This is a genomic window from Pedobacter lusitanus (assembly GCF_040026395.1).
Taxonomy (GTDB): Bacteria; Bacteroidota; Bacteroidia; order Sphingobacteriales; family Sphingobacteriaceae; genus Pedobacter; species Pedobacter lusitanus.
In genome coordinates this window covers 1,845,485-1,960,827 of record NZ_CP157278.1, presented here as the reverse complement: position 1 = coordinate 1,960,827, position 115,343 = coordinate 1,845,485, and the positions used below count along the sequence as shown (strand labels likewise).

93 protein-coding genes (2 of these 93 running past the window's edge) are annotated in these 115,343 nt (G+C 40.4%); 65 read left to right on the top strand and 28 right to left on the bottom strand.

Annotation, left to right across the window (positions count from 1 at the left end):
• On the bottom strand, positions 1–239 hold the beginning of the coding sequence (locus PL_RS08325) for a LacI family DNA-binding transcriptional regulator (RefSeq protein WP_041880974.1). It extends 778 nt beyond the left edge of the window; the window shows 239 of its 1,017 coding nt (coding positions 1–239); its start codon is at positions 237–239; its stop codon lies beyond the left edge, outside the window.
• Positions 240–395: 156 nt separating this feature from the next.
• Between PL_RS08325 and PL_RS08320 the strand changes: the two genes are divergently transcribed.
• The 6 genes from PL_RS08320 to PL_RS08295 all read left to right on the top strand — a co-directional run bounded on the left by PL_RS08320 (position 396) and on the right by PL_RS08295 (position 6,027).
• Positions 396–1,211: a lacto-N-biose phosphorylase central domain-containing protein gene (locus PL_RS08320; RefSeq protein ID WP_052496214.1), complete on the top strand. Its 816-nt coding sequence runs from the start codon at positions 396–398 to the stop codon at positions 1,209–1,211.
• A 64-nt stretch (positions 1,212–1,275) separates the two neighbouring features.
• Positions 1,276–2,115: a 5-dehydro-4-deoxy-D-glucuronate isomerase gene (kduI, locus tag PL_RS08315; protein ID WP_200890720.1), complete on the top strand. Its 840-nt coding sequence runs from the start codon at positions 1,276–1,278 to the stop codon at positions 2,113–2,115.
• The gene (locus PL_RS08310) at positions 2,115–2,927 is read left to right on the top strand and encodes an SDR family oxidoreductase (RefSeq protein ID WP_041880977.1); all 813 of its coding nucleotides are present in this window, start codon (positions 2,115–2,117) and stop codon (positions 2,925–2,927) included. Before kduI ends, PL_RS08310 begins: the two co-directional genes overlap by 1 nt.
• A 22-nt stretch (positions 2,928–2,949) precedes the next feature.
• Positions 2,950–3,969 carry a sugar kinase gene (locus tag PL_RS08305; protein WP_041880980.1) on the top strand — a complete coding sequence of 340 codons (1,020 nt, stop codon included), beginning with the start codon at positions 2,950–2,952 and terminating at the stop codon, positions 3,967–3,969.
• Positions 3,959–4,618 (top strand): bifunctional 4-hydroxy-2-oxoglutarate aldolase/2-dehydro-3-deoxy-phosphogluconate aldolase, encoded by a 660-nt coding sequence (locus tag PL_RS08300; protein WP_041880981.1) that lies wholly within the window; start codon positions 3,959–3,961, stop codon positions 4,616–4,618. The genes PL_RS08305 and PL_RS08300 overlap by 11 nt, the downstream gene beginning before the upstream one ends.
• A 35-nt stretch (positions 4,619–4,653) precedes the next feature.
• The gene (locus PL_RS08295; protein ID WP_041880982.1) at positions 4,654–6,027 is read left to right on the top strand and encodes an MFS transporter; all 1,374 of its coding nucleotides are present in this window, start codon (positions 4,654–4,656) and stop codon (positions 6,025–6,027) included.
• Positions 6,028–6,056: 29 nt separating this feature from the next.
• Here PL_RS08295 and PL_RS08290 read toward each other — a convergent pair whose 3' ends face one another.
• Complete coding sequence (locus PL_RS08290) at positions 6,057–10,145, bottom strand: hybrid sensor histidine kinase/response regulator transcription factor (protein ID WP_041880985.1); 4,089 nt, start codon at positions 10,143–10,145, stop codon at positions 6,057–6,059.
• Positions 10,146–10,412: 267 nt separating this feature from the next.
• Here PL_RS08290 and PL_RS08285 point away from each other — a divergent pair, with 267 nt between their 5' ends.
• From PL_RS08285 to PL_RS08260, 6 genes are all read left to right on the top strand, one after another.
• Positions 10,413–13,658 carry a SusC/RagA family TonB-linked outer membrane protein gene (locus tag PL_RS08285; RefSeq protein ID WP_052496216.1) on the top strand — a complete coding sequence of 1,082 codons (3,246 nt, stop codon included), beginning with the start codon at positions 10,413–10,415 and terminating at the stop codon, positions 13,656–13,658.
• Between the two features lie 11 nt (positions 13,659–13,669).
• Positions 13,670–15,430: a RagB/SusD family nutrient uptake outer membrane protein gene (locus tag PL_RS08280; RefSeq protein WP_348621424.1), complete on the top strand. Its 1,761-nt coding sequence runs from the start codon at positions 13,670–13,672 to the stop codon at positions 15,428–15,430.
• A 7-nt stretch (positions 15,431–15,437) separates the two neighbouring features.
• On the top strand, positions 15,438–16,217 hold the full coding sequence (locus PL_RS08275) for a glycoside hydrolase family 16 protein (protein WP_041880990.1): 780 nt from the start codon (positions 15,438–15,440) through the stop codon (positions 16,215–16,217).
• Positions 16,186–18,375 carry a polysaccharide lyase family 8 super-sandwich domain-containing protein gene (locus PL_RS08270; RefSeq protein WP_082035887.1) on the top strand — a complete coding sequence of 730 codons (2,190 nt, stop codon included), beginning with the start codon at positions 16,186–16,188 and terminating at the stop codon, positions 18,373–18,375. The genes PL_RS08275 and PL_RS08270 overlap by 32 nt, the downstream gene beginning before the upstream one ends.
• A 72-nt stretch (positions 18,376–18,447) precedes the next feature.
• Positions 18,448–19,650 (top strand): glycoside hydrolase family 88 protein, encoded by a 1,203-nt coding sequence (locus tag PL_RS08265; protein ID WP_041880995.1) that lies wholly within the window; start codon positions 18,448–18,450, stop codon positions 19,648–19,650.
• Positions 19,651–19,729: 79 nt separating this feature from the next.
• Positions 19,730–20,980, top strand: a complete 1,251-nt coding sequence (locus PL_RS08260) for a DUF2264 domain-containing protein (RefSeq protein WP_348621421.1) — start codon at positions 19,730–19,732, stop codon at positions 20,978–20,980.
• A gap of 2 nt (positions 20,981–20,982) precedes the next feature.
• Here PL_RS08260 and PL_RS08255 read toward each other — a convergent pair whose 3' ends face one another.
• From PL_RS08255 to PL_RS08235, 5 genes are all read right to left on the bottom strand, one after another.
• Positions 20,983–22,176: an alginate lyase family protein gene (locus tag PL_RS08255; protein WP_041880999.1), complete on the bottom strand. Its 1,194-nt coding sequence runs from the start codon at positions 22,174–22,176 to the stop codon at positions 20,983–20,985.
• A 79-nt stretch (positions 22,177–22,255) separates the two neighbouring features.
• The gene (locus PL_RS08250) at positions 22,256–23,095 is read right to left on the bottom strand and encodes a siderophore-interacting protein (RefSeq protein ID WP_041881001.1); all 840 of its coding nucleotides are present in this window, start codon (positions 23,093–23,095) and stop codon (positions 22,256–22,258) included.
• Positions 23,092–23,514 carry a DoxX family protein gene (locus tag PL_RS08245; RefSeq protein WP_041881002.1) on the bottom strand — a complete coding sequence of 141 codons (423 nt, stop codon included), beginning with the start codon at positions 23,512–23,514 and terminating at the stop codon, positions 23,092–23,094. Before PL_RS08245 ends, PL_RS08250 begins: the two co-directional genes overlap by 4 nt.
• 201 nt (positions 23,515–23,715) lie before the next feature.
• Complete coding sequence (locus PL_RS08240) at positions 23,716–24,954, bottom strand: hypothetical protein (protein WP_348621418.1); 1,239 nt, start codon at positions 24,952–24,954, stop codon at positions 23,716–23,718.
• Between the two features lie 34 nt (positions 24,955–24,988).
• Positions 24,989–27,835: a TonB-dependent receptor domain-containing protein gene (locus PL_RS08235; protein ID WP_041881004.1), complete on the bottom strand. Its 2,847-nt coding sequence runs from the start codon at positions 27,833–27,835 to the stop codon at positions 24,989–24,991.
• 277 nt (positions 27,836–28,112) lie between these two features.
• Here PL_RS08235 and PL_RS08230 point away from each other — a divergent pair, with 277 nt between their 5' ends.
• Positions 28,113–29,084 (top strand): sulfite exporter TauE/SafE family protein, encoded by a 972-nt coding sequence (locus tag PL_RS08230; RefSeq protein WP_348621416.1) that lies wholly within the window; start codon positions 28,113–28,115, stop codon positions 29,082–29,084.
• 98 nt (positions 29,085–29,182) lie between these two features.
• On the top strand, positions 29,183–29,713 hold the full coding sequence (locus tag PL_RS08225) for a GNAT family N-acetyltransferase (RefSeq protein WP_041881005.1): 531 nt from the start codon (positions 29,183–29,185) through the stop codon (positions 29,711–29,713).
• Positions 29,714–29,730: 17 nt separating this feature from the next.
• Here PL_RS08225 and PL_RS08220 read toward each other — a convergent pair whose 3' ends face one another.
• A complete protein-coding gene (locus tag PL_RS08220) occupies positions 29,731–31,149 on the bottom strand; it encodes a PLP-dependent aminotransferase family protein (protein ID WP_041881007.1) in 1,419 nt (472 codons plus the stop codon).
• An 86-nt stretch (positions 31,150–31,235) separates the two neighbouring features.
• Between PL_RS08220 and PL_RS08215 the strand changes: the two genes are divergently transcribed.
• From PL_RS08215 to PL_RS08185, 7 genes are all read left to right on the top strand, one after another.
• On the top strand, positions 31,236–31,814 hold the full coding sequence (locus PL_RS08215) for a GNAT family N-acetyltransferase (RefSeq protein WP_052496218.1): 579 nt from the start codon (positions 31,236–31,238) through the stop codon (positions 31,812–31,814).
• A gap of 82 nt (positions 31,815–31,896) precedes the next feature.
• Entirely contained in the window at positions 31,897–32,403 is a 507-nt protein-coding gene (locus tag PL_RS08210; protein ID WP_041881009.1) for an FKBP-type peptidyl-prolyl cis-trans isomerase, read from the top strand.
• A gap of 565 nt (positions 32,404–32,968) precedes the next feature.
• Positions 32,969–33,334: a hypothetical protein gene (locus tag PL_RS08205; protein WP_041881010.1), complete on the top strand. Its 366-nt coding sequence runs from the start codon at positions 32,969–32,971 to the stop codon at positions 33,332–33,334.
• On the top strand, positions 33,297–34,274 hold the full coding sequence (locus PL_RS08200) for a glycosyltransferase family 4 protein (RefSeq protein ID WP_200890722.1): 978 nt from the start codon (positions 33,297–33,299) through the stop codon (positions 34,272–34,274). The genes PL_RS08205 and PL_RS08200 overlap by 38 nt, the downstream gene beginning before the upstream one ends.
• 28 nt (positions 34,275–34,302) lie before the next feature.
• Positions 34,303–36,231, top strand: a complete 1,929-nt coding sequence (locus PL_RS08195) for a glycosyltransferase (protein WP_082035888.1) — start codon at positions 34,303–34,305, stop codon at positions 36,229–36,231.
• On the top strand, positions 36,221–36,811 hold the full coding sequence (locus tag PL_RS08190) for a D-glycero-alpha-D-manno-heptose-1,7-bisphosphate 7-phosphatase (RefSeq protein ID WP_041881015.1): 591 nt from the start codon (positions 36,221–36,223) through the stop codon (positions 36,809–36,811). Before PL_RS08195 ends, PL_RS08190 begins: the two co-directional genes overlap by 11 nt.
• A complete protein-coding gene (locus PL_RS08185; RefSeq protein WP_200890723.1) occupies positions 36,786–37,928 on the top strand; it encodes a glycosyltransferase family 9 protein in 1,143 nt (380 codons plus the stop codon). Before PL_RS08190 ends, PL_RS08185 begins: the two co-directional genes overlap by 26 nt.
• Here the strand turns inward: PL_RS08185 and PL_RS08180 are convergent.
• From PL_RS08180 to PL_RS08170, 3 genes are read right to left on the bottom strand one after another with little or no spacing between them, the layout of a single operon-like run.
• Positions 37,826–38,863 carry a glycosyltransferase family 9 protein gene (locus tag PL_RS08180; protein ID WP_348621412.1) on the bottom strand — a complete coding sequence of 346 codons (1,038 nt, stop codon included), beginning with the start codon at positions 38,861–38,863 and terminating at the stop codon, positions 37,826–37,828. The genes PL_RS08185 and PL_RS08180 overlap by 103 nt on opposite strands.
• 6 nt (positions 38,864–38,869) lie before the next feature.
• The gene (locus tag PL_RS08175; protein WP_041881021.1) at positions 38,870–39,841 is read right to left on the bottom strand and encodes a glycosyltransferase family 2 protein; all 972 of its coding nucleotides are present in this window, start codon (positions 39,839–39,841) and stop codon (positions 38,870–38,872) included.
• Positions 39,783–41,558 carry a carbamoyltransferase family protein gene (locus tag PL_RS08170; RefSeq protein ID WP_041881023.1) on the bottom strand — a complete coding sequence of 592 codons (1,776 nt, stop codon included), beginning with the start codon at positions 41,556–41,558 and terminating at the stop codon, positions 39,783–39,785. Before PL_RS08170 ends, PL_RS08175 begins: the two co-directional genes overlap by 59 nt.
• A 463-nt stretch (positions 41,559–42,021) precedes the next feature.
• Here PL_RS08170 and PL_RS08165 point away from each other — a divergent pair, with 463 nt between their 5' ends.
• The 3 genes from PL_RS08165 to PL_RS08155 all read left to right on the top strand — a co-directional run bounded on the left by PL_RS08165 (position 42,022) and on the right by PL_RS08155 (position 44,365).
• Positions 42,022–42,675, top strand: a complete 654-nt coding sequence (locus PL_RS08165; protein ID WP_041881111.1) for a response regulator transcription factor — start codon at positions 42,022–42,024, stop codon at positions 42,673–42,675.
• 41 nt (positions 42,676–42,716) lie between these two features.
• Positions 42,717–43,160 (top strand): response regulator, encoded by a 444-nt coding sequence (locus tag PL_RS08160; RefSeq protein WP_041881024.1) that lies wholly within the window; start codon positions 42,717–42,719, stop codon positions 43,158–43,160.
• 263 nt (positions 43,161–43,423) lie between these two features.
• On the top strand, positions 43,424–44,365 hold the full coding sequence (locus PL_RS08155; protein WP_041881025.1) for an ion channel: 942 nt from the start codon (positions 43,424–43,426) through the stop codon (positions 44,363–44,365).
• Positions 44,366–44,393: 28 nt separating this feature from the next.
• On the opposite strand, the gene PL_RS08150 is transcribed toward PL_RS08155, so the two are convergent.
• A complete protein-coding gene (locus PL_RS08150; RefSeq protein ID WP_041881026.1) occupies positions 44,394–45,362 on the bottom strand; it encodes an NADP-dependent oxidoreductase in 969 nt (322 codons plus the stop codon).
• A 171-nt stretch (positions 45,363–45,533) separates the two neighbouring features.
• Here PL_RS08150 and PL_RS08145 point away from each other — a divergent pair, with 171 nt between their 5' ends.
• The 4 genes from PL_RS08145 (at position 45,534) to PL_RS08130 (ending at position 48,079) form a co-directional block, all read left to right on the top strand.
• Positions 45,534–45,872, top strand: a complete 339-nt coding sequence (locus tag PL_RS08145; RefSeq protein WP_041881113.1) for a winged helix-turn-helix transcriptional regulator — start codon at positions 45,534–45,536, stop codon at positions 45,870–45,872.
• Positions 45,873–45,991: 119 nt separating this feature from the next.
• Positions 45,992–46,474: a hypothetical protein gene (locus PL_RS08140; protein ID WP_041881027.1), complete on the top strand. Its 483-nt coding sequence runs from the start codon at positions 45,992–45,994 to the stop codon at positions 46,472–46,474.
• 162 nt (positions 46,475–46,636) lie between these two features.
• The gene (locus PL_RS08135) at positions 46,637–47,392 is read left to right on the top strand and encodes a M57 family metalloprotease (RefSeq protein ID WP_041881028.1); all 756 of its coding nucleotides are present in this window, start codon (positions 46,637–46,639) and stop codon (positions 47,390–47,392) included.
• 90 nt (positions 47,393–47,482) lie between these two features.
• Entirely contained in the window at positions 47,483–48,079 is a 597-nt protein-coding gene (locus tag PL_RS08130; protein ID WP_041881030.1) for a hypothetical protein, read from the top strand.
• 3 nt (positions 48,080–48,082) lie between these two features.
• Here PL_RS08130 and PL_RS08125 read toward each other — a convergent pair whose 3' ends face one another.
• The 4 genes from PL_RS08125 to PL_RS08110 form a co-directional block, all read right to left on the bottom strand.
• The gene (locus PL_RS08125) at positions 48,083–48,853 is read right to left on the bottom strand and encodes a helix-turn-helix domain-containing protein (RefSeq protein WP_052496219.1); all 771 of its coding nucleotides are present in this window, start codon (positions 48,851–48,853) and stop codon (positions 48,083–48,085) included.
• Positions 48,854–49,043: 190 nt separating this feature from the next.
• Positions 49,044–49,709: a DAPG hydrolase family protein gene (locus PL_RS08120; RefSeq protein WP_041881033.1), complete on the bottom strand. Its 666-nt coding sequence runs from the start codon at positions 49,707–49,709 to the stop codon at positions 49,044–49,046.
• 11 nt (positions 49,710–49,720) lie between these two features.
• On the bottom strand, positions 49,721–50,887 hold the full coding sequence (locus tag PL_RS08115; protein ID WP_041881115.1) for an MFS transporter: 1,167 nt from the start codon (positions 50,885–50,887) through the stop codon (positions 49,721–49,723).
• Between the two features lie 109 nt (positions 50,888–50,996).
• Positions 50,997–52,385 carry an MFS transporter gene (locus tag PL_RS08110; protein WP_041881035.1) on the bottom strand — a complete coding sequence of 463 codons (1,389 nt, stop codon included), beginning with the start codon at positions 52,383–52,385 and terminating at the stop codon, positions 50,997–50,999.
• A 124-nt stretch (positions 52,386–52,509) separates the two neighbouring features.
• Here PL_RS08110 and PL_RS08105 point away from each other — a divergent pair, with 124 nt between their 5' ends.
• Positions 52,510–53,001 (top strand): Lrp/AsnC family transcriptional regulator, encoded by a 492-nt coding sequence (locus PL_RS08105; RefSeq protein ID WP_087149073.1) that lies wholly within the window; start codon positions 52,510–52,512, stop codon positions 52,999–53,001.
• A 35-nt stretch (positions 53,002–53,036) separates the two neighbouring features.
• Here PL_RS08105 and PL_RS08100 read toward each other — a convergent pair whose 3' ends face one another.
• The gene (locus PL_RS08100; RefSeq protein ID WP_041881037.1) at positions 53,037–53,930 is read right to left on the bottom strand and encodes a hypothetical protein; all 894 of its coding nucleotides are present in this window, start codon (positions 53,928–53,930) and stop codon (positions 53,037–53,039) included.
• A 205-nt stretch (positions 53,931–54,135) separates the two neighbouring features.
• Between PL_RS08100 and PL_RS08095 the strand changes: the two genes are divergently transcribed.
• Genes PL_RS08095 through PL_RS08070 form a run of 6 tightly spaced genes read left to right on the top strand, consistent with a single transcriptional unit; the run spans position 54,136 to position 64,721 of the window.
• Positions 54,136–54,666, top strand: a complete 531-nt coding sequence (locus tag PL_RS08095; RefSeq protein ID WP_041881038.1) for a phage tail protein — start codon at positions 54,136–54,138, stop codon at positions 54,664–54,666.
• A 22-nt stretch (positions 54,667–54,688) separates the two neighbouring features.
• Positions 54,689–55,249: a phage tail protein gene (locus tag PL_RS08090; protein ID WP_041881041.1), complete on the top strand. Its 561-nt coding sequence runs from the start codon at positions 54,689–54,691 to the stop codon at positions 55,247–55,249.
• An 11-nt stretch (positions 55,250–55,260) separates the two neighbouring features.
• Complete coding sequence (locus tag PL_RS08085) at positions 55,261–55,821, top strand: phage tail protein (RefSeq protein ID WP_041881043.1); 561 nt, start codon at positions 55,261–55,263, stop codon at positions 55,819–55,821.
• 6 nt (positions 55,822–55,827) lie between these two features.
• Positions 55,828–56,976, top strand: a complete 1,149-nt coding sequence (locus PL_RS08080) for an ABC transporter substrate-binding protein (RefSeq protein ID WP_041881044.1) — start codon at positions 55,828–55,830, stop codon at positions 56,974–56,976.
• Between the two features lie 48 nt (positions 56,977–57,024).
• The gene (locus PL_RS08075; RefSeq protein WP_348621404.1) at positions 57,025–63,816 is read left to right on the top strand and encodes a YDG domain-containing protein; all 6,792 of its coding nucleotides are present in this window, start codon (positions 57,025–57,027) and stop codon (positions 63,814–63,816) included.
• A gap of 11 nt (positions 63,817–63,827) precedes the next feature.
• The gene (locus PL_RS08070) at positions 63,828–64,721 is read left to right on the top strand and encodes a PorP/SprF family type IX secretion system membrane protein (RefSeq protein WP_052496220.1); all 894 of its coding nucleotides are present in this window, start codon (positions 63,828–63,830) and stop codon (positions 64,719–64,721) included.
• On the opposite strand, the gene PL_RS08065 is transcribed toward PL_RS08070, so the two are convergent.
• Complete coding sequence (locus PL_RS08065; protein ID WP_041881051.1) at positions 64,701–64,985, bottom strand: DoxX family protein; 285 nt, start codon at positions 64,983–64,985, stop codon at positions 64,701–64,703. The genes PL_RS08070 and PL_RS08065 overlap by 21 nt on opposite strands.
• 179 nt (positions 64,986–65,164) lie before the next feature.
• Here PL_RS08065 and PL_RS08060 point away from each other — a divergent pair, with 179 nt between their 5' ends.
• From PL_RS08060 to PL_RS08045, 4 genes are all read left to right on the top strand, one after another.
• The gene (locus PL_RS08060; protein ID WP_160292093.1) at positions 65,165–65,512 is read left to right on the top strand and encodes a hypothetical protein; all 348 of its coding nucleotides are present in this window, start codon (positions 65,165–65,167) and stop codon (positions 65,510–65,512) included.
• A gap of 127 nt (positions 65,513–65,639) precedes the next feature.
• On the top strand, positions 65,640–66,788 hold the full coding sequence (locus PL_RS08055; RefSeq protein ID WP_041881056.1) for an efflux RND transporter periplasmic adaptor subunit: 1,149 nt from the start codon (positions 65,640–65,642) through the stop codon (positions 66,786–66,788).
• Positions 66,789–66,821: 33 nt separating this feature from the next.
• Positions 66,822–69,941 carry an efflux RND transporter permease subunit gene (locus PL_RS08050; RefSeq protein ID WP_041881058.1) on the top strand — a complete coding sequence of 1,040 codons (3,120 nt, stop codon included), beginning with the start codon at positions 66,822–66,824 and terminating at the stop codon, positions 69,939–69,941.
• A gap of 27 nt (positions 69,942–69,968) precedes the next feature.
• The gene (locus PL_RS08045) at positions 69,969–71,351 is read left to right on the top strand and encodes an efflux transporter outer membrane subunit (protein WP_041881060.1); all 1,383 of its coding nucleotides are present in this window, start codon (positions 69,969–69,971) and stop codon (positions 71,349–71,351) included.
• Between the two features lie 3 nt (positions 71,352–71,354).
• On the opposite strand, the gene PL_RS08040 is transcribed toward PL_RS08045, so the two are convergent.
• Positions 71,355–72,233: a lysophospholipid acyltransferase family protein gene (locus PL_RS08040; protein WP_041881063.1), complete on the bottom strand. Its 879-nt coding sequence runs from the start codon at positions 72,231–72,233 to the stop codon at positions 71,355–71,357.
• Between the two features lie 432 nt (positions 72,234–72,665).
• The gene (locus PL_RS08035) at positions 72,666–73,340 is read right to left on the bottom strand and encodes a L,D-transpeptidase family protein (RefSeq protein WP_052496224.1); all 675 of its coding nucleotides are present in this window, start codon (positions 73,338–73,340) and stop codon (positions 72,666–72,668) included.
• 55 nt (positions 73,341–73,395) lie between these two features.
• Between PL_RS08035 and PL_RS08030 the strand changes: the two genes are divergently transcribed.
• From PL_RS08030 to PL_RS08005, 6 genes are all read left to right on the top strand, one after another.
• The gene (locus PL_RS08030; RefSeq protein ID WP_041881064.1) at positions 73,396–74,211 is read left to right on the top strand and encodes an alpha/beta hydrolase; all 816 of its coding nucleotides are present in this window, start codon (positions 73,396–73,398) and stop codon (positions 74,209–74,211) included.
• A gap of 11 nt (positions 74,212–74,222) precedes the next feature.
• On the top strand, positions 74,223–74,711 hold the full coding sequence (locus PL_RS08025; protein ID WP_200890724.1) for a RidA family protein: 489 nt from the start codon (positions 74,223–74,225) through the stop codon (positions 74,709–74,711).
• Positions 74,712–74,763: 52 nt separating this feature from the next.
• Positions 74,764–75,339, top strand: a complete 576-nt coding sequence (locus PL_RS08020; protein WP_041881066.1) for a Crp/Fnr family transcriptional regulator — start codon at positions 74,764–74,766, stop codon at positions 75,337–75,339.
• A 113-nt stretch (positions 75,340–75,452) separates the two neighbouring features.
• Positions 75,453–76,340, top strand: coding sequence for a pirin family protein (locus tag PL_RS08015; protein WP_041881067.1), 888 nt, complete (start codon positions 75,453–75,455; stop codon positions 76,338–76,340).
• Between the two features lie 39 nt (positions 76,341–76,379).
• Entirely contained in the window at positions 76,380–76,661 is a 282-nt protein-coding gene (locus PL_RS08010; protein WP_041881069.1) for a GNAT family N-acetyltransferase, read from the top strand.
• Positions 76,662–76,669: 8 nt separating this feature from the next.
• Entirely contained in the window at positions 76,670–77,134 is a 465-nt protein-coding gene (locus tag PL_RS08005; protein WP_041881070.1) for a DinB family protein, read from the top strand.
• A 74-nt stretch (positions 77,135–77,208) separates the two neighbouring features.
• Here the strand turns inward: PL_RS08005 and yiaA are convergent, their stop codons facing one another.
• Positions 77,209–77,628, bottom strand: a complete 420-nt coding sequence (yiaA, locus tag PL_RS08000; RefSeq protein WP_041881074.1) for an inner membrane protein YiaA — start codon at positions 77,626–77,628, stop codon at positions 77,209–77,211.
• Between the two features lie 255 nt (positions 77,629–77,883).
• On the opposite strand from yiaA, the gene PL_RS07995 reads away from it, so the two are divergent.
• From PL_RS07995 to PL_RS07985, 3 genes are all read left to right on the top strand, one after another.
• The gene (locus PL_RS07995; RefSeq protein WP_052496225.1) at positions 77,884–78,888 is read left to right on the top strand and encodes an alpha/beta hydrolase; all 1,005 of its coding nucleotides are present in this window, start codon (positions 77,884–77,886) and stop codon (positions 78,886–78,888) included.
• 127 nt (positions 78,889–79,015) lie between these two features.
• Complete coding sequence (locus tag PL_RS07990; RefSeq protein ID WP_041882636.1) at positions 79,016–79,267, top strand: hypothetical protein; 252 nt, start codon at positions 79,016–79,018, stop codon at positions 79,265–79,267.
• Between the two features lie 111 nt (positions 79,268–79,378).
• The gene (locus PL_RS07985) at positions 79,379–80,110 is read left to right on the top strand and encodes a M949_RS01915 family surface polysaccharide biosynthesis protein (RefSeq protein WP_348621397.1); all 732 of its coding nucleotides are present in this window, start codon (positions 79,379–79,381) and stop codon (positions 80,108–80,110) included.
• 56 nt (positions 80,111–80,166) lie between these two features.
• Here the strand turns inward: PL_RS07985 and PL_RS07980 are convergent, their stop codons facing one another.
• Positions 80,167–80,373: a hypothetical protein gene (locus PL_RS07980; protein ID WP_041882634.1), complete on the bottom strand. Its 207-nt coding sequence runs from the start codon at positions 80,371–80,373 to the stop codon at positions 80,167–80,169.
• Between the two features lie 137 nt (positions 80,374–80,510).
• Between PL_RS07980 and PL_RS07975 the strand changes: the two genes are divergently transcribed.
• Positions 80,511–83,459 (top strand): VIT domain-containing protein, encoded by a 2,949-nt coding sequence (locus tag PL_RS07975; protein WP_052496326.1) that lies wholly within the window; start codon positions 80,511–80,513, stop codon positions 83,457–83,459.
• Between the two features lie 58 nt (positions 83,460–83,517).
• On the top strand, positions 83,518–84,078 hold the full coding sequence (locus tag PL_RS07970) for a hypothetical protein (protein ID WP_348621394.1): 561 nt from the start codon (positions 83,518–83,520) through the stop codon (positions 84,076–84,078).
• On the opposite strand, the gene PL_RS07965 is transcribed toward PL_RS07970, so the two are convergent.
• Positions 84,075–84,521, bottom strand: coding sequence for a DUF2059 domain-containing protein (locus PL_RS07965; protein WP_041882632.1), 447 nt, complete (start codon positions 84,519–84,521; stop codon positions 84,075–84,077). The two genes, PL_RS07970 and PL_RS07965, sit on opposite strands and share 4 nt — an antisense overlap.
• 135 nt (positions 84,522–84,656) lie before the next feature.
• Here PL_RS07965 and PL_RS07960 point away from each other — a divergent pair, with 135 nt between their 5' ends.
• From PL_RS07960 to PL_RS07940, 5 genes are all read left to right on the top strand, one after another.
• Positions 84,657–85,736, top strand: coding sequence for a winged helix DNA-binding domain-containing protein (locus tag PL_RS07960; protein ID WP_041882631.1), 1,080 nt, complete (start codon positions 84,657–84,659; stop codon positions 85,734–85,736).
• 228 nt (positions 85,737–85,964) lie between these two features.
• Complete coding sequence (locus tag PL_RS07955) at positions 85,965–87,236, top strand: Gfo/Idh/MocA family oxidoreductase (RefSeq protein WP_041882630.1); 1,272 nt, start codon at positions 85,965–85,967, stop codon at positions 87,234–87,236.
• A 51-nt stretch (positions 87,237–87,287) separates the two neighbouring features.
• Entirely contained in the window at positions 87,288–90,704 is a 3,417-nt protein-coding gene (locus PL_RS07950) for a DUF1080 domain-containing protein (protein ID WP_348621392.1), read from the top strand.
• A gap of 52 nt (positions 90,705–90,756) precedes the next feature.
• Complete coding sequence (locus PL_RS07945) at positions 90,757–92,214, top strand: Gfo/Idh/MocA family protein (RefSeq protein ID WP_041882627.1); 1,458 nt, start codon at positions 90,757–90,759, stop codon at positions 92,212–92,214.
• Between the two features lie 10 nt (positions 92,215–92,224).
• A complete protein-coding gene (locus PL_RS07940; RefSeq protein ID WP_041882626.1) occupies positions 92,225–93,316 on the top strand; it encodes a Gfo/Idh/MocA family protein in 1,092 nt (363 codons plus the stop codon).
• 114 nt (positions 93,317–93,430) lie between these two features.
• Here PL_RS07940 and PL_RS07935 read toward each other — a convergent pair whose 3' ends face one another.
• The gene (locus PL_RS07935) at positions 93,431–94,015 is read right to left on the bottom strand and encodes a GyrI-like domain-containing protein (protein ID WP_041882625.1); all 585 of its coding nucleotides are present in this window, start codon (positions 94,013–94,015) and stop codon (positions 93,431–93,433) included.
• Between the two features lie 162 nt (positions 94,016–94,177).
• Here PL_RS07935 and PL_RS07930 point away from each other — a divergent pair, with 162 nt between their 5' ends.
• Positions 94,178–94,957: an isocitrate lyase/PEP mutase family protein gene (locus PL_RS07930; protein WP_041882651.1), complete on the top strand. Its 780-nt coding sequence runs from the start codon at positions 94,178–94,180 to the stop codon at positions 94,955–94,957.
• Positions 94,958–95,072: 115 nt separating this feature from the next.
• On the opposite strand, the gene PL_RS07925 is transcribed toward PL_RS07930, so the two are convergent.
• Complete coding sequence (locus PL_RS07925) at positions 95,073–97,070, bottom strand: S9 family peptidase (protein WP_041882623.1); 1,998 nt, start codon at positions 97,068–97,070, stop codon at positions 95,073–95,075.
• A gap of 214 nt (positions 97,071–97,284) precedes the next feature.
• Between PL_RS07925 and PL_RS07920 the strand changes: the two genes are divergently transcribed.
• The 4 genes from PL_RS07920 (at position 97,285) to PL_RS07905 (ending at position 103,400) form a co-directional block, all read left to right on the top strand.
• Entirely contained in the window at positions 97,285–98,736 is a 1,452-nt protein-coding gene (locus PL_RS07920; protein ID WP_082035940.1) for a sensor histidine kinase, read from the top strand.
• Between the two features lie 4 nt (positions 98,737–98,740).
• Positions 98,741–99,433, top strand: coding sequence for a response regulator transcription factor (locus PL_RS07915; protein ID WP_041882622.1), 693 nt, complete (start codon positions 98,741–98,743; stop codon positions 99,431–99,433).
• A gap of 42 nt (positions 99,434–99,475) precedes the next feature.
• Positions 99,476–101,869 (top strand): glycoside hydrolase, encoded by a 2,394-nt coding sequence (locus PL_RS07910; protein ID WP_348621388.1) that lies wholly within the window; start codon positions 99,476–99,478, stop codon positions 101,867–101,869.
• A gap of 223 nt (positions 101,870–102,092) precedes the next feature.
• On the top strand, positions 102,093–103,400 hold the full coding sequence (locus PL_RS07905) for an alpha-L-fucosidase (protein WP_200890744.1): 1,308 nt from the start codon (positions 102,093–102,095) through the stop codon (positions 103,398–103,400).
• Positions 103,401–103,405: 5 nt separating this feature from the next.
• On the opposite strand, the gene PL_RS07900 is transcribed toward PL_RS07905, so the two are convergent.
• On the bottom strand, positions 103,406–104,269 hold the full coding sequence (locus PL_RS07900) for an AraC family transcriptional regulator (RefSeq protein WP_041882621.1): 864 nt from the start codon (positions 104,267–104,269) through the stop codon (positions 103,406–103,408).
• A 150-nt stretch (positions 104,270–104,419) separates the two neighbouring features.
• Between PL_RS07900 and PL_RS07895 the strand changes: the two genes are divergently transcribed.
• Genes PL_RS07895 through PL_RS07875 form a run of 5 tightly spaced genes read left to right on the top strand, consistent with a single transcriptional unit; the run spans position 104,420 to position 112,355 of the window.
• Positions 104,420–105,103: an RraA family protein gene (locus PL_RS07895; protein WP_041882620.1), complete on the top strand. Its 684-nt coding sequence runs from the start codon at positions 104,420–104,422 to the stop codon at positions 105,101–105,103.
• Positions 105,104–105,161: 58 nt separating this feature from the next.
• Complete coding sequence (locus tag PL_RS07890; RefSeq protein WP_052496323.1) at positions 105,162–108,083, top strand: glycoside hydrolase family 2 TIM barrel-domain containing protein; 2,922 nt, start codon at positions 105,162–105,164, stop codon at positions 108,081–108,083.
• A 6-nt stretch (positions 108,084–108,089) separates the two neighbouring features.
• Positions 108,090–110,375, top strand: coding sequence for a glycosyl hydrolase family 95 catalytic domain-containing protein (locus tag PL_RS07885; RefSeq protein ID WP_052496322.1), 2,286 nt, complete (start codon positions 108,090–108,092; stop codon positions 110,373–110,375).
• A 6-nt stretch (positions 110,376–110,381) separates the two neighbouring features.
• Positions 110,382–111,548: a mandelate racemase/muconate lactonizing enzyme family protein gene (locus tag PL_RS07880; protein ID WP_041882619.1), complete on the top strand. Its 1,167-nt coding sequence runs from the start codon at positions 110,382–110,384 to the stop codon at positions 111,546–111,548.
• A 21-nt stretch (positions 111,549–111,569) separates the two neighbouring features.
• The gene (locus PL_RS07875; RefSeq protein WP_041882618.1) at positions 111,570–112,355 is read left to right on the top strand and encodes an SDR family NAD(P)-dependent oxidoreductase; all 786 of its coding nucleotides are present in this window, start codon (positions 111,570–111,572) and stop codon (positions 112,353–112,355) included.
• Between the two features lie 78 nt (positions 112,356–112,433).
• Here PL_RS07875 and PL_RS07870 read toward each other — a convergent pair whose 3' ends face one another.
• A complete protein-coding gene (locus PL_RS07870; protein ID WP_041882616.1) occupies positions 112,434–113,834 on the bottom strand; it encodes a sugar porter family MFS transporter in 1,401 nt (466 codons plus the stop codon).
• A gap of 17 nt (positions 113,835–113,851) precedes the next feature.
• A protein-coding gene (locus tag PL_RS07865) for a glycoside hydrolase family 38 C-terminal domain-containing protein (protein ID WP_052496321.1) crosses the window boundary here: on the bottom strand, positions 113,852–115,343 show its 3' portion. Its footprint extends 1,484 nt past the window's final position; 1,492 of the gene's 2,976 nt are visible here — the last part of the coding sequence; the start codon falls outside the window, past its right edge; its stop codon occupies positions 113,852–113,854.

The window sequence follows — 115,343 nt, the reverse complement described above, 5'->3', positions numbered from 1 at the left end:
ACCTGGGCAAAATATTGATTGGCTACTTCACTGAGTGAAACTCCGATCGATTTGCTTCTGCGTTCTTTTAAACTTAAGGCAATAGGGTTTGGACGGTAATTGATCTGCTGCGCATATTCAAGGACAAGCTTTTTGGTTTCCGGACTGATTTCGTGAGTGTCACGTAAAGCTCTTGAAACAGTAGAGGTGGAAAGGCCCAGGGCCTTGGCTATATCTTTTAAGGTAAAGGGCTCAAACATAACGTCCGTTGCGGATATTTAAATCATACAAGTCTACATATAATTTCTGGTGTGCCGGGAACGATTGCACAATATTTTATGGCCTTTTATTTCATTCTGCGCGTAAAACTATGTAGACTTGTTTGAGTTGCAAATGAAAATATAAACCAGATATTTATGAACAAGTTCCACCTGATGGTTTCGGGCATGCTAGTCTTTGCTGCTTTAAACAGCAATGCGCAAAATAAAAAGACCGATTCCCTTACAGTAATGCTGGATTCCTATTTTAATAATGAAACAAAAAAGGATCAGGCAGGCAAGCTGGTCTCCTGGCATTATAAATGGGAAGAGCAGACTAACGGCGGTTTTTCTCTGTGGGGAAAAGAATTCAATAAAGCCGGATTTAAAACTTCAACACTTTATGCTGCTCCGACTGCGCAAAACCTGAAAGGTTCATCAGTTTATATTATTGTTGATCCGGATACGGAAAAAGAAAGCAGTGATCCTAAATTTATGGAGGCAGATTACGTTAAAACGATTTCCGGCTGGGTTAAAAAAGGAGGTGTACTGGTTTTAATGGGAAATGATGTCGGCAATGCTGAGCTGGAACACTTCAACAGTCTGGCCAAAGTCTTTGGTGTTCAGTTTAATCAGGATAGTAAAGGAAAGGTGACGGGCGATCAGTTTGAGATGGGAAAGATCATGGTGCCGGCAGGAGATCCTGTATTTAAGACTGCAAAACAACTGTTTATCAAAGAATTCAGTAGTTTAGCCATTACGGCTCCGGCAAAGTCTGTCCTGAAGGACAGAGAGGGAAATAACGTTATAGCGCTGTCAGCATATGGTAAAGGATCGGTAATCATTATTGGTGATCCATGGTTATATAACGAGTATGTGGATGGAAAAAGACTTGCTGCTCCATATGATAATTTAAAAGCAGGAACTGACCTGATTCACTGGATCTCCAGCCTGATTCCTGCGGGGAAAAAATAGAATTACAATTATTAAAAGATTAAAATGAAGCACATTATGTGCAGCATAACATTAACCGAAACGAATGAAAGATATGAATGTATTACATCCGGTACATCCGGATGATTTTAAATCATACGATACTGAAAAAATCAGGTCGAGATTTTTACTGACTGATTTAAAAGAACAGAACAAGGCTAACTTTGCCTATACCCATTATGACAGGATGATTGTGGGATTGGTATATCCGGTTACTGAAAGCGTAGTGCTGGATAATTATTCAAATCTGCGGGCAGATTATTTTCTGGAAAGACGGGAAGTCGGGATTATCAATGTTGGCGGTCCTGGTTTGATTGAAGCTGACGGAAAGACATTTGAAGTCAATAAGCTGGATGCTTTATACCTGGGAAAAGGGGTGAAAGACGTGAAATTCAAAAGCAAAGATGCAGACAGTCCTGCAGTTTTTTACTGTTTATCTACTCCTGCACACCAGGTTTACCCGGTTACTTTATTAGCTCATGCTGATGCGGTTTCTACAGAAATGGGTAGTCTGGATACTGCAAACGAACGCAGGATTATCAAATATATTCACAGAGACGGAATTCAAAGCAGTCAGCTGGTTATGGGCCTAACTATTCTGGCTAATGGAAGTGTATGGAATACCATGCCTGCACATACCCATGACAGAAGGATGGAAGCTTATTTCTATTTTGATGTCGCAGAAGATCAGCGCGTGTTTCATCTGATGGGCCAGCCACAGGAAACCCGTCACGTTTTAATGGGTAATCACGATGCTATTGTTTCTCCGCCATGGAGTATTCATTCGGGCAGTGGTACTAAAAATTACAGTTTTATCTGGGGCATGGGAGGTGAAAACCTTGATTATGCAGATATGGACCCTGTTGCAATTCAGGATATACGCTAATGGAAAATTTCTCTTTAAAAGATAAGGTCATTATAGTGACCGGAGGTACCGGGATTTTAGGTGGGGCCTTTGTAGATGCAGTAGTTGAAGCGGGTGCTTCGGTAGGTATCTTAGGCAGGAATGCCAGGATTGCTCATGAGCGTGCAGATGCAATTAACGCCGCTGGCGGAAAAGCACTGGCGCTGGTAGCCGATGTGATGGACGAAAGCCAGTTAATCTCCTGCAGAACTGAAGTTCTGGACAAATTTGGTAAGATTGATGGTCTGGTGAATGCCGCGGGAGGCAATCAGCCTGAGGGTGTTTTACAGCCAGAAGAAGATATCTTCAAAATGAACATGCAGGGAATGAAACAAGTCATGGATCTGAATTTATGGGGAACGGTTATTCCTACCCAGATTTTTGGAGAATCAATTGCAGCTACCGGAAAAGGAAGTATCGTAAATATCTCTTCAATGAATTCCAAAAGAGTAATTACCAAAGTTCTGGGGTATAATCTGGGAAAGGCCGGAGTTGACTATTATAATCAGTGGTTTGCCGTAGAACTGGCTAATCGTTATGGTGGAGCAATCCGCATGAATGCGATAGCACCGGGATTTTTCCTTACTGAACAAAACCGGACCTTATTAACCAATACAGATGGCAGTTATACTGACCGCGGAGGACTGGCTATCAAACAGACACCATTTAAGCGTTTCGGGCATCCGGATGAATTAAAGGGTGCACTGATCTGGCTGCTGAGTGATGCTTCACAATTTGTAACAGGTGCTATGATTTGTGTGGATGGTGGTTTTTCTGTATTTGGAGGTGTTTAGTTAAGATAATCAGATTTTAAAAATGGGAAAGGTACTGAACTTTGGAGAGCTGTTACTGCGGATTTGTCCGGATATAGAAGGAGACTGGCTGAAAAATAACAACCTTCCGTTTTATGTTGGTGGTGCAGAATTAAATGTAGCTACGGCACTGGCCTTATGGGGAATCCCTTCGGCTTATCTGACAGCTCTGCCAGACAATTCTTTAACTGAACAGCTCACTGCTTATATCCAGGGGCTTAATATAGATACTTCGGCAATTCAATATACCGGTGAAAGGGTAGGCTTATACTATTTACATCAGGGTAAGGATCTTAAAAATTCAGGGGTCATTTATGACCGGGCGGGTTCATCCTTTGCCACATTGAAAACCGGAACAATTAACTGGGATGAAGTACTGAAAGATGTGTCCTGGTTCCATTTCAGCGCGATATGTCCTGCTGTCAGTTTAGCTGCTGCAGAGGTTTGTGAAGAAGCCTTACGGGAAGCTTCTGCCCGCAATATCCGGATATCGGTTGATCTGAATTACAGAGCCAAACTCTGGAAGTATGGTAAAGAGCCTATTGAGGTTCTGCCGCGTTTAGTGCAGTATTGTGATGTAGTGATGGGGAATTTATGGGCTGCGGAGAAAATGCTGGGCATTCCCGTTCCGCAGGAGCTGGCTATTGCTGATCAAAAAGAACTTTATCTGCAGCAGGCAGCTGTAAGTGCTAAACAGCTGATCAATGATTTTCCTAAATGTAAGGTGGTAGCCAATACATTTCGTTTTGATGCAGGGGCAGGGGTCAGGTATTATTCCGCCCTGTTTACGGCAAATCAGTTACTGGTATCCAAACAGTATTCGGCAGAAACTATTTTAAATAAGGTAGGCAGTGGAGACTGTTATATGGCAGGTCTGATCTATGGTTTTTACCAGGATAAACCGGCAGCAGAAATACTGGAATTTGCCACTGCTGCTGCCTTCTCTAAACTCTTTGTGGAAGGCGATGCGACTACAGTAAAAGCAAATGATATTAAAGAAAAAGTAAGAAATTATGAAGACTAAAGAGAGTTCTTTAAAAGCGATAACGGATCAGGGGCTGCTGCCTTTGTTTTTCTATGAAGATGCAGAAGTGAGTCTGGAAATTATCCGCGTATTATATCAATCCGGGATCAGGGTTCTGGAATATACCAACAGGGGACCCGCAGCACTGACAAATTTCCGTTTCCTGATTGATGCAGTGCAACTAGAAATGAAAGATCTGCATCTGGGTATCGGAACAATTAAAAATACAGCTGAAGCCAGGGACTTTATCCAGGCGGGAGCGCATTTTATTGTATGTCCCGTGGTAGATGCCGAAGTAGGAAAGATCGCTCATGAGGCAGGCTTATTATGGATACCTGGCTGTTTCACGCCAACAGAAATTAATACAGCCCATCAGTTAAAGGCAGGTATTATTAAACTATTCCCGGCAAATGTACTGGGCCCGGTTTATCTGTCTTCTGTGAAAGAGGTATTTCCGGGGCAGCTTTTTATCCCGACAGGCGGGGTGGAGATTGAAGAAGAGAATATGACTAAATGGTTTAAATCCGGTGTTTGCGCAGTAGGGATGGGAAGTAAACTGATAAGCAAAGAGATCCTGGAAACAAGAAATTATAATGAATTAGCTATCCGTACACAAACGACTATAGAAATGGTGAAAGCCACCAGATAAAACGCTGTCAACCAAACCAACCAAAACCAAATATAATGAAAGAGACCAGAATGAGCAATTACCGTTGGACGGTCTGTGCCCTGTTGTTTTTTGCTACAACAGTGAATTATCTTGATCGTCAGGTGCTTAGTCTGCTGCATTCAAGATTGGAAGCAGAATTCAACTGGACTAACAGTGATTATGCCAACATTACTTCGGCCTTTCAGCTGGTTTATGCGGTCTCCATGCTTTTTGCAGGTAGAATAGTAGACCGGTTGGGAACTAAATGGGGTTATGCTGTTGCTTTAATTGTCTGGTCATTAGGGGCTATTCTGCATGCCAAAGCTATTCCTGTAGGGCATGGTCTGGCAGCTATGTTAGGATTGATGGGAATTACCGGGGTTTCGGTTTCAGTATTGGGTTTTATCTTTTCCAGAGCAGTTTTAGGTTTTGGTGAATCCGGGAATTTTCCGGCGGCAATTAAGGCTACAGCCGAATATTTTCCAAAAAAGGAACGTTCACTGGCAACCGGTATCTTTAATTCCGGGGCAAATGTAGGTGCGGTATTAGCTCCGCTGACTGTTCCCTGGATTGCGCATACCTGGGGTTGGGAAGCTGCGTTCCTGATTATTGGGGCGGTAGGTTTTATATGGCTGATCTTCTGGTTCCTGTTTTATGAAAAACCGGAAAAGCAGAAGCGGATGTCTGCAGCAGAACTGGACTATATTTTATGTGATCCTGATCAGCAGGCTGTTGTTCACTCTTCAACAACCGAAGCAGCCGAAAAGGTATCCTGGGTCAGCCTGTTAAAATACAGACAGACCTGGGCTTTCAGTCTGGGCAAATTTATGACAGACGGAGTATGGTGGTTCTTTTTGTTCTGGCTGCCTTCTTATTTAAAAGTTCAGTATGGTATGGACGATACTGCAATTATGATTCCTCTGGCCGTATTATACAGTATGACCATGATTGGAAGTGTCGGTGGAGGATGGTTCCCGATGTACTTTATCAAAAAGGGTTATGCGCCTTATGATGGAAGGATGAAAGCCATGCTGATTATTGCCCTTTTTCCATTAGTGGTACTGGCAGCTCAGCCATTGGGACATATCAGCGTATGGATTCCGGTCATTTTAATCGGCATAGGTGCTTCAGCGCATCAGGCATGGTCTGCCAATATATTTACAACGGTATCGGACATGTTCCCTAAAAAGTCTATAGGCTCGGTGATTGGGATTGGTGGTATGGCTGGTGGTCTGGGCGGGGTATTTATGTCTAAACTGGGCGGTTCACTTTTTGACCATTATAAAGCACTGGGACATACCCAGACCGGCTATACGATTATGTTTACCATCTGTGCAGTGTCTTATATTGTAGCCTGGACAGTGATGAAGACCCTGGTGCCTAAATACAGACCTATTACCGATTTGTAAGTTTCAGTGATCCATTAACCGGTAATGGGTCACTCTTCCGGAAGACCATGCTGAATATACTCTGTAGGGCTGATTCCGAATTGCTTTTTAAACTCCAGGCTAAAGTATTTCCGGTCATTAAAACCCACACTGTAAGCAATCTCTGAGATCGTTAATCCTCCGGCTTTAAGCAGTCTTGCAGCTTGTTTTAACCGGAAAGATTTAATGAAATCGTTGACCGACTGATCTGTCAGTGACCTGATTTTTTTATACAGTACGGGCTGGCTCATCCCTATCTCAGCTGCCAGATCCGGCACACCGAAATCAGTATCGCTGATATGTTTCTCAATAATTTTGATCAGATTATGTAAAAAAGTCTGTTCGGTGGTATTGATGATCAGGCTTTTGGGCTCAAGTGTAATCGTCTGACCATATTTCAGCCGCAGTTTTTCCCTTGCATTCAGCAGGTTTTCTATATTTAACTGGAGCAGCTTAATATGGAATGGTTTGATAATATAGGCATCTGCACCTGTTTCCAGGCCACTGATCTGGTGGATATAAGCAGATCGTGCCGTAAGTAAGATAACCGGGATATGGCTGGTTCTTTCATCTGTTTTGATTCTCCTGCAAAACTCCAGTCCATCCATGTTTGGCATCATTACATCGCTTATAATCAGGTCTGGTATTAAATCAGGAGCTGTCTCCCATCCGCATAGTCCGTCTTCACATTCGTGGATATGGTAACTGGCAGAAAGTGCATCTTTGACAAATCTTCTGATTTCGGCATTGTCTTCAACCAAAAGCAGCGTGTGTTTATTAACCGGGTGCAGTGTATTTGAATCAGTAGCTGTTGCTGTGAAAAGAGAGGGGATATAGGGCGTAAACAAAGAGGTATCCGGATTTGTGTTTGGATACAAATCTTCTGGGTTGTTATAATTTACAGCATCATCATAATAGATATAATCTGTAATCAGTTCTGCTGGTTTAAAGTGGTCTTTACCAGTTTGCAGCTCTACTGTAAAACAGGTATGTCCGTCAGTTCCATTAGGATCTGGTGTACTTTCGAAGTATATTTTTCCGTGATGGAGTGCGGTGATACTTCTGGAAAAAGAAAGGCCCAGACCTGTACCAATATTTCCACCCTGGTTTACCTGATAAAAACTATTAAACAGATTAGCCTGATTTTCATAGGGAATGCCTTTTCCACTATTAACTACCTCAATTTTAACACTACCGTTTCCGGTTTTTAGCTCCATACTGACCTGCCCGTTTTCTGGTGTAAATTTAAACGCGTTGGAGAGCAGGTTAAACAAGACTTTTTCTAACTGTACCTTATCAAAATACAATGGTATGTCTTCTTCCCGGGTATGAAAATTATAATTAATCTGCTTCAGTGTAGCCATGTTTTGAAAGACAAGAAAGATCTCCCTGCAGAATTTAGCCAGATTACCCGGGCTGACCTGTAAAACCATTTTACCACTTTCGGCCTTTCTGAAATCCAGTAATTCGGTAGTCAGACGCATTAGACGGTCTGCATTGTTTTTAATTAAAGAGAGTTCTTTATGTAAAACGGGCTGTTCTCTGTTTTCTTCAATAATCTTTTCTAAAGGTGACACGATCAGGGTTAAGGGTGTTCTTATTTCATGAGATATATTGGTGAAAAACTCTAGTTTATGGGCATTGCTTTCTTTTTCATTTTTAAGTACTGCCCTGATCAGTAAATAACGCAGCAGCAGGATGATTATCCCTGTGGCCAGACAGCCGTAAAATAAATAAGCCCACCAGGTTAAATAAAATGGGGGAAGGATATTGATTTTTAGTTTTCTGATGTTCAGGCCGGGTATACCATCGTTATTCATTCCCTTAACCTGAAAGACGTAGTTTCCTGGTGGCAGATTAGTGTAACTTGCCGTAGGGGTATTTACCGTGTTCCAGTTCTTTTCAAAACCTGTCAGTTTATAGCTATATCTGTTTTTCTCTGGTTTAATATAATTGAGCAGTGCAAAATCAAGTGTAATGGTATTTTCATCATGATGAAAAGTCAGTTCATCCCGGCCATTTATGCTGACAAACTGATTATCTAATTTAAGACCTGTAAGTACAATTTCTGATGGTTTGGTATTGGTTTGTATCTTGTTGGTAAAGAAGCCTGTAAACCCGTTGTAACCACCAAAAAACAATTCTCCGCCCGAACTCTTCAGATAGGCATTTTTGTTAAACTCATTTCCCGGTAAGCCATCCCTGGAATTGTAGTTTTTAAAGGTTTTTAAGACAGGGTTAAACATAGAAACACCATTACTGGTACTGACCCATAAATTTCCGGCATCATCTTCCATAATACCGAATACATTATTATTAGGTAAACCGTTTTCTTCTGTATAGTTAATAAAACGGTTGTTTTTCTGATCATAATAACTTAGCCCCCCATAATAAGTACCGATCCAGATTTCACCATTTTTACGTTGTGCAATACAGTTGATATTGCTGGATTTCAGACTTTTTTGTAAACCCATTTTGAAACTGACAAGCAGGTTTCGCTTTTGATTTAATACAAACAGACCATCTGATGTTCCAATCCATGTATGATGCGTCTGATCCTGCAGAAATACGTAATCTGACTTGTTTTTCAGTTTCGCTGTCACCACAGGGAGATTCAGCGGGCTGAATTGTGTCTTTTGCGGATTGGAGAGCAGTATGCCATTTTTCTGTGTGCCTACCCATAACCGCTGCTGCTGATCTTCAGTAATCGCTATGATCTCATCGGCCACCGGATCTTTTGGATGATATAAAAACCGCTTAAATGACTGTGTTTTTGGATTGAACAGATTCAGACCACCACCATGAGTCCCTATCCAGATATTTCCGTTTTTATCTTCGTATATGGATTTTACCAGATTTGAGCCCAGAGCAGAAGGGGAGTTGCTGCTCTGGTAAGCGGTATACTGGCCGGTTTTCCGGTTATAATAATTGACACCACCGCCTTCAGTTCCTATCCAGAGGTTTTTTTGTCTGTCTTCAACTATAGAGCTGACTACATTATTACTTATACTGGATTCATACTTGTTTTTCTGGTAACTGATAAAATGAGTAATATAGGGATAAGCGATATTCACTCCGCCAAAATAAGTACCAATCCAGATGGACTCATTTTTATCTTTGAACAAACTGTAAACAGAGTTCTGACTCAGGCTTTTTTTATTTTCGGGCGCATTCTGATAAGAAACCGCAGTTAAAGTTCCGGGATTCATAATGCTCACCCCTTCAAGGCTCCCAATCCAGAGATTCCCGGACTGATCCAGGATCATGTTGCGGATTACATTGCTGATTATACTTTTAGGATCGCTGGTATGTTTGAAAGCAGTAAAATTGTTTGCCGGGCGGTTATATCGGTTAATCCCGCCATTCTGTGTGCCGATCCAGAGATTCTTTTCTTTGTCTTCGATCATACTGGTGATAAAGTTATCACTGACAGCTCCGGAAAGCATATTGTTTTTGAAGTGTTCCAGCTGCTCTCGTCCCTGATGAAGGGTAATTCTGGTTAAGCCGTTGGATGTGCCAACCCAGATAGCACCCAGATGGTCCTGATAAACACTTCTGATATTACCAGATGGCAGCTGATTTTTACCTGCAAAAACGGAATGGGTATAAGCTTTTCTGTTTTTGGCTGGCAATAATTTCAGGCCTGATATTGTGCCTATCCATAAATTTCCTGATTTATCTTCATAAATACAGTTGACTTTCTGATCAGGGCTGGCCTTATGTTTAGACTGATCACCGATAAATTCAAATGATTCTTTTTTACTGTTGTATTTATGTAAACCAAAATCGGTCCCTATCCACAGTGAACCTGCATGATCCCGGAAAAGTGTATTGATATAATCGTTTTTTAAAGAGGTACTGTCAGCGGGATTTGTCAGATAGACTTTAAACCGGTAACCATCATAACGGTTCAGGCCATGACGGGTTCCCAGCCAGATAAATCCATCCTGGTCCTGGGTAACAGCAAGTACTGCATTCTGCGACAGACCTTTTTCAATATTTAAATGATCAAAAAAGATAGGTTGCTGTGCTTTGATTTTACTGCTGATAAGACAAAAAAACAAACATGATAAGATGAAGTGTTTTGATTTGAAGAGCATGGTTTTGTTTTTTCTTAACAATAGGTGATAAACAGCCTGTTTACGCAATTATAAACTAAATTATTAGAAAAACACCCCTATTAATTTATAAAATTACCCCCTCCGCATTCCCCCTTACCTATATGTTTGCTATATGATGTTATCACTGTTCAGGATGAGAAGCAGCATAAAGAACCTAACCAAATAAAATCAATTATGAAGAAATTATACCTTAATGTAATTAGGTGTAGCTTAATGTTTACTGTGCTTTTCTGTAGTACACTAACTTTGATATCACCTTTATCTTTATTTGCGCAAAGCAAAGTAATTTCAGGGACTGTTACTGATGAGCAGAAACTACCTGTCCCGGGTGTTTCTATTCAGGTGAAAGGAACTTCGAAGTCAACACAAACTGATTCAAATGGCCAGTATAAAATTCAGGCAGACGGAAAGTCTGAACTGGTATTTACAGCAATAGGTTTTACAACACAAACCATAGCTGCTGGTGGTAATGCCATCTTAAATGTAAACCTCCGCAGTACCAGTACCGGTTTGAATGAAGTGGTAGTGGTAGGATACGGTACACAGAAGAAAGTGAATGTGATTGGTTCGATTGCAACCATTAATGCTAAGTCACTGGAGAATCGTCCGATTACCAATTTATCTTCCGGTCTGGCCGGCTTAAGTGCTGGTATTGCAGTAAACCAAAGTTCTGGTAAACCTGGCAGTGACGGAGCTACTATCCGGATCAGGGGAGCGGGAACTTTAAACAACAATAATCCTTTAGTGATTATTGATGGTATTGCCGGTACTATGGATGCGGTTAATCCTAATGATGTGGAAAGTATGTCCTTATTAAAGGATGCCGCTGCGGCATCAATTTATGGATCACTGGCTGCAAACGGAGTAATTCTGATTACCACCAAAAAAGGGGCTAAGGGAAAAATCAGCGTCAATTACAACAGTATGTTCTCCATTGCAAAACCAGCTAATATGCCTGGATTTGTCACAGATTATATCACGCATATGAATCTGGTGAATGAAGGTTACCGTAATCTTGGGCAGACTCCGGTTTATACCGAGACCACTAAGGCTTTATGGGCTTCTGCCAATGCTGACCCTGATGGATTAACTGCACAGGGAATTCCAAACCGTGTTGCTTATCCGAATACGGACTGGGCAAAAGCAATTTTTGAACACAACCTGGTTCAGCAGCACAATCTTTCCCTGAACGGCGGATCAGAAAACACTCAGTTTTTGCTTTCAGCAGGATATTTAAATAATCCGGGTACGATGGCTAATACAGGTACAGACCGTTTTCAGCTAAGAGTTAACCTGCAGACCAAAGTAAATAAGGTCCTGACTTTAGGGACACAGACCTTTGCTTCTTTGCAAAACTATGGAATGGCAAGTACAGTGAATGCGTTTAACTTTCTTCGTCAGACTACACCAGGCGTTTATCCGGTTTATAACGGACTATATGGTTTTCCTGCAGCAGCTGAAGAATCGGCTACTGCCAATAATATTTCTACCTATCTGTACAGCACTGGCGGAAAAGATCAGGAATCCAGATTTAATACCACAGTATTCGCAAATTTTGCGCTCTTAAAGGGCTTGAGTTTTGAGACCCGTTTTAATTATCAGACCCGTTTTGAAGAAAAAAACTCTTACAGCAACACTTTTGAAAAATGGAATTTTGCCAGCAATACATTGAAAGTTGCTGCAACAACTCCTGATCAGCTGAGTACTACCTATCTTTTCAATAAAAATTACAGCACCACGATTGATAACGTTTTGAGGTATAATACAACTATTGCCGAAAAACATGATCTGGGTGTTTTATTAGGGTATAATCAGAATTACTATAATTATTATAACTGGGATGCTACCAAACAAGGTCTGATTGATGAATCCATAACCACACTGGGTTCTGCAACCACTATGACCTCCATCAATGGGGATGCCTATGATTATGCGATCCGTTCCTTTTTTGGTCGTTTAAACTATGCTTACAGGAGCAAGTACCTGCTGGAAGGTGTTTTCCGCTATGATGGTTCTTCAAAGTTTGCTCCGGGTAACCGCTGGGGATTTTTCCCGGCTTTCTCTGCAGGATGGCGTATTTCGCAGGAGCCGTTTATGAAAAATATAAATGAGTACGTAGGTAATCTGAAATTACGCGCATCATGGGGAAAAACAGGTAATAACGTCATGAATGCCGATGCGTCACTCGGAAACTACGATTATAAGGCTGTATATGGTTCTACACCATACTCTTTTAATGGATTACCGGTTACCGGTCTGATTCAGTCAAAGTTTGCCAACAGAGATCTGCAATGGGAAACAACTACTGTAACCAATCTTGGTTTAGACGGAACACTTTTCAAAGGAGCTGTTAATTTTGAAGTTGACCTGTACAATAAATTTACAGAAGGGATTCTATATGTGCCAACTATTCCATTAACTGTAGGTACAGCAACGGCCGCAACTAAAAATATCGCGGAGATCTCCAATAAAGGTATAGAGGTGACTTTGGGCTATAATGGAAAATCAGGTGATTTCAAATATGGTGCGACAGGAAACTTTGCTTATAATTTTAACAGAGTCCGCAAATATAAAGGGGCTTTACAGCAAGGCTATACAACCGATGCCAATGGCAATCAGGTATATACTTCAAATCTGGGCAGTGTCTCCAATGGTACAATAACCCGTATCCTGGAAGGACAACCGGCTAATCAGTATTACCTGTATAATGTGTATAAAGGAAATGGTTCTTATAATAATGCAGACGGGACGCTGAATATTAACGGTGGACCCAGGGATGGGATGATCAGGACACCTCAGGATCTGGCCTGGTTACAAAGTATGGTTGCTGCCGGTTACACTTTTCAGCCAACAGGCGGGGCAGCAGGTAAAACAAGTATTACTTATGGAGACCTGATTTATGCAGATAATAACGGAGACGGTATTTATGGTAATACTTATGACCAGACTTTTGCCAATGTTTCTGCGACACCAAAATACAACTTTGGTCTGCAGCTTAATTTTGGTTATAAAGGTTTTGATATTTTCATGTTATGGGCAGGTAGTGCAGGGATGAAATATTACTGGAATGCCATCGGTTATAACAGTTCAATTGTATCCCTGGGTAATGCAGTGAGTACATTAATTGCAAACGATCACTATTATTATAATCCGGCTAATCCTGCTGATCCGGCTAATAACATCAATGCCCGTTATCCAAGACTTAAAAACACTACTGACGTTCAGAACTCTGGTGTAGCCAGTGATTTTTATTTGTATAACGCCTCTTATGTAAAACTGAAAAATGTGCAGTTAGGTTATACGCTTCCTGAAAGTCTGTCTAAAAAGGCTGGGATGAGCAGGGTAAGATTGTATGTTTCGGGCGAGAACCTGTTTACTATTACCAAGTTTCCGGGACTTGATCCTGAGCTGGGCGTTTCTGGCGGGCAGTATGCCGGTGTAAGTTATCCAACTATGCGTCAGTATACATTAGGTTTAAATGTTACTTTTTAAGGGAGAAAGAAATGAAAAAGATTTTATCAATTATACTAACCCTGGTTGTACTGTCAGGATGTAAAAAAAACTTACTGGAAACTGCACCTTCTTCGGCAGTGGATGCAGAAAAAATGTGGACTACCGATAACCTGACCGATCTGGGAATCAGTGGGGTTTATAATGCACTGCGTCTGGGAATCAATACTTCCGGTGCATCCGGACTTGAACTGTATCAGCTGGACCGTTTTGGTTTGACCGGGCAGACGAGTGGTTCAGAAGTCATGATGGCCGGGACAATTACCACAGGTAATTCAGCTTTCAGCGATACCTGGAAAAATATGTATGAAGGGATTCAGCGGGCTAATGATGCCATCAAAAACATCCCGGTTAAATCTCCATCCGCCGATGCGAAAAAGAGTCGCTATGTAGCAGAAGCAAAGTTTTTAAGAGCTTATTTCTACATGAGGTTAAACCAGCTGTATAAAGGTGTGCCTATTTACCTGGAACCTTTCTTAGCTGATGATGCTACCCGTGGCCGTTCTACAGAAGAGGAAGTCTGGACACAGGTTATTGCAGATCTGACGGCTTGTATTGCAGAACCTAATCTGCCGGACAGATACGCTGCCGGTAATGCTGCCTATGGTCATGCCACTAAAGGAGCTGCTTATGCAATGCGTGGTAAAGCTTATTTATATCAGCAGAAATGGGCTCTGGCAGCTGCCGACTTCAGTAAAGTTAAAGATGCGGGTTATGGATTATTTAACAATTATCAGGCGCTGTTTAAAACTGCTAATGAACAAAGTAATGAAATGATCTTTTCTATTCAGAATATCGGAGTAGCAAACTCAGGTTCTACAACACAGTTTTTCTGTGGTACAAGATCATCTTTTGGTTCATGCTGGAATACTTATCATGTATCTCCAAATCTGGTTGACCTGTATGAAAATGCTGATGGTTCCAAATTTAACTGGGAGCGTGTGCTTCCTGGATATTCTGCTTTATCTGTTGCAGAAAGAGAAGTTTATTTTTTAAGAAATAACCTGACTGCTGCTGAAATTGCTGCGGCAGCAACAAGAGGGGCTAAAATGAGTCTTTATCTCCCTGCGGGTAATGAAGCACGTATTTTACAGGCTTATACTAATCGTGATCCGCGTCTGGCGGCCAATGTAATTACACCGTACTCTACTTATGTTGGCGTATACAGCGGTTTAAATGCAACAGTGACTTCGAGATGGCCATACCGTTCAGAGGCTGCGTTAAACGGAGATCTTAGAACTGATACGCAAAGTTATTTCTATTATTTATACAGAAAGTTTGTTTATGAAGGAACTGCTGAGACGCTGAACAGATCTTATGGTCCTACAGACTTTCCGGTTATCCGGTATGCAGACGTATTGCTGATGTGGGCAGAAGCTTTGAATGAGCAGGGATCTACTGGTGATGCGATTGCAAAAGTTAATGAAGTAAGAAGCAGGGCTGGTGCTGCTGTACTGCAGATGGGCAATGGTTCATTGCCAACTTATGTAAGTGATCAGACTGATTTAAGAGAGCGTATCCGTAATGAACGCCGTGTGGAGTTTCCAAACGAAGGGATTAATTATTTTGATGAGCTGCGCTGGAAAAGCTGGAAAGACAAAGTTTTCTATGCCGGTAATGGGGTTAAACAAATCTGGGGAAATACAGTATATCCATACTCGTTTAAAGGTGATTATATTTATACCTGGCCAATTCCTCAGGTTGAAATTGAAAGAAACCCTAATCTGAAACAGAATACAGGCTGGATAAACTAAGCATAACATGAAAAACTATCAGTTATTGATTTTGGCACTTTTAAGTCTGAATGTGGTGAAAGCCCAGGAAGTCAGAAAACGTAAACTCATTTTTTCGGATGAATTTAACTATACGGGACTTCCTGATAGTTCTAAATGGACTTATGAACAAGGGCTGGTACGGAATAAAGAACCCCAGTATTATACCTCAAAGAGATTGGAGAATGCAAGAGTGGAAAACGGAAATTTAATCCTTGAAGCCAGAAAAGAGGACTATAACGGGGCCAGCTATACCTCGGCGAGTTTAATTACACTGGGTAAAAAACATTTCAGATATGGCAGGATAGAGGTGAAGGCTAAAGTTCCCAAAGGTTTAGGGAGCTGGCCTGCCATCTGGATGCTCGGAGAAAACCGTCAGCAGGTAAAATGGCCAAACTGTGGTGAAATTGATATTCTTGAATATGTTGGCAAAGATTCAACCCAGATTTATGGTACAGTACATTATGCTGATTCTGCAGCAAAATATCACTACGTGGGAGAAAAACCTAAGGTAGGTGCACCTAACGAAGATTACCATATTTATGCGATAGAATGGAATAAAAAAGGAATCACTTTTTATATTGATGAACTGAAATATTTTGTTTTTGAGTATAAAAAAGCAGCTTATAATCCCGGAGATACTTTTAAAAAACCTTTTTATCTGCTGTTAAATCTTGCATTGGGCAGACAGGGGAATTTGGGCGGGCCGCTGGATGATAACATATTACCTTTAAAATATGAAGTGGATTATGTCAGGGTATACCAATAGAAAATTGTTTTATCTGCTGCTGATTTTGTTAAGCAATACCGTTGTTGTTGCTCAGACAGTACCGTATCAGACGATAATGAACCGCATTAATACAGATTTGCGGGGTGACGGGAATAGCAGGTCAGCAGATGAACAGGTTTTGAAAAGTATCACTGCTTTAAAACCGGACGGCAGCTGGGCGGACATAAATTATACAAATCCGGATTATAATCCTTTGCAGAGAATTAAAACGATAGCCATTGCTTTCAGTGGGGCTGATCATCAGTTATATGGTGATCCGGTTGCTTATGAAGCAATTGTTAAATCGCTTAAGCATTGGATAGATGTTAACCCAAAAAACAGGAACTGGTGGTATAATGATATCTTTTATCCAAAGACCATAGGTGAAATACTCATTCTGATGCGTTACGGAAAAAAACCTTTGCCTGCAGCGCTGGAAAGTTCGCTGATCGCCCTTATGGTCAGAAAATTAAAGACCGGGGATTATGCCAATACATCGGATGAAGCCCTGCATTATTTATACCGGGCTTGTCTGACCTCAAGTAAATCTACGCTTGATTCTGCCTCAAAATATTTATTCGAGCCGGTTTCTATCATCGATGGAAGAGAAGGTGTCCAGATTGACAACAGTTATTTTCAACATGGGAAACAGCAGGCAATAGGCAGTTACGGAGCTGTCTTTGCAGGTAATTCGGTAAATGCCGCTTTCTACTTAAGAGGGACAGCTTACGCTATGCCGCAGGATCAGCTGAGTATATTGATTACCTATATCAAAGACACTTTTTTTAAGACTATCAGAGGCAGTTTTTTTGATTTTAATGTTCGTGGTCGTGGAATCAGCAGAAAGGACTCCTTAAAAGGCAATTTTACCGGGTTGATAACCAAGATTAAAGTGCTCAGTCCGGAGAATGAAGTTTACTGGCAGGTGGCAGCTGAGCGGATGGCGCAGCAGGTATCTCCTTCAACCGGAGTTATTCCCGGTAACAGACAGTACTGGAAAAGTGGTTATACACTGCATACCCGGCCAGGATATACATTTAGTGTACAAACAGCTTCTTCAAGAACTTTGAGAACGGAAAGAGGCAATAATGAAAACATACTGGGTAAGTTTCTGGCCGATGGCGCTACCAATATCCAGGTTAACGGTGATGAATATGCCAATGTGATGCCGGTTTGGGAATGGGATAAAATTCCGGGAGTGACCAGCAGGAATTACTCCGGTGATGAGGGCGCAACAATCAGACAGGACTGGGGAGTTCAAGGTACTACGGCCTTTGCCGGCGGAGTAAGTAACGGTCTTTATGGCCTGGCAGTTTATGCACAGAATTATGATGACGTACAGGCAAAAAAAGCCTGGTTCTTTTTTGATAAGGAAATTGTGTGTTTAGGTGCTGGTATTAAAAGTACAGCAGCTGAAGAAGTGACTACCACATTAGATCAGAGCTGGCTAAAAGGAAACGTGGCGCTGGGATATGCGGATGTAAAGCAACCTGAGACTGAAATCCATAAAACTCAGTCTGTTCAGGCAAAAACAAATTCAATGCAGAAAACTACCTTGCTGGGAGCTGAAACCGGCCAGAAAAGTTCAGCCCTTAAATGGGTATGGCATAATCATATTGGTTATTTTTTACCTGAAAACGGTGATTTAAGTGTGAGTAATCAAACACAAAAAGGCAGCTGGTACCGGATCAATCAGTTTCAGCCTAAAGATGAAGTGAGTGGTGGGATATTTCAGCTTTCTTTTCTTCACGGAAGTAAACCAGCAGCCGGACACTATGCATATATTGTTGTTCCGGGGCTGGAAGATGTTAACATGATGAATACCTATAAATTATCTATGATAAAAATATGGAGTAACACAGAAGATTTACAAGTGGTAGAACACCGGGGTTTAGATATTTTGCAACTGGTTTTTTATAAAGAAGGTGCACTAAATACTGCTGGTCTGTCTGTTAAAGCGGATAAAGCGTGTACGATTTTAATTCAGGGTTTACATACCGAAAATCCGATAATCGACATTGCAGATCCGGGGCAGGTAAGTGCAGCTGTACACCTGGAACTTCAATTACCAGGACTGAAAGGGTTAAAGAAACTGGACTGTATTCTACCAGATGGTGCACAACGTGGAGCAACAGTCACAAGCCGGTTAAGTTTATAAGTTTAAAAAAAGGTTAACCCGGTTTCTCAACAGGGTAGAATCAGGATATAAATGAATTAGAAAAATAGAAAAATGAAAAGAATCAATTTAATTGCAGGACTACTTTTACTGGCGGGATCTGCCTCTTTTGCGCAGAAAACAGAGACACAATTACAAAACATGGGGCAATTAATTGATGAACAATTTAATTTTGCAGCTGCACAATACAAGGTCCTGGATAAAAATATCCCTGCGGGTTTAACGCCACAGAGTTATGACGCAAAAAAAAATAAACTGATTGCCTATGATATTAAATGGTGGTGCAGTGGGTTTTACAGTGGTTCGTTATGGTATATCTATGAACAGACCAGAGATGCAGAGGTGAAAAAAACTGCTGAAAAAGCATTAAAAGTAATTGAGCCTAATCAGGATTACAGCGGAAATCATGATCTGGGATTTATGATGTTCTGCAGTTTTGGAAATGGTTACCGTCTGACTAAAGATCCTGCTTATAAGGCTGTCATTGAGCGGTCTGCAGCTTCTCTGGCCAAGCGTTACCGTCCGTCGATTGAATCTATTCAGTCATGGGATAAAAGCAAGTACTGGAAGTGTCCGGTTATCATTGACAATATGATGAACCTGGAAATGTTAAACTGGGTAAGTGATAACGGAGGAGATGCTCATTACAAAGAGATCGCAGTTAAACATGCCAATACCACTTTAAAGAACCATTTCAGACCTGATTTCAGCTCTTATCATGTAGTAGATTATGATCTGGCAACCGGAAAAGTTAATCGCAAGGCAACCTGGCAGGGGGCGGCAAGCAGCTCAGCCTGGGCACGCGGACAAGCCTGGGCCTTATATGGTTATACCATGATGTACAGAGATACTAAGAATCAGAAGTATCTGAAACAGGCAAAGGGGATAGCTCATTTTATTTTAAACCATCCGAATTTACCTGCTGATAAAATTCCGTTCTGGGATTTTGATGCGCCAAAAATTCCTTATGCGGAACGCGATGCTTCTGCGGGTGCTATTACTGCATCTGCTTTGCTGGAACTGGCTCAGTATACGGCAGCAGCAAAAGAGAAAGCTGAGTTTATATCTTCGGCAGAAACTATGATCAGATCTCTCGCCAGTCCTGCGTATCGTGCGAAATCCGGTGAAAACGGAGGCTTCCTATTATTACACAGTACCGGAGCTCTTCCATTGAACAGCGAAATTGACGTACCTTTAGTTTATGCTGATTACTATTTCCTGGAAGCTTTAGGCAGATATAAAAAATGGTATTTGTAATTCATAAAGCTGATTTTATGTAGCAGAATAACTGATTTTAACCACAATTAAAGATTTAAATTTTAACCCTGATTACCTTATGATTTCTTTACCTAACAAATTTACTTTATTCCTATCCTTTCTGGTTGTGTTTACTTCTCAGGCCATTGCACAGCAGGAAAAAAAAGGAAAACCTGCTACGGGCGCACAGGACAGACAGGTTTGGGTCAAAGCATTATATAAAATTTCTTATCCGGTAGTCTATAATCTGGCTAATGAAACACTGAAAAAGAATATGCCTCTGGAAACAGGACCTAAATATGGTTTAAATCTTAAAAGCGTTACTTATCTGGAGGCTGTAGGACGTACCATGGCGGGAATAGCGCCGTGGCTTGCACTTCCGGATGACCGGACCGACGAAGGTAAAATGCGTAAAGAAATGCGGAGAATGCTTTTGAAAGGACTGAAGAACGCAGTTGATCCTAAAAGTCCGGATTATTTGAATTTCAGAACTGAGGGACAGCCGATTGTGGATGCTGCTTATGTTGCCCAGGCTTTTATCCGTGCGCCGGAAGCCTTGTGGGAACCTTTGGATAAAGAAACTAAAGCTCGTTTTATTGAAGAGTTTAAGTCGCTGAGAAACAGAAGTGGAGCTTATAATAACTGGCTTTTGTTTTCCGGTCTGACCGAAGGATTTTTACTGAGTATTGGTGAACAGTATGATCCTGCAAGAGTTCAGTTTGCAGTGAATAAGATGAAGGAATGGTATGTAGGGGACAGCTGGTACAGTGATGGCGCAAAATTCAGTATGGATTATTATAATTCTTATGTAATTCATACTATGCTGGTAGATCTCTTAAAAATTCTATCGGACAATAAAAAAGCTCCGGTTGCTGATTATGATCAGGCCTTAAAAAGAATGGTCAGATATAGCGAATATCTGGAAAGGAGTATTTCTCCGGAGGGGACATATCCTGCTTACGGAAGATCAATAACTTACCGTACAGCGGCTTTCCAGGCCCTTGCCCAGACTGCATTAATGGAAAAACTGCCTGATTATGTAAAACCTGCTCAGGTACGTTGTGCCTTAACCAGGGTGATACAGAATATGTATCTGGGAGAGCAGAATTTTGATAAAAAAGGTTGGTTGGTATTAGGATTTAATGGTCATCAGCCAGCTATAGCAGATACCTATACGTCTACCGGTAGTTTATATATGGCCACTTTGGGATTTCTGACCCTGGGGCTACCAGCTGATCATGAATTCTGGAAAGCACCAGCTGCTCCGTGGACATCCTTAAAGGCATGGACAGGGCAGGAGGTAGTTAAAGATTATAAAGTAGAGTATTAAAACTAATTGTAGAGCAGGTCTGTTAACCGGGTTTCCTGATCTTTCTGTATAGACGCAGCCTGTTTTAAATAGGCTGCGTTTTTGTATTCAGTACCAGCAATGATTAGTAATCTGTATAATTCACTGCTATTGTAGGGAATAATCTGTTTAAAGGTTTTTTCTTTTTCTGCCAGCCCATAAGGAATAAGCCAGTCCAGTGCTTTGCGGATACTTTTCCCATCGGCGGTTTGATAATTCCAGATATCAACCCCCGCATGTTCTCCTAGTAAAGCGAGGTTGAACCAACCCTCATTCAGGTTCATTGTACTGTAACTGTAAGCTTTCGTTCTGGCCAGTTCCAGTGGTTGCTGACCTTCGGGAGTAATTTGCACAGCTATCCTTTTCAGGCTTTCAGTGAGTGTTGTTTCAGCCAGTGCTTTCTGATCTGTAAACAAAGCAAATGAGGTAATCTGAGCATCGTAGATCGTACCATGATTATTTTTGGAGTGATGTTCATCCTTGCCATTTTTACTGTTTAACATCCAGCTCAGATATTGTTTATACCAGTTCTTAATCTCTTCGGTTTTATCCTTACTGAGTGCTTTTGATCCTGATAAAAGACCAATCCAGTCGGCCAGTTCAGCCAGTGAACGGCTTTCAATAATTCCTATACCACGCCCATCATTCAGGCCAGGTATAGCCTGTGCATAATTAAGATTGGGATTCATTTTTGTTTCAGCTGCCAGGAACCATATATTAAGCAGTTCGGAAGCTTTTGCAGCATAGGATTCACGACCTGTAAAATAATAAGCAAGGGAAAGGTATTTACACTTGCTTGTCATATCGTGTAAATAAGCAGCGTCAGTTATTTTCCTGATATCAGGATTTCGTTCACCATCTTTCCTGATATAGGGAATTCCGTCAGCTTTGGAAGGATCAGGCCAGAAATAAGGTGCCTGACTCATATAATCATGTTTTGAGCCGCTGGGAGGAGTTGAAGATTTATCCATTACTGATTTTGGCTTCGTATTAAGTAAAGCATCAGCCTTGCTGAGTATCAGCTCAACCTGATTTTTTGCTGCCGCATCCTTTTTTTGATAGGCATCCTTTTTCGCTTTGATATGATGAGCATTAATCAAAAAGACTACCGGCTCCTGTGCAAAAGATAACTGGCTGTATAAGGTAACAAGGACAATCAGGAATAGCTTATTTTTCATGGTCAGAGGGTTCTGTAAAACCAAATGTAACCATTTAATCTATGAAAAATATTCCGCCCGCTAAGGGCGGAATATCAGGCTATTTCGCCTCGAAATGTTCTTCACGGCGGGCAGTTACTGAACCATCTTCACTGGCGCCGAATTTCCAGTAAGAGTAGGCATAGAGTTCACTTTGATCCCATTGCTGTTCTTTGCGCAGAAACTGACGCACATCTTTGACAGTTGAAAATTCTGCTGCAGCATAGCCAAAACGTGTAGTATTAGCTTTTTCGGGTATTTTTACTGTGCGTACTGCATCAGCAAGTAAGCTGTTTTCTCCCGGATGCGCATTACAAATCCAGTTAATCTGTATATCAGCCTCCGTTTTTAAATCCTGGATGTCTTCTTTTTCCGGAATTTCAATATAGGCAACACCGGTTGCTGCAGACGGTAAAGTTTCCAGAATCGCTGCAATCACCGGGATTCCGGTTGCATCTGCGATAAGCAGATACCAATCTGCTTTTGGATAAATAACAGACTCTTTTGCTTTCATAGCAACTCCCAGCCGGTTTCCCGGTTGAGCATGGATAGCCCATGCCGAGGCAGGCCCGCTTTCTCCATGCGCAACAAAGTCTATGGTCATTTCATTTTTTTTATGATCATAAGCCCGGTGAGTATAGGTCCGGATTATAGGTTTTAAATGTTCCGGCGGATGTGTCCATTCTCCTGTGCTGTAATCGAAGTCAGGAAAATGAATTTCATTTAGTCCTGCGGGAGGAATAAAGATTTTATTATTTACACCAGGTGTGGTTTCTGCAAAGAGCGGCACATCATCACCGGTAAAAGTAATGCGGATATAGTGTGGTGTAAGATACACCTTGTTTTTTACCTCCAGAACTCCGCGGACTATAGCAGGTCTTTCATTTTTTATTTCACTCATCTTTTTTTGTATTTTGAATTGATCAATGCGTCAAAGCTGTATTTCCCCGGTCCAAGCAATAAAATAGCTAAATAGCCAATCAGAAAGGCAGGGACAAGTTCATGTTCTCCAAAGATTTCCCAGTTATGTATATTCAGAATAACGATTATCGTAATTAGCAGCGGAATGACCGCCAGTCTGGTAAAAAGACCCAGTATGAGCAGCACAGCGCAGAAAAATTCTGCAAATACCGTAAGCCCTAAAGAGAAAGAACTGCTCAGGCCCATGAAACTCATAAATTTGTCTTTTTTCTCTGCAAAATGTATCAGTTTGGCATAACCATGACCTGGAATCATCAGAGCGCCAAAGCCGAGCCGAAGTAAAAGAGTAGCCAGGTTAAAAGATGCAGGGCCGTATTTTATAGTAAATAATCTTTTCATTAATAAGAATAAAGCGGTTTGAAATTTTCCATCACTCAGGTGATCAGATTCTGTGGTAAATATAGTTATTTATAATCTTTCTAAATAATTAAAGCCAGCTATGACAGTACAATTACATTTCCATCTTCTAAACGCTATGGCATAAAAAAAGCTTTTCAGGTATTAACCGGAAAAGCTTTTTTAAAAATGTAAAGAAGAAAATTACCTGGTTTCAATTTCAGGAACTCCAATCCAGTGATACTTTCTTTTGGTAAATCCGGGGGTCAGATCACCATCTATATTGAATCTTCTCAGATCAATTAAACGGGTTCCTCTCCAGGATAAATAGATTCTGCGGATAGCAGTAATATCAGTTAAGGTCAGGGGTATTTGTGTTTGAATATTAGACTGACCTGTGGCGTCAGATTTCAGGATAACTGTGTTGACATACGCTGCTGCATTTCCTGCGATTAAGCCGCGGACAGCCAGTTCAGCTCTGATCAGCTGCATTTCATCAAAATCAGTCACTAATAAAGGATCTCTTTCTTTGAAATAAGTTAATGACCAATGTCCTTTTGGTGCTTTTACTACAGGATTACGGACTTTATCAGCTGTTGTTTTTAATACGGCCACTAAGGTCGGATCAACGGCTGCATCTCTGCTATTGATACTCATCGCAGAAAAGAAAGCGTTACTTACTGTACCCACTGTATTTAAAAATGCGAAGTTTTCCAGGGTTGTAAAAGACTGGTTAATATGTGCAGCAGCTAAAGCATAGTTTTGAGTATGGATACCCAGTTTAGTCAGTAAAGCATGTAATAATCTTTTTTCCTGTTCACTGGCCATAGGCAGTGCCTCTTCCCAGTAGCGCTGAGCTTTAGCATAAGCCTGCTCATGAGTAACCAGCACATGATCAGCATAAACAGTATGATTTGCCTCATTAACAGTGAAATAATCTGCCAGCAGCATCCAGGCATAACCTGCATGTAAACGGGCATTGAGCAATGCGCCCTGTTTAACTTTTATTTTATCGGCCTCTGCCGGATTTTGCTGTTCTGCAAGACGAATCGCATCTTCTGCACGTGCCCGGTAGTTCTGAACATTTGACCAGCTGCTAAAAAGCGATGGGTTATCAGGACTCAGTTTATCTTCATCCAGTTCTTTGTAAAAAGGAGAGTTAGGTACAGCTGTAGAAGTGATTTCATCTGCAATAGCGCCCGAGGCTACCAGTAAATCTGAAGCGGCAGTTGCACCAGCACGCCATACACCGGCAATAACAGGTCCGGTAACATAGTTTCCCTTATCAATACGGCCTAACATTTCCAGACTGGTTAATTGTGATTCATCAACAGTGCTGTCTGGTGATTTAGGGTCATTTACCCATTTATTACAGGATGAAAAGGTTAATGCGATTAAAAGTATCGCTCCGATTCTAAAAAAATGCTTTGTTTTCTTTATCATAATCTTCTATATAATGACTGAAATCCAGCCTGAATTAAAATCCAATATTTAAACTAAACGCATAAGTGCGCGGTGCAGGAACAGCTGTCCAATCCGAAGACAGATAGCTGATACCTTTGGTTCTTTTACTGCCGCCTTGTGAGTCAATCTGAGGTTCAGCACCGCCGTAATTCGTGGTCAGCCACAGGTTATTTCCTGTTATGGATACTAAACAGCGTTTCAGCACACCTTTGGTATATTTTTTTGCCCAGTCACCCAGATCATAAGACAAGGTTAAATTGCTCAGTCTGATAAAGTCTGCTTTTTGTATAAAATCACCTCTTACCCCGTCAACTTTTGATAAGGCTGTAGCGGTAGAAATATAATCCGCTGTACCAGGAGTAAGTGCAGCCAGCTGAGTCTTTAACGTTTCTTTGGCTTCGTAGTTATTACCCTGTGAGGCTACGTTTCTGGCTGATATATTATAAACTTTTGCACCTTTAGAATAAGTGAAAAGGGATTGTAAACGTAAGTTGTTAAACAGCTGCAGACCAAAACCAACAGAACCGTTATAAGTAGGGAAAGGTTTACCCAATTCCTGCAGCGGGCCTTCTTTTGCACCTGTATAAACGCCTTTGGCATCAAATACCGGTCCTTCAGAAAGATTGGAATAGAAAGCAAATGCTGGTAAGCCCGCACGGATCAGATTCACTGAACTCAGGATATCTTTACCACCAGAGTTGATTACTTTGTTAGACTGCTGATTGAAGATTGCATAGATATCCAGGCTATGTTTTTTATTGGCGCTGGTAAATACTCTGCTGTTATAAGAGATTTCCAGACCCTGACCCTGTATCTTTCCGATATTCTCCGGGTAATCACCACTTAAAGTGGATGGCCAGCCCAGAGATGGTAACAGCGTAGTATATACAATGGCATCACGGGTATTCTGTCTGTAATAAGTAAAGCTCAGTTTCTGATCAAATATTTTGATGTCAGTTCCGATCTCAAATTCTCCGGTTCTTTCTGGTTTAATATCCGGGTTTCCTTTCCTTAAAGGTTTTACTATAGTTCCAAATGAAGAATTCTCCACCAGATAGGCAGTTTGCGCATCACCAGGATAAGGTAAACGACCTGATTCTCCATAAGCAGCTCTGAATTTCCATTCTTCTACTTTTCCTTTCAGAAAGTCCATGCCGGCTACGTTGTAGGCCACACTTACAGTCGGATACCAGATACTGGCTACATTTCTTCCAATCATGTTGGAAACATCACGTCTTAGCCCTGCATTGATAAATAACTTGTTATCATAACTCAAAAAAGCTTCTCCATAAAGACCATGTGTACGTTTTTCAAAAGTATTATCAGTTGTCCCCAATATTTCTGCTGCGGAAGCTATGTTACTGATACCCGGAACAGCGAAATTACGAACACTGATTCCTGTAACTTTTTCAGAAGCCTGTGTAAGCTGAGAAAGGAAGGAAAGATTTAACTGCCATTTCGGATTGAAAACGAAATTGCGGGATAACTTAAAATCCCAGTTCATATTCTGGTTACGACGATTACTTACCTGTTTGCTTCCTGTATTATTGGTACCCTGTAAAAAGCCATAGGGAAGATAGTTTAAACCGTCAATACGGTTAAGATCCAGACCTACCAAACTTTCTGCTTTAATCTCAAAAGGGAAGGTATAAGCCAATTTTAAGCTCCCGGTAAAACGGTCATTTTCATACTCTTTCTGAATAGCACGCCAGCTTTCTTCAGCGATAAACGGCCATGGGGTACGGTCACGCATCAGGTTCCAGATCGCATCATCCCGTCCCGAAGCAGATTGAGGAATACTCAGTTTCCCTTTTACATAACCAGCGGTGAGTGATAATTTAAAACGGTCTTTAACAAAATCATAGCCCGTACGAACAGTCTGTCTGTTATCCTGGTTTCCCGGAACTATACCTGCATTTTTGTTGGTATTGGCTGAAAAGAAAATGCTGTTATTCTGGTCAATCTGTGAGGTGATATTGGCGTATAACTGCTGTTCTGTTCCTTTTCTGAAAAAATCATTCAAAGGATCATTATTGACAAACTGATCATATTTTCTGGCCAGTTCGCTAAAACCCGCTGTATATTTTACATTGACAGCAATCCCTTTCTTTCCATTCAGGCCACGTTTGGTCTGGATCACAACCACACCGTTTGCAGCTTCAGCACCATAAGAAGCAGCAGCAGCCGGGCCTTTGATGACATCAATAGATTCAATATCATTTAAAGGCAAATCGTTCAGTGCGCTCATGGCCTCCTGCGAAGAGTTAATGTCCGAAGTATTGCTATTGCCATAACGTACTCCATCTATAAAAATCAGTGGATCACGTTCCATACTGAAAGTAGCAGAAGAACGGATGTCGAAACGAATTGGCATACCTACCTTTCCATTGGTATTGTAAACCTGTGCACCGCTGATTCTTCCGTTGACAATATCTGCCAGTGAAGATGGGTTACTTGTAGCTACGACGGCAGCGGCATTGATATGGTCTATGTTGGTTCCGATTGCTTTTTTACTTCTTGAATTGGCTAAACTGGCAGTAACCATAACTTCTTGAAGTTCAACACCCGGTTCCAGTGAAACGTTAATTTGCTGACCATCTTTAACAGCAGTATACTGTTTCTGAAATTGTTTATAGCCAATCATTTTAACTATAAGTGTTTCTCCTGATTGCAGTTGTAAAGAAAACCTGCCTTGTGCGTCTGCCATTACACCTTTTCCGGGATGCTCCTTAACCGAGATACTGGCTCCTACAATGGTTTCTCTGGTACTTTGATCATATACTGTACCTTTGATGATCTGTGCCTGTATAGCTGAGCAAAGGATCATAGATAGTCCTAACGTGGTAAAAAATTTAATCATTTAGTGTGTTTAATTTACTTACAAGACAGCCCGTAGAGCTGAATTATTCAAATTCATCTATTTTTGATTGAGCTTAATAAGCTGATAGTGTTGGTTTTAGACTACTTGTTTAGTGTTAGTCTAAATAATAATTAGCGGCCGCAAAGATAATAATTACTTTAAAACAGGCAAGGGCCAGGGTATAAATAAATGATAATTTTGCTTAATCCTTTATTTAGTCTATTAAATTAGTATACTTTATTTGTATATTGCCGGTAACAAATTCAGTCTATAATTTATGTCAACATATCCCGTAGAAAATCAATTATCAGAAAAAGACAGTGTAGCCCTGCCTGCAGAAAACCGGATCATCCGTAATGGAAAATACTGGAAAAGAATAGCCGGCAGATGTTTGTTTGCACTGGCTTTTATGATTATTGGTCATCTCATAGCGTCATTTTATCCTTTGATTAATCTGATTGATGCTTTCAAAGCTTTTGGTAAGACACTTGATCTGGATGCAGCATTTGGCTGGATGCTCCTTGCGGGTTTCGTTGCACAGATGGTAGACGGAGCACTGGGCATGGGCTATGGGGTAATCTCTACAACGGTATTGCTCTCTACAGGACTTAATCCAGCAGCGATCAGCGGAAGTATTCATACTGCCGAAATGTTTTCCAGCGGAGCTTCCGGTTTTAGTCATTACAAGTTTGGTAATATCAATAAGAAACTCTTTAAGACCTTATTATTGCCCGGAGTTCTGGGGGCGGTAATCGGAGCGGCGCTGCTGGCTTATCTGGGAGAATCCTATGGCAGCTGGTTGCGGCCTGTTTTATCTGTTTATACTTTGTTTCTCGGACTGCGGATATTGCTGAACGCTTTCAGGAAAAAAAACGAATCCAGAAAAGTAAAACATGCAGGCTGGCTTGCCGGTGCCGGAGGTTTTCTGGACTCTTTCGGAGGTGGTGGATGGGGTCCACTGGTGACCAGTACTTTAATTGCCAAAGGTAAAACACCCCGTTATATCATTGGTACAGTCAGTCTCACTGAGTTTTTTGTTACACTGGCAAGTGCACTTACATTTTTTGTAATCCTGGGTACCAGCCATATTCAAACTATTGCCGGTTTAATTATCGGCGGTTTAATCGCTGCGCCGATTGCGGCAAAGTTTGCCGGAAAACTGAATACAAAATCCATACTGATTGCGGTTGGCGTACTGGTTATTGTTTCAAGCGTACGCACAATCTATAAAACTGTGGCCGGATTTTAAAACCCTGATATGTTCAGAAAAGAGAAATTACCGGTGCCGGGAACTGATTATTTTTTTATCAGGCAGAATCTTTAGCCTATCTTTAAATAAAAAAAACAATGATTACTTACAGACAGCTAACTATCGGCATGGCCGGCAGGTTAACTGAAATTGACAGGTCAGAATTCATCGACGTGCTGTATCATTTAAAAGAAGATAAACTGAAGGAGACCGGTGCAGGTTATGAATATTCAGGCTGGACTGACAAAGAGTTGAAAGAAATACAGCAGCAATACCGTTTTGAACTGAGTAGTGGCGGGATGGCTGTGGGCGCATTTGATAAAGACCTTCTGGTAGGTTTTGGTGTTTTGGGGCACCGGTTTATGGGAGAGAAACTTGATCAGCTGCATGTAGATCTGCTGTATATCTCCCGGAATTACAGGAGACAGGGAATCGGGACGGAGCTTTTGAAAATGATCAGCACTGAAGCTAAGAACAGGGGAGCTGCTTATCTGTATATTTCTTCCACCGAAACCAGTTCTGCTGTTTCTTTTTACCGCAAAAACGGCAGCGATATTACTAAAGCTGTTGACCAGGACTTATTCAGCAAAGAACCTGATGATATACACATGATTAAAAAACTGGACTGAGATTTTGCCTGATTCTCTTAGCGGATTAAACTTCCAATGGTTTTAATCGCATGGTTGATCTGATCTGTCCAGGGTAAACCATAACTCAGTCTTAAACAGTTATTATACTGATTCTGTAAGGTGAACATCCTGCCGGGCGCAAAACTGATATTTCTTTTGATCGTTTGATCATAAAGTCTGGCCGTATTCACCTTAGCATCCAGTTCTACCCATAACATAAATCCACCCTGTGGTCTGCTGACCTTTGTTTCCCCGGGGAAATACTTACTGATCGCTTCCATATAATTCAGGCAGTTATGGTTTAAGGTAGTTCTTAATTTTTTCAGGTGACTTTCATAGCGGCCTCTTTCCAGAAAATCTGCAACTGCTTCCTGCGTCAGGGTAGTTGAAGAAATTGCCGCAGCAAACTTTACCTGGCGGATTTGTGCTGAGAATTTTCCTGGTGTGAGCCAGCCTACGCGATATCCGGGAGCCAGCGTTTTGGATACAGAACTACATAAAATTACCAGGCCGCTTTCATCAAATGTTTTGCAGTTTACCGGTCTGTCATGGCCAAAATATAAATCACCGTACATATCATTTTCCAGGAGCGGGATATGGTAATGTTCAATCAGTCTGACTACTTCTTTTTTATGTTCAGCTGGCATGGTGCCACCCATAGGATTGCTGAAATTACTGATCAGCAAACAAAGGCTGATCTTGTTTTTACGCAGTGCAGTTTTTAAAGCTTCAATTTCAATTCCTGTTTCAGGGTGTGTGGGTAGTTCCAGTACTTTTAGCCCTAAACTTAAAGCCAGCTGAAGAATACCAAAATAAACAGGACTTTCTACAGCTATGGTATCGCCTGTTTTTGTCAGGGCAATAATGGCCTGGAGCATTGCACCAGTGCAACCGGCTGTGGTTATAATGTCGTTTTCTGTAAGTTTTCCTCCCCAGGAGGATGACAGACGTGCAATCTGCCGCCGTAGTTTTGGATTTCCCAGTACGTGTTCATAACCGGATCCGTTTTCATTAAGCGTGTGTAAGGCGTGTGTCAGTGCTTTGTTTAATTTGGGTAGCGGTAATAATGCTGCTGCTGGTACACCCAGTGAAAGCATAATATGATCAGAGCTGATTCCATCATAGACTTTGCTGACTATATCCGAGGTGTTTTCATTTCCAATGTACAGCGAAGGATTACTTTGATTTGGAAGGGCATTGGTTTGCGGGGTATAACTTACATAATAACCTGATTTAGGTACAGAACGGATCAGACTTTTACTTTCTAATAAATAATAAGCCTGCAAAGCTGTACTCATACTTACCTTATACTGACGGCATATTTCTCGGACTGACGGTAGTTTATCTCCTGTAATAAGCACAGCCGAAAGAATCTGCTGTGTGAAACCGGCTGCAATGGTTTCATATAGATAGCTGTTAAGCTCAGTGTTTTTCATTAAACTGTTCTGGTTAAATTAGTCAAAACTGTATCTGTACTGGTTGGTTCTAAATTAAGAAATTTGATCAAAAGATAAATCAGCGTATGAAAAAAGAATCTGTTACCGGTACCATTATACTGAAAACTGCCACTGCACCAGAGCATTATAGAGGGATACTGGCCCTGCAAAAAGAAAATCTGTATAGCTCGATATCCATAGCAGAGCAGCAACAGCAGGGCTTTGTATTTGCAGAGCATAATCCGGAGTTACTGAAAAAGATGGCAGGTCATTTACCGCAGGTTATTGCAACCAGTGATGACCGGGTAATCGGGTATAACCTGGCTATGCCAGTTGCGATGCGGAATGATTTGCCCAGCCTGATTCCAATGTTTGATGAATTTGAACGATGCAGTTACCGGGGAAAACCTTTAACCAGCTATAATTATATGGTAGGCGGGCAGGTTTGTGTACATAAAGATTTCAGGGGACTGGGCTTGTCAGGCAAGTTATATCAGCAAACCAGAGCACTGATGGCCAATTGTTATCAGTTGTGTGTCACCGAGATATCAACCAGAAATACCAATTCATTAAAGGTTCATCAGCGAATGGGTTTTGAAATTATCGGGACTTACAGGGACGAAAAAGAGCTGTGGAATATAGTAGCCTGGGATCTTTTGAAATAGCCCCTATGTAACGGTTATTTTTCATTACAGAAAAACTAAAACTAATTAGCAATTCATTAAAATAAAATTACATTTGCAGTCTATGATGAAGACTAAACACCTCGTATTATTGCTGGTTTGTATGGCCACTATCTTTACAGCCTGTATGAAGAATAATAATGATTATCCTGGAGATCAGGGTAACTTTGATGCTGCAGCTCAATTTACCAAAGACACCGTTGCAATCAGAGCTTATGTGAAAGCAAAAAATATTCCTGCCCTTAAGGATGAGAAAACTGGTTTGTTTTATCAGATTATAACTCCGGGAACAGGAAGTGTGAACTATTCAGGTAGTACTTCTCTTACTGTAAATTATACAGGAAGTTTACTGGACGGAACTGTATTTGATTCAAGTAAAGGCACTGCAGTGACTTTTAAATCTTTAGGCTCTCTGATCCGGGGCTGGCAGGTAGGTATTCCTTTGATTCAGCCAGGTGGCAGAATCAGATTGATTATGCCTTCTGGTTTAGGCTATGGAAATGCTACTGGTTATCCATTTCCTCCAAATTCAAATCTTGATTTTACCATTGATGTACTCAGCGCTCAATAGCAGCTTGATATAGCTGCAGTTTGCAGCAGAAGATTTTAATCGTACAGCATAAATAATACACCGGATATAATGGTGAAATTATTACTATTAACAACAAAGCCGCAAAGAGAAATCTTTGTGGCTTTGTTGTTAATACCCCTGTAGTAATCCGGACAGCCTGAAAATCAACCTGGAAAATTCTTGAAAAACCTGCCTGAAAATGTGTTTTGTAAGTTATTGATTATAAGGTTTTTGGCGCTGCTTTGTTCAGACGTCATTCAGGCGTTGTTCAGATGCTTTGCAGACACTGTTCGGGAACTTTCGAATAAAGTATGAATTCAGATTGAATTATGATTTTTCTACACCTGTTTTACGCATAATTCAAGCTTTTTTTATCCTGAAATATTGAATAGTCATCTTACAGGCAGAGGCTGATTATATCGTAAAAAGGGGACTTGTTTTTTTCTTTTAAATTTTCAGATAAATCACGTAATAATTCGGTGTTTAACCAGTATAAATACTTAGAAAAGATAAAAATACAGCCTGTTAATTTTGATTTATTATTTAATATTTTAAATCTGTTAATATGGAAAATTACAAGCAAAATCAGCCTGGACAGGCTACGTCAGAATCAGGACAGGAAGATGTAACCCGTGAAGGTATTGATCAGAATGAGGAAGGTGGAAATGACGGACAGACTCAAGGATCAGTTGGCGAAAACGTTATTCGCAATGAAGGGAATGAAAGGACAAATCCTGATTCAGAAAATAGTGAAAGTCATCCAGTTATTAATGAAGACCTGAATCATCCTGAAAAAGAAGAAGATGATTTAGAAAATGGTGCTGTGGAAATTCCTGATCCTGAAGAGATAGGAGATGGAGAGGATGACATTGAACCTGATCTTGAAACCGGAGATGATGAAGACCGTGATGACCGGACAGCTGAAAAATAACCGCAGATTAAGGATTTTCACCTGGCACATCCATGGGAGTTATCTTTTCTATTTATCTCAAGGTAATTTTGATCTTTTTATTCCTGTCAATAAAGATAAAACCGAAGGATACTATGGAAAGGGTAACACCTTCCCTTTTGGAGATAACGTATATGAAATTGAAGAAAGTGAAGTAAAATTCTGTGTGTTTGATATTATACTTTTTCAGACCGATGAAAATTATTTCAGTGATCAGTATCAGACACTTTCAGCAGAACAAAGGGAGCTACCCAGAATTTATCTTGAACATGATCCACCCTTAGGCCACTCTACCAATACTTTACATCCTGTAAGTGATCCATCTGTCAGATTGGTACATGTTACCAGCTTTAATGAATTAATGTGGGATAATCATGGACTGAAAACTACTGTTATTGAACATGGGGTAATTGTTCCTGAAATAACTGACAGTGATAAAATTGATCGTGGTATTGTTGTGATTAATCATTTATCTGACCGGGGGAGACTACTGGGAGCAGATATTTTTGAAAAAGTCAGGCAGGTCATTCCAATAGATCTGGTTGGTATGGGAACAGAAAATTATGGCATTGGAGAAGTACTGCATCCTGAATTGCCAGCCTTTATATCACGTTACAGATTCTTTTTTAATCCAATCAGGTATACCAGTCTTGGACTAGCCGTGTGCGAGGCAATGATGGTTGGTTTGCCAATAGTAGGGATGGCTACGACCGAAATGGCTGTAACGATAAAAAATGGACATTCAGGTTTTGTGCATACAGACATCGATTACCTGATCAGACAAATGAAATATCTGATAGATAACCCTGAAAGTGCAGCTGAAATGGGTGAAAATGCGCGCCGTACTGCTTTAGACAGATTTAATATTAACCGTTTTACTTCTGCCTGGGAAGATTTATTCAGGCAGACATTAGTTAACTGAATAAAATAACTATCAAAACATTTATCATATGAATCAGAGAATTGCTTTTATAAGTGAACATGCTTCTCCGCTTGCATTACTCGGAGGCACTGATAGCGGCGGTCAGAATGTCTATGTAGGGGAGTTATCCAAACAGCTCGCAAAACGAGGATATACAATTGATATATATACCAGATGGGAGAATGCCTTATTACCAAAGATCGTCAATTATTGCGATGGCGTCAATATCATTCACGTTAAGGCCGGGCCATTTGGCTTTATCCCCAAAGAAGATCTGCTTGGCTATATGGATGATTTCAGTGAGCAGCTGCAACAATACATGGCAGCCGAAAAAATAGATTATGACTTAATTCACGCTAATTTTTTTATGTCAGGGATGGTTGCAATGCAGTTGAAAGCATTTTTAAATATTCCTTTTGTAATTACATTCCATGCTTTGGGACATATACGTCGTATACATTATAAAGAACAGGACAGGTTTCCTGATCAAAGAATAAGGATTGAAGAAGAGCTTGTAAAAATGGCTGATGCAATTATTGCAGAATGCCCTCAGGATAAAGAGGACTTAATAACCTATTACCATGCTGATCCGCAAAAAATTATGATTATTCCATGTGGTTTTAATCCATCTGAATTTTTTCCGGCGGATAAGGATCTTTCCAAGATACTTCTTGGACTAAATCCTAAAGACAAAATGATTTTACAGCTGGGCAGAATGGTTCCGCGCAAAGGGGTTGATAATGTGCTAAGGGCAGTTTCACTGCTTGAAAATATAACCGAAAACTATAAACTCTTTATTGTTGGCGGTGAATCACATGCTACCGATGAAACCTGTTGCAATGAGCTGAGCCGATTAAAAAACCTGGCCATTGAATTAGGAATAAAAGATCGTGTAATTTTTACCGGACGGAAAAACAGGGAAGATTTACAGATGTATTATAATGCCGCAGACGTATTTGTCACTACACCATGGTATGAACCTTTCGGAATAACACCCCTGGAGGCAATGGCTTGTGGAACACCGGTTATCGGTTCGGCTGTAGGAGGAATTAAGTATAGTGTTCTGGATGGAGAAACTGGATTTTTGATTGCACCTGAATCACCACATGAACTGGCTGATAAATTATCCGTTTTGCTTAATAATGATGAATTATTAAGTGATATGAGTAAAAATGCTTTTAATCATGTTTATGTCTCTTTTACCTGGCATGAAATCAGTCTGCAAATTCATGAGTTGTATAATAGTGTTTTATCAGCGGGTAAAATCTCCCATAAAAAAGCAATGGAATTTATTGAAGACGCATTTGATGATACAAGTAGTGTTTTAAAAAGATCAGGCGAAACGCTAAAGGAGAAAATCGCATATGCCGGGAGCTATATGAGTAAGGCACTAAGAAAAGGCAATAAAATTCTGATTTGCGGAAATGGAGGAAGTGCTGCTGAATGTCAGCACTTTTCGGCCGAACTGGTAGGGCGTTTTGAAATTGCACAACGAAAAGGACTGCCGGCTATTGCTTTGACTACGGACAGTTCTATTCTCACCGCTGTTGCAAATGATTTTAGCTTCGAGGATATTTTTGCAAGACAGGTACAGGCTTACGGAAAGGAAGGAGATATTTTATTCTGCCTGAGTACAAGCGGGGTATCTCCAAATATTATTAAAGCAATGAAAGTTGCTAACGAACTGAATATGATCTGTATTACATTGTTGGGGAAGGAGGGAGGTCCTGCTGCGGTTTATGGCCTGATTAATTTAATTGTTCCAAGTAATAATCCACAGAGGATACAGGAAGTTCACCTTCACCTGATACATTCATTATGTAATCTGATTGAAAAACATTTGTTTGTTTTACCGTCAGAGATAAAGAAAACAGGATCTGGAAGAGCAGAATCAGCTATGCAGAAAAACCAGCAAAAAGAAATCGAACCGGTTAAACATAGCGCTGATGAAAATTAACAAAGCTGTTTTTCTGGATAAAGATGGAACACTGATTCCTGATATTCCTTATAATACTAATCCTGACCTGATTACTTTATCACCTTATGCAGTTAAAGGGCTGAAAAGATTAATGAAATCCGGATATCTGCTCATTGTAATTTCTAATCAGCCCGGGCTTGCGTTTGGTTATATCAGGAAAGAAGAAATATTTGAGATTGAACAAAAACTTAATTCCTTATTGAATATGCACGGAATTTATCTGAGTGGGTTTTATTATTGTCCGCATCACCCCAAAGGAATTATTAAAGAATTCAGCATAGTTTGTGACTGCCGCAAACCTAAATCGGGATTGTTAATTGAGGCCGCCAGAATTCATAATATTAACCTGTCTGACTCCTGGATGATAGGAGACATATTAGATGATATTGAATCTGGAAATAGAGTAGGTTGCAGAACATTATTACTTAATAATGGAAATGAAACTATCTGGAAAATGAATAACCAGCGTACCCCTGATTGTATTGTCAGTGATATTAATCATGCCGCTGAATATATTTTAATACATGACAATTATGAGAGGCAACAAAATAGAATTTAATGATAAAAAAATGGAAAGCTGGACAGATTGTAAGAATGTACTCTGTATTCGTGCCGATAATATGGGTGATTTACTGATGTCTTCACCTGCAATACATGCACTGCGGGAACATCTGGGCGCAAAAATTACTGTACTTACTTCTAAAAAAGCAAGTGCAGTTGCCCGGATGAGTCCTGATATTGATGAGGTTATACAATTTGATCTTCCATGGATAAAATCTGAAGACCAGGATTCTCCTGCTTCAATAGATCAATTGCTGGAGATGTTAAAATCGCGCAATTTTGATGCCTGTGTTATTTTTACTGTTTATAGCCAGAATCCGCTGCCAGCAGTTATGGTGGCATATATGGCAGGAATTCCGAAAAGGCTGGCTTATTGCCGTGAAAATCCATATGCATTACTGACTTCCTGGGTACCTGACCCTGAACCACTGGAGTTCATCAGACACCAAGTTCAGCGGGATCTTGACCTGGTAGCCAATATAGGCGCCTTGGCATTGAATAAAAAAATAAATCTGATAGTAAGTTCCGGTACCTGGAGTACCATTAAGGAAAAACTCCTGAAAAAGGGTATTGATTTAAATATGCCTTACCTGATTCTGCATCCGGGGGTATCGGAAGCGAAAAGAGAGTTTTCAAATACCGGGTGGATTAACTGCGGAAAACAGTTGCTAAGTGCATTTGGCCTTCCTTTGCTGATTACCGGTATAGCAGAAGAATGGGCTGTTGCTGATAATTTATGTAAGGCTATCGGAAAAAATTCATTTAATCTTTGTGGTCTGCTCGACATCGAAGAGTTTTCCTGTCTGATAAAAAATGCGCTGGCGGTTGTTTCTGTAAATACAGGTACGGTTCATCTTGCTGCTGCCTTTAATACTCCGGTTGTTGTATTATATGCACAGTCAAATCCACAACACACTCCGTGGATGGTACCTCATCAATTGCTGGAATATAGTATTCCGGTAGCATACAGAAGCAAAAATAAGGTTATTGAATATGTGAATGGACGGTTATATCATAAAGAATTACCATTGCCCGAAACCTGGCAGATTGTAGAGGCAGTACGCGATTTATTGTTACTCAATAATAACTTCAATTTTTCCAGTACAAAATCGTAATCGGTTATGACAGTCCAGTCAATTGTATGATGTAATTCTTTGTTTACCGGTGCCCATCTTTCCGGTTCACCATCCATGCTGATGATTATACTGGGAGTTTGCAGTGCTGCTGCAATATGTGACACGCCTGTACAATTTGCAATCAGTGCAAATGATTGTTTGATTAACAGGCCCAGGCTTCCGAGATCGGTTTTTCCAGAAGATATAATTGGTTTGTATTTCATATAGGACGCAACCTCCTTTGCCAGTTTTAATTCTTCCTTTGTGCCGGTAATTACAATTTCATAACCGTTATCAATACAATAGTCGGCCATTGCAGCAAAATAAACGGTTGGCCATTGTCGCCATACTCCTCTTGATCCGGGATGTATACAGATATATTTTTCCGGTTTTATTTTTAACTTCAATTTTTTTAAGGATTCTTCATCTTGATCATTTACAGGGAATTCCATTTCATTTCCTGCCGGGGGGATGCCAATATATTCCATCAGCGAAAGATGACGGCTTAGTTCATGACCGTAATCAGGGTAAAGTTTAAATAGTTCATTTTCCTGCCTGATATCCTGACAGAAACCGGCTGTACATTTTGCATTAAAGCTTTGAATAAGATTATTCACGATTGAGCCATTACCCTGCATTTGCAGGATCAGGTCAAAATTTTCCTGTCTGATTTTCAGGAGGAATTCTTCAAATTTACAGGAGTCAAAACTTTGTTCCGGTAAGCCTGGATAACCTGGGAAAATCATAATATCATCAAAGTAATGAGAAAACCGTTTACTGAACGGTACTGCGCCAGGCAAGCCTATTAAAATAACTTTTGCTTCCGGGAATGTAAATCTGACAGACCTGATTGCAGGGATAGAACAGAGTAAGTCGCCCAATTGAAGTGCTCTGAATATGGCTATTTTTGTAATTTTTTTTTCGGGTAGTTTCATGTTTATCTAAATGAAGAAGACTCTATATTTTATGGCCCCGTATATGCGCCAGAAAACTGAAAGTGTAGGGATAATAAAAGAGGTGGAAACCATTTCTATAATATGACTTATAGTTTTCTTTTTATCATAAAGCCGTTTATGGATAATGTCAGAGATCAAAATTGTTAAGGCAGCAATGGATAAAGCTGCTAGCCATTTATTGTTTTCTATAATCGAGATCAGTAAAATAATCCATAACAGATTGATCAGGTAATAATTCCATAGTGGTTTTTTATTTATTCTTTCTCTATATGAAACCGGGAATTTTTTGAATAACAGCGCATCGTAAATTCCTTTTTTTTGTTCTTTAAGACTAATTCCCCAGGGGGCATCTCTTATCGGGTGAATTACAACCGCTCCGGGAGCGCTGATAACCGGGATTTTTAATTTCAGGAGCTTAAAATGCAGATCAGAATCCTCGCGCCAGGCAAGTTTGAATCTTTCATCAAATCCCCCGGCTTTTCTCAGTGCATTTTTTGTACAGGCACAGTTTGCAGTAATAAATTCCGAGTTTTCAAGCCGGGCCATATTCCATTCAAAGTCAGTTGGAGTATCTGAGACCGGAACATAGGTTTTTCCACTTACGGCCAGATCAGTTTCTGAAGTGAAATATTCAAGTATTGCCGATAGCCAATTCCTGTCTGGCAGACAATCATCATCTGTAAAGGCTATCACTGTTGATCTGGCGTTTGTCCAGCCAATATTTCTCGCGGCAGCAGGTCCTTTTTTCACAGGTAACTGCAAATAAGAAAGCTGGAGTTCTTTCTTCTTTAACCAGGGGAGCAAGGTTAAAAGTGTCTGGTGATCGGGACCATCACTGACTATAATAACTTCGAAATCTGTTTTACTAATGCTTTGCATCAGTAGTGCCCTCAGGCAATCAATCAAGAGCTTCGGCCGCCTGTAAGTAGGTATAACTACTGATACTTTTATTTCCATGTTCTTTCCTGATTAAAAATGAACCTATAACCAACGCATCAAATGCAGATGTCCAGAAACAGGCTATGGCATCCCGCGGACTACAGACAATTGGTTTTCCAAGCGTATTGAAAGAAGTATTGATTAGTACAGGTATTCCTGTTTTTTCTTTAAAGGACTTAAGTAGTTGGTAATAAAGCGGATGCTGTCTTTCATTTATAGTCTGCACCCTGGCTGTTCCATCTACGTGTTTGACAGCTGGAATAAGATCTTCTTTATTTGCTGCAATCTTATAAACAAATAACATAAAAGGCGAGGCAGTTATCTCTTTAAACCATTCCGGAGCCTCTTCTTCCAGCACCACAGGAGCAACAGGACGGAAGTCTTCTCTGTCTTTTAATTCATTTAACCGCTGCTGCATTTCAGGATTGATCGGGGAAGCAAGAATTGAACGGCTTCCAAGTGATCTTGGACCGAATTCCATTTTTCCCTGGAACCAGCCTATGATTTTATTTTCAGCTAGCAAAATTGCTGTTTCATCAGCAATATCATTCATTTTATAATAGGGGATTTTAGCATGATTCAGAAATTTTTCAATCTCTGCATCACTATATTCAGGTCCCCAGTAAGTATGATCCATAATAAAAGTTTTGGTTTTATTTTTTCTGACCTGATTGTCTATGTGCATAGCTGCGCCCAGGGCAGTACCTGAATCGCCTGAAGCGGGCTGTACCCAGACTCTTTTAAACGGACCGGATTGACAAATTCTCGAATTGAGGACACAGTTTAATGCCACACCTCCTGCCAGACATAAGTTTTCCTGCTTTGCAGACTCATAAAGCCAGGCTGTCATTTTGAGCACTTGTTCTTCAAGTACTTTTTGTAAGGAGCAGGCAATGTTGAGATGACGCTTTGTTAATGGTTCATCTTTCATTCTGGGTATTCCAAAAAGTTCTGTGAAATTTTTCTCCTTTATAGTATATAGCCCGTTGTTTTCCATTTCAATCATTTGCTGAAAATCCTTTTCAAATTCGGGTTTTCCATATGCTGCAAGTGCCATGATGCGATATTCATCAGAAGAATGAAGAAACCCGAGATGACTGGTAATCTTTTCATAGAGCAGGCCAAGGGAATTGGGCATATTTACTGCATTAATTCTTTTAATCTCATTGTCTTTTGCAGTATTGTAAGTGGTGGTTGCAATTTCACCTCTGCCATCTATAGTTAAAACTGCTGCCTCCTGATATGGAGATGGAAGATAAGCACTTGCAGCATGTGCAAGATGATGATCTACGTAGTGCCAGGTCCAGTCCGTTTCTTTACTTCCTGCAAACCTTTTTTGCAAATGATTGGGATAACCATCAATTAATTGTAAAGGAGCATTCAGCAGATAAGAAAGAAAAAGATTATGCCATGGATTTTTATTTTCTCCGTAAGTATAACACTCCGGATTAAACGGGATTTCCGCCTGGGCACTGCTTAGCTGGCTTTCGGGAATCAGCAGATAGGGATTAAAGGAATATGCAATATGATCAACTTCTCTTAAATGAATTCCAGCAACTTCAAGGCAGTAAAAAATAGCATGAAACGGAAGTTCATAAGTTGAAAACGGAACAGGCCTTTTGCCATGTTTTATTTCTGTAAAGCGTTCATCTTCTGCAGCTGCAAGCAGAATTCCATCTTTGAAAATACATGCTGAAGAATCATGAAAAACAGCATTTAAACCTAGTGTATACATAATGTAGGATTAACAAATTGACTAATCTTAATTGATTTATTAATCTCTAAACATGCTGTTTTGTATTTTGATTTGTCGAATTTAAAATCAGGTATGATTGAGATATACAGCGTATTAACACTTGTTTAAATGCGCGATATACCTGTATTGCAAAATTTTTAAAACTAATTATGATACTGTAGGTTCAGCAACAGCTCAATTGTTAAATCTGTTAATTAATGCAATTGAATTATATGGTTAAATATTAAAAGTATAAATCTGATATGATCATGAAATACATAATCACAGAATTGACAGTCTTAATGGATTATTCTTGTCGTGAAGTAAATTCAGAATACAATTATTTCCCTTTTAATAGTGAACCAGATTAGATTTTCTGAAAAAATTGAAAATCTTAAGGATTAATGAAAAGAAAAGAACTGACAATGTAACTCGCTGTTATAGTAAGTTTGGAGGAGAAATAATGAAGAAATTAAATGTGTTACTGGCTGAAGATCATAATCTTGTCAGAGAAGGTCTCAGAATGTTACTGCAGCAGGATGAAAATATAAATGTCGTGGCTGGAGTAAATGATGGTAATGAAGTAATGAAAATACTGGGTACTGTTGAAATCGATATTATTCTGACAGATATTAATAAGACACCCGAAATGAGTGGAGTTTCATTAATCAGAGCAGTTAAAGAGCGGATGCCGGATGTGAAAATGGTTATCCTTTCTATGTTTGATCAGGAAGAGGTTATTTTAAGATCGTTTACAGAAGGAGCATCAAGTTATCTGTTAAAAAATATAGATAAAGATGAGCTGATTTTTGCACTTAGGAAAGTAGGTGAGGGCAAGAGATACCTGTGCGGAGAGTTATCACTAAAATATTTTGACAGGGTAATTATGAGAACCAGAATTCTGAATTTTCCAGGACAGGAACAGATCGGTTTTTCAGATAGAGAACTGGAAGTACTTGGTTTAATTGCTGAAGGTCTTACTAATTGTGAAATATCTGATCGCTTGTTTCTGAGCAAAAGGACAGTTGAAGGTCACCGGAAGAATCTGATAGAAAAAACGGGAGTGCGCAATACTGCTGTTTTGATTCGATACGCTATTTCAATTGGTCTTATTTAAGCACCAGATAATATGAATTATTATGAAATAAAATTTTACAAATGAAAACATATGGTCAAAAAGTGATAAACAATCAGTGTATTGATTTGTCACAACAACCTTTAAAAGTTCTTGTGATCGAAAATGATAAAGACCTTTGTGAACTATTGGCAGATCTGTTCATACAAACTGGTTTTGATTACAGAATTTATCAGCAAACAAGTGATATTATACCAATTGTCAAAGAATTCAATCCTGATCTGGTATTAATTGATTACCTGCTGCCCATGATAAACGGAGGAGAACTTTGTTGCCAGATCAAGAAAAATCCATGTACCGGTAATCTGCCTGTAATTATTTATTCAGCTTTTCCAAAGGTATTACTGTCATTAGGGGATTATGGATGTGATGCATTTATAGCCAAACCTTTTGATATAGAGTATTTGATCGGGCAGATAAATAAGCTTGGAAAAACATACCGGTCTGTTAGCATAAACCAGCGTTGATAAACAGATTGATCAATATTCCGGGCTACTAAAAATGTTTCGTATAAATTTTTGAGAGGGAATAGGGGTATTAATTATCTGTGCGTCTTTAGGGAACAAACGATAAAATATAATATCATGATAGCAGAATCAGGTAAAAACGCACTGGTAATCATTATTGCAGGAGTAATCATTGCATCAATGGTCATTTTAATTGGTGGTTAGACCACAGGATTAAAAGGTTTTTTATTGCGCATAATTTTCAGTAAAATTAACAGGAAATTATGGCGCTATTTAAACGTAAATCACAAATTGACGATGATCTTGGCTTTGGTACCCAACCCATAACCGGAGATCAGCGAATGATGAATACAGATGGGTCTTCAAATATCAGACGCATCGGCCTGCCTTTGATCAGGTCATCTGACACCTATAATTGGCTGATCTCTATGACCTGGAAGAAATTCCTGTTCATCTTGCTGATTGCCTATCTGCTGGTTAATACACTCTTTGCCTGTTTATATGTCGTGATTGGGATCGAACATCTCAAAGGTGCTGGTGGTATCACTGCAAGAGATCATTTTTTTGACGCATTTTTCTTTTCTGCACAGACAATTTCTACTGTCGGATACGGGCATATCAGTCCGGATGGGTTTTTAACCAGTTGTCTGGCCGCATTTGAATCTATGTTAGGCTTACTTGCATTTGCATTGGCAACGGGTCTGCTGTATGGCCGGTTTTCCAGACCGACAGCCAAGGTTGTTTATAGTGAAAACATGGTCATTGCACCCTATAAGCAAATCAAAGGGCTGATGTTCAGATTAGCCAATTTAAGAAATAATCAGCTGATTGAAATAGAAGTGCAGGTCGTATTATCCTATAATGAGCTGGTAGAAGGACAAAAAAAGAGACGTTTTTACCCTTTGGATCTGGAACGCACAAAAGTTGGCCTGCTCACTATGAGCTGGACTGTAGTGCACCCGATTGATGAAAATAGTCCGATATATGAGAAAACACCAGCAGAGCTTGCAGAAGCAGAAGTCGAAATACTGGTGTTACTCAAAGCTTTTGATGATACTTTTTCTCAGACGGTCCACAGCCGTACTTCCTATAAGGACGAAAATATTGTCCATGATGCGAAGTTTGCTACGATTTTCTCCAGGGATAGCAACGGTCAGCTCACCCTGGATCTTTCAAGAATAGGAGACATAGAGCACCTGGATTAAGAAAAGGAAATAAGCTTATTTCCTGAAATTACAATTCAATAACTATTTTACCTCTGGTTTTTCCGCTTTCTATCTGCAAATGTGATTCAGGTAACTGATCAAAGCCGTAAACTTTGGAAATATGTGATTTCAGTACTCCTTTTTCAAGCAATATGGCTATTTGCTGCATATCAGTGCCGCTGGAAGTCACAGGAAAATAAAGGGCATTCAGCCCTCTTTCCTTAGCAATTTCCAGGGTAGATTTCCGGGTGGCTAATGTACCAGGCTCAGACTCCTGATCAGGAATCAGGTTAATGATCGTACCGTTTTTGCTCAGTACATCGAGTGACCTGACAAAGTTTTCCCCGCCAAGGGTTTCCAGAATCACATCGAAATTAATACCTGATTTTTCATATTGCTGCTGCTGATAATCGATATGAGTTTCCGCTCCCAGTTCCAGCACAAAGTCTTTGTTTGCTGCAGAAGAAGTGCCGGTGACTCTTGCCCCCAGATAACGGGCTATCTGCACGGCATAATGTCCGACTCCACCAGCTGCTGCATGTATCAGTACCTGATCATGCTGTTTAATCTGAACCTGTCTGGTTAAGGCCTGCCATGCTGTAAGTGCTGCCAGTGTAGCTGCAGCTGCGGCTGTGAAAGATATATTTGCTGGTTTTAAGGCCAGCTGATGTGCCGGGGCAGTGACATATTCTGCATAAGCCTGGCCATGTCCTATAAAATTGACCATTCCGAAAACATCGTCGTTCACTTTGAAACCGGTTACATTTTTACCGGCAGCGATTACTGTCCCTGAAATATCCCAGCCCAGTATCAGAGGTTTTAAATGTTGCAATGTGGTGTAAAGCGCTTTGCCAGCTCTTGTTTTTACGTCTACCGGATTGATACTGATCGCTTTGACTTGAATCAATACTTCATCATCTGCCGGTACAGGTACCGGTAATTCTGTAAGTATCATGTTGTTGATGTCGCCGGGTTCGTTTAAGATATAAGTCTTCATGTATGTTTTTTTTCTAGTATAGCTTTGTCATAATTCAGATTCATCCTGATTATTAATTGTGCTATAGAACAAAGCTATCTGATTGGTATATTTGTGGCAAGTATGTACTTTTAAGTATCCTACATACCAAAAGGATACTAATCTGATATACAGTTATTCATGAATTCTGTTATGACGAAAATAAAACAATCAGGCTATGTTTGCAGTCTGGATTATGCTTTTCAGCGGGTGGGAGGTAAGTATAAGGGACGTATTATCTGGCATTTGAGTGAAGAAAATGTGCTTAGATATGGTGAACTCCGGAAAATCCTGTGGGATATTACACCAAAGATGCTTACCCAGACGCTGAGAGAACTGGAAAGCGATGGGCTTATTCACCGCAAAGTCTATCTGGAAGTACCGCCAAAGGTGGAATATTCACTTGAGGAGGCTGGTAAAGAACTGATTCCTTTTATTAATTATCTGCGGGAATGGGGCGAAACACAGATGGCTAAAGAAGGAATGATTTAAACAGGGCTGAGAAAACATTTTTTAACGATTAAATTCATAAATTAGTTAGAAAATATAACCCTATGAAAACATCTTATTTATTGTGTTTATTAACCGTATTCATAATACCATCCTGTAAAATGAAAAAAACAGCTATCCATCCGGTTGCAGCTGCCGATTCCTTTATGCCTATGCAAATTGGAAATAAATGGTCCCATGGAGCACATTCTTATACAGAAATCCAGGATACTGTCAGAATTGGTAAACAGCTTTATTTTAAATTCTATTCTCTGGTGGGCGGAGATGCAACGTCTACAAAGTATCTGAGAATTGATGAAAATAATCAGTTGGTAGAGTCTTATCCTGATCAGCCGGGGGTAACCTATGTGCATGCAAAATTCAATGCAAATCTGAATGATGTGTTTTTCACCTTAAATGATAAGAGTACAAATGATTATCAGGTAAAGCTTGTAGAGAAAACTCCGGAAAGAAGGACTTTTGAATTCGATATGGTTTATCATCCTAATTTAAAGGGAAGTACACATAAAGTCAGTTATATCAAGGGTATCGGGCTGGATGATGGCTGGGATAGTATTAAAATCAACGGAAAAGTTATTAAGTAATATATTTTTGTTATGCTATATTAAAGTGGCTTTGTGCTTTAATATAGCATATCTAAATGAGTGTATTTTTAACACTTGTTTAAAATAACTTCAAAAAAGTTACACTAGTTAACGATTGTTCTGTATATTAGAGTGTTACGATCTACCTAAACACTCAACCCTATGAACAAAAATTTGAAAAATTTCACTTTTATTGCGCTGGTCGCAATAGTGATCGCATCGTGTTCTAAAACCAAAGAAACACCTGTAAACCCTGATCCGCAAACCCAGAAATCTGATAAGGTGATGTCTTATATTCAGAGTCTGGGATTTCCTGCTTCAGCTATTGTTGACAACGGTGATCATTATGTTGTAGAAGAAGATATTATCTTCCCTAAAGACATGGTTATTCCTTCAGGTCAGCCAAAAACTGAGCAGTTCTATACCGGAAGTCTGGTTAATGCGGCCAATAAAAAAAACATACGTGTTAAAGTTGATGCGTCAATGACAAGTATGAATGCAGAAGTAACCTCTGCTGTAAATCAATGGAACGGTATTACCGGTTCTACAGTACGTTTTTCAATCGTTACAAGCGGTGCTTATGACATCCTGATCAAAGATGAAAATCTTGGTAATGGTGTTTGCGGTCAGGGAACATTCCCTTCTGGTGGTGCTGCAGGTAACTTAATTAAAATTAACAAGGCTTACATTGCTGCGAATAGCTTTGCACAACGTCAAAGAACAATTACGCATGAGCTGGGACACAATATTTCATTAAGACACACTAACTGGTCTTCTATCGGTGAGAGTTCTGCCACACCTGTACCGGGAGTTGGAGGAACAGATGCTGCTTCATTAATGAATGGCGGTCAATGTAACTCTGGAGCTACTGTATTGTCTACCAAGGACAAACAAGCTACTGTTGCATTATATCCATAATAATTAAAAAATTATAACCAAGGATCGTAACTTAGCCGGGACAGACAGCTCTAATCAAAGGGCATCTGTCCTGTTTAAGTAATTTAACCTATGAAATTAATCATACTGACTTTTCTTCTCCCTCTTTTTTGTTTTGCCCATGCAGGTACGAATCTTAATTCATTACAGGTCAGTACTAAAGATAGTATTGCAGGGACTTCAGTCATTTTAAAAAATCACGAAGTAATTTTTCAGAAAGTTTATACCTCAAAACTTACGGGTGATGATCTGGCCGAAAAGCTTTTTACGCTTTTATCTACCATGAAGAAATTCAGATTAGACAGACGGGTTTCTCCAACAGAAACAGAGTTTATTGGGAAACTAACTTATTATATGGTAGATGCCAGAAAATATGGAGGAACTGTTTTCGCGACACCAGCTATATTGAGTTATCCTGTTACCGCATCGGTAGTCATTAATATTAAAGACTATAAATACAGAGTCACGATTGCAGATATTACCTTTAAGGATATAGAATCAGCAACTAAAGGAGAGTTCAGAGATGTTACCTTAAGTGAGCATATCACGCAAAACAGACGCAGCCAGCTTAAAACAGGGAAATCAGCGTTAAGACTTGCTCAGTTTATTGATCAGGACTTTTCTGACAGGTTTGATCTGATGAAATCCAGTCTGAATGATGATTTCTAAATTTTAATCTTTATTCAGGTCTGTAGCGGTATCAGTAGTTGAGAGCCTGAACTGTTCAGCTGTCAGGCCGGTTTGTTTTTTAAAGAATCTGCTGAAATAGGCCCTGTCTTCGAAATTAAGTTCGTAAGCAATTTCTTTTATCGTCCTTTCACTGCTGATGAGTTTTCGTTTAGCCTCAACTATCAGACGGATATGTAAGAGCTGGGTTAAGGTTTTATTCATCTTTTCTTTCAGTATCTGATTCAGTCTTTTTTCGCTTATCCCAATTTTTTCGGCGTAGAACGATGCTTTGCGTTCTTTGTGATAATACCGGTCCATAAGCATGATAAATTCATAAACTCTTTTCTGGTTGATGTCCTGATTCAGAAAAGCATGCTGATTAAGCCGGACCAGGTTTAATAAAAAGACTTTAAGTAGTGATTTCAGCACAAGATAGGTGCCGTATGGGTTTTGGTATTCTTCCGTAATTAAGGCATGAAGATGAGTAAAACGATGAGCTGTTTCAGGATCTATAGACAGCATGGAAAACTGCCCCTGTCTGTTAAATAAGTTAAAGATATCCATTGCATATTCTTTATCATCTTCCTCCAGGTAATCCCGTTTAAAAGCTATCAGATGACCTTTTTTGTCTTCTGTTGAAATCATAACCGAACGAAACGGCGGGATTAAACAGACAAACTGTTCTGCTGCAGGGTTTTCGTCTGCTGCTGTATCATTATTCTTGTAGCTGAACCAGATCATTTCAAAGTATTCCTGTCTGACAGTACTTTGCATGTAGTTTTTGGGGCAATCACACAATGGAAAAACAAGAAACTTTGAAGGGTCTATCTGGTGTACAAACTTCATATCACAATTGACTGGCCGGTGCGTAAACGTTCTGATTGCTCAAGCAGCTATCAGGATACCCCGGTAAAGATAAGAGGATACCCTGAATTGCTTTTAATCAGCTGCCTGAAAGACAAAATTAAATAACGTCGGCAAGAGATCCGATTTTAACTTTTTCTCCCGTTTCTCTTTCATAAAGTTCAGGAAGGAAAATTCCCAGGTTACTCATTTCTTCATGGCAGTGCTTCAGTAATCCGGCACCGGCTGCATCAGGATAAATTGCTGAGCGGGTTTCAAAGTCGTTTTTCAGCTCATTTTCTTCAAAATATCCTAACCAGAATCTGCTGCGCATTTCACAGCCATAAGGAGTATCTCTGACAAAGTGCATGAGTTTAGCCACATAACCAGGCTGTCCTTCCAGTGCCAGACGGGCATGTACCAAAGTTACACCTAATTCTGCAAAACGGGACGTATCCATTACAGTAGCGGGGTCAAGGAATGTAATTCTTAGTTTATGGATTTCTTCACCGCCAAGACGCTCGTGAGCAATATGGGTACCGCCAATGTACTTTCCTGTGCCACGTTCACCAATCCAGTCGCTAAATACATGGTCTTGTTTATGCCACCAGGAATACTGTTCTGAGTTATGTACATAACCTACCCACCATTCAATCATTTTTCCTGTGATATTCATCAGACTTGATCTTGCTGCAACAACCAGCAGTCCATCTTCATAACGTTTGTAACCAGCTTCAAAAGGCAGGTAACCAGGGTTTAATAAGTCATTTACTTCTTCTATTCTCATGATATTAGTATTTATTTGTTTAAAAACTGATGATTTGTTTTAAAGATTTTGATCGTGTATCTGGCATGGATCACCAGGATAACAGCAGTGATAAGCGCTATAAAGGCGGCAATCATAAATATAGTTTTGAGGTCGAATGGCAGGCCGCCGATAAAGGAAGAGAGAAACTGTCCGCCAAATACCGCCATGGAATAATAGCTGAGATTTCTGCCCCGGTTTTGAGGATTACTTATTTCTATGGTCACATGATTGAGCAGCGGGATAGTAAAACCAAAACCAATTCCTGTAAATACTGCTGCAATCAGCAGTCCGGCTGTACCGGCTGAGCATGCAAATAAGAGCTGTCCTGACAGGAAAGAGATGAAACCTAAAGGTACAGTATAGTTTGCGCTGAGTTTTTTGACTACCCGTGGCATTAAACTGGCCGCTATGGCCGCAATTAATGAGATAAAGGCCATGAAATAACCTGTCTGGGAAGTTGAAAAGTGAAATGATCCGGGTAAATACTGTGGAAGCCCTGAAAAGACTATGAAAAAGAGGATCATAGCTATGGCTGTACTGATGATGATTTTCAGCAGATCCTTAGGAACTTCATCAGAGCGGTGCCCGGGTAAATGTACAGGGGTTCTGGAAAGTCTGGGAACGCTGATGAGCAGCAGTGGTAAGCAGATCAAAGCAGTCAGGTAGATCAGAAAAGGAAACCGCCATCCTGATTCTCCCATTAAACCTCCTAAGCTCAGAAAAACCACGCCGCCTATTTCGATTGCCATGCCCTGCCAGGCAATCATTTTCATACGGGCTTCACCTTCAAAAAAGTCGGCTATTAATCCTGTTCCCGCTGTCTGGATTGCAGCAGTTGCAGCACCCAGTAAAATGCGGTCTGCAATGACGATATAGGGATTGTTCAGCACTGCACCGGTTACGCCAAATATGGCATAGGGAATTAAACTCCAGACCATCAGGGAAAATGGACCTTTATGGTCAGATAATTTGCCCATCAGCGGGGCAAATAGTACAACGCCGAGTGCGGGTAAGGTGATCAGCCAGCCGGGATTATCGGTAAATCCGAGATGTGCAGCTGTTTCTGTTAAAGAAGGAGCAATGACGGTTCCTACCATAATGGTAAGACTGCTTGTCAGCAGAAGAACGAAAATGCCCGTTTTTGATAGTGTTTTCATGATCTTTGTGGGGCTGATCATTTTTTTATCAGATCAGCACTACAAAGATCATTGCAGTATCAGAGGCTTTCGTGTATTATTTCCTAATGTTGTTGCACTATCTGGAAATTTATCTGGCAGTTGCTGTTCTGCTATGCACAGTATTTTGTTTTCTGATAAATACAACCAGCCAGCTTAAAGCAATAAAAGCATACAGACCAAGGATGGCAACAGAGAGTGGAGTAACTGCAGCATCTGCATTTTTGGTGGTCATAAAAAGTGTCAGTATGGATAATCCTATTCCGGCACCAAGAAAATAAGAGGTGGTTGCGAGACTGGAGGCCAGGCCATAATGCTGACTTGGGATATCCTGTATGGAAAGTACAGACAGACTGGTATAACTGATGGTCATTCCCAGTCCGGAAACAAATGCAGCTGATAATAAAATAAGCCATAGGGAATGCCCCATAAAGATAGAACTGATCAGCAGAATTGCTCCGATGAGCATCATGGTCATCCCTATAAAACCAGTTTGACCAATATTATATCTTCTCATGATTCCCGGCAAGGCAAATTTGGCAACTACAGCCGATAAGATGCTGAAGGGAACCAGTAGCAAACCAGATTTGGCAGCACTGAAACTCATGTCTTTTTGAAGCAGCAGGGAGATAATGAACAGATAACCTGTAAAAAAAGAACCCAGCAAAAAGAAAACACCATTGGCAGTAACAACTTTTGACGAGCGAAAGATTGATAAATCTATCAGCGGCTCCTTTAAGGTGGTAAGTCTGGTAAATAAAAGCTTCATAGAGATAATAATACCAGCGGCGAGGCCAGACAACAGCAGATAATGCCGCTGAAAATTACCCAGTTCATGAACTCCGTAACTTAACATCAGCAGCGCAGCAACCAGTAAAAAACCAGAGATAAGATCCGGTGATTTTTTTGATTCTCTGGCGGGATCAGTATCAAGATAATACCATGAAAGTATAATTACTGCAGCTAAAACAGGTACATTGATCAGGAAGACCCAGTGCCAGCCCCAGTAAGTACTGATTATTCCACCGATGGATAAACCACTTCCTGATCCGATAGCGGCAAAAGAACTGAAAATACCTATTGCTTTGCTGCGTTCATGTTTTTCAGTAAAAGTATGGGTAACTATTGATAATGCTGATGGCATAATCAGTGCAGCGGCCAGTCCCTGTACGGCACGGTAAAAAGCTAATATCCCAAATGAACCTGAAAGTCCGGCACCCAGTGAGGTTAACAGAAATAAAGCTGCACCAATCATAAAGATGGTCTTTCTGCCAATTATATCAGATAATTTTCCGCCTATAATCAGGAAACCGCCATAAAGTAATACATAAAGCGTTTGTAACCATTGTACCTGGTCATTACTGATATTGAACTGTGACTGTATAGAGGGAATAGTTAAATTAATAATGGCAATATCCAGTGCTTCTACGAAAATACCCATCGAAGCAATGGTGAGAATAAGGTTTTTTTTTGAGATCATATGTTGATTTTGTTCTGTCAAAGGTATTTATATAGAATAGACTATAGAAATTATAATAATTATTTAGAACAAATAATATATTTGATTGATTTTAAAAGAACAAAAGTGCTATAAGAATGCTTTTATGATGACAAATACAGAACAGTCCGAAAAACCAGTTATAACTTTAGACGCCAAGGATTACGAAATTCTCAGGTTACTGGAAGAAAATGCGAAGCTTACCGTCAGAGAAATAGCTGCCATGATCCACTTAAGCCCGACACCAACACATGAGCGGATTAAACGGATGGAGAAGAGCGGTGTAATTAAACAGTATGCTGCTATCCTGAACAGACAGCTGGTAGGGAAGGGGATGATTGTTCTTTGTATGATCACTTTAAGAGAACATAATAAGAAAGCAGGTGAAGTTTTTATTAAGGCGATGCTGGAGTTTAAGGAAATTGTAGAATGCTATAATATTTCCGGTGATTTTGATTTTATGGTCAAGATTGTTGCACAGAGCATGGAGGATTATCACAATTTCTTTGTGAATAAACTAGGTGAGGTTAAAGGAATTGGGCAGACCAAAAGTATTTTTGTAATGGCTGCAGTTAAAGAAACGCATAACCTGTTATAATTATGCGTTCCCTGTAAGGCGGGTATTTGGGTTGCCTAAGCGACAAATTCATTACTGTTAATCAGCTGGCTGTTCTCTGCATAAAACTTTTGTTTCTCCTGAAACTGAAAACTCATTTTTCCCATGTTTAAGCCATTGGCTTGAGAATGACCAATAAAGACATCGTGTCCGGTTGCATTTTTTAAAACCATGGTATGTGTTTTTTTCTGATGAGTATTCGCGCTGATAATGAAATCAATAAGTTCTGATTGCTGTGCCAGTGTGGTATTGTCAGCCACATTGTTTTTTTGCAGGTAATCAAGACCGGACAGACAAATGACAAGATCACAATTCAGTTCGTTTATGAGCTGTTTGGCTATCTCACTGGCTTTTTTTACAGGATCCTGATAGCCTATACCATTAATTTCGGGCCCTACTCCTGTAACGCCAATTTTGAATTTACCAAAATTAATAATTTGCCATGGTTTGACCACTGCGGCTAACCTGGGATTTTTAAATCTATAATTACAGTTCACCAGACAAAAATTCATCTGGTTAGTTAATGCGGCCAGGTAGGCTTCTCCCTGACTAAGATCCTGTACAGAAGGTGTACTGGCATGATAACCGGCAGCGTTCATAGCCACAATGACTGCATGATGCTGAGCATTATCGCGGCCATTTCCCAGAAAATTCCCTGCATCCAGAATCAATCCTCCTGTATCCTGATTGTTCAGCAGTTTTTTGATGTTATTTATTCCACCGTGTTTCATCTGCTGATCAGGCAAATGTCCGTTGAGCTGGCTGCTATGATAGATAATTACCTGCTTAGCTGACTGCTGCAAAGTAGTAGCAGTTTTACTGATATGAGCAAGAGAGGTGATTGGTTTACTAAAGAGTGTAGCGGCGGCTACAAGGGTACTGTTTTTGAGAAACGACCTGCGGTTTGACATAGCGTTAAGTTTAAGAGCACCATAAACTTAAAGAAATTTATACAGTCATTTCCAAGAGTGAACGAAAAAAAAGAATAAATGTTGCATTTTTCAAAAAAAAAGCTAATTTTATGATGCAATTAACAAAATAATAAAAATATTATTACCTGAACAAGCTGCTGTATATAAAAAAAGCTTAAAATAATTCTTTAAATCCGCTCTCAAAATGGATGAATTTCTCGGCACACTGATCATATTCTCTTTTGGATATGCACCTAAAAACTATGCGCAATGTAATGGCCAATTATTACCTATAGGTCAAAATCAGGCTCTGTTTTCCCTGCTCGGTACGATGTACGGAGGTAACGGGCAAACCACTTTTGCTTTACCTGACCTCAGGGGCAGGGTTCCGGTACATATTGATAATGACTTTAACCAGGGACAAAAATCCGGTGAAGAGTCTCATACACTCCTGATGACTGAAATGCCACAGCATAATCATACACTGGGCTCGGGATATGTTAAAGCAAAAGCCGGAGGGACAGCTGCAAATCAAACTACTCCCGAAGGTAATTACTATGCTGCAAATCCAGCTTTAACCGGTCGCTTCAGCAATCAGACCGATACGGGAATGTACAATAATGCACCTTTCGATACGCAGGTTGTTGGTTCAGGACAAGCGCATGAAAACAGAATGCCTTTCCTGACCCTGAATTTTTGTATCGCACTGTCAGGGGTTTTTCCTTCAAGAAATTAATTACACCATTAAATTTATTATTATGGCAGCAAGTACTCAACCTTTTGTAGGTGAAATTGCTATGGTTGGTTTTAATTTTCCACCGAATGGCTGGGCCACCTGTGATGGACAATTAATGCCAATATCTCAAAATACGGCACTCTTTTCTTTACTGGGGACTTATTATGGAGGGGATGGAAGATCTACTTTCGCACTTCCAAATCTTAAAGGGTCTGTTCCGATAGGCATAGGCCAGGGACCCGGACTGAGTGATCGTGTTTTAGGCGAAGTTTCCGGTACGCCTAATGAAACACTTTCGTTTCAGGAAATGCCAATGCATACACATGCTTTAGGGGCTGGACTTAAAACTGGTACCGCGCCAAATACGGCAAATGCAGTAGCCAGCTTACCGGCAGCAGCGACAAATACGGATAACCTTTATGCGAATACAGCCAGTGCTACAGATTATATGGCACCTTTAGCGGTTAATCTTAATCCTCAGACAAGTGTGTCAGGTGGGAATTTACCACATAATAATATGCAGCCCTACCTGGTTGTCAATTTTGTTATCGCATTAAGGGGAGTGTTCCCACAAAGATCTTAAATCATAAAACTATGTCAGCATCTCAACCTTATGTAGGTGAAATCACAATATTCGGAGGTAATTTTCCTCCATTAGGCTGGGCCTATTGTGATGGCAGCCTATTGCCAATCTCTGAAAATGAGGTCTTATTTAATTTAATCGGGACCACTTATGGTGGTGATGGTCAGAGTACATTTGCTTTACCTGATTTGCGTGGCCGTGTACCGGTTCATATGGGGCAAAATTCGCAGAACGGCTCGAATTACATCATTGGCCAGGTCGGTGGAGTAGAAAATGTAACTGTACTCCCGACGCAGATGCCTCCGCACGCGCATACTGTAACCGGAGAACTGAATATGAAAGTCAGAGCGAATGATCCTGATAATCAGCTCAGCCCTGTGAATAATGGAATTGCTATTGCTGTAGGAAAACGTTATTTCAGCCGTACCCCTACGGCATCAGGTATGATGCCGCTTGATACCAATATCGTATTAAGCAGTGCAGGTAATACGCAACCGCACAACAATATGCAGCCTTATGTTGCACTCAATTTTATCATTTCTCTATTTGGTGTTTTTCCATCACAAACTTAAAAAGACATGACTATAGGTATTCTGCTTCCCGGTTCTACTACTTATCCTTTGATCGCTCATAATTTTATGACTGGATTAAAGGGGAACCTGGCCGGGCTGGCTGCTCCTTTATCTCCTGATTTGCTTACAGCAAGTATTGGTTTTGGTACAGACGCAAACCTGATGCTTAAAGAGGCGGAGATTATGCTGCTGGATAAAAAAGCAGATTTGTTAATTGTCTTTGCGGATCATCCGGTAGTAGAATGCCTTTTTTCACTGATCAATGCACTGAAAAAAATATTGATTATAGTCAATAGCGGGGCTAAATATCCTCCGGTTCACAAACAGCCTTTTGTAATTTATCATACACTTAATTATGCACTGCATTGCAGGCTTATTGGAAAACAGGCGGCTAAAGTAAGCCGTAAAGCTGCTTTTGCCACTTCCTATTATGATGGCGGTTATAGTTTGTGTCATGCTATGAGTAAGGGTTATGCAGATAGCGGGAGTTCAGTGGAGTTTAATTTTGTCAGTAAATTCAAAGCTGAGGAGTTTGACATGGAACCGCTAACCGGTTTTTTGAACTCAAATACTGATGTTCGCCATATCCTGGCAATTTATAGTGATCTGAGCCCGGTATTTTATGAAAAACTTGCTGTAGAAATTCCGGTAACACCTTTAAATATTTTTGTGAATCCGGCAATGCTCGAAGAGCTTCATCTGCCGGAATATGGTATAAATAAAGAAATGTCCGTAAGCTCTTATGTGCCCTGGACAATCCTGTTAACTTCAGGAGAGAATATCGCTTTTTGTGAGACTTTTAAAAGTAAGACTGGCCGTATACCGGATGCCATTGGCGCATTGGGATGGGATACAGGTGCATTAATACTTAAATATATAATGATTGCTTTAGAACATGCTCAGTTCAGCACAAAACAGATCCTGAATGAAATGATGGATGCTGATATCGGCGGAGCTAAAGGAACCCTATATATAGATAATAAAACACATCAGGTGTTTTCTCCGGCGTACCAGGTAAAACTTGACGCAGGAAATCACGTGATCGTACAGGACACAGTATCTCTGAATGAGGTTCTGCAGGAGTGGGATGAAATATGTAATGATCCGCCTCAGGGATACGTGTCAGGATGGATTAATACATATATGTGCTCTTAGAATACTATAAAGACCTAAATATATTAACGCTCATTAATCCATCATACCATGGAAATCTTTATTCAAAGGTTGATCAAAGGCATAATCCTGTCTTTTATCCTCCTTACTGGCATTAATTTTAATGCCTCAGCACAATGCACGCTCGGAAAAGGAGATGTAGTCATTACTGGCTATGATCTTCAGGACGGAGGCACGCCGGCTGGTCTGGATGATCAGTTCTCATTTTTGTTATTGCGTGAAATACCCGCAGGTACAGATATCTATTTTACAGATTTTGGCTGGACTTCCGCCAATGCTTTTCAGGCAGATATCCAGGCGACAACTGATGGTGTTATCAAGTGGACTTCAGATAAAATCTATCCGGCAGGTACCGAGATTTATGTTTTCTGTAAGTATCAGCTGAAGGCATTTGACAAACTGAATGCACCGGCAGGTACGGTTACCGGAGTAGTAGAAACGGTAGCGACCAGAGCAAATCCGCCTGGTCCGGACCATCAGTATATGAGTCTGGGAATATTCTCCGGTGATCAGATTTTTGCTTTTACAGGCAGTGTGGGAGTACCCACGCTTCTTGCCGGTATCAGTATGAATCATGATAATGGAAGTGGTACCAGTGGATGGGATGCTGCTTTAACACCATTGACTTTTGCTGCTGATCGTTCGATGTTACCAGCTGTACTGTCGGCTGGTGCACAGAATATGTCTGTTATCTCCCACGGAGATCCTGGTGATCCGGCTTTCAATACCGGATATACAGGTCGTTACAAAAAAACGGCCGGTGGTGTTACCGCAGGAGCAGCAAGTACAATTTTAAATACTGTTAACACAAGACTGAACTGGGAAGTGGATGATAATGGAAATCATTATTCACCTTTTCTTACAGGCGAAACATTTATTGTATTAGGGGCATCGTTTTCTGTTCAGCCAGCAGATAAATTGAATCAATGTGCCGGGAGCGGAACCACTTTCACGGCTACTGCTATTAATTTTTGTGCTTTAAAATGGCAGTTAAGTACAGACGGAGGCGGATCTTTTGCAGATATCACTGATAACGCTGTCTATTCCGGTTCTACCAGTGCTACATTAACCATTTCAAATGTTACTGGCCTAAATAATAACCGTTACAGGCTCAATGCCACCGGTGCTGCTGGTTCAGTCAGCTCAAACAATGCATTATTAACATTATCCAGCCAGGTTATCAATTTAAGCCCGACACTGGCTGCGGGAACCTACAAAACTGCTTATAGCCAGCCAGTCACTGTAGCTTCGGGTGGGGGTGCGCCATTTGTTTATACATTGGTGACTCCCGGAACACTGCCTCCTGGTTTGTCACTATCTGGAAGTGGGGTTATATCAGGAACTCCAACAGCGACAGGTACTTATAATTTTAGTGTTAATGTTACCGGGGCATGCGTAAGTTCAGGTTCGCAAAACTTTACATTGATAATTGCTCCGAAAGCCCTGACAGCAACGTTTGCCGCGGTTACCAAAGCCTATAATGGTGATGTGGTAGCCAATGTGGTTTTTGATCCGCTTAACGCAGCAAGTGGGGTGGTAGCTCCGGATGTAGTCAGCGTGACTTATACTTCGGCTGCTTATAATACTGCAGCTGTTGGAAGTGCTAAACCAATTACGATTACAGGTTTGGCTTTAACGGGTGCTTCAAGTGCTTCTTATACCCTGAATCCTGTTGTAGTTACCGGTACTATTACTACCGCGACTATTGTTCCGACACTTGCCGGAACAATTACCAAGGTTTACGATGGGAATACAACTGCAGCATTAACAGGAGCAAACTATAGTTTTACAGGTAAAGTAGGTACAGAGAACGTAGCTTTAAATAACCCTGCCAGCGGAACTTATGCGCTTAAAGATATTGGCAACCGTACAGTAACAGTAACTGGTCTGACCTTAACCGGAACTGATGCCGGAAATTATACCCTTTCTACAACCAGCGTAACAGCTCCGGGCACAATTACCTCAGCGACTATAGTTCCGACACTTGCCGGAACGATTACCAAGGTCTATGATGGGAATACAGCTGCTGCATTAACTGGGGCTAACTATAGTTTTACAGGTAAGATAGGCACAGAAAATGTGGCATTGAACAATCCCGCCGCCGGAAGTTACAACCTGAAAGATGTAGGTGGCAGGACGGTAACTGTCACAGGTCTGACCTTAACAGGAACTGATGCGGCGAACTATACCCTTTCCACAACCAGCTTAACAGCTCCGGGTACAATCACCTCTGTGATTATTGTTCCGACACTTGCCGGAACGATTACCAAAGTCTATGATGGTAATACGACTGCCGCACTGACTGCTGCAAATTATAGTTTTACAGGTAAGGTAGGTACAGAGAATGTAGCTTTAAATAATCCTTTGGTGGGTAGTTATAGCCTGAAAGATATAGGTAGCAGAACGGTAACTGTAAGTGGTTTGGCCTTAACCGGAACTGATGCAGGTAACTACACGCTTTCGGCAATCAGTTTAACAGCTCCGGGTACAATCACCTCTGTGATTATTGTTCCGACACTTGCCGGAACGATTACCAAAGTTTATGATGGGAATACAACAGCAGCATTAACTGGGGCTAACTATAGTTTTACAGGTAAAGTAGGTACAGAGAATGTAGCTTTAAATAATCCTTTGGCGGGTAGTTATAGCCTGAAAGATATAGGTAACAGAACGGTAACTGTAAGTGGTTTGGCCTTAACCGGAACTGATGCAGGTAACTACACGCTTTCGGCAATCAGTTTAACAGCTCCGGGTACAATTACCTCAGCGACTATAGTTCCGACACTTGCCGGAACGATTACCAAGGTTTACGATGGAAATACAGCTGCAGCAATAACTGGGGCTAACTATAGTTTTACGGGTAAGATAGGCACAGAAAATGTGGCATTGAATAACCCTGCCGCCGGAAGTTACAGCCTGAAAGATGTAGGTAGCAGGACGGTAACTGTCACAGGTCTGACCTTAACAGGAACTGATGCGGCAAACTACACCCTTTCCACAACCAGCTTAACAGCTCCGGGCACTATTACTACAGCGACTATTGTTCCGGCACTTGCAGGAACAATTACTAAAATTTATGATGGAAATATTGGTGCAACATTAACAGGCAGTAATTACAGTTTCACTGGTAAAATAGGAACCGAAAACGTAGCTTTAAATAATCCTGCCAGCGGAAATTATGCACTTAAAGATGTAGGAAACCGTTTGGTAAGTGTTAGCGGAATCGCTTTAACCGGAACCGATGCTGCAAACTATACACTTTCTACAACCAGTTTAACTGCACCGGGAGTAATTACCAGCGCAATTGTCATTCCTTCTCTTGTTGGAACAATCACTAAAGTTTATGACGGTAATACAATAGCCACACTAACTGCTGCTAATTATAATCTTGCAGGCCGGATAGGTGCAGATGATGTAGCCTTAAATAATCCTCCCACCGGAAGTTATAACCTGAAAGATGCAGGTAACAGAACGGTAACTGTAAGCGGGCTCACACTAACCGGAACTGATGCGGGTAATTATACGCTTATTACAACCAGTATAACCGCACCGGGTACGATCACGTCAGCTACAATTACACCTGTCCTTGCCGGAACTATAACCAAAGTTTATGATGGTAATACTGCTGCAGCTTTAACTGCTGCGAATTACAGTTTTACTGGAAATATAGGTGCAGATATCGTAGCCCTAAATAATCCTTCGTCAGGAACATATGATCTGAAAAACGCGGGAAGCAGAACTGTGTCGGTTAGTGGTATTGCACTAACCGGAACTAATGCAGGTAATTATACGCTTTCGGCAACCAGTCTGACAGCACCGGGTACGATCACAGCCGCCGCCATTACACCTGTGCTTGCCGGAACAATTACTAAAGTTTATGACGGTAATACTATTGCAGCGTTAACTGCTGCGAATTACAGTTTCACAGGAAATATAGGGGCAGACGATGTAGCTATCAATAACCCTGCAGCGGGTACTTATGATCTGAAAGTTGCTGGTAACAGAACAGTGAGTGTCAGCGGAGTCGCTCTGACGGGAACTGATGCAGCTAATTATGCGCTTTCAACTACCAGCTTAACAGCGCCGGGTACAATCACTACGGCAACCCTGATACCTGCTCTTGCAGGCACGATTACCAAAGTTTATGATGGTAATACAACCGCCACTTTAACTGGTGCCAATTATAGCTTTACAGGTAATGTAGGTACGGATAATGTAGCGCTGAATAATCCGGCAACCGGAAGTTATGATCTTAAAGATGCAGGCAACAGAACAGTGAGTGTGAGCGGAGTGAGTCTGACAGGTACTGATGCGGCTAACTATGTGCTTTCTACGACCAGCTTAACAGCGCCAGGTACGATCACATCAGCTACTATCATCCCTGTTCTGGCCGGTACGATTACCAAAGTTTACGATGGTAATACCGCAGCTGCACTGACTGCTGCAAATTACAGTTTTACAGGAAATATAGGTGCTGATAATGTGGGCTTAAATAATCCTTCGTCAGGAACATATGATGTGAAAAATGCAGGAAGCAGAACTGTAACGGTTAATGGAATAACATTAACGGGAACCAATGCGGCTAACTACACACTTTCAGTAACCAGCTTAACAGCTCCGGGTACAATTACCTCTGCGACAATTGTTCCTGTCCTGGCTGGTACAATCACTAAAGTTTACGATGGTAATACCACAGCTGAACTGTCTGCTGCAAATTATAGTTTTACAGGAAAGATAGGTGCTGACAATGTAGATCTGAATAATCCGCTTACGGGTGCATACAGCAATAAAAATATTGGCAGCCGTACAGTGAGTGTGACAGGAGTTGCACTGACAGGTACTGATGCAGCCAATTATGTGCTTTCTACAACCAGTTTATCAGCTCCGGGTACTATTACTACGGCAACTATTATTCCTATGCTTGCAGGAACAATTACCAAAGTTTATAATGGTAATACTATAGCTACGCTGACTGCTGCTAACTATAGTTTTACAGGTAAAGTAGGATCGGAGATTGTCAATCTGAATAATCCGGTAACCGGTGTTTATAGTAGTAAAGATGTGGGTAACAGAACTGTAGCTGTGAGCGGCATTACACTTACCGGAGCAGATGCAGCCAATTATACTTTGTCTGCTACAAGTCTGACAGCACCTGGTACAATCACAGCCAGAACCATTACACCTGTGCTGGCAGGTACGATTACCAAAGTTTATGATGGCAATACTACTGCAGCTTTAACAGCTGCTAACTATAGCTTTACAGGGAATGTAGCTGCTGAAGATGTCGCATTGAATAATCCGGTCAACGGAACATACGATAATAAAAATGTGGCAACCGGTAAACTCGTGACCGTTAGCGGAATCATCTTAACAGGGGCTGATGCAGGGAACTATGTACTGGCAGTAACAAATCTGAGCAGTTCTAACGGGGTCATTACTCCACAGGTTTTAACAGTTACAGCCGATAATAAGGAGATGATACAAGGAACTGCTGTACCTCCTTTAACAGTAACCTATAACGGATTTGTAAATGGAGAAACTACAAATGTGTTTACTACTGCCACTACTATAAGTACTACTGCAAGCAGCAGTTCGCTGGCTGGTAATTATCCGGTGACAGTGAGTGCGACAGCTGCGGCAAACTATGCTGTCACTTTTGTCAACGGCGTACTTACAGTAAAACCAGGGGTACCGACAAGTATTAGTCTTGCGGCAGTACCTTTATTTGAAAACAGACCTGCAGGAGCATTGGCCGGAACATTAAGCAGTACCTCTTTAGATCCGAATGCTACTTTCACTTATACGCTGGTTGGTGGCAGCGGAGATACGGATAACTCTTTATTCAGTATCACAGGCGATCAGGTGAAAACTAAAACAAGTCTGAGTTTTGTGCAAAAATCAAATTACAGTATCAGGGTAAGAAGTACTACTCAATATGGTTTAACCTTAGACAAACAGTTTAATATTACACTGATTGATGTTAACGAAGTACCTACTTTGAATTCAATAGCGGGTGTTACCCAATGTAATACGACGGCTAAACAAACTATTGCACTGACAGGAATTAGTCCGGGACCTGAGCCTGCTCAAACTACTGTGCTAACTGTCAGTTCAGATAAACCAGCGATGTTCAGCGACCTGAAAGTAAGCCAGGAAACAGGTGGAAACGGTACACTTACTTACCGTTTGGCTAACAGTGGTGTTTCGGGAACAGTAAATGTCACTGTTACTGTAAAAGATAACGGTGGAACTGCAAACGGCGGAGCTGATACTTATAGCAGAACCATTGTGATGACGATTAATCCGCTTCCGGTGATCAGTATTGTTTCTTCGGCAGGAACAGAAATCTCGAAAGGTATAACGACAAAACTTACGGCAAGTGGTGGAAGTACTTATGTCTGGGCAAATGCATCAGGTATAATCAGTGGTCAGAATACTGCTGTACTAACCATCAGACCGGCTCAGACTGCAACTTATACTGTCACTGCTGTTAATGCAACTGGCTGCAGCAGTAGTCAGCAGATTACTATTAGTGTCGATGAGGATTACAAAACTATTGATGCGACCAATATTTTAACACCTAACGGTGATGGAATAAATGATCTTTTTGTTATCCGGAATATTGATATGTATCCGAATAATGAGGTGAAAATATTTGACCGCGCCGGAAGATTGATTTACAGTAAAAAATCATACGATAACAGTTGGGATGGAACAATAAGCGGTAATCCATTGAGTGAAGGTACTTATTTCTACGTATTGGATTTTGGTAATGGCAGAAGCAAGATCAAAGGCTTTATTACGCTGGTAAGAAACAAATAATAATTAAAATTATGAAAAGGAATCTAGCAATATGGGGATTAATAACGGGGCTGTTTTTATTGACTTCAAAACAATCATCCGCCCAGTTGAATCCATTGTCAGCAATGTATTATCAGAACCAATATCTGGGTAATCCTGCAATGGTAGGAATTGATCAGGGACTTGAATTTAACCTGGCTTACCGGGCGCAATGGAATGGTGCGCCCGGAGCGCCTGTTACCCAATCGGTAACCGGTAATTATGGGGTTACCAAAAGAGTCGGATTAGGGATTAATGTCAGCAATGATAAAATAGGCTTACAACGCTGGACCAGAGTTGTAGGAACCTACGCTTATCATTTGCCACTGAATGACAACGGACACCAGTTACATTTTGGGGTGTCGTTTGGTTTTTCAAATGAAAGACTGAATGAAAATCTGGTTAACGGAGATCCGAATGATCCTGGGATCAGTCAGTATAACCAGCGGTCAACTTATGTTGACGGAGATTTTGGTGCTGCTTACACGGCTGACAGATTAACTATACAGGGAGCGTTACCCAATCTGAAAAGCGTATTTCACAAAACAGATTTGAATAATGGGGTTGATCAGGCCACATTCTACGGGGCAGCCAGCTACAGACTGGAACTGAGTAAAGGAGAAGATGGTGTAGATGTGGAGCCAAAAGTGGCTTTAAGAGGTGTGAAAGGATACAGTGATATATTTGACGCAGGTGCAAATCTTGTTTTTGCCAATAAAAAAGTCAATGTATTCGGTCTGTATCATTCTACGCAAAGTTTTACTGTGGGTATGGGACTGCAGTACCAGGCATTGAATCTGAATGCTTCTTATACTTCAGGCACTGCAGCCTTAAAAGGTTATGTTGATGGTAATTTTGAACTGAGTTTAAGGATTCGCGTATTTTAAGAGTTTATGATAACACAGATAAGAAATTAGCAGTACAGCAAAAACTACAATTGGCATAAAGGACATCGGAACAACTCCATCAACATAGAGATGGGCAATTAAGGCAGAAATGTAGGTAATACCCAATGCTACATAAGCCCACTCTTTTAGACGTGATGGTAATTTGGGGATGATCAGAATCAGACCGCCGATGAAAGAGCCAATACCTGCTTCTACATGAAACCAGTATGGTAAACCCAGGTGCTGTGTACCCTGAAGTGCCATTCATTTTTTATTGTTAAGCAGGTGTTAAAGTTAAATAGGGGGGTGATTTGCGACAATAATGATGATGTTGCTGCTCAAACAAAATAATTTGTTTGCTGTTGTAATCTTCAGTATTCAAACAGAATTTATGAATACATTTGAACCTTTCTGGACTAACGCAGTCTACTGTTATAATGAAGATGCAAAAACTGGTAAATACCTTAATTAAATTTAACCTTATCCTGGCCATCGTTTTGGGTTTGCAGGGAAGGGTAATTGCCAGGTATGCTGATGCATTTTTTCATAAAGGTGCGTCAACAGAAATAGGGACCTTAAAAACCCCTATGTGCAGAGCCAAGGTTATGCATCTCAGATTACTTTGTTTTGAGCAGGATTTTCTGCTTACAGAACCGCCTGTAGCTCTTACAACTATACTAACACCTCCATCCCTGGTTGTTGTACAGGCCTATCAGGTATTGTATACTACCAAAAGTCTCAGCGGTCATGAACTCCGGCTGCTTCCGCTGCGGGCACCACCTTACTGTTAATCCGTTCCAGAAGATATCTTCTTCTTTTCCTCCCTTTTTATAGCTATATTAATATGTTAAAGTGTTAATACAGTGTATTTTGTATATGACCAATTTTTAATTGGAAATGATTCTAGTCTGAAGAACAATGAACACATTTAAAACTCCGTTAGCCATTCTGGCTTCCCTTATCATGCTTTCCTCCTGCAACAGTAAAAAGGGGAAAGATAAAACTACCGATCAGGCTAAACCCTATCCTGTAATTACCCTTTCGCCGGCAACAGCCAATATCTATTCTGATTATCCGGCTACTATACAGGGGATACAGAATATTGAGATACGTCCGAAAATTGATGGATATGTCTCAGATATTTATGTGGATGAAGGTGCATCAGTCAAAAAAGGACAATTACTTTTTCGCATTAATGCGCCGCAATATGAACAGAATGTAAAAACTACAGAAGCAAATATAAAAATTGCGCAGGCCGATGTGGATGCTGCAAGAATGAACGTTGATAAAGTAAAACCATTGGTGGACGATGATATTGTCAGCCCTTATCAGCTTAAATCTGCTAAATATACCCTGGAATCAAAACAGGGTGCACTGGCGCAGGCTATTGCCGCATTAAATAATGCTAAAACAAATCTGAGTTATACACAGATCTACAGTCCGGTAGACGGGGTAATTGGTATTCTTCCTTATAAAATCGGGAGTCTGGTAAGCAGTACAACGACCAGTCCGCTTACTACTGTCTCCAATATTGAAAAAATATATGCTTATTTCTCGATTAACGAAAGACAGGGACTTGACTTTTTTCTTAATGCCAAAGGGGTAACCATGCAGCAGAAGCTGACCACATTACCACCGGTCAACCTGGTGCTGGCTAATGGAAATATCCTGCCAGCTGAAGGAAAAGTAGAAACAGCCAGCGGTTTAATTAATGCTCAGACAGGGTCTATTAATATGAGGGCAACTTTTCCTAATCATGATGGCCTGGTAAGAAGTGGCAGCAGTGCCGTAGTGCGTATTCCCAGAACGATTAATTCTGCTTTGCTTGTTCCGCAGAAGGCAACTTATCAGATACAGGGAAAGCTATTTGTATATGTCCTGGATCAAACGAACAAAGTAAAGTCTGTAGAAATTACCACAACTGCAAATGCTGATGATTCTTATGTAGTTCAAAAAGGATTGAAAGCCGGTGATAAAATAGTAGCGGATGGAATTTCAAATCTGAGAGAAGGTTTAACCATCATACCCACTCAGATAAATGCTGACAGTGTTAATCATCGTCCTTAACGGCTCACCCATTAATTTAAGAAATCTCAGCATATGTTAAAGCTATTTATTGAACGTCCGGTGTTATCAACCGTGGTCTCTATTATTATAGTTACCCTGGGTGTACTGGGCCTGGTTTCCCTTCCCATTTCCCAATACCCTGATATTGCGCCGCCAACTGTCCAGGTCTCTGCCAACTATAGCGGCGCCAGTGCAGACGTAGTGCTCAAAAGTGTGATAGTCCCGCTGGAACAGCAAATCAACGGGGTAGAAAATATGGATTATATTACCTCTACTGCCGGCAATGACGGATCAGGAAATATTACAGTCAGTTTTAAAATTGGCAGTGATCCGAATATGGCTGCGGTCAATGTACAGAACGCAGTTTCAAGAGCTACCCCTTTATTACCGCAGGAAGTAACCAAAGCCGGGGTAACCGTACAGAAAAAACAAACAAGTACACTACTGATTTTCTCGGTTTACAGTGATAATCCACAATATGATCAGACCTTTTTACAGAACTACGTAGACATTAATATTGTTCCCGAAGTTAAAAGGATTCAGGGAGTTGGGGATGCTTCTGCTTCAGGTCAGATGGATTATTCTATGCGTATCTGGCTTAATCCGCAGGCTATGGCCTCTTATGGACTGGTACCGGCTGATGTTACAGCTGCACTGTCTGATCAGAATATACAGGCAGCCCCGGGGCAGTTTGGTGAACGTGGTGGACAGGCATTCCAGTATGTGATCAAGTATCCCGGTACACTGGTTGATACTGCCCAGTTTGGCAATATAGTGATCCGTTCTAATGATCGCAGCCGGTTGCTGAGACTTAAGGATATTGCCCGTATCCAGCTCGGTGCCCTGAGTTATTTTAACAGTACCAGAACCAACGGACATCCTGCGGTATCCATTAATGTGGCTCAGGTAGCTGGTTCCAATGCAAGAGATGTGATCCAGCAAACACTCAAAGTCATGGATAAAGCTTCTAAAACATTTCCTAAAGGCATACATTATGTGGTGCTGCAGAGTGTGGATGATTTTCTGACGGCTTCCATTGACAAGGTGTTGCATACCTTATTTGAAGCCTTCATTCTGGTATTTGTCGTTGTCTTTATTTTTCTCCAGGATTTCAGGTCAACACTTATTCCGGCCATCTCTGTTCCGGTGGCAATTATAGGGACATTTTTCTTTTTGAAACTATTTGGTTTTACGATTAATCTGCTTACCCTTTTTGCACTCATTCTGGCAATTGGTATTGTCGTCGATGATGCCATTGTAGTTGTGGAGGCCGTCCATGCCAAACTGGATAGTGGTTATACTTCTGCCAGGGAAGCCAGTATTGACGCTCTTGGAGAAATATCCAGTGCTATTGTGTCTATTACGCTGGTTATGTCTGCCGTATTTATTCCCGTCAGTTTCATTGGCGGGTCTTCAGGAGTCTTTTATAAACAGTTTGGACTTACATTGGCTATAGCAATTATCCTTTCGGCAATTAATGCACTGACACTCAGTCCTGCACTTTGTGCTTTATTCTTAAAAAGTCATCATGAAAAAGGAAAAGCCAAAATGAGTTTTATGGAGAAATTCTATACTGCTTTTAATACTTCTTTTGAGCGGATGAGTAATAAATATGCCAATACCATTGCCTTTTTCAGTAACAGAAAGTGGATTCCACTGACCATACTTGGCACTTTTATGATTGCACTGTTTTTCCTGGCTAAAAATACAGCTACCGGATTTGTCCCTAATGAGGATCTTGGAGCAGTTAACTGTAATATAACCCTGCCTCCGGATGCTTCTCTGGAAAGGACTGATGAGGTAACCCGTAAAATAGAAAAACTGGCGCATACGATACCGGAAATTAATAATGTACTGGCTATTACCGGCCGGGGACAGCTTTCCGGAACCGGGAGTAATTATGCAACGGTAGTCATGCGGCTCATCCCATGGGATAAGAGAAAAAGAGATGTTCAGGCTATTATCAGTGAACTGATCAAAAAATCGGCTGATATCACAGAGGCTGAAGTTAAGTTTTTTGCTCCGGCTACTATACAGGGCTTTGGAACAACCAATGGTTTTGCCTTTCAGCTTCAGGATAGAACAGGCGGAGAAATTCCACAGTTTTATAAGGCCAGTAAAGACTTCCTGTCGGCTTTGTCAGAACGACCGGAAATCCAGTTTGCCACTACCTCGTTTAATCCGAATTTTCCGCAGTACCTGATGAATATGAATGTGCCTAAAATTAAGGATGCAGGTCTTAATGTGGTGGATATTACTTCGGCGATGCAGGGTTATTTCGGTGGTGTTTATGCTTCGAATTTTAATCAGTTCGGACAGCAGTTCAGGGTAATGGTACAATCTTCACCCGAATACAGGATGACCCCGGAAAGTCTGAATGGTGTTTTTGTCCGTACCCCGGATGGACAAATGGTTCCGATAACGGAGTTTTTTACCCTGACCCAAACTTACGGACCACAGGCGATCACCCGTTTTAATTTATATAATTCAATCAGTATTAACGGTACACCTAATCCAGCTTATAGTTCTGGTCAGGCGATCAGTGCGATACAGGAGGTTGCTGCAAAAACTCTTCCTGCAGGATACAGCTATGAATTTTCTGGAATTACCAGAGAAGAGCTGGCAGGAAACAGCCAGACAATTTTCATCTTTTTGCTTTGCCTGGTCTTTGTGTATTTATTGCTTAGTGCACAGTATGAGAGTTATCTGCTGCCATTATCTATTTTACTGACTATACCTGTTGGTACTGCAGGTGCCTTCATGTTTGCACATTTGTTTGGCATCAGTAATAATATTTACGTACAGATTACCCTGGTTATGTTAATCGGATTACTGGCTAAAAATGCCATTCTGATAGTTGAATTTGCTGTAGAAAGAAGACGTTCAGGTATGGAGATCGTGGAAGCTGCTGTAAAAGGAGCACAGGCAAGGCTCAGACCTATACTCATGACTTCATTTGCATTTATCCTGGGTCTGGTACCACTGATGCTGGCTACCGGTGCCGGTGCAAATGGTAACCGTTCTATTGGTGTCGGGGCTGTAGGAGGGATGTTTATCGGAACGGTCTTTGGCCTTTTTATTACCCCAACTTTATTTATTGTGTTTCAGACTCTTCAGGAGAGGATGAAGAAGAAACCCAATCACAAATTATAAATAATTTAATTACAGCAATCAGTAATTATGAAACGATATTTGAAAGTTTATCTGCCCGTTACCGGGCTGATCATATTGTTATCCGCATCGTGCAAAATAACTCAGCCTTATCAAAAGCCAGCAGTGGATATGGAAGGGCTGTACAGGGATAATGTAACTGCCGATACTCTGAGCATTGCCAGTTTACACTGGAAAGAAATGTTTACAGATACCTTACTGCAAAAGTTAATCGGTGAAGGGATCCGCCAGAATTTAAATCTGAAAGCTGCCTATTCCCGTATCCGTCAGTCTAAGGCTTATTTAGAACAGAGCAGGTTGGCATTTTTACCTTCTTTAAGTGGAGATGGCAGTGCAACTGCTGCGGGATCTTCCAATCAGAGTGAGCTGAAAAGTGTAACGCCCTATCAGTATCAGGCAGAACTGACTACAAGTTGGGAGGCCGATTTATGGGGAAAACTGAGTAGCGCAAAACGCGCAAATTTAGCTTCACTGTTACAGGCTGAAGCTAATGCAAGAGCTGTTCAGACAGAGCTGGTAGCCAGTATCGCTACGAATTATTACCGGCTGCTTGCGCTGGATGATCAGTTACTGATTACACAGCAAAGTGTTAAAAACTGGCAGACTACAGTAGATATTATGAAAAAACTAAAGACTGCTGATGTGGTGACGGGTGCAGCAGTAGTACAGAGTGAATCGAGTAAATATGCCGTTGCGGTTACGATTCCGGATCTTATGCAGTCTGTCAGAGAAACGGAAAACGGACTGAACCTGTTACTGGGCAGGGTTCCGGGGCCCATAGAAAGAAGTAAGTTCGATCAGATTCATGCTATTGCCCTGTTGAAAACAGGTGTTCCGGTACAACTGTTAGCTAACCGGCCTGATGTGCAGGCAGCAGAATACAATTTTAAAAATGCTTTTGAATTGAGTAATGTGGCCAGAACTTATTTCTATCCTTCACTGACTATTTCCGCATCGGGTGGATATTCAAGTTTCAGCAGCTTTTTTGGGCCGGGCTCCTGGATCAGCAGCCTGACTGGCGGGTTAACGCAGCCGATATTTAACAAAGGTGCAAACAAGACCAGGTTGAAAGTGGCGCTGGAGCAACAGCAACAAGCGGTTCTGAGCTTTCAGACTACTATACTTACTGCCGGACAGGAAGTTTCCAATGCGATGTATTCTTATCAGAGAGCTTCTGAAAAGAAAATTACGAGAACAAGTCAGCTGGAAAATCTGGAAAAATCAGTTCAGTATACACAGGCGCTGGTCAGATATGGTTCTGCAAATTATACAGAAGTACTGACCGCGCAGCAAAGTTTTCTGGCTGCACAACTTAGCCAGGTAAATGATCAGCTGCAGCAATTACAGGCAACAGTGTCATTGTACCGGGCTCTGGGTGGGGGTTGGAAATAAAATTTAGTCTTTCCATCTTTTGTGTGACCATAACCAGTAAGATGGGGCAACACTGATCGTGTGCTGAAGTTTTTGTGCAAAAGATCTGGTGATTTCCTGGTTACAGGTTTCCTTCGGGCTTTCTGTAATCAGGGAAAAATCTATTTCCCAGCTGTTGTCCGGTTTCCGGTTGATCTCCAGATAAACCACTACAGCATTAGTAGCTATGGCTAATTTTTCAGCACCATTGAACATATTGGTTGACTGATGCATGAAGTCAAATTTATTCTGGTCGCTGGTTCCGGGAAACTGATCGGCGATAAAAATGGACAATTGCGGCTGATCTTTTTGTTTAAGCAGATGCCTTAATGCCTGGTTTGCGGGAATCAGCTGCATGCCGAAACGTCCTCTTACATAGTGAACCAGTTTATTCATAACCGGGCTGGAAAGCGGTTTATAGATCGCATTTGTTTTAAAGGGGAGTCTGGCGGGTAAAATATTCAGGTATTCCCAGTTGCCATAATGGCCTAAAACAGCAATGATATTCCTGTTCTGCTGATGGTAATGCAGCAATAATTCTGTGTTAACCAGCTGTACTTTCTGATCCAGAGACTGTTTGCTTACAGAAAAAAGTTTGACTGTTTCAATGACCATACAGACCAGATGTTTATAATACTCTTTTGCAATCTGCTGAATCTCCGGATAAGATTTGGCCGGCAGGGATCTGGAAAGATTTTGCAGGACTACGTTGTAACGATACCTGAAGACTCTGTAAGACATGAAGTAGAGCATTTTTCCAAGAGTTGCATCGGCTACGGAATAAGGCAGCAGGCTGATCAGGTAAACTGGAAAAAAAATAAGATGATACAGCTGATTGAAAAGTTTATTCCTCACAGGATTCATGAACAAGTTTTAATAGATAAATAACTACGATAATCGCCAGGACCAGGGCTACTGATAAAAAGCCACTGAACATAAAACATAGAGAATGAGTTTGACCTGTCATAAGACTACTAATTTAGGTTGTGAATAGAGGTTACGATAAAACAATTGACCACCTGAGAACGTGCATTGACGAATAGCTTGTTTGGGTTGATCTTCATTTTATATTTTCTTTATCTTGTGACAACCTGATTTGCTTTTACCCTTACTGTCTTTGAAATAAAATCGTATAGTTTTTACGATAGTCCAAAAGGTACGATAGAAGAAATCAATAAAAAGGTAGTAAGTGCCTTATTTGTCAGGGGAGAAGAAGGGCAGTTGAAATGGCATTATTTGCAGGAAAACAGGCATGAGATTACTGAACGATAGGTCCGGTTATCAAGTTTAAGAAATTCAGGCTGGATTTCTGAATTTCTCAAAATAGTTATAAGTGAGTTGTAACGTTTTCCAGAATGCTTTATGCTGCGGAAAATCCACCAGATTCCTGTTCATGTTTTCCTGTGTCATTCTAAATGGGAAGATATGTACAGGAATTTGTGTCTGTCTATTGTTTCTCGCTTCAATAGCAAGTATGTATACTTCCTTTATTTTATCATCTGTGAGTGGAATACAACCCACAGTAAGACAGTTTCCATGGATGTAAATATCTGAACCGGGGTCATGATGACCACTTCTGAGTAAATCAACAGCATTTGGATAATTAATACCCAGAGATAGATAAAAACGGCTCAGAGGATTGAAACGGTCAATATAATAGACACCTTCTGGTGTTTGCAGATCATCTTTTTTAGTCTTCGGACCTAAAACACCGGAATGCGCACTGAAATCATAGGTTTTAAACAGTGCATACCGGGGCTGACTACTGTCTCTAAGCCAGATTTCCAGCTTACCTTCGCTTTTATAAGCCGCGATAAACAGGTCAAAATTATCTTCAAAGTCTTTCCTGAAAAGCTCGTCCCTTAATCCGGGCCATTTTTCAGCATAGGCAGTTTTTACACTTTCAAAATTGAGCTGCTGATTTTTGAAATCATCTTCACCGGATAGAGAATTTTCTGGTTTCCTCAACATATGTAAATGTTTAGCAGATAAATTAGGCAGTACTTTGCTGTACAAATTAATAAATATGAAACGATTATCCAGCCTTTTAGTGGCTATGTTTTTTGCGGGTTCTTCTTTTGCAGCGAAAGTTGATACCGCCGCGGTATATAGTAAAGGCATGAAAAAAGAAGTTCGCTGTGTTTTTATAAGTCCTGATCAGAAAAAAGATGGCGGGCGATTTCCTGTTGTTTATGTGCTGCACGGTTATAGCGGAAGTGCTGTCAGAACGATCAAACAGGACATTCCGGATCTTGCCGCAGAGGCCGATGCCTATCAGATGATTTTTGTTCTTGCTGATGGCGGGTTTGACAGCTGGTATTTTGACAGTCCTGTAAATGCGCAGATCCGTTATGAAAGTTTTATCACTAAAGAACTGATCAGCTATACGGATAAAAATTATCCCTCTATCCCTGTCAGAGAGAAAAGAGCTGTTTACGGATGGAGTATGGGTGGTCATGGAGCCCTTTTTCTGGCTATCCGTCATAAAGATCTGTATGGCGCAGCTGGCAGCATATGCGGCGCAGTTGATTTCAGACCCTTTGTCCATGCTTATGGGATAGAGAAAAGTCTGGGTGATTTCCCTGGTCATGAAAAGAGTTGGGAGATGCATACGGTGAACTATACTATTTCCTCCTTAAAAAATAAGGAACTGAAACTGATTATTGACTGTGGTCTTGATGATCCTTTACTGGAAATCAACAGATCATTGCACCGGAAATTGACTGAGCTTAAAATCGAACATGATTATATAGAACGTCCGGGGGCACATAATGATGCCTACTGGTCCAAAGCATCTGCTTTTCAGTTGCTGTTTATTCATAATTATTTCACCCAATCCTAAATTATAATATCATGATGAACATTGTTAAATGTCTGTTAATGATCTCAGTACTGGGGTCTTTAACTCAAAAGGTAAGTGCACAGGAAATCACTAATCCTAAAGGTTTATACGACCCCCGGGTACATGGGTATTCGCATGTGGCAACAGTACCTGCTAACAGTATACTTGTTTTTGTGGCCGGACAGGCGGGGACTGATAGCGAAGGTCAGCTTAGTAAAGATTTCAGAACACAGGTAAGTTTTACTTTTAAAAATCTGGCAACGGCATTGAAAAGTAAAGGCCTGGAACTGCATCATATTGCTAAACTAACTACGCTTGTAGTCAATTACAATGCTGAAAAACACAAAATACTGATTGAAGAAGGAAAGAAGTTCTGGCCGGATGAGAAATTTCCGGTAAATACACTGATTCCTGTATCAGGACTGGCTTTAGACGGAATGTTAATTGAAATTGATGCAACAGCAGCCGGTGAGGTTATTAAACAAGCTAATCGGGGCTAATATAAAATAAAAATAATCCGATCTTTATTCCCAACAAAAGGAGGGGATAAAGATGGATTCATTTATTAAGGCATTAAACAGATACGCACCGTTATCTACAGCGTGTATCGATGAAATCTTAAAGATTGTGCGGCCAAAAACAATTGCCAGACACGATTTTCTACTCAGAGAAGGGAGTATCCCCAGGACAATTGCCTTTGTCAGCAAGGGGCTTCTGTCTTATTATTACACTACGGAAGAAGGAAATATTGTAATCAAGAAATTTTTCGCTGAAAATTCTTTTGTCGCTTCTACTTCTGCAATGCTTAAAAGAGAACCTGGTCTTTTTAATATCTGTGCGCTTGAAGATACCGATGTGCTTGAATATGATTCATTTGCTTTCCGGCAGTTACTGGAGCGGTTCCCTGATCTGGCTATGTTCCATATTAAATATATGGAGAAACACTGGATCGAAGACAAGGAGGTTCTGGAGATTACGGCAAAATATCAAAATGCGACACAACGTTATCAGAGCTTTCTGCTCACCTATCCTGAGCTGAATGACAGACTTAAACAACATCATATAGCTTCTTATCTGGGGATCACTCCAACCCAGCTTAGCCGGATCCGGAAAGAATTGTTTTTGTGATTTAGGAGAAATAATTAATCTTATATTAGTAACTGTTTAAACATCTAAATTTAAAGAGGTTTCATCAAGCTGTCTGAAAGCATCATATTTTATATATAAAACCACAATTTGCGATGTCAAATATTAAATTGATTATAGAAGAAAGAGCAAGCAATATTGGCAATTTCATAGTCGGGCGGTTATTGCCATTCCGTGAAAAAAGAATGGTAGGCCCGTTTGCCTTTATTGATCACATGGGCCCGGTTGTGCTGAGTGATCACGAAAATCTGGACGTAGCTCCGCATCCACATATTGGTCTTTCTACGCTGACCTATCTTTTTAAGGGCAGCATTATGCATAAAGATAGTTTGGGCAATGAAGTAGAAATTAAGCCGGGTCAGGTAAATTGGATGACTGCAGGAAGTGGGATTGTTCATTCTGAACGGACTCCCGAATATTTGCGTCATTCGGATAAAATGCTGCATGGACTTCAGATCTGGGTAGCCTTACCAAAAGACAAAGAAGAAATGTCTCCTGAATTTTATCATGTGGAGGAAAATGAAATGCCTGTCTGGGAAGCTGAAGGTACTTCGTTCAAACTGATTGCGGGAGAAGCATTTGGTAAAAAATCTCCTGTTCCTGTTTTTAGTCCGCTTTATTTTCTGGAATTAAAAACTACCAGCCGTCAGAAAGTGAAAATCGGGGAGCACCTGTATGGCGAAAGTGCTTTATATATTCTGGAGGGAGCTATTGAAAGTGAAGGGAATATTTACGAGCCTAAACATATACTGATTGCCAAAGACAGTCAGCTTTGTGAATTTGAAATGCAGGAGCATACCACAGTTTATATATTTGGCGGAGAGCCGTTCCCCGAAGAACGTTTTATTTACTGGAATTTTGTAGCTTCAAGCAGGGAGCTGATCGAGAATGCTAAAACTAAATGGCTTGAACAGTCATTTCCGCGGGTGCCGGGAGAAACCGAGTTTGTTCCGCTTCCGGAACAGGGTAAACAGATCAGATAATTATAAGCAGATACAAATACATTTAAGGAAATATTAGCTATGAATATTGAACAGTTCAATGACGAGAAAAAAGGCAGTTTTAAGGCCATAGAAAATGATAAGGTAGCCGGAGAAATGACTTATGTCTGGGCAGGACCAGGTAAAATCATTATCGACCATACAGAGGTAAACCCTGATTTTTCAGGAAAAGGTGTTGGAAAAAAACTGGTACTGGAAGCAGTAAAATATGCAAGGGATAACAAGGTGAAAATCCTTCCGTTATGTCCGTTTGCTAAAAGTGTATTTGATAAAAATCCTGATTTGCAGGATGTACTTTTTTAAAATAACAAATGAAAACTGAATACTATACGCAATTATATCAACGTGACCTGAGCAAAGTCACTGAAGAACTGAAAATGTACCCTGATGATAGCTCGCTATGGGAAGTTTTACCTGGAACAACCAATTCCGGTGGTCATTTGCTGCAGCACCTGATAGGTAATTTAAAGACTTTTGTAGGTAATCCTTTCGGACATATCGGTTATGAAAGAAACAGGGATGCGGAGTTTAATGCGAGGTTGTTTACCAGAGAAGAACTGATTGAGGAATTTAACCGGCTGTCAGAAATTATCGCTGATGCGGTTTCCGGATTAACCAGTGCTGAACTGGAAAGTGACTACCCCGCAGAGATTAAGGTGGTTAAAGACGAACAGTCTGTTGAATATGTACTGATTCATCTTTTTGCTCACCTGTCTTATCATACCGGACAGATTAATTATCACAGGCGTTATGTGACAGCAAACAGATCTGTCTGATAAGCTGTTAATATAAAAAAAACCTGAATCCTGTTACATGCTTGTGCATGTTTTCGGGATTCAGGTTTTTTAAATTACAGGTTATTCTGATCGTTTGGTGCTTTAGGTTCAGTACCAATACTGTCTCTGGTGTTTTTCTGTACCGCAATGGAAGCGAAAATTGTGAGTACAAAAGACATTGCATAAAATCCTTTTTCACTTAAAGCAAGTGTAGCATTCCATAATCCTACAGTTAATAGTACAAGGGATAAAATGGTACAAAACCAGGCTATACCGTAATAAATATTCGTTACCGGAATTCCTTCCAGGCGGTCACGAACACATTTTTGTACAGAAATGGCTGCAAATACACCGAAAATAAGGATGGTGAAATAATATCCTTTCTCATTTAATTGCATTGTAGCATTGAAAAGCCCGATGTTATAAGCTGCAAATCCTGCCATTAAGGCTACCCAGGAAGCCCCTATAAATGCACTTGATGGTTTTTGGTTCATTGATTTTGGGATAGTTATTGGTTGATACTGATTAATTAGTTAAGACAAGTATAACTAAATGTCTCTGATATCTGCTAAGTTTCATTTCAATAATTAAAACTTAATTTTACATCAGGAAGATTAAATCATCATTCCGGCAGTCTCTCATACTCGTTTTGAATTAAAATGTTAATTTTGATAGGGTATGAAATGTATGTTTTAAATATTTTATACTTAGATTTTTAATTAATTGCTTTCTCCATTTAATAGATGATTATGAAGATTTTAATAGGTTTGGGAGTGCTGATACTTCTATTGGTCGTTGTTTATTTTTCAGGGCCTAAGCCCGCTACTCCTGTTTATGTAACAGCCTTACCCGCTGTTCCGGATAAACCAGCCCAGCTGGATACCTTTATTAATGACAGAGAATCGAAACTTTCTTTAAAAACCGACAACCAGGCAAGGATAATATGGGCTGACAGTACGCATAAAGAGCAGACAGAATATGCTGTAGTATATCTTCATGGCTTTACTGCTTCCCAGGGAGAAGGAGAGCCTGTGCATCGTAATTTTGCCAAAGCCTTTGGCTGTAATCTGTATCTTGCCCGTCTTGCCGGTCATGGCTTGCAGGGAAAAGATGCTATGCTGGAGTTTACGCCGGAAAACTTATGGGCTTCGGCGCTTGAAGCTTATGCAATTGGTAAAAAACTGGGTAAAAAGGTAATTATCATGGGCACTTCAACCGGTGGGGCACTGGCGGTTAAATTAGCGGCAAACTTCCCTGAAATTAACAGTATAATTCTTTACTCTCCAAATATTGAAATCAATAACGGCTCTGCCTGGCTAACCAATAAACCATGGGGACTGCAGCTGGTAAGAAAAGTAATGGGCGGAATGTATTCGAAGAAAAGTGCAGACACCGACCCGAAAGTGCTGCAGTACTGGTATAGTCAGTATCGTCTGGAAGCTGTGCCTCAGCTGCAGGAATTTATGGAGACTTCCAATACTAAAGAAAGTTATGAAAAAGTAAAACAACCGGTATTAATGCTTTATTATTATAAGGACGCCCAGCATCAGGATCAGACAGTAAAGGTAGATGCCATGCTAAAGATGTTTGAGGAACTGGGAACCCCTGCTGCCCTGAAGGTAAAACAGGCTGTTCCGAATGCAGGAAACCATGTTATAGGTTCTCCTTTATTGAGTAAAGATGTTGCAGCTGTAGAGCGTGAAACCTCAAAATTTGCAATTGATGTGCTGAAAATGACGCCCGTTAAGCCGTAATAGCAAATCATATTTGCTCATAGGAATACGATGTTGATGTAAGTTAAATGGTCGTTGACGTAGTAAATTTCTTATTACTGTTTATTATGTAAATATTTATCGGATAATAAATATTTACATAATAAACATGAGAATCTTACTGATGCTGGTTTGCTTAATTATCTTAACTGCTTTCGGGTGTAAACACCCCGGAGATCCTAATGAATTTGACAGGATAGTTAGTTTAGCTTATTCAAATCTGACCAGTACAGATTTTCCTGATTCTACCCGTCTTAAGCTTAAAAAAGAAAAAAACTTCAGATTTCTCCGGATTAAAAAAGACAGTGTAAAAATGGACTCCTGTAATGCCAGTGCAGACTGCTTTCTTAAAGTGATGTAAGCCTCTTATAGCTGCTGATTACTAAAAATCCTTCCTCCTGCTGGAAAATGTGCTGTTAAAGCCCTTTTTGTGGTTTTCTGAAACACAGAATAAATGATAGCTTTACGCGTTATGAACAAATTACTTTCTTCAGCTTATTTAAAATCTGCTCTGGTTTTAATGGTTACTGTATTTCTTTTTTCCTGTGCTCAGCATAGCGACTCCGGGCAGACACAAAATTCAGCTGATGCTAAAAAAAGAACTGCTGTTGAGCAGAAAACTGTTTCTGCTGAAGCTGCGGCAAATGGTATCAATAGCGACACTTTAAAAATTGCTGATTTGCCTGCGGCGATAACTTATCAGGGAAAACCAGTAAAGATTGTGGGATGGAAGGACAAATCCGGAGACAATATTTTGCTGCTTACAGAAACCGGCGAGTTTCCTTCAAAAGACGTGCAGGAATATCCGGATAACAGGGATGCTGAGCTGCATGTTTATCACTATACCAAAAGTGGTAATAGCTGGCAGGAGATTGTCAGTGTAAATGATCAGATCAGTTCTTGCCCGGTAGATATTGTAACGAGTTTTATTCCGGGCGCTTTTTTTATTACTGATCTTGATGGTAATGGAATAGCAGAATGCACTTTTGCTTATCGTTTAACCTGTACAGGTGGGGTTGATAATAAAGTAATGAAACTAATCATGCTCGAGAATAAAAAAAAATACGTGATCAGAGGAACTACTACAGTGAATATGGGAGAAAAGATCCCTGGAACGATGAAGTATGAAGTTGGTATACCCGAACGCTTTAAGGTCTTTATGATTGAAAAGTGGAAGGCTTTTGAAACAGAAAATTATCAATAATAACGGCTGAATTATTATAAATGAAAAAGGTGTCTTCATGGAGACACCTTTTTCATTTATGGTTTGACTTCCGTATACGGATCAAATTCTGCATTGTATTTCTGCTCAATATCATTTTTAAAACGTTTCGCCTTATCTACCCATTCCGGGGCTTTATCCTGCAAATCATCAACTATTGATCTGCCGTTCACGTCTTTTTTTGTGATGTATTTAATTGCTCCGTAAACTGCGGCCCCAATTAATGCTGTTTTTAATAGTCCCATTCCTTTTTATTTGTTGATATATCTAAGTAACAGTAGAATACCGGAAATGTTTAGAGAAAAATGAGCTGTTTTTTTTATGGTGATCAAAAAACCTTTATGGAATAACAGCCCGGACTGCATCTGGAATAAAAAGTCTTATGAAACTTATACCTGTATCTCCGCTGCTGACCTTATCTGTATTCCTATTTATAGCTCCATATTCAGCCTGTATTGCGCAGACTCCGCAAATCAAAGTATTAAACACAACTGTACCCGCTGAGCAAAAAGCTGTCAGTCTTAAATCACTGCACACTGAAGTACAGGTTTATGGTAATATTGCAACTACAGTAATGACGATGTCTTTTGTAAATACCAGCTCCAGAATATTAGAAGGAGAACTTACTTTTCCAATGCCTGATGGGGTAAGTATCAGTGGTTATGCACTGGATATCAATGGTAAAATGAGAGATGCCGTTCCGGTAGAAAAAGCAAGGGCAACTGAGGTTTTTGAGAGTATAGAACACCGCAGGGTAGATCCGGGATTACTGGAGAAGGTAGAAGGAAATAATTTCCGTACCCGTATTTATCCTTTTCCTGCTCATGGTACAAGGACAGTGAAAATCAGTTATGAGCAGGAGCTTCACTTTTCTAAGCAGCTGCTTAGTTATCGTTTACCCCTGGATTATAAACAACCTGTTCCCGAATTTTCTTTGAAGGTAAGTGTACTGGAAAGTAATGAGCAGCCTGAACTGGTGGAACAGCCTGATGGCAGTTTTAGTTTTAGCCGCAAAGGGACTGCCTTTATTGCTGAAATGCAGCGGAAAGATTTTGTTCCAAAACATGGCCTTATCATTAATCTGCCAGCTGTTTCGGGCGAAAAAATAGCTGCTCTAATGCAGAAAGCCGGTTCCAGCTATTACTTTCTGACCAATGTACCCGTTAATGCGTCATCACGAACACACACATGGGGTAATCAGATAGGGCTGATCTGGGATGTGTCTTTGAGTGGTTTACAAAGAGATACCTCAAAAGAACTGGCTTTGCTCGATGCATTGATCAGAGAGAAAAAAAATCTGACAATAGAGCTGGGCCTATTGAATAATACTTTCAAAAAAGGAGGAACTTTTATCATCAGGGGAGGGGACTGGAAGGCATTGAGAGAGAAATTAGCTAATCTGGTTTATGATGGTGGTACTGATTATAGCAATGTCAGTTCAGCCTTGTTTAAAGCCGATGAGTATTTATTCTTTACTGATGGTTTTTCTGGTTTTGGTAAATCTTCTGTCGCATTGAATAAACCTGTTTATACGATCAATTCTTCACTCCGTGCTGACTTTAACCAGCTTAAAAATATAAGTGCCAGAACAGGAGGTCAGTTTATTAACCTGAATGAGTTGTCTGCAGAAAATGCTTTTCAGCAAATGTCCAGAGATGAAATACAGTTTTTAGGTGTCAAAAATAATCCTGGAATCAGTGAGCTTTATCCGGCTCTGCCAGTGCGCGTAGGTGGTTATCTGTCTGTGGCTGGCCTGGCAGCTTCGGGAACTGAAAACCTGGTACTGCAGTTTGGATATGGTAAAGAAGTTATACTGGAACGGAGGGTTAATCTGAATGCGGCCGCTCAAAGTGCAGGTGTGATAGATGTAAGTAAGATCTGGGCGCAGAAGAAACTGGCGGATATGGATTTGAATTATGAGCAGAACAAAGATAAAATCAGTGCGCTGGGTAAACAGTTTGGACTGGTTACCCGTAATACCAGTCTGCTGGTACTGGAATCTGTTGAAGATTACATCCGTTATGGTATTGAGCCTCCGGAAGAGTTAAGAGATGCTTATCATCAAGTAAGAAAAGGACAAATACAGCATAAAGAAGAACGGAAAAATGGTTTAATGAAAGAAGCCATTGCAATGGCAGCAGAATTAAAAACCTGGTGGAACAAGGTTTTTAAACCGGAAAAGCTCTTTCCCAAACCAGAAAAGAAAGTTGTTCCATATACTGTTCCGGCTACAGTTGGATATGATCAGAATGCAGCTGCAGACATCGTGGTTCGATCTGAAAATACGAACATCCGAAGAGAAAGAGCAGAACCAGGTCAGGCATTATATGAATCCGTAGTGGTTTCTTCTGCCGCGATGAGTAAAATAAGCGGACGGGTGGCTGATTCTGCACCAGGGAAAACGAGAGCTGAACAACCGGTTATCATCGTCCCTGAATTTAAAAGTGACAAAGCATATATGAATAAGATAAATGGCACTGCAGAGAATGCTTATCAGCAATATCTTGCTGTCAGAAAAGAATATCTTACAACACCTTCATTTTATTTGGATGTTTCGAACTGGTTTCAGCAGCATAAAGAGGCTGATAAAGCTTTAATGATCCTAAGTAACCTGACTGAGCTGGAATTAGAAAATGCAGAAATCTATAAAACGTTAACTTATAAATTAAGAGAAACAGGGCAGATAAAAACTGAACTGTTTACCAGTGGTAAAGTTCTGGAATGGAGACCGATGGATGCACAAAGTTACCGGGACTATGCACTGGCTCTTGCAGATTGTGGTCAGTATCAGCAGGCTTTGGATACTTTGTATGCTGTACTGAATCAAAGTTACAGTATGGACAATGCAGACCGGGATCATGGTATAGAAGAGATTATTTTGTCAGAAATCAATAACCTGATCAGTCTTCATCGCGGAAAATTAAATACTGGTAAAATTGATAAAAAGGTGATTTTTAATCTTCCTGTTGATGTAAGGGTGGTCATGAACTGGAATAAAAAAGATACTGATATAGATCTTTGGGTAACAGATCCAAATGGAGTAAAATGTTTTTACAGTCATAACCGGACCAGTGCCGGTGGCAGAATAAGTAATGATTTTACCAGTGGTTATGGTCCTGAACAGTTTATGATTAAAAAAGCTATCAAAGGAAAATATAGAATTGAAGTAAATTATTATGGGGATAATCAGTTGAGCATTAGTGGACCCACAACTGTAATGGCCGAAATATATACGCATTACGGAAGCGCAGACCAGCAACGTAAAATAATCACCTTGCAACTTTCCGGGGAGCAGCGGGGAGGTGTATTTATCGGAGAATTTACTTTTTAGGGTTTCGTGTTTTTTACATAGTATTGATGTTTCAGGACAGACAAATAAGTAATTTAGAATGTCTGAAAAAAACAGTAAAAAGATGGGCCTAAATGATTTAAGTTTAGATTATGATGGGAATAACGTGTGTATTACCATTAAAAGTAAGGTGAGTTTAATCTTTCGGGTCCTTTTAATCAGCTGCAATTCAGCCTTGCTTATACTGACCATATTTACAGCAGTTTTGATGATGCCGGTACTTGCTCTGGCAACTGCTATACTTTTATTGTTTTTTTTAAGCTATACCTTGTGGAAATTATATGGCAGAGAATATCTGACCATCAATAAAAGACTGATCACCTATAATAACAGCTGTCTTTTTTTTAAAACGCATTTACAAACCAAAAGAATCTGTAAAAAGCTGACTGTGATTCCCTATGAATTATACGGACAGGGTAAAGCCAAAATGGTGAATGTAGTTTTTGAGGCCTGTGATGTAACCAATGTACCTGAAAATGTCTATGAATTTTCTCTGCCTGTACGTATCGAACAGGCAGAGATGATAAGTTATATGTTAAGTCTTTTATACTTGAATAAAGTGGGTTTTGATTTTAACAGAACCAGAATCTGTGCAAATTAGTTTCCCTGTTCTTTTAGCTTCTTTGCAAAATCTTCCCCGATCTTCTGCCCCCATATCTGGCCTGCCTGCATTGATTCCTGAGTAATTAAAGGAGTTTTTTCTGCAAACTTCTTTCCTGAGGGAGTCTGATAAAAAGCTATCATATTGATAATATCTTCCTGTGACAGATGTTTTTGGTAAACGGGTAAAAGCAAATCTAAAAGGTCTTCAATTCCAACCTTTTGAAAGGTTTCGTTAAACTGGTTCCAGGTCTCTTCTTTAACCTCTGGTCTTTGTGCTTTTAGTGAAGTTATCATTTGACTGATTACAGCTTTAAAAGTGTTTTCAGAACCATTTAGAATCATCAGTTGTTTGAAACTTTCTCTGTAGGTGGGTTTGTTCTGACTAAATGAGGCAAAGGTAGTGAACAGTATCAGAGAGAATAAGAGGATGATTTTCTTCATGTCTTTAAGATTATTTATTTCGTTAGTATATTTAATGGGATTTTATGCTTTTGCATAAACAGGATGCAATGTTAGCGAAAAAAGATTATTGATTCAGGAGTTTTATATCAGAACCCTATAAATGATAAATAACCAATGGTAACAGATTTGAATATTGCAAAGCTGCGTTTGGGCAATCAGCATATTAACAGGACAGAATTTTCAAGTCCTGAAGAGGTAGTCAGGTGGATGGGCTGTATGCAGGCACAGGATTATTCCGCAGCTAAATGGGCTATAGGAAACAGGATAAAAGGGAGTACTGATCATACAGTTGAAGCAGACTTTAATTCGGGTAAAATCTTAAGAACTCATGTACTCCGTGCGACCTGGCATTTTGTCTCGCCGGCTGATATTGGCTGGATGCTGAAACTTACAGGGCCAGCAGTGAAGAGAATGAATAAGTCTCACAACCGTAAGCTGGGTATTGATGAAGCGGTCATTAAAAAGAGTCAGCGGCTTTTGATTAGTGCATTACAAGGAAACCGGCAGTTGAACCGTATTGCGCTGGCAGAGCTATTCAGAAATAATCAGCTTAACACGGATGAAAACCGTATGAGCCATTTATTAATGGAAGCTGAAATGGATGGGGTGATATGCAGTGGCAAAAGAGAAGGAAAACATTTTACTTATGCCTTATTTGAAGAACGTGTTCCTGCCAGTGAAAATTTTGATAAAGATGCTGCTCTTGCAGAATTGGTCAGACGATATTTTTTTAGTCACGGACCTGCTACTCTGGCCGATTTTTGTTGGTGGAGCGGACTGAATCAGACGGAGGCCAAAAGAGGTATTGAAATTAACGGAGCCGTTTTAAGTAATATAGTAATTGAAGAACATACTTATTGGTTTGCAACTGACATAAGGCCTGCAGAAAAGCACACATCCGTTTATTTACTACCCTCATTTGATGAACTGGCCGTTGCCTATAAAAACAGGACGGCGCTGATTCATCATCATCTGGTAAACCAGACAAAAAATGGTATTTTTAGTCCGCTAATCATTACCGACGGGCAGATATCCGGTACCTGGAAACGCACTATTGTCAAAAAAGAATTCCAACTGGAAGTTATACCGGTGAGCCCTCCGGATGAAATTGCCAGACAGCTGATCCACGCTGAAATTTCCAAATACAGTGATTTTCTGGAAATGAAGTTAAAAGAACCCGCTCTTGGAATTTAGCACAGTTTTGTGCTTTTGAATAACCGTGTATTTAAGTCTGTGTTTAACTTTATGTTAATAATCCGGTTGTTTATCAATAATAATACATCTGCATTTCAACAATAATATTATATTTGGAATAGTGTAAGATGCTGTTTAGAAGGTTGGTGGGAAACATATTAAAATAAAAAAACTGAAAATTAATACCCGAACAATAACATATATGAAACCTAACCAAATACTATATATATGCAACCTGAAGAACCAAATTCAAGAAGAAACTTCATTAAAAAAACGGCTGTGGGGCTCGCCGTATTCTCAATTGTCCCGAGATATGTGCTCGGTGGAAACGGATTTATTGCTCCAAGTGACAGATTAACCAAAGCTGTTATTGGTGTTGGGGGAATGGGCAGGAACCATTTTCCTTATGATGGCACACAGGTAGTTGCAATTTGTGATGTTGATAAAAGACATCTTGCGATGGCTTTGCCCATGCTGGATAAAGGTGTAAAAACTTTTAGTGATTACAGGGAGTTATTAAAGCTTTCTGAAGTTGATATTGTACATATTGCTACGCCGCCACACTGGCATGGTATTATGTCTGTTGATGCGGCAAATGCCGGTAAGGATGTCTGGTGTGAAAAACCTATGACTCATAGTATAGGTGAAGGGAAAAGAGTAATGGAAGCGGTTCAGCAACATGGACGTATATTCAGGCTCAATACCTGGTTCAGGTTTAAGGACGATTTTTATGGAATGGGTACTCCGGTAAAACCAATTAAAAAACTGGTTGATAGTGGTTTATTAGGCTGGCCTTTAAAAGTAACAGTGGGTAAACACACGGGGTTTGACTGGAAGTTTTACTGGGTAGGAAAAGATAACCTGCCTGTAGAACCCGTACCTGCAGAATTGGATTATGAGGCATGGCTTGGCCCTGCACAGTATAAACCATACAGTACGCACCGCGTACATCAGACTTTTCGTGGTTACTGGGATTATGACGGGGGCGGACTAAGTGATATGGGACAACATTATATTGACCCGATCCAGTATTTTTTAGGCAAGGATGATACCAATCCTGTATCAGTTGAGATAGATGCACCAGAGCAACATACCGATGCAGTTGGTACATGGCGGAGAATTACCTATACCTATGCTGACGGATGCCAGATTATTTTAGACGGAGAAGGAAAGGATACTGATGTGCCTTATATAGAAGGGCCAAAAGGTAAATTATATCCCGGATTTAAATCGGATATTCCTGATCTGGAAAGAAAGCTGGCCGGTTTCCCCGAGCCTGCATCACAGATGACTGATTTTTCAGAAGCAGTGAAGACCAGACAGCAATTTGCTTTAAATGAACAGAATGGGCACCGGTCCTGCAATATCATTAATATGGGACTGATTGCTTTGCGGTTGGGACGTTCTTTAAAGTTCGATCCGGTTAAACAGGAGTTCAAAGACGATGATGCTGCAAACAGATTGCTTAACCCGGTATTACGGGCACCATGGACTATCTAAATCAATTATTCTCTCTGTTCTTAAAATAAAACCTGCTAATTATTTCATCTCATGATAAAGAAGATATTTTTTATATTGCTGGCTGTTGCGCTTTTACAGCAGAATTCATTTGCTCAGGAAAAGACCGACCAGCGTACAACTACTACCCGGATAGCTGATTTATATGCTCAGTTACCTGCCCAGAATTCAACACTTTTAAATGCCGGAATGCAGGAAATCTCCAATATGGGAGAAGATGGACTTGCAACGATGATTGGTGGAATGGCCGCCGAAGGAAAAGGCAATAACGCTTTACTGGAGTATGCTGTAGGTGGTTATTCTGCCTATGTAAGCAAAGCGGGACGGGAAAATTCAAAAAAGATGAGTATCAGGGCTTATTGTAAAGCTTTAAATACATTAACTGATCCCAAAAATAAGGCATTTATTATCAGTCAGTTGGAACTGGTTGGGGATGACAGCGCTATTCCGTGTTTACAGGGTGCACTGACTGATGCCAGGCTTGCAGATCCTGCAGCAAGAGCATTGGTGAAAATCAATTCTCCGGCTTCAAAAAATGCTTTGTTAACGGGTTTGGCAAAAACTAACGGGCCTGCTCAGCTTGCTATTGCAAATGCTTTAGGGGACAGCCGCTTTAAGGAAGCGGCAGGACCGCTTCAGACGATTTCGGCAAATGCAGATCAGAACCTGAAAAAGGTTTCTTTATATGCGCTGGCAAAAATTGCTGATCCTTCTTCTGAGAGTATCCTGACCGAAGCTGCTGAGAAAAGTGGATTTCAATATGAAAATACCAATGCCACTGCTGCTGTACTGCTTTATGCAGAAATGCTGCTGAAAGATGGAAATAACACTTTGTCTGCTAAAATTGCAGAGTTTCTGCTCAAACAGGCGACAGCTGATAATCAGGTAGCTGTTCGGTCTGCTGCCTTGAAAATTCTGGCAGATAGCCGTAAAAATGAAAGTTCAAATATATTGATTAATGCTGCCGGCGACCAGCATATTCAATATCGTGCTGCGGCTTTAAAATTTGCTGCTCCTTATTTAAATCCTGCTTCTACAGCGCTTTGGGTAGATAAAATGGAGAAAGCTGAACCTGCCATCAAGGCCGGGATTATAACTATGCTTGGAGATAATCAGGCCAAAGGAGCTTTGCCTGCTATACTTAAATTGGTAAACAGCAAAGATCAGGTGATCAGATATGCAGCTATTAATGCAGCTGCCAATATTGGTCAGAACCAGGTTTTAAATGATCTTTTGCAGGTGATGGGCAAAAATGATGCTGCAACGGCAGGGATTATTGCTGACGCGATTCAGAGAATGAAAGGTGATGGTATTCCGGCCGGTTTATCAAAGTTTATCCCAAAATCGAATCCTGCACTTCAAATTGCTTTAATCAGATTACTGGCTTCAAGAGCTGCAAATGATCAGTTGGGAACGGTTTCAGCATTGCTTAAAAGTAATAATCCAGAGGTCAGACAGGCAGCTTTTGTTTCATTAAAGCAATTGGTAACCAGTACTGATCTGCCACAACTGTTTGTTTTATTAAAAGAAACCTCCGATCAGGCGGCTTTGGTTCAGGTGCAAGAGGCAATTATTGCTGCCGGTAAAGGAACAGCAAACAGAGATCAGCAGGTTGATCAGTTATTACAACAGATGAGTACTGCTACTGAAGATAAAAAGCCTCTTTTTTATAAAATGCTGGCCAGTTTAGGTGGAAATAAATCTTTGGAAGCTGTTCAGAATGCATTTAATACCGGAAATGAACAGAATCAGAAAGCTGCTCTTGAAGCGCTGTCTTTCTGGGCGGATGCAGGGGCGGCCCGTCAGCTGATCGCAATTGCAGGACAAACAAAAAACAGTGATTATGTTGATCAGGCCATCCAGGGTTATCTGGGGCTGATCAGAAAAACTGATTATCCTGCTGAACAGAGATTGTTATTGCTGCGTGAAGCAATGGTTCTGGCTAAGACATCTGTGCAACAGCAGCAGATTTTAAAAGAAGTTAAAAACGCTAAATCAATTAACTCATTGATTTTTGCCGGGAAATATTTAGATGATCCCGCGCTGAAGGCAACTGCAGCAAATACGGTGATGAATATCGCACTGGCAGCTCCTTATCAAGGGATTTTAGTTAGAAACCTGCTGAATAAAACTATTGCAGCATTGCAGGGACCTGATAGTGAATACCAGAAACAGGCTATTCAGAAATATCTGGCAGAAATGTCTCAGGATGAGGGTTTTGTTGCTGTGTTTAATGAGAAAGATCTGACAGGCTGGAAGGGACTGGTAGAAGATCCGATAAAAAGGGCAAAAATGGACCCTAAAGATTTAGCAGCAGCACAGGAAAAGGCAAATGCTGAAATGCTGGATAGCTGGAAGGTTATAGATGGTGAACTGCGTTTTATGAGTCATGGAAATAACCTGGCAACGATAAAAAAATATGGTGATTTTGAAATGCTGGTAGACTGGAAAATCATTGATGACCATAAGCAGAAAGGTGATGCCGGGATTTATCTCCGCGGATCGCCTCAGGTGCAGATCTGGGACAATGCCCGTATCAAAGATGGTGCGCAGGTAGGCTCAGGTGGTTTGTATAATAACCAGGTGAATGAGAGTAAACCACTTAAAGTTGCTGATAATAAACTGGACGAATGGAATACCTTCCGTATTTTAATGAAAGGTGACCGCGTGACTGTGTATCTGAATGGAGTACTGGTAACTGATAATGTGATCCTGGAAAACTACTGGGATAGAAATCAGCCCATATTTGCTGAAGAACAGATTGAATTACAGGCGCATGGATCTCCGGTAGTTTACCGTGATATTTATATCCGTGAGATTCCGCGTGTAAAACCATTTGAACTGAGTGCAGCTGAACAAAAGGAAGGATTTAAAGTTTTGTTCGATGGAACCAATATGTATAACTGGATGGGGAACACAACTGATTATACTATTGAAGATGGAAATATCGCAATCCGTCCGAAACCGGGAAAAGGTTCCGGTGGTAATCTGTTCACTAAAAAAGAATACAGTGATTTTGTATTCCGTTTTGAATTTCAGTTAAGCCCGGGGGCAAACAATGGACTGGGAATCAGAGCACCGCTTGAAGGAGATGCAGCTTATGAAGGGATGGAATTACAGATCCTGGATAACGATGCGCCGATTTATAAGGACTTACATGTGTATCAGTATCATGGTTCTATATATGGTACTATACCTGCAAAAAGAGGTTTTCTGAAACCTGTCGGAGAGTGGAATTATGAAGAGGTGATAGTCAAAGGACCTAAAATCAAAGTAAATCTGAATGGCAAAACTATTCTGGATGCAGATATTACCGATGCCCGTAAAAATGGGGCAGCTGACGGACAGAAACATCCTGGTTTACTGCGTGACAGCGGACATATAGGTTTTCTTGGTCATGGTTCTCCGGTACAGTTCAGAAATATAAGAATCAAAGATCTGGCGAAATAATTAATCGTGTAATTACAGCCTGTTTTTAAACAGATATTTAAAAGAATATTTTATGATTGAGGAAAAAAAGGATTCTGCTGCTGACAACTCGAGAAGAGGGTTTATTAAAAACACAGCTATTGCTGCGGCAGCGTTTATGATTGTCCCAAGATATGTTTTGGGAGGAAAGGGCTTTTTGGCTCCAAGTGATCGTTTAACGGTCGCAGGAGTAGGTGTTGGCGGAAAAGGAGAGAGTAATTTAAATAATATATATAAAGGCGGAAAAGCTGATATTGCTTTTCTGTGTGATGTGGATGATAGAAGAGCCGCTGTTTCAGTAAAGAACTTCCCGAAAGCAAAATATTATAAGGATTATCGTGAAATGCTGGATAAGGAAGCAAAAAACATTGATGGGGTAGTGGTTTCTACACCAGATCATAACCATGCAATGATTGCTATGGCTGCTATGCAATTGGGCAAAGCTGTTTATGTAGAGAAACCTTTAGCGCATGATATCTATGAGGCGCGCCAGTTAACCGAAGCTGCCAATCGCTATCGTGTAGTTACGCAGATGGGTAATCAGGGGGCATCTGGAGATGGAGTAAGACAATTGCGGGATTGGTGTGATGATGGGGTTATTGGAAAAGTACAAACTGTGTATTGCTGGACAGACCGCCCTATATGGCCTCAGGGGATTGCCTGGCCTTCTACTGGTGGTGCAGTGCCAAAAGAGCTGGACTGGGATCTGTGGCTGGGTAGTGCACCAAATAAAGCTTATATAGAAAAACTGGTTCCTTTTAACTGGAGAGGTTGGTGGGACTATGGAACCGGTGCTATCGGGGATATGGGGTGCCATTTGGTTGAACCTCCGTTCAGTGTATTGGGACTGAGTACACCAACTGATGTACAATGCAGTGTGGGAAGTATTTATGTGGATGAATTTAAACGCGGAATTTTTCCTGATAGTTGCCCGCCTTCCAGCCATGTAATCATGACATTTGAGAAAACGAAGAAAACCAAAGGTGATTTGCAGATACACTGGATGGATGGCGGGATTAAACCTGCCCGTCCTGAAGAGCTGGGGGCAAATGAAAGTTTTGGAACCAACGGAGTTTTATTTGAAGGTACAAAAGGGAAGATGATGTGTGATGTTTATGGTTCTAATCCCAGACTTTTACCTTTATCAAGAAATAATGAGGTGCATACCAAACAGCGTGCAGAGCGTGTAAAAGGAGGGGTTGATGGTCATTACTGGCAATGGGTGGAAGCTGCTATTGCAGGTTATGGTAAAATACAGTTAAGCTCTCCTTTTGATATTGCAGGGCCACTTACTGAAACGCTGCTGATCGCGAATCTGGCAATCAGAGGTACCGAAGTACAGAAAGCAAAAGCAAGCGGAACAGGTTTTGATTATCCTGGAAGAGATATCAAATTGTTATGGGATAAGCAAAATCTGAGAGTTACCAATTTTGATGAGGTAAACCAGTATGTAAAAAGGGAATATCGTAAGGGATGGAGTTTAGGCGTATAATATTATAAAAATGTCTTTGAAAAAAAAGAATCTTCGGGTACTGGTGGTAGGTTGCGGTAACATGGGAGCATCCCATGCTACCGCATATCATACGCTGGACGGTTTTGAAATATGCGGGCTGGTTTCAACAGGAAACAGTAAAAAAGTTTTAAATGAAAAACTGGGTGGTAATTATCCGCTTTTTAGTGATTATGAAGAAGCTTTACGTTTAACTTCTCCTGATGCGGTCTGTATTTCTACCTATCCTGATACGCATGAAGCTTTTGCTGTTAAAGCTATGGAAAATGGTTGTCATGTATTTATAGAAAAACCACTGGCTGATTCTGTTGAAGGAGCAGAGCGGGTAGCTGCTGCAGCCCGGCAGTATGGAAAGAAATTATTAGTCGGTTATATTTTACGCTATCATCCTTCGTGGCAAAAATTTATTGGTTTATCTTCAGAAATGGGCAGGCCGCTGGTTATGCGGATGAATTTAAACCAGCAAAGCCAGGGCGCTAAATGGACTGTCCATCGCAATTTGCTGAAGAGTTTAAGCCCAATAGTGGATTGTGGTGTGCATTATATTGATGTTATGTGTCAGATGACACGATCAAAGCCTGTTCAGGTAAGTGCCATAGGAGCAAGATTAAGCCCTGATATTAGTGAGGATACCTATAATTACGGACAGCTGCAGATTCGTTTTGAAGACGGTTCTGTAGGCTGGTATGAATCGGGCTGGGGGCCAATGATCAGTGAAACTGCCTTTTTTATTAAGGATGTGATCGGGCCAAAAGGTTCAGTATCAATTGTTGCAAAGGATGCCGGCAGTGCTGGTAAATCTGCTTCCATAGATGCACATACCAAAACAGAATCAATTAAGGTGCATTATGCAGATTTGGATGAGAAAGATCATTTCTCTAAAGCAGATACCTGGATTGATCTGGTTGATGAACCGGATCATCAGGAACTTTGTAACCGGGAACAACGTTATTTCTTAAAATCAATCAGGGAAGATATAGATTTGATTGACCCTACAAATGATGCTGTAAACAGTCTGAAAATTGCATTTGCCTGTGATGAGTCAGTTAAAACAGGAAAGATAGTTCTGCTCTCCCGGGATTAGTTCCGGAAGAAGTTTTGAAATACAGGTTTGATTACAACTGTTTTAGAGTTCTGTAATCAAACCTGCGTTTGTTTTAATCAATTGACTAATAAAGATGGGAAGATCTTACCTTAATTATTCTACCGGCTGGCGTAATATGGTCTTCAATTTTTCTGGCGGAGTGGTACGAAAATCACTCAGATAAATTTCATGGTGCAGGCCGGTTTTTTGTAAGCCTTTTCTTTCTATAAAATCATGAAGCTGTCTGATGGTTTCACGTTCGGTACTAAAGGGCCCGGTATGCATAACCTGTACGACATCTTTCTCCTGCATGATATAAAGCTCAATTTCTTTGGCCAGGATCAGTTGTTTTCTTTTAACCACCTGCTCAATTGCCGTTAGCAATGACGCCTGTTGAATATAATCCGGTATACGGATCAGCAACCGGTATTTCCACTGGTTACGTGGCGTGTATTCATCAAGTTCCCACAAACCTTCGAGTTTTGAAACCACAAAGTCCTGATTGATGGTCTTGTGTATGAATTTAATGGTGAATGCAGTGGCATATAAGGCCTGAACTTTATCTGCAAATGTTTTTTCATTTGGATCTCCTACACCGGAAATAGCTATGTATTTAGCACGTTCCATACCTAATAATGCCGGAGCCTTGCCGGCAGAATAATAAGTTTTAAATAGTTTTGTCAGATCTAATTTTTCCATTTTATGTTTTATTGAGTTGCTAAGAAACGTAGTATTAGTGACAACCCTATGTCAGTAGGATTGCAAAAATATTTAGTAGAAATAAAAAAAATAGTTGTCAGTTTTCCGGTTGTGATGAGCCCGGTTTATATGCTAATTTTATCCCGGATAATAATTAGAATTATGGCTTCATCATTTGAAAAATTTAGAGATCTCCACCACCAGGAGAATTTGCTTTTAACAGGCAATGTCTGGAATGTTTCCAGTGCATTAATTTATGAACAGCTGGGATTTAAGGCTATCGCATTATCGAGCTCTGCTGTTGCCCATAGCTTAGGCTATGAGGATGGGGAAGGAATGCCCTTTGAGGAATATCTTTTTGTCATAAAAAGAATCATGAAGTCTGTCAGCCTGCCTGTATCTGTAGATCTGGAAGCAGGTTATGGGGATACAGCAGAAAAAGTAACGGCCAATATCTTAAGGTTAACAGAGTTAGGCGTTGCAGGGATTAATATAGAAGACTCTCTGGTAAGAGGGGCTGAACGTAAAATTCAGGATGCTGAAATATTCACTGAAAAACTGAAAAATATAACTGAGGCACTTAAAAATAAAGGCACAGATATTTATATTAATGTACGCTCTGATGCTTATATCCTGGGTTTGCCTGATCCTTTACAAGAGAGTAAAAGAAGAATCAGATTATATGAAACAGCGAATGTCCACGGGATATTTTTGCCTTTTATTTTGAATGAGAAGGAGATTGCTGAACTGACCAGGTTTACGGGATTACCTCTCCATGTAATGTGTATGCCTGGGTTGCCTGGTTTTCAGACCCTGCAGCGACTGGGAGTAAAACGAATCAGTATGGGTGGTTATGCCTATCGTAATACTTATGAGCACCTGGAAAAATCAACAAAAGAAATAGTTGAGATGCAAAGTTTTGACAGTTTATTTGACCATTAGTCTGATGGAGACCTTACGGGTTATGGAGGGGGAATATGGAGAAAAAAGAAATTGCTGCAACTGGAATTGAAAATTAAGCTGTTCTTCTTAAAAAGAACAGCTTAATTAAAGGAAATTATTTAAGATGTTTAGCGAAGAAACCCAGCATAGTCTGATATAGCGTAATACGGTTTTCTTCATGATAGAATCCATGACCTTCATTATAGCTTACCAAATAAGGCGTTTCTAAACCTTTGGCGCGTAGATTTTTGACCATTTGATCGGATTCATTGATATTAACGCGCGGGTCATTAGCTCCCTGAATAACGAATAATGGCGTCTGAATTTTATCAACGTGCAGCGCAGGAGAAACATCGGTCATAATTTGATGCTCTTCTGCATTTTCAGGATTATACCATTGTTCATAAAACTGTTTTAATAGTGGTTTCCAATATGGAGGAAATGAATTGATAAAGGTGAACAGGTTAGACACACCAACATAATCTACGCCGCATTTGTACAGATCAGGAGTTTTAACTAAACTGCCCAGGGTAGCCAGACCACCATAGCTCGCACCATAAATTGCGATTTTATCTTTATTAATCAGACCCTGCTGAAGAACAAATGCTACACCATCTTCTAAATCATTAAGCATATTACGACCTATTTGTTTACTTCCTTTAAGCAGATAATCTTTGCCGTATCCGCCGGATCCTCTATAATTGATCTGTAATGTCGCATAACCGCGGCTGGCAAAAAGCTGAACTTGGGAATTAAATCCCCATTCATCTCTTATTCCATATGGACCACCATGAGGATGAACGATCAGCGGAACTGGTTTATCAGCAGTAGCGCCATTGGGTAAAGTGAGATATCCATAAATGGTCATTCCATCTCTGGTTTGAAAATGAACAGGAAGCATTTTTGCCATATCTGCTTCTTTGAGCTGTGGCATCACGTCCTGAACTAATTCGAATTTGTCCTTTACAGCATCATATAACTGGTAGGTTTGGTACAGACGGTCGCTGCTCACAGAAAGTAGGTATTTGTCTTCCTGATCAGTTACTGAGACGATTTCGATATCTTTATCTTTAAATTTTGACGTGAATTTATGATACAGGGCTTTGAAGTAATCACTTACCGGTAAGGTTTCACTGCGTTCGCCGGTATAAGAAAAGTAGTCAATTGTGTTTTTTCTCTTTTTGGAGATTTTTAAACCGCTTACATCAAAATGATCGTTTTCAAACAGTGTTTTGATGACTTTTTTTTGCTTCATATCATAAAGCAGTATTGCACTTTTATCACGGTCAATATTTGAATTTACATAAACTCTGTTGCCGGCTGGATCTGTATAATCAAAATTAAGAATAGAAAAGTCATCCTTCCAGGTACTGGTATTCACTAATTTGAAAACCTTGTCGCCTGGAGCTTTATACATGAGTTTGTTTTGGGTACCATTAAATCTTATGGTATAAGCCCGGAGTACTCCGTTTTTATCAAAGTCAAAACCACTGGCCGGATTTTTCTTATCTGTATTTCTAAACAGATTCTGTATTTTTCCTGTAGTAATATTGAGTTTATAAGGCTCAAATATTTCCGGATTATCCAGATTCATTTCTATAATCAGTGAATTCGGATCATTTTCCAGCTGTTGAATGGTAGTCACTTTTACTTTGGGGAAAGGGGTTAAAGCTTTGCCCGCTGTACCATCTTTGTTGATTGCAAAAAGCTGATAGTTTTCATCTCCACCTTTATCCTGCTGATAGATGATACGGTTATTGTTAGCCCATAAATATAGACGGATGAGTTCTTTTCCTTCTGTAAGAACTTTGACTGTGGTTCCTGTTTTTATATTTTTGACGTACAGGTTACGTTTACCCTGTGCATCTTTTTGCCGGAAGGATATAGATTCGCCATCAGGAGAAAGTTTAAAGTCATCAACCTTGGGTTTTGAAAAATAATCTTCCACATGGTAAGCAAATTTGTCCTTTTCGTAACTGGCAATATTACTGAGTTCAGTTTTTGAAGAAGGCAGGGTCGTATCGCCAGGCAGCTTAGCTGGTTTATCCTGTCCCTGTACAGTTTGAATACAGATCATCCCGAAGAACAGAGCAGAGTTAATTAATGGTTTCATAAGATTTTTGATTTAAGACAAAATTATGTGATTGATGATCAGTGTTTTGTTACCGGCCTGTTATTTAGTGTTAAACAGTGTTAACGGTTATGGCCTGTGGTTCAAATAATACTAGATTTGTTGAAATAAGATTATCATCCTTAATATAATATAAACCTGAACTATAAAATCAGGGATATAAATGATAAATTAATACGATTAATAATATATTCTGATGAAAAAGAAGTTGCGGTTTATTATCGCCATCATGGGACTTTCTCTGATCGGGCTTTCTCTGTTTCAGGGGTATTGGTTATATACTTCTTACGGTATTACCAGGACGCAATTTAAATGGGATGTAGCCGAAGTCATGCAAAGAGTAAATTATATTACCGCACTTGATGAGGTTTTGCGGGAGAAGTTTTTTGTGAAAGATACTATAGAACATGACCGGACTTTTGCCTCAAAGTTCAGTGGGATGATGACGACTATAAATGCTGCGAAAGACATGAGAAATTCTGCTCCCGGAAAAAAGGATGTGGAGGTTAAAATTATATTGACCCTGTCTTCTGATAGTAGTGATAAAAAGAATGAGCATAAAAAAGACAAAAAGTCAGCACACAGAATTTATAATGTAAAGTCCGATACAATTTATAATCAGAAAGATTTAGAGCGGTTTTATATCCCTCTTCATAAAAAAATAGATTCCTTATTAAAAGAAAAAGATATACATACCGGGTATGCCGTAAAACTGACAAATGTAAGTGGTAAAGGAAAGCCATTTGTTTCTGATGCTGCAAAATTTAATCAGTTCAGAGAGCAATCAAAGGCAGTTAAAATGGGTTTACTGGATACTTATATTGTCCGTTTAGCCTTTGATAATAATATCGGTTATGTATTTAAGAGAATGCAATGGATACTGCTCTCCACTTTATTGATACTGATAATCACAGCCTGGGCTTTTGTTTATATGTTACGTACCATATACCAGCAGAAAAGGGTTGCCGAAATAAAGAATGATTTTATCAATAATATGACCCATGAGTTCAAAACCCCGATAACAACAGTAGCATTGGGGATTGAAGCAATGAAGAATTTTGAAGTGCTGCATAAACCTGACCGGGCATTGGAGTATCTGGATATTTGCGAACATGAGATTAAAAGAGTAGGGGAAATGGTGGAAAAGGTACTTAAGATCTCGGCCTTTGAACGGAGCGAGGTGAAACTGGCCATCATGCCAATGGATGTGATTTCGCTGATTCAGGATGTAATTGACAATATGCAGTTGCAGCTGAAGAATAAAAATGTGAGACTCGTTTTTAATCACGCTGAAAAAGAGCTGTTTATCAAAGCCGATAAAGTTCATATGAATAGTGTAATCTATAATCTGATTGATAACAGTATTAAATACTCGGGACCTGATCCTTTGATAGAAATTAATTGCAGCCATAACGGTAATATGGTTTTTATAGAAATCAGGGATAACGGAATTGGCATTGACGGAATTTATCAGGAAAAGGTTTTCGATAAGTTTTTCCGTGTTCCAAGTGGTAAACTGGCCAATGTAAGTGGTTTTGGACTTGGTCTGAGTTATGTCGCCAACATTATCAAAATGCACAATGGAAATATAATGTTAAACAGTAAGCTGGGAAAAGGCAGTGTTTTTACAATAAACCTTTTACGCTGAATTTATGGAAAAGATTAAAATATTACTTGCAGAGGATGAGCCATTTCTGGCCAGGATTGTTAAAGAAAGTCTGGAATCCAGAGGTTTTTTAGTGAAACATGTGGATAATGGTACTAAAGCACTTTCCTTATTTGTTGATTTTATACCGGATATCTGTGTGTTTGATATAACCATGCCCGAAATGGACGGTTTTTCTCTGACTAAAGACATCCGGAAAATGAACTCGGATGTCCCGATCATTTTTTTAACAGCAAGATCCTTAACTGAAGATGTAGTGAACGGTTTTGAAATAGGAGGTAATGATTATCTTAAAAAGCCTTTTAGTATGGAAGAACTGATCGTTCGTATTAATTCTTTGCTGAGAATACCGCTAAGAAAAAATCAGCAGAATAATGAAGAGTTAAAGTGTGCGCTGGGAGAATATTATTTTAATTCTGTTGCTCAGGATCTGATCAGAGGAAACCAGGCGGTTAAATTGTCTTTCCGTGAATGTGGTCTGTTAAAATTACTGATTGAAAATAAAAATGAGGTTTTGTCCAGGAAAACAGCACTGGAATTACTCTGGGGAACGGATAATTTCTTTAATGCCAGAAGTATGGATGTATTTATCACCAAATTACGTAAACATCTGAAAGATGATCCCGCTCTCCAGATTGTAAATATCAGGGGACTGGGTTATAAATTAATTACAGAGTAGTATCCGGCAAGGGAAATAGAAGAAGTTTAATTTAAAAAGAAGATGCGATTAGCAGGGTGGAGAAAATTACCGGTAGGGTATAGTTTATTATTGTCTTTTGCGTTTATAAAACCATGTTTTGCGCAGCAGCTAATTCAAAAAAAACTAACAGCTAATTTGGCGGAGCAGTCTGGTCAGATAATCAGTTTGTCCAATTCAAAAATAAAAATTAAGGTGAGTCCGGAAAATCTGGGGATAACAGCAACAGATGAAAAAGGGAAGCAATATGTGATCTCTTCACCATCAGCCAGACAAACTGCACATCTTCTTCAACAGGATGAAACCCATCTTTCCTGGACCTTTGGGAAAGGAATAACAGTATTTCTGAAATTGCAGGAGGATTATGTAGATCTGGACATTAAATCGGCTGATACAGCGCATTTAGTCTGGCCAAAAGTGGAGAGTGTCATCAGTGCATTTACCATTCCGCTGCATCAGGGAAAATATATTCCTGCAGGGGATGAAAAATGGAAAGCTCATTTTGTGAAAAATCCACTGGTTTCAGGTTCACAGGATCTGTCCATGCAGTTTTTTGCAGTAAATTTTACGGAAAAAGCACTGGTCTACGTCATTAAAAACATGTTTAACAATGAACTGAAATTCTACACGCACGAAGGTATACTGGCTGCGCAGTTTAAGCATGAATTTCCGGCTACGGTAAAAGACAAACAGTTTGGATTCAGAATATATCTGGTGGATAATGACCCGGTAGCTATAGCAAAAACGTATAAGAAGTATGTAGATGAGAGATCTCCGGTTTTAACGCTTGAAGATAAAGCTGCAGATAACCCTAATATCCGGAAACTGTACGGAGCACCTCATATTTATATCTGGAATAATCAGTTTCTGGTAGCTGATGATGTCAAAAACTGGAAACTGTTAAAAGATAAAATAGTTAAGGAATCAGCATCGGGCTCCATTAACCCCACAAAACATATATTGAAATTGTTTGGTCTGAAAGATGCTGAAGCTGGCAAAGAGTTTCTGGCCCAGTTTAATGAATTTAGCAGGAATAATTATATAAGCAGGTATCACAAAAATCTTTTTTTAAGAGCTTTAAATGAAGCACTCAGTAAAAAGGATTTTTATAATGTGACTGCCTGGAAAGGTATAGTGGCTGATAAACAAACCATCGCATTGCTTGATAAAAGAAATACGCCGGGTGACGGTAATGGGGCTACGGAATTATATCAATTGAATAAGCAATTATTGAACAACGCCTATACCGGATGTTTGCAGCCTGTACAGGATTGGGGTGGTGCACCACTGGCTCTGCTTGATGAAATGCAGGCAGCTGGTATAAAAACTGCCTGGTTAGGATTAAACGACTGGGTATCAGGAGAGATTCATCCTGATTTTGTGCTCAAAGCCAGGGAGAAAGGATACCTGATAGGACCTTATGATTCTTATCATAGCATACATCCGCCCGGGAAAGAGGTTTGGTTAACGGCAAAATTCGAAGATACAAGCTTGTATAACAAGGCTTATGTCATGAACAAAAATGGGAAGCCCGCACATGCTTTTTTAGGACAGGGGAGACAATTAAGTCCTGTTCTGGCTATGCCTGCGGTTAAACAGAGAATGTCTGCGGTAATGAAAGATTTTGCACATGAATTCAATTCCTGGTTTATTGACTGTGATGGTACGGGAGAAATTCTGGATGACTATACTCCAGGCAGGATGACCAGTCAGGAACAGGATCTTGAGGCAAGAATTCGGCGCATGAACTGGATCAGAGATCAGTATAAACTGGTTATTGGTACAGAAGTAGGAAATGATTTTGTAGCGAATACGATTGCTTTCGGGCATGGCATGACCACTCCGGTTATAGCCTGGAATGATCCGGATATGCGGAAAAACAAAACCTCGGAATACTATATCGGAGCCTATTATTCCAGTGATGGTGGTGTACCAGGAAGATATGGCTTACAGGCACCGATGAAGGATGAATATTTATATCTCTATTTTGATAACCGCTTTAATATCCCTTTGTTTCAGCTGGTGTATAATAATTCAGTGATTACTTCTCATCACTGGGAGTGTGGCAGCTTGAAAATCCCTGGTGAAATCAAAAATACAGAGTTAAAGGAAGTTTTATATAATGTACCTCCAATGTATCATCTTAATCAGTCAGAATGGATAAAATACAAGGAGATCATTTCCAGACATATGAAGATTTTCTCCAGAACACATGAACTGGCAGTGAAGCTGGAGATGACGGATTTTAAATGGCTGACAAAAGACAGGCTGGTACAAAGGACTGCATTTGGGCAAACAATGGAAGTGATTGCTAATTTTAGTAAGGCTTCATTTACTTATCAGTCAAAGATAATTCCAGCAAATGATCTGTTAATTCATAATTTATTAACTGATCAGTATGAATTGTATAATCCTTAACCATTTTTCTGGATAAATATGGAAGAACTGACCTGAGAGTTATATGTTTTGCTGAAAATAAGGAGAAAGAGGTGGTTTTAATTGGCTGGCTCTTTTTTTTATGGGTTAACTTGTAATTTTTTTGAAATGAATGTGGTTAAAAACATAGATTATCTTAAGTTTATGAACCAAATAACAGATAATTATGATCAAACGGTTCCTTTTTAAAACAAGCTGTGTTTTGATGATTGCCACATTGCTTGCTAATGTGGTAAAAGCACAGTCAAAAATTAATCCTGACTCCATTAAGACGAAAATGCAATGGTTTGCTGATGCCAAACTAGGCATATTTATTCACTGGGGTATTTATGCTGTAAACGGCATAGACGAAAGCTGGAGCTTTTATAATAAAAAGATTAGTCACAACGATTATATGAAACAGTTAAAAGGGTTTACTGCCGCTAAGTATAATCCTGAAGAATGGGCTTCACTAATTAAAGAAAGTGGTGCTAAATATGCTGTAATGACCACAAAACATCATGATGGGGTTGCATTATGGAACACCAGACAAAAACATTATAGCGTGGTGAAAAATACACCTGCAAAAAGAGATCTGCTAACTCCTTTTTATGCCGCGCTCGACAAACAGGGAATTAAAAGAGGAGCCTATTATTCACTAATTGACTGGAGTTCTGCTGATTATCCTGCTTTTACCAAAGATAGCACACGTTATAAAATTAGTGAAGATCCGGCACGCTGGCAGCGTTTTCTGACTTTTAATCAGGCACAGATTGACGAAGTAAATAAAGCTTTTAAACCCGATTTATGGTGGTTTGACGGAGACTGGGAACATTCAGCTGAAGAATGGAAGGCTCCGCTAATCAGAAAGAATATTTTAAGTCTGAAACCAGATGCTATCCTCAACGGACGTTTACAGGGATATGGCGATTATGATACCCCTGAGCAGAATTTTCCGGTAACAAGACCAAAATTCAACTGGTGGGAACTTTGTATGACCATTAATAACAACTGGGGATATCAGCCTCAGGATACAGCGTGGAAAACCCCATATGAAGTCATCTCTATTTTTGCTGATGCCATTAGTAACGGCGGAAATATGCTTTTGGATATTGGTCCGAAAGAAGATGGAACAATCCCTGAACAGGAGGTACATATTTTAAAAGAGCTGGGTAAATGGAACAAGAAACATGGCGAGGCTATATTCAACACACTGGGTGGTTTGCCTCAGGGACACTTTTACGGTCCGACTACTTTATCTAAAGATTCTACTGTACTGTATTTGTTCCTGTCTGGTAAGGTTTCCGGCAATGTTGTGGTAAAAGGGCTCAAAAATACTATCAAAAAAATCCGTGTTGTGGGTACAGAAAAAACAATTGAACCTAAGGTTGTTGGAAAAATATCATGGAGTCCTATTCCAGGACTGGTATTTATACCTGTTCCTGAGGATTCACAGGATGAATATATGTCTGTTCTTGCGCTGGAACTGGATAAGCCCGTTAGCCTGTATCAGGGACAGGGAGGTTTGAAATAGATAACTTATTTAAAACGGTTGCGGTACATACTTGGATTACAATCCATAATCAGACGGAAGAACTTATTAAAGTTAGTAAGGTTCTGATAACCGCACTGATAACAGATATTGGTCACGGAAAGGTTTTTATCGGGCAGTAATTTGCATGCATGTGCGATGCGCAGCTCGTTTAAAAACCTTGAAAATGACTTCCGGGTATGTTTTTTAAAAAAGCGGCAAAAAGCATTTGGCGTGAGATTAGCAATCTGCGCCACGTCTTTTAAAAAGATATCAGATTTGAAGTTTTCCATAAGATAGATATAAATATCATGTATTCTTTTGGTATCGTTTTCGTTCAGGCTGATTTCAAAGGCATCGCTGGTAATTGGTTCATATTCATCAGACGCAGTCATAATATCAATAACGGACAGAAAAATAGCCAGCTTTTTTAACCCCGAACTGTTTTTTATCTGCCGGATATGATTAATAATCTGGATTTTAGTATCACCATAAAATTTTAAGCCTCTTTTTGTCTTGTTCAGGAAATTCTGAACCAGTATGATAGTAGAGGTATCATCACTGAGACTGACCAGAAAATCAACGGGAAAATAAATGACTGATGCTTTAGCTCTGAGTGTTGTTTCGCCGGTATGGAAAACGGTGTCATTATGCCAGATATGTGGCAGGTTTGGTCCCATGAGTACTAAATCCCCCGATTCGAAATCATCAACATTATCTCCTACAATACGTTTTCCGTAACTTTCTCTGATCCATACCAGTTCACAGAGATCATGAAAGTGAAGAGATGAGATCAAAACAGGTTCATCAACATCTTTGATATAGATGTTTTTCTTTAACGGGGATGATATATCTACAAATTGTGGTTTCATATGACAACTAAATATGCATATAAAATGATTAATTATTCATATTGATGGTAAAAAAGTTTTAATAGTTGCCAGTTGTGTTGTGGGATTTGTAATGGCTAAATATCATTTTTGGAACAGATAATATCAATTTAAACCCTTTGATAAGTAGTTATGGTATGGAATAATGATGATGAACTTTTTAAATTAATCCGGGAGGAACTTTACACTGCCGTAGTTGGTGACATTATGGATAAACTGGGGCTTTTGAACCAGTTTCTTCCGCCTGCAGTACAACCTGTAAGGCAGGATATGTTTGTAGCCGGAAGGGCTATGACTGTATTGTCAGCGGATATACTCGATGGCGCAGTGAATCAGAACAAAATACTGGATAAGCCTTTTGGACTCATGCTGGAAGCACTGGATGACCTGCGTGAAAATGAGGTCTATGTCTGTACCGGAGCTTCACCGGAATATGCACTTTGGGGTGAGCTGATGACTGCCCGTGCGATGAAACTAGGCGCTGTAGGTGCTGTAGTAAATGGTTATTCAAGAGACACTCATGGAATTCTTGAACTGGGTTTTCCGACATTTTCATTTGGAAATTATGCACAGGATCAGGCGCCCAGAGGTAAGGTGCTTGATTTTAGAGTCCCTATTGCTTTTGGCGGGGTCAGAATAAATCCGGGAGATATTATTATAGGTGATATTGATGGGGTATGTGTAGTGCCGCAATCTGCAGAGAAAGAAGTCTTTACACTGGCAATTGAAAAAGCAAGAGGCGAGAAAATAGTGAAGAATAAAATTGAAGAGGGAATGAGTGCGAAAGAGGCCTTTGAAAAATATGGTATCCTTTAATAAAACAGGGATATTTAAAGATATAATCAGATTAAAACATGATATTAAATAATAGAATATGATATTAAAAGGAGGCTGTAGCATTTTTGTTGGCTTGCTATTCGTAGCCGAATGCGTTTTTGCACAGCAGGGTACAACTGTATATCCTCGTTTATCTCCCAGACCTACAGAGACAGCGGGTATAGCTACACCGGTAATTTCTCTGAACGGAGATTGGGATTTTTCAATTAAAGGAGGACAGGAGAAGAAGAAAATCATTGTTCCGGGAGAATGGGAAATGCAGGGTTTTAAAGTCGCTGCCGGAGAGACTGCTGTATATAGCCGCGGGATCAGTATCCCAGGTAACTGGAAAAATAAAAAAGTTAAAATCAGGTTTGATGGAGTCAGCTCTCATGCTGTTGTCAGGCTTAACGGTGAAATTGTAACTGAACATGAAGGTAGTTTTGTTCCTTTTGAAGCCGATATAACGAAATTCATTCAGGATGGTCATAATCTCTTAACTGTCGAAGTACAGGCATTGACAATCAGTGATATTCTGGCGTGCACCTCTCAGTATGCTGCCCATACTGTAGGCGGGATTTTGCGTAAAGCCATGATATTTGCCTTACCTGATATGAATATTGCTGATGCGGCAATAACTACTGTTTTTGATAAACAGTATAAAGACGCAACTCTGTTAATTAATACCTCTGTTGCAAATGAAAGTAATGAAAATGGCGGGGCTGTAATCCGATACAGGCTTAAGGATGCTGCGGGTAAAGTTGTAGCAGAGAAATCAGTTAATATTACTGCAATAAAGCCGGCAGGAGAAGAACAGTTCAAGATTTCCATTCCTGTCAGAAAACCAATGCAGTGGAATACAGAACAGCCTTATTTATATCAATTGGAAACGACTTTATCCTATCAGGGAAAGATGACTGAAAAGTTATCTGATAAGGTAGGTTTCCGGCAGGTTGAAATTAAAGGGAACCGCGTTTTTGTAAATGGTTCCCCAATTAAACTGCGGGGCGTAAACAGGCATTCTGTACACCCTTTAACCGGAAGAAGCATTGCACCTGGACTGGAACGCAAGGATGCTGAACTGTTTCGGGAAGGGAACTGTAATTATATCAGAACCTCACACTATCCGCCTTCAGAAGAATTCCTGGATGCAGCAGATGAGCTGGGTTTATTTGTTGAGGATGAGTCTTCTTTAACCTGGATTGAACACGGGGCTTCACCGATATGGAAATTATGGAATTATAAGGATGAACGTTTTTTACCTTATATGATTAATGCCAACGTAGAGAAGATGCAGGCAGGTAAAAATCATCCTTCGGTTATCATCTGGTCAATGGGTAACGAATCCAGATGGAGTCCGTTATGGGCAAAAGTACAGACCGTTGTGAAACAGCTTGACCCCAGTCGTCCAACTTCATTTCATGATCAGTGCTGGGGTGGATTTAATAATGCAGGCAGCAAGGCTGATATAGCAGTATATCATTATCCGGGGATAAATGGTCCGGCGAAAGCTGATACCATGAACCGTCCTGTATTGTTTGGAGAATATGCCCATGTATCTGATTATAATCGCCGGGAATTGATTACAGATCCGGGGGTACGTGCCGCTTATGGGGTTCCGCTGGTTAAAATGTATGATTCTATGTATGTGCATAAGGGAAATCTTGGTGGTGCAATCTGGAGTGGAATAGACGATGTTTTTCATATGCCGGATGGCCGTATAGTCGGATATGGCCCCTGGGGCCCGCTCGATGCATGGAGAAGACCTAAACCTGAGTATTGGGGAATGAAAAAGGCTTATTCACCCGTGGTTATTAAAAATATTGATAAACCTGTTATTACCGATGGAAAACTACGTCTGGAAATTGAGAACCGCTATGATTTCATCTCCTTAAAAAATGTACTGATCAGCTGTAAAGTAGATGGTGCTGAGGTGAAGATCAGTTCTGATATTTTGCCGCATTCAAAAGGATATCTCATTATTCCTGTGAACAAACAGAGTCAGCAGGTTGAACTTTCTTTTAAAGATCCAAGGGGTTTTATCATCAATGAAGAACGGATCAGTATTCATGGCCAAACCAGGACAGAATTGCTTACTAAAGCAGGTTCAACGCAGGATTTTTCCTTTACGCAAAATGATCAGGCATATCTGATTCATCTTGCAGGGGTTGTTTATACTTTAAGTAAGGCAACAGGTATCATTACCAGCGGGAAAAAAGATGGAAAACTGGTTTTATCCAGAGGCCCGGTTTTGAGTATTGTACCTATGAATGAAGAGGATGGGGGCAAACCTAATGTTGCGGGAGAAACTTATCAGAATAATATTTATGTTTTGAAAGACTATCCTTTGTATACTTTGTTCGCCAATGAAATTAAAACGGAAAAGACAGATAGCACAATGATTTTTTCTGTAAAGGCTACTTATACAGATGCAAAGGGGGATATCCAATATCTCTTTTCGAAAAACGGACAGGTAAAAGTGAGTTATACAGTTGACTATAAAGGGAAAGAGGAAAAGCCACGTCAGTATGGAATGCTGATGGAATTACCACCGGTTTATACGCAGCTGGACTGGAAGCGCGAAGGTGCCTTTACAGCGTATTTTGCGGTTGATATTGCCAGAGCTGAAGGGCATGCGGAGTTAAATGCAAAATGGTTACCAGGGGTAGAAGAATTTGGCAAAGTACCGGCAAAAGACTGGAAAGATGATACGAATGAGATGGGATCAAATGATTTCAGGTCTACTAAAGAACAAATCTTTAATGTAGCTTTAACTGATAAGCAGGGCTCAGGTGTTTATGTTTTATCCAACGGTAAACAGGCTTCCAGAAGCTGGTTGCAGGATCAGCATATTCAGCTTTTGATAGCAGATTATAGCAACAGCGGGTCAGAACCATTTTACGGATCTCCGTTTACTGAAAACAGGATCAATATCAAAAATAAACAACTGAAGGGTAATGTAACCTTCCTGATTAAATAGTATCATATGATTAAAAAGTTATTCTTTCTGCTGCCTCTGTTATTTATTAAAGAGCATATAGTTGCACAACCAGCTCCCCGTCACGATCTCCATTTCAGCCAGCTTGCAGGCAGATGGGATGAGGCTATTCCGCTGGGAAATGGCATGCTCGGAGCTTTAATCTGGCAAAAGGACGGACAACTTCATTTTTCACTGGACAGGGCAGATCTCTGGGATCAGCGTCCGATGAAGGGGCTGCATCGTAAGGAGTTTAGTTATCAATGGGTTATTGAACAGGTACACAAAAAAGATTATGGTATAGTTCAGAAATATTTTGATGAACCTTATGATACTGAACCTGCTCCTTCTAAAATTCCGGGAGGTGCACTGGAATTTGATACCCGTAGCTGGGGCAGTGTAAAGACAGTAAACCTGTCTGTAAAAGATGCTTTGTGCGAAGTGAAATGGACTAATGGCAATTCTCTGAAAACATTTGTTTCAGCTGATAAATCTCTGGGCTGGTTCAGGTTTGAGAATTTGTCCGGCGAAATGGATATCAGTCTCATTGCCCCGCAATACCAGGGACTGGTTAAAAATTCCGGAGATCCGGTAGGAGGAGACGATTTATCCAGGCTGGGTTATCCAAAGGGAATAATCAAAAAAGAGGAAAACAGTATAACTTATGATCAGAAAGGCTGGGGAGGTTTTAGTTATCAGATTAATGTACGATGGAAGAAAACAGGGAAAACGATAGATGGAACCTGGAGTATTTCATCCAGGTCAACTTCTGATGATCAAAGTATACTGGCTCAGGAGGTAACTGCCAAAGCTGTTAATCCAGGTTACGGAGCTGATTTTATCAGACATCAAAACTGGTGGAAGGAATTCTGGAAACAATCTGCAATTCAGATTCCTGATACTTTACTCGAAAAACAATGGTATCTGGAACAATATAAATTTGGATCAGCTGCACGCGCAGGAGCTCCTCCGATCTCATTACAGGCTGTCTGGACTGCTGATAATGGCCGGTTACCACCATGGAAAGGGGACTATCACCATGATCTGAATACACAGTTAAGTTACTGGTCAGCTTATAGTGGGAATCATTTGAAAGAATCGATGGGATATCTTGATTATCTGGAAAAGAATAAGGCAAACTACCAAAGATATACCAGGGAGTTTTTTGGCAGTAACGGAATTGCTGTCCCGGGGGTAACCACGTTGGACGGAACAGAAATGGGGGGATGGATTCAGTATTCACTTTCTCCAACAGTTTCAGCCTGGCTGGGACAGCACTATTATCTGCAGTGGCGCTATAGTATGGACAGGACATTTCTGAAACAAAAAGCCTATCCATGGCTGAAAGCTACCGCAAAATTACTGGAAGATATTACAGTTTTGGATAGTGCAGGACATCGTAAATTACAAATCAGTTCAAGTCCTGAAATTAATGATAACAGTCTTGAAGCCTGGTTTCCACAAAATACGAATTACGATCTGGGACTGATGAAATTTGCCTTTAAGGCTGCTGCAGAGCTAGCCGGTGAACTGGGACTGAAACAGGAGAGTCTGCACTGGGAAAGTATACTAAAGCAATTTGATGATTATGCATTATCGGCAAATGCTGAATTAAAATTTGCACCATCAATGGCTTATAATCAGTCACACCGTCATTTTTCCAATGCAATGGCCATTCACCCGCTAGGTTTAATCAAATGGGAAGACGGAGCCAAAGCACAGGCTGTAATTAAAAATACAATTCATCTGTTAGATAGTATCGGCCCTGCCTACTGGTGCGGATATTCTTATTCCTGGATGGCAAACATGAAGGCAAGAGCAAAAGATGGGGAAGGTGCTGCCAGAGATCTGGGAATTTTTGCCAAGGCATTTTGTTCGGTGAATAGTTTCCATTTAAACGGTGACCAGACCAAAAGCGGCTATTCAAAATTTACCTACAGACCATTTACACTGGAAGGAAATTTTGCTTTTGCAGGAGGGTTACAGGAAATGCTGCTGCAAAGTTATGCCGGTTTTATTGAAATTATGCCTGCTGTACCGGCGCACTGGAAAGACTTATCATTTGATCATCTGCGTGCTGAGGGAGCTGTTCTGGTTAGCGCGAGCAAAAAAGACGGTGTTATTGATGAAGTGAAGATTGAAGCAGAAAAGAGCGGGGCTGTTAAATTGAAATTACCTTTTAAAACCTGGCATACCCTATCCAGTACCGGTGTGAAAATTCATCAGACAAATGATGGTTTTGTAACACTGAACTTTAATGCGGGTGCCTCAATTATATTGAAAAACAATAAATAAATTATCATGAAGATTACTGATGTAAAAGTCTGGCTTGTTGAAGGGGTAAAGTATAACTGGACCTTACTCAAAATATATACCGATACAGGTCATACCGGAGTAGGTGAAGCAACCAACTGGCCGGGCAGCCCGATTGTTTATCATGCTGCGAAACATGTTGGAGAGCGGATTATTGGTCTTGATCCAATGCGTACGGATTTTATATGGACTAAACTGTATCGTGATTTAAACTGGATTGGGCCAAACGGAGCCAGTCTGTGTGCAATAAGCGGTATTGATATGGCCCTGCTGGATCTGAAAGGAAAAGTGTTAAAGACGCCCTGCTACGAATTACTGGGCGGGGCTTACAGAAAAGATATTTTGCTTTATGCTAATTACTGGTTTACCGGTGGTGGTCATAATGAAGCTGATTATGCTGCTCAGGCAATAAAAGTTAAAGAGGCTGGTTTTACCGGATTAAAATTTGATCCCTTTGCGCATACCAATTATTTATACGGTGAAGATCTGTCTTCTAATCTTCAGCTCACAGCTGCACAGCAGGATCTGGCTTTTAATGTCAGTAAGGCAGTGCGTGAAGCGGTAGGTCCTGATTTTGACATTATGATTGAAACCCATGCAATGCTGAATTACAGAGTAGCAGTGAAGATGGCACAGAGACTTGCAGAACTCGATATTACCTGGTACGAAGAACCAGCTGGTCCTGAAAGTGCAGATACGTTAAGAGCAATGAGAGAACGTATTCCTTCCAATGTATCTATTTGTGTTGGTGAAAGACACTATACCCGTCATGGGATACGTCCGGTACTGGAAAAGAATATATGTGATATTATGATGCCGGATATTACGCGCTGCGGCGGACCGTCAGAAATGAAACGCATGGCCACGATGATGGAAGCCTATAATGTGCTGCTTGCGCCACATAACCCAAATGGTCCTTTATCTACACTGGCAAGTGCACATGTTTGTGCGTCGGTACCCAATTTTTTCAGACAGGAGTTTATGCTTAATGATGTTCCCTGGAGGGATAAAGTGATTACACATTCGATTAAGGATATGATTAGTAATGGTCATTTGCATTTATCTGAAAGGCCAGGACTCGGAGTAGATTTAGTGGAAGAAGAAATGGAAAAACATCCGGGTATACTGGAACCCAAACCAGGTTTTTATGTGTAAACAGTTCATCATTGAATTATCATGTCTTTTCAAATAGATTTTAGCGGAAAAGTAGTACTAATTACCGGAGTAACTTCTGGTATAGGCTTAGGGGTTGCAAAATCTTTTGCGCAGGCCGGGGCAAAAATAGCCGGTTGTTCACAGTACACAGAAGAAAGTGAGGAGGCTTCGGTTTTTAAACAGGAAATGGATCTGACAGGTGCTGAATCTCTGTATTGTTCTGCTGATTTGAAAAAAACTGAACAGATCAGTCAAATGGTTACAGCAGTAACAGCTCATTTCGGCAAAATTGATATACTGGTTTCCAATGCTGGTATCAATATCTTTGAAGGTGCTGAACATTGCACTGAAGAGCGCTGGATAGAAAATCATGAGATTAATCTCGCTTCACACTGGCATATGGCCAGAGCATGTAAACAAGCGCTGGAACAAAGTAATGGAACAATTATCATTATGTCTTCAAATCATGCCTACAGTACAATTCCGGGTTGCTTCCCGTATAATGTAACTAAAACTGCATTAACCGGTCTGGTCAAAAGCCTGGCTATAGAATGGGGGCCTGAAATAAGGACTGTTGGTATTGCACCAGGATTCATAGATACTCCGGGTAATCAGGCCTGGTTTAATTCATTTGATAATCCTCAGGCAGAAAGAGAAAAAACTATTGGTCTTCATCCTGTAAAAAAGCTGGGTACAGCAGCAGAAATCGGTGGCTGGTGTGTATTCCTGGGGAGTGAATATGCTGCATTTGCAAGTGGGGTAACTTACCTGGTGGATGGAGGCAGAAGTGCCCTGATGCAGGATTAAATACTTATATCCAGATATCTATATAGTAGTATATCTATATGTACTACTATATAGATATCTGGATGTATTTAACGTTTATTAATGTACAAAGATATCCTGTACTTCTTCCAGTGATTTTCCTTTGGTTTCAGGTACCAGCTTATAGACCACAATGAATGAAAGTAAACAGCATACGGCAAAAAACCAGAAGGTGGAAGCTGCGCCCGCAGCACCCAGCAGTAAAGGGGTTAACTGTCCTACTATGGTATCAGCAATCCACATAACCATAATGCTTAAACCCATCGCTCTTCCGCGAACTCTTGTTGGGAAAATTTCTGAAGCAATGACAAATTTCAGAGGTCCGATAGAAAAAGCAAAACAGGCTAAAAACAAAATGATACTTATTACCAGTGCAATATTATTGGTGGCTCCGCTATAGAAACACCAGCCGGTAAAGAACAAAGAAATAGTAGCTCCGATTGATCCGACAATGTAAAGCGGTCTGCGCCCCATTTTATCTACTTTCCAAACCGCAATCAGGGTAAACAGAAAGTTTGCCAGGCCAAAGATAATCTGACCTAAAAGTGCATTACTGATATTGATGCCAGCATCATTCAAAATACGGGGACCATAATAAATGATTGCATTTATCCCACTGAACTGAGAAAATAGTGGTAAAAGTAATCCTATGAGCAGCGGCCTTCTCATTTCTCTGGTAAACAGGTCTTTGTATGAACCGGACTCCTGTACAGGCATTTTTTTGATCAGCTGCAGAGCTTGGTGAGCACTGTCTGTCCCGTTGATCCTGGTCAGTATCAGAAGCCCCTGCTGCTCTTTTCCCTGCTGAATCAACCATCTCGGACTTTCCGGTACAAACCATAACCCTGTTAAAAATAACAAGGAAGGAATTACACCCAGGCCCAGCATTGCTCTCCATACTTCTTTGACTATGATATAGTCCAGTATATCGCCCATTGATTTGTTATAGTGTGTCAAAGACAGATTCAGCAGACCTGCATTAGTCAGATAGGCCACCAGGATTCCTGCTGTGATAGCCAGTTGATAAAAGGTTACCAGTCTGCCACGTATCCCGGCAGGTGCTATTTCTGAAATATACAGGGGAGCGACTATGGATGCTACACCCACACCCATTCCTCCCAGCATCCTTGCAAGAATCAGTAAAGTGAAATCTGCAGCTGCAGCAGTACCGATTGCAGATAGTAAAAAAAGGATGGCTGACAGCATCAGCATCTTTTTTCTTCCAAAGCGATCACTGAGTTCGCCAGCGAAGGCAACACCAATAATACAGCCGACAAGCGCAGAGGAAACAAACCATCCTTCAGTAACCGGAGATAAGCTGAATTGTTGTTTTACAAATGGTAATACACCAGATATAACGGCCATATCAAAGCCGAAAAGCAAACCACCTAATGTAGCAACCAGGGTAATGGCTACCAGGAAAAGTCTGGATTTTTGAGTAGTTTCATTTTTTAGGTTCATGGTTGCTTAAGGTTAATTCAGTTTTCTATACAAATTGTCATTATCCCTTTTGCCGGAAGGGTAAAGTGGTTCTCTAATGTTTTTTTGTGTGTTTCGGAAATATCACTTTCCCATATTTTGAGCGGTGCATTGGTTTTTGGACTGATATTCAGCTTGCTGTCCTGATCGCCACAATTGACAAGGTGGATTATAATACCTTTTCCATCATCAGCTTTTTTAAAGGCTTCAACGTAAATATTCTCCCCGTTAATGGTGAACGGTAGCCCTTTTTCATCTGCAGAAGCGGCGGTGACAAGCAGCGGCTGATGATTATTTAATCCAGATTGATTTGCCTGATAACTATTAAACCCGCTTTCATGAGCCTGAATGAAATAACGGAAAGTAACTACACCCTGCTGATCTGCCCTGAAATTGGTGTGCCATAAGTTATTCATTACCCAGGAGTAGATATTTGAAGACTGAGGGGTAAACGATAACCATAGTGGCGCATGTTGTAATCCACCAAGTAAATTAGCTGTAGTAATCTTTCCGATTTCAAATAAAGGAGCATCCGGGCTTGACCAGGTAATTCCGTAGGTGTCATTGGAAATGTCTGCCCATCTTTGCATGGTATACCAGTTTCTGTTTGAATAAGGTAACTGATCAGTTTCAGCGTTCACAGTTCCCCAGGGAATACTATAGCGGACTTTTGCATCCGGAATATTAAAAGGGAAAGCGAAATGGACGCTTTCTTTGCTTCTGATAGCCTTCTTATCAATGGTATTGATCAGCTCTATTTGATCAAGGCCGTTAACCAGTCGTATTTCCCTGATGAGTCCGTTAGTACCCGGAGCAGAAGAAGTAATTTGCAGACTGATTACCAATGGTCCTTTTTCTTTAATCGCTATCCTGGCATTTGAACTGGTTTGTATTTTTTCAAGAGAATCACCAGGCATATACAGGTATTGATTCAGTCCTGCTGAATCTGCCTGGACATAATCCCTACCAGAAGCTATTTTAACTAACTTTTTAATGTTTCCCGTTTGGGGAGAAATATCGATGCTGTAGACCCCGTTACTGAGTAAATTGTCTGATATATTAACCCCGGATTTTTTTTCTGAAGCTTTACCGGAGCCTGGACTTTTAGTCCGGGTAGTTCCCGGGTGATAAGCATGCCCCGGATAGATACTGTAAGTGCTTTTTCCCATCGATGGAACCAGTTCAGCCACAAAAGCGAGTTCACCAGTAGTTAAACGCTGCGAAAGAACAGGAATTCCTGAAACATCTTTAACAAGATCACCTGCTTTGCTTAAAGATGCGGGTACATAAACCACATTGGTTCTTGGCCATGATACCGTATTGTAAACGTCTATCTGGTTGTTTTTTAGGGTTGAAGAGGAATCTTTCAACGAATCGCCTGTCAGAGATTGTGAAAGTAAAGTATCAACAATTTCTTTGGCTTTTAATACATAAGACTGTTTTACTGCCCATTCACTTTTTACTTTTTCATCATCTGGATGAGAAACACTG

Excerpts from the sequence above, each read along its gene's own strand:
- PL_RS08215 (WP_052496218.1), top strand. The coding sequence starts at position 31,236 with ATGAAAAAAGAATCTGTTACCGGTACCATTATACTGAAAACTGCCACT.
- kduI (WP_200890720.1), top strand. The coding sequence starts at position 1,276 with ATGAAAGATATGAATGTATTACATCCGGTACATCCGGATGATTTTAAA.
- PL_RS08100 (WP_041881037.1), bottom strand. The coding sequence starts at position 53,930 with ATGTCAAACCGCAGGTCGTTTCTCAAAAACAGTACCCTTGTAGCCGCC.
- PL_RS07890 (WP_052496323.1), top strand. The coding sequence starts at position 105,162 with ATGATATTAAAAGGAGGCTGTAGCATTTTTGTTGGCTTGCTATTCGTA.
- PL_RS07950 (WP_348621392.1), top strand. The coding sequence starts at position 87,288 with ATGATAAAGAAGATATTTTTTATATTGCTGGCTGTTGCGCTTTTACAG.
- PL_RS08065 (WP_041881051.1), bottom strand. The coding sequence starts at position 64,985 with ATGGCACTTCAGGGTACACAGCACCTGGGTTTACCATACTGGTTTCAT.
- PL_RS08235 (WP_041881004.1), bottom strand. The coding sequence starts at position 27,835 with ATGATTAAATTTTTTACCACGTTAGGACTATCTATGATCCTTTGCTCA.
- PL_RS08120 (WP_041881033.1), bottom strand. The coding sequence starts at position 49,709 with ATGAGAATAGAAGAAGTAAATGACTTATTAAACCCTGGTTACCTGCCT.
- PL_RS08240 (WP_348621418.1), bottom strand. The coding sequence starts at position 24,954 with ATGATAAAGAAAACAAAGCATTTTTTTAGAATCGGAGCGATACTTTTA.
- PL_RS08095 (WP_041881038.1), top strand. The coding sequence starts at position 54,136 with ATGGATGAATTTCTCGGCACACTGATCATATTCTCTTTTGGATATGCA.
- PL_RS08250 (WP_041881001.1), bottom strand. The coding sequence starts at position 23,095 with ATGAGTGAAATAAAAAATGAAAGACCTGCTATAGTCCGCGGAGTTCTG.
- PL_RS08085 (WP_041881043.1), top strand. The coding sequence starts at position 55,261 with ATGTCAGCATCTCAACCTTATGTAGGTGAAATCACAATATTCGGAGGT.
- PL_RS08255 (WP_041880999.1), bottom strand. The coding sequence starts at position 22,176 with ATGAAAAATAAGCTATTCCTGATTGTCCTTGTTACCTTATACAGCCAG.
- PL_RS08140 (WP_041881027.1), top strand. The coding sequence starts at position 45,992 with ATGAAAAAAACAGCTATCCATCCGGTTGCAGCTGCCGATTCCTTTATG.
- PL_RS07970 (WP_348621394.1), top strand. The coding sequence starts at position 83,518 with ATGTCTGAAAAAAACAGTAAAAAGATGGGCCTAAATGATTTAAGTTTA.
- PL_RS07995 (WP_052496225.1), top strand. The coding sequence starts at position 77,884 with ATGAAGATTTTAATAGGTTTGGGAGTGCTGATACTTCTATTGGTCGTT.
- PL_RS07915 (WP_041882622.1), top strand. The coding sequence starts at position 98,741 with ATGGAAAAGATTAAAATATTACTTGCAGAGGATGAGCCATTTCTGGCC.
- PL_RS08310 (WP_041880977.1), top strand. The coding sequence starts at position 2,115 with ATGGAAAATTTCTCTTTAAAAGATAAGGTCATTATAGTGACCGGAGGT.
- PL_RS08280 (WP_348621424.1), top strand. The coding sequence starts at position 13,670 with ATGAAAAAGATTTTATCAATTATACTAACCCTGGTTGTACTGTCAGGA.
- PL_RS08130 (WP_041881030.1), top strand. The coding sequence starts at position 47,483 with ATGAAATTAATCATACTGACTTTTCTTCTCCCTCTTTTTTGTTTTGCC.
- PL_RS08200 (WP_200890722.1), top strand. The coding sequence starts at position 33,297 with ATGATGAAGACCGTGATGACCGGACAGCTGAAAAATAACCGCAGATTA.
- PL_RS07965 (WP_041882632.1), bottom strand. The coding sequence starts at position 84,521 with ATGAAGAAAATCATCCTCTTATTCTCTCTGATACTGTTCACTACCTTT.
- PL_RS08220 (WP_041881007.1), bottom strand. The coding sequence starts at position 31,149 with ATGAAAAACACTGAGCTTAACAGCTATCTATATGAAACCATTGCAGCC.
- PL_RS08190 (WP_041881015.1), top strand. The coding sequence starts at position 36,221 with ATGAAAATTAACAAAGCTGTTTTTCTGGATAAAGATGGAACACTGATT.
- PL_RS08040 (WP_041881063.1), bottom strand. The coding sequence starts at position 72,233 with ATGAATCCTGTGAGGAATAAACTTTTCAATCAGCTGTATCATCTTATT.
- PL_RS07875 (WP_041882618.1), top strand. The coding sequence starts at position 111,570 with ATGTCTTTTCAAATAGATTTTAGCGGAAAAGTAGTACTAATTACCGGA.
- PL_RS07895 (WP_041882620.1), top strand. The coding sequence starts at position 104,420 with ATGGTATGGAATAATGATGATGAACTTTTTAAATTAATCCGGGAGGAA.
- PL_RS08270 (WP_082035887.1), top strand. The coding sequence starts at position 16,186 with ATGAAGTGGATTATGTCAGGGTATACCAATAGAAAATTGTTTTATCTG.
- PL_RS08225 (WP_041881005.1), top strand. The coding sequence starts at position 29,183 with ATGATTACTTACAGACAGCTAACTATCGGCATGGCCGGCAGGTTAACT.
- PL_RS08055 (WP_041881056.1), top strand. The coding sequence starts at position 65,640 with ATGAACACATTTAAAACTCCGTTAGCCATTCTGGCTTCCCTTATCATG.
- PL_RS07920 (WP_082035940.1), top strand. The coding sequence starts at position 97,285 with ATGAAAAAGAAGTTGCGGTTTATTATCGCCATCATGGGACTTTCTCTG.
- yiaA (WP_041881074.1), bottom strand. The coding sequence starts at position 77,628 with ATGAACCAAAAACCATCAAGTGCATTTATAGGGGCTTCCTGGGTAGCC.
- PL_RS07940 (WP_041882626.1), top strand. The coding sequence starts at position 92,225 with ATGTCTTTGAAAAAAAAGAATCTTCGGGTACTGGTGGTAGGTTGCGGT.
- PL_RS08265 (WP_041880995.1), top strand. The coding sequence starts at position 18,448 with ATGAAAAGAATCAATTTAATTGCAGGACTACTTTTACTGGCGGGATCT.
- PL_RS07910 (WP_348621388.1), top strand. The coding sequence starts at position 99,476 with ATGCGATTAGCAGGGTGGAGAAAATTACCGGTAGGGTATAGTTTATTA.
- PL_RS07900 (WP_041882621.1), bottom strand. The coding sequence starts at position 104,269 with ATGAAACCACAATTTGTAGATATATCATCCCCGTTAAAGAAAAACATC.
- PL_RS08185 (WP_200890723.1), top strand. The coding sequence starts at position 36,786 with ATGAGAGGCAACAAAATAGAATTTAATGATAAAAAAATGGAAAGCTGG.
- PL_RS08245 (WP_041881002.1), bottom strand. The coding sequence starts at position 23,514 with ATGAAAAGATTATTTACTATAAAATACGGCCCTGCATCTTTTAACCTG.
- PL_RS08305 (WP_041880980.1), top strand. The coding sequence starts at position 2,950 with ATGGGAAAGGTACTGAACTTTGGAGAGCTGTTACTGCGGATTTGTCCG.
- PL_RS08110 (WP_041881035.1), bottom strand. The coding sequence starts at position 52,385 with ATGATCTCAAAAAAAAACCTTATTCTCACCATTGCTTCGATGGGTATT.
- PL_RS08290 (WP_041880985.1), bottom strand. The coding sequence starts at position 10,145 with ATGCTCTTCAAATCAAAACACTTCATCTTATCATGTTTGTTTTTTTGT.
- PL_RS08155 (WP_041881025.1), top strand. The coding sequence starts at position 43,424 with ATGGCGCTATTTAAACGTAAATCACAAATTGACGATGATCTTGGCTTT.
- PL_RS07990 (WP_041882636.1), top strand. The coding sequence starts at position 79,016 with ATGAGAATCTTACTGATGCTGGTTTGCTTAATTATCTTAACTGCTTTC.
- PL_RS07905 (WP_200890744.1), top strand. The coding sequence starts at position 102,093 with ATGATTGCCACATTGCTTGCTAATGTGGTAAAAGCACAGTCAAAAATT.
- PL_RS07885 (WP_052496322.1), top strand. The coding sequence starts at position 108,090 with ATGATTAAAAAGTTATTCTTTCTGCTGCCTCTGTTATTTATTAAAGAG.
- PL_RS07930 (WP_041882651.1), top strand. The coding sequence starts at position 94,178 with ATGGCTTCATCATTTGAAAAATTTAGAGATCTCCACCACCAGGAGAAT.
- PL_RS08145 (WP_041881113.1), top strand. The coding sequence starts at position 45,534 with ATGACGAAAATAAAACAATCAGGCTATGTTTGCAGTCTGGATTATGCT.
- PL_RS07935 (WP_041882625.1), bottom strand. The coding sequence starts at position 94,015 with ATGGAAAAATTAGATCTGACAAAACTATTTAAAACTTATTATTCTGCC.
- PL_RS08070 (WP_052496220.1), top strand. The coding sequence starts at position 63,828 with ATGAAAAGGAATCTAGCAATATGGGGATTAATAACGGGGCTGTTTTTA.
- PL_RS08230 (WP_348621416.1), top strand. The coding sequence starts at position 28,113 with ATGTCAACATATCCCGTAGAAAATCAATTATCAGAAAAAGACAGTGTA.
- PL_RS08180 (WP_348621412.1), bottom strand. The coding sequence starts at position 38,863 with ATGAAACTACCCGAAAAAAAAATTACAAAAATAGCCATATTCAGAGCA.
- PL_RS08320 (WP_052496214.1), top strand. The coding sequence starts at position 396 with ATGAACAAGTTCCACCTGATGGTTTCGGGCATGCTAGTCTTTGCTGCT.
- PL_RS08135 (WP_041881028.1), top strand. The coding sequence starts at position 46,637 with ATGAACAAAAATTTGAAAAATTTCACTTTTATTGCGCTGGTCGCAATA.
- PL_RS07955 (WP_041882630.1), top strand. The coding sequence starts at position 85,965 with ATGCAACCTGAAGAACCAAATTCAAGAAGAAACTTCATTAAAAAAACG.
- PL_RS08105 (WP_087149073.1), top strand. The coding sequence starts at position 52,510 with ATGATGACAAATACAGAACAGTCCGAAAAACCAGTTATAACTTTAGAC.
- PL_RS08115 (WP_041881115.1), bottom strand. The coding sequence starts at position 50,887 with ATGAAAACACTATCAAAAACGGGCATTTTCGTTCTTCTGCTGACAAGC.
- PL_RS08010 (WP_041881069.1), top strand. The coding sequence starts at position 76,380 with ATGAATATTGAACAGTTCAATGACGAGAAAAAAGGCAGTTTTAAGGCC.
- PL_RS08050 (WP_041881058.1), top strand. The coding sequence starts at position 66,822 with ATGTTAAAGCTATTTATTGAACGTCCGGTGTTATCAACCGTGGTCTCT.
- PL_RS08075 (WP_348621404.1), top strand. The coding sequence starts at position 57,025 with ATGGAAATCTTTATTCAAAGGTTGATCAAAGGCATAATCCTGTCTTTT.
- PL_RS08210 (WP_041881009.1), top strand. The coding sequence starts at position 31,897 with ATGATGAAGACTAAACACCTCGTATTATTGCTGGTTTGTATGGCCACT.
- PL_RS08165 (WP_041881111.1), top strand. The coding sequence starts at position 42,022 with ATGAAGAAATTAAATGTGTTACTGGCTGAAGATCATAATCTTGTCAGA.
- PL_RS07980 (WP_041882634.1), bottom strand. The coding sequence starts at position 80,373 with ATGGGACTATTAAAAACAGCATTAATTGGGGCCGCAGTTTACGGAGCA.
- PL_RS08080 (WP_041881044.1), top strand. The coding sequence starts at position 55,828 with ATGACTATAGGTATTCTGCTTCCCGGTTCTACTACTTATCCTTTGATC.
- PL_RS08175 (WP_041881021.1), bottom strand. The coding sequence starts at position 39,841 with ATGGAAATAAAAGTATCAGTAGTTATACCTACTTACAGGCGGCCGAAG.
- PL_RS08025 (WP_200890724.1), top strand. The coding sequence starts at position 74,223 with ATGATGAACATTGTTAAATGTCTGTTAATGATCTCAGTACTGGGGTCT.
- PL_RS08030 (WP_041881064.1), top strand. The coding sequence starts at position 73,396 with ATGAAACGATTATCCAGCCTTTTAGTGGCTATGTTTTTTGCGGGTTCT.
- PL_RS08295 (WP_041880982.1), top strand. The coding sequence starts at position 4,654 with ATGAAAGAGACCAGAATGAGCAATTACCGTTGGACGGTCTGTGCCCTG.
- PL_RS08035 (WP_052496224.1), bottom strand. The coding sequence starts at position 73,340 with ATGTTGAGGAAACCAGAAAATTCTCTATCCGGTGAAGATGATTTCAAA.
- PL_RS07960 (WP_041882631.1), top strand. The coding sequence starts at position 84,657 with ATGGTAACAGATTTGAATATTGCAAAGCTGCGTTTGGGCAATCAGCAT.
- PL_RS08090 (WP_041881041.1), top strand. The coding sequence starts at position 54,689 with ATGGCAGCAAGTACTCAACCTTTTGTAGGTGAAATTGCTATGGTTGGT.
- PL_RS08275 (WP_041880990.1), top strand. The coding sequence starts at position 15,438 with ATGAAAAACTATCAGTTATTGATTTTGGCACTTTTAAGTCTGAATGTG.
- PL_RS07985 (WP_348621397.1), top strand. The coding sequence starts at position 79,379 with ATGAACAAATTACTTTCTTCAGCTTATTTAAAATCTGCTCTGGTTTTA.
- PL_RS07880 (WP_041882619.1), top strand. The coding sequence starts at position 110,382 with ATGAAGATTACTGATGTAAAAGTCTGGCTTGTTGAAGGGGTAAAGTAT.
- PL_RS08060 (WP_160292093.1), top strand. The coding sequence starts at position 65,165 with ATGCAAAAACTGGTAAATACCTTAATTAAATTTAACCTTATCCTGGCC.
- PL_RS08170 (WP_041881023.1), bottom strand. The coding sequence starts at position 41,558 with ATGTATACACTAGGTTTAAATGCTGTTTTTCATGATTCTTCAGCATGT.
- PL_RS07925 (WP_041882623.1), bottom strand. The coding sequence starts at position 97,070 with ATGAAACCATTAATTAACTCTGCTCTGTTCTTCGGGATGATCTGTATT.
- PL_RS08195 (WP_082035888.1), top strand. The coding sequence starts at position 34,303 with ATGAATCAGAGAATTGCTTTTATAAGTGAACATGCTTCTCCGCTTGCA.
- PL_RS07945 (WP_041882627.1), top strand. The coding sequence starts at position 90,757 with ATGATTGAGGAAAAAAAGGATTCTGCTGCTGACAACTCGAGAAGAGGG.
- PL_RS07975 (WP_052496326.1), top strand. The coding sequence starts at position 80,511 with ATGAAACTTATACCTGTATCTCCGCTGCTGACCTTATCTGTATTCCTA.
- PL_RS08015 (WP_041881067.1), top strand. The coding sequence starts at position 75,453 with ATGTCAAATATTAAATTGATTATAGAAGAAAGAGCAAGCAATATTGGC.
- PL_RS08020 (WP_041881066.1), top strand. The coding sequence starts at position 74,764 with ATGGATTCATTTATTAAGGCATTAAACAGATACGCACCGTTATCTACA.
- PL_RS08260 (WP_348621421.1), top strand. The coding sequence starts at position 19,730 with ATGATTTCTTTACCTAACAAATTTACTTTATTCCTATCCTTTCTGGTT.
- PL_RS08160 (WP_041881024.1), top strand. The coding sequence starts at position 42,717 with ATGAAAACATATGGTCAAAAAGTGATAAACAATCAGTGTATTGATTTG.
- PL_RS08205 (WP_041881010.1), top strand. The coding sequence starts at position 32,969 with ATGGAAAATTACAAGCAAAATCAGCCTGGACAGGCTACGTCAGAATCA.
- PL_RS08045 (WP_041881060.1), top strand. The coding sequence starts at position 69,969 with ATGAAACGATATTTGAAAGTTTATCTGCCCGTTACCGGGCTGATCATA.
- PL_RS08125 (WP_052496219.1), bottom strand. The coding sequence starts at position 48,853 with ATGCAAAGTACTGTCAGACAGGAATACTTTGAAATGATCTGGTTCAGC.
- PL_RS08150 (WP_041881026.1), bottom strand. The coding sequence starts at position 45,362 with ATGAAGACTTATATCTTAAACGAACCCGGCGACATCAACAACATGATA.
- PL_RS08005 (WP_041881070.1), top strand. The coding sequence starts at position 76,670 with ATGAAAACTGAATACTATACGCAATTATATCAACGTGACCTGAGCAAA.
- PL_RS08300 (WP_041880981.1), top strand. The coding sequence starts at position 3,959 with ATGAAGACTAAAGAGAGTTCTTTAAAAGCGATAACGGATCAGGGGCTG.
- PL_RS07870 (WP_041882616.1), bottom strand. The coding sequence starts at position 113,834 with ATGAACCTAAAAAATGAAACTACTCAAAAATCCAGACTTTTCCTGGTA.